Source organism: Candidatus Limnocylindrales bacterium (genome assembly GCA_035626395.1).
In the GTDB taxonomy this organism is placed as follows: domain Bacteria; phylum Desulfobacterota; class Binatia; order UBA1149; family CAITLU01; genus DASPNH01.
In genome coordinates, this window is sequence record DASPNR010000039.1 from 1 (window position 1) to 97,072 (window position 97,072).

73 protein-coding genes and 2 pseudogenes are annotated in these 97,072 nt (G+C 68.2%); 41 read left to right on the forward strand and 34 right to left on the reverse strand.

Features of this window, described 5'->3' with window-relative positions; genetic code table 11:
* The coding region (locus VEC57_15190; protein HYC00478.1) for a hypothetical protein at nucleotides 1-209 on the reverse strand (209 nt) is incomplete at its 3' end.
* Nucleotides 210-266: 57 nt separating this feature from the next.
* The gene (gene istA / locus VEC57_15195) at nucleotides 267-1,460 is read right to left on the reverse strand and encodes an IS21 family transposase (protein ID HYC00479.1); all 1,194 of its coding nucleotides are present in this window, start codon (nucleotides 1,458-1,460) and stop codon (nucleotides 267-269) included.
* A gap of 289 nt (nucleotides 1,461-1,749) precedes the next feature.
* On the opposite strand from istA, the pseudogene VEC57_15200 reads away from it, so the two are divergent.
* Nucleotides 1,750-2,124 (forward strand): annotated as a pseudogene (locus tag VEC57_15200) (DDE-type integrase/transposase/recombinase).
* A 14-nt stretch (nucleotides 2,125-2,138) separates the two neighbouring features.
* Here the strand turns inward: VEC57_15200 and VEC57_15205 are convergent.
* Nucleotides 2,139-4,277, reverse strand: a complete 2,139-nt coding sequence (locus VEC57_15205) for a sialidase family protein (GenBank protein ID HYC00480.1) — start codon at nucleotides 4,275-4,277, stop codon at nucleotides 2,139-2,141.
* A gap of 557 nt (nucleotides 4,278-4,834) precedes the next feature.
* Here VEC57_15205 and VEC57_15210 point away from each other — a divergent pair.
* A pseudogene (locus VEC57_15210) lies at nucleotides 4,835-5,342 on the forward strand (DDE-type integrase/transposase/recombinase).
* 448 nt (nucleotides 5,343-5,790) lie between these two features.
* Entirely contained in the window at nucleotides 5,791-6,585 is a 795-nt protein-coding gene (locus VEC57_15215) for a hypothetical protein (protein ID HYC00481.1), read from the forward strand.
* Nucleotides 6,586-6,896: 311 nt separating this feature from the next.
* On the opposite strand, the gene VEC57_15220 is transcribed toward VEC57_15215, so the two are convergent.
* Both VEC57_15220 and VEC57_15225 read right to left on the reverse strand, forming a co-directional pair.
* Nucleotides 6,897-7,277: a VOC family protein gene (locus tag VEC57_15220; GenBank protein HYC00482.1), complete on the reverse strand. Its 381-nt coding sequence runs from the start codon at nucleotides 7,275-7,277 to the stop codon at nucleotides 6,897-6,899.
* A gap of 79 nt (nucleotides 7,278-7,356) precedes the next feature.
* Nucleotides 7,357-8,865 carry a PAS domain S-box protein gene (locus VEC57_15225; protein HYC00483.1) on the reverse strand — a complete coding sequence of 503 codons (1,509 nt, stop codon included), beginning with the start codon at nucleotides 8,863-8,865 and terminating at the stop codon, nucleotides 7,357-7,359.
* Between the two features lie 95 nt (nucleotides 8,866-8,960).
* On the opposite strand from VEC57_15225, the gene VEC57_15230 reads away from it, so the two are divergent.
* Nucleotides 8,961-9,731, forward strand: a complete 771-nt coding sequence (locus tag VEC57_15230; GenBank protein ID HYC00484.1) for a hypothetical protein — start codon at nucleotides 8,961-8,963, stop codon at nucleotides 9,729-9,731.
* A complete protein-coding gene (locus VEC57_15235; protein HYC00485.1) occupies nucleotides 9,728-10,459 on the forward strand; it encodes a hypothetical protein in 732 nt (243 codons plus the stop codon). Before VEC57_15230 ends, VEC57_15235 begins: the two co-directional genes overlap by 4 nt.
* Nucleotides 10,460-10,475: 16 nt before the next feature.
* Here the strand turns inward: VEC57_15235 and VEC57_15240 are convergent, their stop codons facing one another.
* Entirely contained in the window at nucleotides 10,476-11,693 is a 1,218-nt protein-coding gene (locus VEC57_15240) for a tryptophan 7-halogenase (protein ID HYC00486.1), read from the reverse strand.
* A 321-nt stretch (nucleotides 11,694-12,014) separates the two neighbouring features.
* Here VEC57_15240 and VEC57_15245 point away from each other — a divergent pair, with 321 nt between their 5' ends.
* From VEC57_15245 to VEC57_15255, 3 genes are all read left to right on the forward strand, one after another.
* Entirely contained in the window at nucleotides 12,015-12,485 is a 471-nt protein-coding gene (locus VEC57_15245) for a hypothetical protein (protein ID HYC00487.1), read from the forward strand.
* A gap of 168 nt (nucleotides 12,486-12,653) precedes the next feature.
* On the forward strand, nucleotides 12,654-13,715 hold the full coding sequence (locus tag VEC57_15250; protein ID HYC00488.1) for a hypothetical protein: 1,062 nt from the start codon (nucleotides 12,654-12,656) through the stop codon (nucleotides 13,713-13,715).
* Between the two features lie 10 nt (nucleotides 13,716-13,725).
* The gene (locus VEC57_15255; protein ID HYC00489.1) at nucleotides 13,726-14,826 is read left to right on the forward strand and encodes an SGNH/GDSL hydrolase family protein; all 1,101 of its coding nucleotides are present in this window, start codon (nucleotides 13,726-13,728) and stop codon (nucleotides 14,824-14,826) included.
* 9 nt (nucleotides 14,827-14,835) lie between these two features.
* On the opposite strand, the gene VEC57_15260 is transcribed toward VEC57_15255, so the two are convergent.
* From VEC57_15260 to VEC57_15275, 4 genes are all read right to left on the reverse strand, one after another.
* The gene (locus VEC57_15260; GenBank protein ID HYC00490.1) at nucleotides 14,836-15,417 is read right to left on the reverse strand and encodes a DNA-3-methyladenine glycosylase I; all 582 of its coding nucleotides are present in this window, start codon (nucleotides 15,415-15,417) and stop codon (nucleotides 14,836-14,838) included.
* 160 nt (nucleotides 15,418-15,577) lie between these two features.
* Entirely contained in the window at nucleotides 15,578-18,067 is a 2,490-nt protein-coding gene (locus VEC57_15265) for a VWA domain-containing protein (GenBank protein HYC00491.1), read from the reverse strand.
* A 214-nt stretch (nucleotides 18,068-18,281) separates the two neighbouring features.
* Entirely contained in the window at nucleotides 18,282-19,730 is a 1,449-nt protein-coding gene (locus tag VEC57_15270; GenBank protein HYC00492.1) for a tetratricopeptide repeat protein, read from the reverse strand.
* 89 nt (nucleotides 19,731-19,819) lie between these two features.
* Nucleotides 19,820-22,213 carry a DUF4215 domain-containing protein gene (locus tag VEC57_15275; GenBank protein ID HYC00493.1) on the reverse strand — a complete coding sequence of 798 codons (2,394 nt, stop codon included), beginning with the start codon at nucleotides 22,211-22,213 and terminating at the stop codon, nucleotides 19,820-19,822.
* A gap of 289 nt (nucleotides 22,214-22,502) precedes the next feature.
* Between VEC57_15275 and VEC57_15280 the strand changes: the two genes are divergently transcribed.
* A complete protein-coding gene (locus VEC57_15280; GenBank protein HYC00494.1) occupies nucleotides 22,503-22,982 on the forward strand; it encodes a thioredoxin family protein in 480 nt (159 codons plus the stop codon).
* 127 nt (nucleotides 22,983-23,109) lie between these two features.
* Here VEC57_15280 and VEC57_15285 read toward each other — a convergent pair whose 3' ends face one another.
* Nucleotides 23,110-24,267, reverse strand: a complete 1,158-nt coding sequence (locus tag VEC57_15285) for a response regulator (protein ID HYC00495.1) — start codon at nucleotides 24,265-24,267, stop codon at nucleotides 23,110-23,112.
* Nucleotides 24,268-24,631: 364 nt separating this feature from the next.
* Here VEC57_15285 and VEC57_15290 point away from each other — a divergent pair, with 364 nt between their 5' ends.
* From VEC57_15290 to VEC57_15335, 10 genes are all read left to right on the forward strand, one after another.
* Entirely contained in the window at nucleotides 24,632-25,891 is a 1,260-nt protein-coding gene (locus VEC57_15290) for a DEAD/DEAH box helicase (GenBank protein HYC00496.1), read from the forward strand.
* Nucleotides 25,892-26,135: 244 nt separating this feature from the next.
* Complete coding sequence (locus tag VEC57_15295; protein ID HYC00497.1) at nucleotides 26,136-27,572, forward strand: aldehyde dehydrogenase family protein; 1,437 nt, start codon at nucleotides 26,136-26,138, stop codon at nucleotides 27,570-27,572.
* 168 nt (nucleotides 27,573-27,740) lie between these two features.
* Entirely contained in the window at nucleotides 27,741-29,021 is a 1,281-nt protein-coding gene (locus VEC57_15300) for a cytochrome P450 (GenBank protein HYC00498.1), read from the forward strand.
* 100 nt (nucleotides 29,022-29,121) lie between these two features.
* The gene (locus tag VEC57_15305) at nucleotides 29,122-30,711 is read left to right on the forward strand and encodes a TolC family protein (protein ID HYC00499.1); all 1,590 of its coding nucleotides are present in this window, start codon (nucleotides 29,122-29,124) and stop codon (nucleotides 30,709-30,711) included.
* On the forward strand, nucleotides 30,708-31,856 hold the full coding sequence (locus tag VEC57_15310; protein ID HYC00500.1) for an HlyD family efflux transporter periplasmic adaptor subunit: 1,149 nt from the start codon (nucleotides 30,708-30,710) through the stop codon (nucleotides 31,854-31,856). The genes VEC57_15305 and VEC57_15310 overlap by 4 nt, the downstream gene beginning before the upstream one ends.
* A gap of 31 nt (nucleotides 31,857-31,887) precedes the next feature.
* On the forward strand, nucleotides 31,888-33,936 hold the full coding sequence (locus tag VEC57_15315; GenBank protein HYC00501.1) for an ATP-binding cassette domain-containing protein: 2,049 nt from the start codon (nucleotides 31,888-31,890) through the stop codon (nucleotides 33,934-33,936).
* On the forward strand, nucleotides 33,933-35,087 hold the full coding sequence (locus tag VEC57_15320; protein HYC00502.1) for an ABC transporter permease: 1,155 nt from the start codon (nucleotides 33,933-33,935) through the stop codon (nucleotides 35,085-35,087). The genes VEC57_15315 and VEC57_15320 overlap by 4 nt, the downstream gene beginning before the upstream one ends.
* A gap of 61 nt (nucleotides 35,088-35,148) precedes the next feature.
* A complete protein-coding gene (locus VEC57_15325) occupies nucleotides 35,149-36,273 on the forward strand; it encodes an ABC transporter permease (GenBank protein HYC00503.1) in 1,125 nt (374 codons plus the stop codon).
* A 73-nt stretch (nucleotides 36,274-36,346) separates the two neighbouring features.
* Nucleotides 36,347-36,745 carry a hypothetical protein gene (locus tag VEC57_15330; GenBank protein HYC00504.1) on the forward strand — a complete coding sequence of 133 codons (399 nt, stop codon included), beginning with the start codon at nucleotides 36,347-36,349 and terminating at the stop codon, nucleotides 36,743-36,745.
* On the forward strand, nucleotides 36,742-38,649 hold the full coding sequence (locus VEC57_15335) for a DUF3604 domain-containing protein (GenBank protein ID HYC00505.1): 1,908 nt from the start codon (nucleotides 36,742-36,744) through the stop codon (nucleotides 38,647-38,649). The genes VEC57_15330 and VEC57_15335 overlap by 4 nt, the downstream gene beginning before the upstream one ends.
* Here the strand turns inward: VEC57_15335 and VEC57_15340 are convergent.
* Nucleotides 38,633-39,538, reverse strand: a complete 906-nt coding sequence (locus tag VEC57_15340; GenBank protein HYC00506.1) for an alpha/beta hydrolase — start codon at nucleotides 39,536-39,538, stop codon at nucleotides 38,633-38,635. The genes VEC57_15335 and VEC57_15340 overlap by 17 nt on opposite strands.
* A gap of 202 nt (nucleotides 39,539-39,740) precedes the next feature.
* Nucleotides 39,741-40,175 (reverse strand): hypothetical protein, encoded by a 435-nt coding sequence (locus VEC57_15345; protein HYC00507.1) that lies wholly within the window; start codon nucleotides 40,173-40,175, stop codon nucleotides 39,741-39,743.
* On the opposite strand from VEC57_15345, the gene VEC57_15350 reads away from it, so the two are divergent.
* Complete coding sequence (locus tag VEC57_15350; protein HYC00508.1) at nucleotides 40,165-41,181, forward strand: protein-L-isoaspartate(D-aspartate) O-methyltransferase; 1,017 nt, start codon at nucleotides 40,165-40,167, stop codon at nucleotides 41,179-41,181. The two genes, VEC57_15345 and VEC57_15350, sit on opposite strands and share 11 nt — an antisense overlap.
* Before the next feature lie 28 nt (nucleotides 41,182-41,209).
* Here the strand turns inward: VEC57_15350 and VEC57_15355 are convergent, their stop codons facing one another.
* The 4 genes from VEC57_15355 to VEC57_15370 form a co-directional block, all read right to left on the reverse strand.
* On the reverse strand, nucleotides 41,210-42,394 hold the full coding sequence (locus tag VEC57_15355; protein HYC00509.1) for an amidohydrolase family protein: 1,185 nt from the start codon (nucleotides 42,392-42,394) through the stop codon (nucleotides 41,210-41,212).
* 184 nt (nucleotides 42,395-42,578) lie between these two features.
* Complete coding sequence (locus VEC57_15360) at nucleotides 42,579-43,742, reverse strand: nucleotidyltransferase family protein (GenBank protein HYC00510.1); 1,164 nt, start codon at nucleotides 43,740-43,742, stop codon at nucleotides 42,579-42,581.
* Entirely contained in the window at nucleotides 43,739-44,437 is a 699-nt protein-coding gene (locus VEC57_15365) for a glycosyltransferase family A protein (protein HYC00511.1), read from the reverse strand. The genes VEC57_15360 and VEC57_15365 overlap by 4 nt, the downstream gene beginning before the upstream one ends.
* Nucleotides 44,434-45,156 carry a glycosyltransferase family A protein gene (locus VEC57_15370; protein ID HYC00512.1) on the reverse strand — a complete coding sequence of 241 codons (723 nt, stop codon included), beginning with the start codon at nucleotides 45,154-45,156 and terminating at the stop codon, nucleotides 44,434-44,436. Before VEC57_15370 ends, VEC57_15365 begins: the two co-directional genes overlap by 4 nt.
* A gap of 107 nt (nucleotides 45,157-45,263) precedes the next feature.
* Here VEC57_15370 and VEC57_15375 point away from each other — a divergent pair, with 107 nt between their 5' ends.
* The 3 genes from VEC57_15375 to VEC57_15385 are packed head-to-tail and all read left to right on the forward strand — an operon-like array spanning nucleotide 45,264 to nucleotide 47,992.
* Nucleotides 45,264-46,415, forward strand: coding sequence for a glycosyltransferase family 4 protein (locus VEC57_15375; GenBank protein HYC00513.1), 1,152 nt, complete (start codon nucleotides 45,264-45,266; stop codon nucleotides 46,413-46,415).
* Complete coding sequence (locus tag VEC57_15380; protein ID HYC00514.1) at nucleotides 46,381-46,830, forward strand: PqqD family protein; 450 nt, start codon at nucleotides 46,381-46,383, stop codon at nucleotides 46,828-46,830. Before VEC57_15375 ends, VEC57_15380 begins: the two co-directional genes overlap by 35 nt.
* A gap of 19 nt (nucleotides 46,831-46,849) precedes the next feature.
* Nucleotides 46,850-47,992 carry a hypothetical protein gene (locus tag VEC57_15385; GenBank protein ID HYC00515.1) on the forward strand — a complete coding sequence of 381 codons (1,143 nt, stop codon included), beginning with the start codon at nucleotides 46,850-46,852 and terminating at the stop codon, nucleotides 47,990-47,992.
* On the opposite strand, the gene VEC57_15390 is transcribed toward VEC57_15385, so the two are convergent.
* Genes VEC57_15390 through VEC57_15400 form a run of 3 tightly spaced genes read right to left on the reverse strand, consistent with a single transcriptional unit; the run spans nucleotide 47,955 to nucleotide 52,210 of the window.
* Nucleotides 47,955-49,118: a nucleotidyltransferase family protein gene (locus tag VEC57_15390; protein ID HYC00516.1), complete on the reverse strand. Its 1,164-nt coding sequence runs from the start codon at nucleotides 49,116-49,118 to the stop codon at nucleotides 47,955-47,957. The genes VEC57_15385 and VEC57_15390 overlap by 38 nt on opposite strands.
* On the reverse strand, nucleotides 49,111-50,913 hold the full coding sequence (locus tag VEC57_15395; protein ID HYC00517.1) for an ABC transporter ATP-binding protein: 1,803 nt from the start codon (nucleotides 50,911-50,913) through the stop codon (nucleotides 49,111-49,113). Before VEC57_15395 ends, VEC57_15390 begins: the two co-directional genes overlap by 8 nt.
* Before the next feature lie 55 nt (nucleotides 50,914-50,968).
* Complete coding sequence (locus VEC57_15400) at nucleotides 50,969-52,210, reverse strand: acyl-CoA dehydrogenase family protein (protein HYC00518.1); 1,242 nt, start codon at nucleotides 52,208-52,210, stop codon at nucleotides 50,969-50,971.
* Nucleotides 52,211-52,450: 240 nt separating this feature from the next.
* Here VEC57_15400 and VEC57_15405 point away from each other — a divergent pair, with 240 nt between their 5' ends.
* Nucleotides 52,451-53,800 (forward strand): DUF4056 domain-containing protein, encoded by a 1,350-nt coding sequence (locus VEC57_15405; protein ID HYC00519.1) that lies wholly within the window; start codon nucleotides 52,451-52,453, stop codon nucleotides 53,798-53,800.
* Here VEC57_15405 and VEC57_15410 read toward each other — a convergent pair.
* Nucleotides 53,692-55,089 (reverse strand): phospholipase D-like domain-containing protein, encoded by a 1,398-nt coding sequence (locus VEC57_15410; GenBank protein ID HYC00520.1) that lies wholly within the window; start codon nucleotides 55,087-55,089, stop codon nucleotides 53,692-53,694. The two genes, VEC57_15405 and VEC57_15410, sit on opposite strands and share 109 nt — an antisense overlap.
* Before the next feature lie 44 nt (nucleotides 55,090-55,133).
* Between VEC57_15410 and VEC57_15415 the strand changes: the two genes are divergently transcribed.
* The gene (locus tag VEC57_15415) at nucleotides 55,134-55,940 is read left to right on the forward strand and encodes a cyclase family protein (protein HYC00521.1); all 807 of its coding nucleotides are present in this window, start codon (nucleotides 55,134-55,136) and stop codon (nucleotides 55,938-55,940) included.
* Here VEC57_15415 and VEC57_15420 read toward each other — a convergent pair.
* The gene (locus tag VEC57_15420; GenBank protein HYC00522.1) at nucleotides 55,937-56,818 is read right to left on the reverse strand and encodes a sterol desaturase family protein; all 882 of its coding nucleotides are present in this window, start codon (nucleotides 56,816-56,818) and stop codon (nucleotides 55,937-55,939) included. The genes VEC57_15415 and VEC57_15420 overlap by 4 nt on opposite strands.
* Nucleotides 56,815-57,528, reverse strand: a complete 714-nt coding sequence (locus tag VEC57_15425) for a TetR/AcrR family transcriptional regulator (protein ID HYC00523.1) — start codon at nucleotides 57,526-57,528, stop codon at nucleotides 56,815-56,817. Before VEC57_15425 ends, VEC57_15420 begins: the two co-directional genes overlap by 4 nt.
* Nucleotides 57,529-57,725: 197 nt before the next feature.
* Between VEC57_15425 and VEC57_15430 the strand changes: the two genes are divergently transcribed.
* Nucleotides 57,726-59,189, forward strand: a complete 1,464-nt coding sequence (locus tag VEC57_15430) for a hypothetical protein (GenBank protein HYC00524.1) — start codon at nucleotides 57,726-57,728, stop codon at nucleotides 59,187-59,189.
* 21 nt (nucleotides 59,190-59,210) lie between these two features.
* On the opposite strand, the gene VEC57_15435 is transcribed toward VEC57_15430, so the two are convergent.
* From VEC57_15435 to VEC57_15445, 3 genes are all read right to left on the reverse strand, one after another.
* On the reverse strand, nucleotides 59,211-59,744 hold the full coding sequence (locus tag VEC57_15435) for a hypothetical protein (protein HYC00525.1): 534 nt from the start codon (nucleotides 59,742-59,744) through the stop codon (nucleotides 59,211-59,213).
* Between the two features lie 53 nt (nucleotides 59,745-59,797).
* Nucleotides 59,798-61,927 (reverse strand): acetate--CoA ligase family protein, encoded by a 2,130-nt coding sequence (locus VEC57_15440; protein ID HYC00526.1) that lies wholly within the window; start codon nucleotides 61,925-61,927, stop codon nucleotides 59,798-59,800.
* A gap of 122 nt (nucleotides 61,928-62,049) precedes the next feature.
* Entirely contained in the window at nucleotides 62,050-63,975 is a 1,926-nt protein-coding gene (locus VEC57_15445) for a PQQ-dependent sugar dehydrogenase (GenBank protein ID HYC00527.1), read from the reverse strand.
* Nucleotides 63,976-64,281: 306 nt separating this feature from the next.
* Here VEC57_15445 and VEC57_15450 point away from each other — a divergent pair, with 306 nt between their 5' ends.
* Nucleotides 64,282-66,816: a hypothetical protein gene (locus tag VEC57_15450; GenBank protein ID HYC00528.1), complete on the forward strand. Its 2,535-nt coding sequence runs from the start codon at nucleotides 64,282-64,284 to the stop codon at nucleotides 66,814-66,816.
* 230 nt (nucleotides 66,817-67,046) lie between these two features.
* The gene (gene lon / locus VEC57_15455) at nucleotides 67,047-69,395 is read left to right on the forward strand and encodes an endopeptidase La (protein ID HYC00529.1); all 2,349 of its coding nucleotides are present in this window, start codon (nucleotides 67,047-67,049) and stop codon (nucleotides 69,393-69,395) included.
* 109 nt (nucleotides 69,396-69,504) lie between these two features.
* On the opposite strand, the gene VEC57_15460 is transcribed toward lon, so the two are convergent.
* The 3 genes from VEC57_15460 to VEC57_15470 form a co-directional block, all read right to left on the reverse strand.
* Nucleotides 69,505-69,894: a hypothetical protein gene (locus VEC57_15460; GenBank protein ID HYC00530.1), complete on the reverse strand. Its 390-nt coding sequence runs from the start codon at nucleotides 69,892-69,894 to the stop codon at nucleotides 69,505-69,507.
* A gap of 161 nt (nucleotides 69,895-70,055) precedes the next feature.
* Nucleotides 70,056-70,670 carry a glutathione S-transferase family protein gene (locus VEC57_15465; GenBank protein ID HYC00531.1) on the reverse strand — a complete coding sequence of 205 codons (615 nt, stop codon included), beginning with the start codon at nucleotides 70,668-70,670 and terminating at the stop codon, nucleotides 70,056-70,058.
* 173 nt (nucleotides 70,671-70,843) lie between these two features.
* The gene (locus VEC57_15470; GenBank protein HYC00532.1) at nucleotides 70,844-72,262 is read right to left on the reverse strand and encodes a sulfatase; all 1,419 of its coding nucleotides are present in this window, start codon (nucleotides 72,260-72,262) and stop codon (nucleotides 70,844-70,846) included.
* A 158-nt stretch (nucleotides 72,263-72,420) separates the two neighbouring features.
* On the opposite strand from VEC57_15470, the gene VEC57_15475 reads away from it, so the two are divergent.
* From VEC57_15475 to VEC57_15510, 8 genes are all read left to right on the forward strand, one after another.
* Entirely contained in the window at nucleotides 72,421-74,259 is a 1,839-nt protein-coding gene (locus VEC57_15475) for a 4-alpha-glucanotransferase (GenBank protein HYC00533.1), read from the forward strand.
* A 137-nt stretch (nucleotides 74,260-74,396) separates the two neighbouring features.
* A complete protein-coding gene (locus VEC57_15480; GenBank protein HYC00534.1) occupies nucleotides 74,397-76,439 on the forward strand; it encodes an alpha-1,4-glucan--maltose-1-phosphate maltosyltransferase in 2,043 nt (680 codons plus the stop codon).
* Nucleotides 76,440-76,444: 5 nt separating this feature from the next.
* Nucleotides 76,445-79,777, forward strand: a complete 3,333-nt coding sequence (treS, locus tag VEC57_15485; protein HYC00535.1) for a maltose alpha-D-glucosyltransferase — start codon at nucleotides 76,445-76,447, stop codon at nucleotides 79,775-79,777.
* Nucleotides 79,778-79,811: 34 nt separating this feature from the next.
* The gene (gene glgB / locus VEC57_15490) at nucleotides 79,812-81,737 is read left to right on the forward strand and encodes a 1,4-alpha-glucan branching protein GlgB (protein HYC00536.1); all 1,926 of its coding nucleotides are present in this window, start codon (nucleotides 79,812-79,814) and stop codon (nucleotides 81,735-81,737) included.
* Nucleotides 81,738-81,827: 90 nt separating this feature from the next.
* Nucleotides 81,828-82,628 (forward strand): enoyl-CoA hydratase/isomerase family protein, encoded by an 801-nt coding sequence (locus tag VEC57_15495; GenBank protein ID HYC00537.1) that lies wholly within the window; start codon nucleotides 81,828-81,830, stop codon nucleotides 82,626-82,628.
* A 114-nt stretch (nucleotides 82,629-82,742) separates the two neighbouring features.
* Entirely contained in the window at nucleotides 82,743-83,771 is a 1,029-nt protein-coding gene (locus VEC57_15500; GenBank protein HYC00538.1) for a phosphotransferase family protein, read from the forward strand.
* Nucleotides 83,772-83,845: 74 nt separating this feature from the next.
* Nucleotides 83,846-84,403, forward strand: coding sequence for a hypothetical protein (locus VEC57_15505; GenBank protein HYC00539.1), 558 nt, complete (start codon nucleotides 83,846-83,848; stop codon nucleotides 84,401-84,403).
* Nucleotides 84,404-84,466: 63 nt separating this feature from the next.
* The gene (locus tag VEC57_15510) at nucleotides 84,467-85,276 is read left to right on the forward strand and encodes an acyl-CoA thioesterase domain-containing protein (GenBank protein ID HYC00540.1); all 810 of its coding nucleotides are present in this window, start codon (nucleotides 84,467-84,469) and stop codon (nucleotides 85,274-85,276) included.
* Between the two features lie 100 nt (nucleotides 85,277-85,376).
* Here the strand turns inward: VEC57_15510 and VEC57_15515 are convergent, their stop codons facing one another.
* A complete protein-coding gene (locus VEC57_15515; protein HYC00541.1) occupies nucleotides 85,377-85,964 on the reverse strand; it encodes a sulfotransferase in 588 nt (195 codons plus the stop codon).
* 97 nt (nucleotides 85,965-86,061) lie between these two features.
* On the opposite strand from VEC57_15515, the gene VEC57_15520 reads away from it, so the two are divergent.
* Nucleotides 86,062-86,919 (forward strand): sulfotransferase, encoded by an 858-nt coding sequence (locus VEC57_15520; protein ID HYC00542.1) that lies wholly within the window; start codon nucleotides 86,062-86,064, stop codon nucleotides 86,917-86,919.
* Nucleotides 86,920-86,970: 51 nt separating this feature from the next.
* Here VEC57_15520 and VEC57_15525 read toward each other — a convergent pair whose 3' ends face one another.
* Nucleotides 86,971-87,843 (reverse strand): radical SAM protein, encoded by an 873-nt coding sequence (locus VEC57_15525; protein HYC00543.1) that lies wholly within the window; start codon nucleotides 87,841-87,843, stop codon nucleotides 86,971-86,973.
* 79 nt (nucleotides 87,844-87,922) lie between these two features.
* On the opposite strand from VEC57_15525, the gene VEC57_15530 reads away from it, so the two are divergent.
* The 3 genes from VEC57_15530 to VEC57_15540 all read left to right on the forward strand — a co-directional run bounded on the left by VEC57_15530 (nucleotide 87,923) and on the right by VEC57_15540 (nucleotide 93,977).
* Nucleotides 87,923-89,374 (forward strand): amidase, encoded by a 1,452-nt coding sequence (locus tag VEC57_15530; GenBank protein ID HYC00544.1) that lies wholly within the window; start codon nucleotides 87,923-87,925, stop codon nucleotides 89,372-89,374.
* Nucleotides 89,375-89,483: 109 nt separating this feature from the next.
* Entirely contained in the window at nucleotides 89,484-93,275 is a 3,792-nt protein-coding gene (locus VEC57_15535) for a penicillin acylase family protein (protein ID HYC00545.1), read from the forward strand.
* Nucleotides 93,276-93,362: 87 nt separating this feature from the next.
* Nucleotides 93,363-93,977, forward strand: a complete 615-nt coding sequence (locus VEC57_15540; protein ID HYC00546.1) for a GNAT family N-acetyltransferase — start codon at nucleotides 93,363-93,365, stop codon at nucleotides 93,975-93,977.
* Between the two features lie 162 nt (nucleotides 93,978-94,139).
* Here the strand turns inward: VEC57_15540 and VEC57_15545 are convergent, their stop codons facing one another.
* Complete coding sequence (locus VEC57_15545) at nucleotides 94,140-94,667, reverse strand: hypothetical protein (protein ID HYC00547.1); 528 nt, start codon at nucleotides 94,665-94,667, stop codon at nucleotides 94,140-94,142.
* A gap of 27 nt (nucleotides 94,668-94,694) precedes the next feature.
* Entirely contained in the window at nucleotides 94,695-95,612 is a 918-nt protein-coding gene (locus VEC57_15550) for a TlpA disulfide reductase family protein (protein HYC00548.1), read from the reverse strand.
* Nucleotides 95,613-95,690: 78 nt separating this feature from the next.
* Here VEC57_15550 and cysK point away from each other — a divergent pair, with 78 nt between their 5' ends.
* Nucleotides 95,691-96,611: a cysteine synthase A gene (cysK, locus tag VEC57_15555; GenBank protein ID HYC00549.1), complete on the forward strand. Its 921-nt coding sequence runs from the start codon at nucleotides 95,691-95,693 to the stop codon at nucleotides 96,609-96,611.
* A gap of 73 nt (nucleotides 96,612-96,684) precedes the next feature.
* Here the strand turns inward: cysK and VEC57_15560 are convergent.
* Nucleotides 96,685-97,072, reverse strand: a 388-nt coding sequence (locus VEC57_15560; protein HYC00550.1) for an ATP-binding cassette domain-containing protein, incomplete at its 5' end; no start/stop codon positions are given.

A 97,072-nucleotide genomic window follows, 5' to 3' on the forward strand; every position in this document is an offset into this window, starting at 1 on the left:
GATTCCACGTACTGCGTGATCGCTTCGGCCACGCCTGCGGCGCGCTGCGGCTGGTCGGCGCGCCGGTCGCTGGCGCCGGCGGCCTGCCGGGCCAGGTGATAGCGGACCGTGCTCTCGGAGACGCCCAGCAGCCGTGCGATCCGCCGGCTGCCCGTCCCCAACTCTGCCAGATGCCTCATCGTTACCCTCGCGTCGACGCCCAGCTTCACCGCCCAGCCACCTCCCGCGGATGCGGGAATCTGGCCGGAGGCCGCCGCGGCGTCAGGTCAGAGGGTGCGCGAAACTGGCTGTCGCCTTAGGGCGAGGATGGCGTGTCGCGCTACAGTTGATCTCAGATGCGAGGCGACGCGCACGCTCTTGTGGAATACCTCGACCGTCATCAGCGTGGCGCGCACGTCGACGCGCTTTTGCACGAGTTGGTACGGCACGCTGTAGAAATGCCGGTCGAACTCGACGTGGTAGTCGATGCCGACGCCGGCGTTGACTTTCCACTCGCAGGCCTCCATGCGTTTTGCTGGAAGTGGTCTTAATGCCGGCCGGTCAAGCTCGAGGAACAGCGACCGGCGCGTGCCGTCCATCCGTGACAGCGGCCGGTCGTTCAGCCAGGCAAGGCGCTCGGCCACGGCCGCATTGGCTTCGGCGACAGAGAAAAATGTTTGGTTACGAAGCGGGGCGAGCACCCAGCGCTCGACCTGCTGGACGGCGTTCTCGACTTTCGACTTGTCGCGCGGCTTGGCCACGCGCGCCGGCAGGATCGTCGTGCCGTAGTAATTGGCCAGTTCCAGATACGCCTGGTGCAGCGACGGCTCGAAAAAGTCGGCCTTTACCACACCGGTCTTCAGGTTGTCGGGGACGAGCACCTCGGCTGTGCCGCCGAGAAACTCGAATGTACGGATGTGCGCCAGGATCCACGAGCGGCTGGTCTGATCGGGGAAAACCTCAGCGTACGTAAAACTGCTCGCGCCGAGCGCGGCCACGAATACGCTGGCGTCGGCGACTTCGCCGGTGCTCGGGTTCGTGATCGGCACCGTCATGCCCGCCCAGTCGACGAACAGCTTCTCGCCGGCGCGGTGACTCTGGCGCATGACAACGTCGAGCGTGCCGCGCCACTGGCTGTAGAGCTCGCAGTAACGCGAGTAGCTGTAGGCCCGTTCGCCGCGCTCGGCCTTGTACTCGAGCCACAGCAACTCCAGCGTCACGCCCCGCCGCTTCATCTCCCGGTGCACGTGAGCGAAGTCGGGCAGGTCGTGCTCGGCCGGACGCGGACCGCGGACGTAGAGCCGCGCCTCGAGCTCGGCCTCGTCCATGGCCGCCGCCGCGGCCCAGTCGATGCCGGCCGCGCGCGCCCGCGCCTCGATGTCGACAACGGTGCTGACCGAGACGTCGCAGCTCCGGGCCGCCGTCCTAACCGATTGCCCGAGGCCGAGCCTGAGTCTAAGAATTTCTCGTGTCCTGCGCATAGGTAGTTTGTGTGCAGGCATGGTGCCCTCCCTTTCGTGGTTGTTGGGGAGGGCACCCCTGCCTTTTCGGTCCAGCCTCGCCAGACGCACCTGTGCCCAGACAATCCAACTCCGCGGCCGGTGTTCGGCTTCGGAACAGGTGTTCGGCTTGGCTCGGAATGGGTGTTCGGCTTCGGTCGGAATAGCCGTTCGGCTTCAGTCGGAATCAGTGTTCGGGATCAGTCGGAATCTGCACGTGCCGACGCGACTCAGGCAACCGATGGGATCGCCCGTGATGCTCAACGACGTGTGGGCTCTGGATTTCATGCACGACCGGCTTTATTGCAGCCGGCCGTTTCGCACGCTTAACGTCATCGACGAAGCCAATCGCGAGCGCCTTGCCATCGAGGTCGGAACGTCGATCCCGGCGTCGCGTGTCGTGCGCGTACTTGAGCAACTCGTCCAGATGCATGGCCGTCCGGCGGCGATTCGCTGCGACAATGGCCCGGAGATGACTAGTCAGCGATTCTCCGAGTGGTGCGACGAACAGAAGATCGAGATTCGCTACACCCAGCCGGGCAAGCCCGAACGGAATGCCTACGTCGAACGGTTCAACCGCAGCTACCGCGAGGAAGTGCTCGACGCTTACTTGTTTGGCTCGACGCCCTGGTCACGGCGGATACGAGCAACGCGGCGCGCTTACTCGCAAACGGGCGCGCCCGTCGCGCCCATCACTGCGATACCGCCGGAACCGCGATTATCATTCTGGCGCAGCCAGGCGGTGACCCACTGCTTCTCGCCGAACGCCGCGACGGCAGGCCAGAAATCGAGACGTTTGTCCTCATCGGCCCTGCCATCGACAGCAACAGGCGGCGTCCACGTCAGACCGGCATCGGTGGAGGACGCAAGTGCGACGTCCGCATCAAACCCCGATGCACCTGCAACGGGAAACGCAGTGCTCCATGTAAGCAGCCAAGTGCCGCGGCGATCGGTGGCAATTTTCGAGAAGAGGTCGTCGGCATCGTCGCTGCCCGCGTACGATGCGACTGCCGCCGGGGCGGACCAGGTAAGCCCGTCATCGGTAGAGCGACTGATGAGAATGTCCGAATCCCCGCCGATCGTCCCGGCTAGTGAACTCGTCGATGTCCACGTAATGATCCATCGATTGTCGCCATCGGTCGCAAGGTCCGCAAGCAACTGATCACCGTCGGCAGCGATTGATGGCGGACCGGCGACCACGACTGGGGTTGTCCAGGTCGCGCCGTCGTCGAGCGACCGTGAGAAGAGCAGCTGGCTTCGATCTGCAAACTCAGGAACCGTGATCACCCACGCCGCGCCCCACGTTCCATTGCCCGCCACTTCGATCTTGCCCCAGGGCGCGGTCTCAAGCGCCACCGCGGTCGCAGGCTGGCTCCATGACTGACCACGATCGAATGATCGACTTACTTGCACGCCGCGCGCGGATCCGGAGGCGTCGTAGCCGTGCCAAGCGGCGATCCAGGCGCCAGCAGGGTCCGCGGCCAGATCGAATTCCGATGAACTGCAACCTGCCGGGAGTCCCGTGACCGAGAGCCGTGGAGTTCCCCAATGAAGGCCGTCATCATCCGAATGCGCGCTCACGAGGACGCATTTACCCTCGCGAACCTCAGGCCACATTGCCATCCAGAGGCCTGCGCCGTCCGTGACGACTTGCGGCCAATCGACGATGTTTTCAGAGCCGGCAAGAACTCGCCGCTTTGACCACGTGCCACTGGCCGGGTCGCGCCGCGAATACGAGGCATCCAGCGAGTATTTATGGCGGTCAGGTGTTATGCGCACCTTGCGCAGCCACACGGCGATAGCGGTGCCACTCGGCCCGGCTGCGATACTGGGCGGCCACGCCCAATGCGGTTGCTGATCTTTAGCCTGGGGCTGCAAACGCTCGACCGGATCGAACCAAGGTATGTCGCAATCTTCAGGAAGCGTTGTGGTCGTCGTGGTTTCGGGCGGAATGCTCGTCGACACTGCAACCCTTCGGCCAATCGTTCCCATCTGCCAGTGGGATTTCCACCAAACGATCATCGTCCCATCATGAAGATCTTCGACGGACGAAAGATACGTCGCTCCCGGTGCAGCCAGGCTAAGACGGAACTGCTCTGTGCGTGTCGTGCCGTCCAGCCCCAGGACCCGCCCGTTGACATTACCGCGACGCATCCACGCAAGAATCGCAGCATCGTTGTTGGCCAGCGCCGTCCACCTTTGCCAGTGCGCGCGGATGCGACCTAGTCGCGTTCTTTGCACTACGCTACCGTCCTCGGCCAGCCGCAGGAATGTGAGCGCGTCGCCCCGAGGCGTGGGAACAGGCAGAAGGACACGGTAGGCGCCGTTGCTGTAATCGAGCTGTGTGATGCCGTGTTCTTGCTCATTGCATGACGAGGTCAGCAGCTGAGGCTTCGATAAAGGCTTCCCGTCTTTGCCAAACGCTCGAACACGGACGCAACTTTCGATTCCGCGCACCCAGAGCACGACAAAGCCTCCTTGGCCGTCGCAGGCCAAGCCTAACGGGTACGGCTCATTGCGCTGACGATCGAACCGGAAAGGCTCTTCGAGACGTCCTGCGGCGTTTGTCCGTTCGATGAAGCGGCGATCGTGATCGGCGAGCCACTGCGTGTACAAACGTACTGTCACGCCGTAAGAATCTGGTTCGCAGCTCTCCGAGATCGCCGGCGTCAGTTTTCCAGTTGCACTCTGGAGCTCGGAACCAAATGGGCCAGGCATCTCCGCCCTTGCCACCGATCCGGTGCAGACGCCTACAGCAATGAACGCGGTGAGAACGGACGCCTTACCGAAAAAGAGCATTAAGTTTGTCCCCCGACACAACACTAGTGCATCGGAAGGCGTAAGAGAACACGAATCTACTGAGTATGGCCTAAGCTTGGCTGTCCTGGCGATACGCCTTGGTAGCCGTGCTCGGTGACCAAGTAGTCGTGAACTGGCCAAGTTGACGGGGCCGGCACCGGTCGACTCGACGTGATTGCCTCCGCCATGCCGGCGGCACGCTACGGCTGATCGGCGCGTCCGTCCCTGGCGCCGACGGCGTGCCGGGCCAAGTGGTAGCGGACGGTGCTCTCGGAGACGCCCAGCAGCCGCGCGATCTGCCGGCTACCCGTCCCCAACTCTGCCAGATGCCTCATTGTCACCCTCGCATCGACGCCCAGCTTCACCGCCCGACCACCTCCCGCTCATGCGGGAATCTGGCCGGAAGCCGCCGCGGCGTCAGGTCAGAGGGTGCGCGAAACTGGCTGTCGCCTTACGGCGAGGGTGGCGTGTCGCGCCACCGACGATTACGACGAACACCGGAGGAGACGACCAGCCGTCCTGCAGATCTGGTCTGCCGTGACTTTACGGCAGAGCGTCCGAACAGCTTTGGGTAGCAGACCTCACGTACGTCGCGACATGGCGCAGGTTCGTCTACGTCGCGTTCGTCGTCGACGCGTTCTCGCGAATGGTCATCGGCTGGCGCGTCTCGACTTCGCTACGGCCGATCAAATGCACTGGAGCGCCCGATCAAGCGCTCGCCGCGCAAGACGTCGGTGACGGGCTGATTCTCCATAGCGACCGTGGGTCGCAATACGTGCCCATTCGCTACACGCAGCGACTTGCCGAAGCCGGCATCGCGCGATCGGTCGGCAGCGTCGGCGACGCGTACGACAACGCTCTGGTCGAGAGTGTGAACAGCCTGTACAAGGTGGAATTGGTTCGGGGTCGTGGACCGTGGCGTGGCATCGACGACGTCGAGCGTGCATCGACTGCTTCAACAACCGCCGGCTGCTCGTGCCGATTGGCTACGTTCCGCCGCCGGAATTCGAGCAGGCCGACTTCGGTCTGCAAGACAGTGCCGTCATGTCGGCGGCACTCAACTAAACGAGTAAACGCGACTCCGGAGAAACTCGGGGCGGTTCAGTTCGAACGTGATCGTGCTTTTTGCATCGGCAGCCAACCAGGTTGAGCGCTTCTGTGCTGTCGGATGTTCCGTCTCCTCTCGGGGTCGCCGTTGAGTGAGTTCTTACCTTGCCGAGCACTACACCAGCGAACGAGGAGCACGCGCTCCGTTCCTGACCTTGGGTGCCGCTCCGCCTCGAGCGGACTCTCTCCGCGGTGTCTCACAGCTGCGAGCGTCGGCAGCCGTTTGCGCGGAGCGGCGCGATCAAACGCAACCGCTCTATGCTCCGGCAGCACCCGTCGGCGCGCATCGAACAACGAAGGCGAATCACCCTTGCAGCAGGCCTGCGATGGTCGCATCGTTGCATCCATGCAAATAGCACGAGTGCTTCGTTGGTTTCCGGTACTCCTCTTCTGTCACGGCAGCGCTATGGCTTCGGACACCGTTATTCCCGGACCGGCCAATCCGAATCTGGCCGGACGCGCAGAAGGCTACGTCTGTTGCGGCGGGGACGCCGTGCCCGGACAATCACCGGTCGAGGTCGTGGGACTGACGATTGATGCGTGCGGCGAGCTGGCGTTTTCCGTTACAGGGCAAGTCTCGTTCTCGCCCGGAGCTCCGCCGGGCAACAACCCGGATGGCGACGGTGACTTGGACATGACGAACTTTGGCGATGGCATCTCGGCTCCCGTGAAGGTTCGAGCCAACGCTCTCGTCGGCGTGTTTTTGGGCGACGAGTCACCGACCGGCAGCAACACCCCGGCGCAACTCGATTTCAGCTCCGGGCTGGCATTCACAAGCGTCGCCCCCGCTATCGGCCAGATCTTCTTCATCGGCGACGGCCTTACCTCCGATACCAGCGCCGGCATGTTCGACGGTACGCCTCAGTCGTTCGTGGTGCCCACCGACGCAACCGGCCTCTTCCTCGGCACCACCGACGGCATCGGCTGGTTCAACAACTCCGGCAGCTTCGATGTGAACGTCGCCGAGGTACCTGCCTCGCCCGATGAGGTCTGCGGCGACCCTGCCGGCCCCGAGGGCATTACGGCAACGGATGCGCTGTACGCTCTGAGAGCTGCCGTGGGAACAGTGTTGTGCCGCGAGTGTGTGTGTGACGTGAATCGATCGGGATCAACCGTCGCCACGGATTCTCTGGCGATTCTGCGGCATGCGGTTGGGCAGGACGTTTCGCTCGCGTGCGACTGTTGCGCCGACCTGGGATAGTCACGGGTATCTGCTGGGATACCGACGCCGTCGACTCGGAAGCATCGGCAGTTCGCCGAGGACGCCAAGCGCACGCTCCAATGTGGTGAGCGTGACATCGTCAAGCTGCGAAGATTGAGGACGACCGCCATTCGCTGCGTCTGGCTCGCCCGGCAACCCCGAACGAACCATCTTCCGCTAAGCGAAGAACTAGCCAAAGATACGAACGATCTGCCGATAGAGGACCGGCCGCGGCGGGGCTTGCTGCAGTGAGGCGCAAACTCCGCAACGGCGGGCCTGCCACTCTCGGCAGGCCCGCCGCAAGCTCCTGCTCACCCCATGCGATGCAGCGCGCACAGCTTGTTGCCGAACGGATCGCGCAGGTAGGCCAGGTACATCTTGCCCAGTCCGCCCTCGCGCACACCCGGCGGATCCTCGCAGCTGGTCCCACCGTTGGCGACGCCCGCGGCGTGCCAGGCATCGACCGTGGCCGGGTCGGGAGCGGCAAAACCGATGGTGCCGCCGTTGGCGGGCGCGGCCGGCTCGCCGTTGATCGGAACGGTCACGGCGAAGACGCCGTTGGCGGAGAGGTAGAAGAGTCGGCCCTTGTCGTCGGTGACCGCAGGCCGGTGACCGAGCGCGCCGAGAATCGCGTCGTAGAACTTCCGAGAGGTCTCGATGTCGTTGGAGCCGACCATGATGTGGCTGAACATGAACTTCCTCCTGCGTGGATGTGCATCGGCCTTTGGCCGACGCGCGTGGAAACCTTCTTGTCGTGACGCAGCGGCGGGTTCAATCGGCGACGGCTTGCACTCGCGGCAGCCGCACCACGAACTCGCTTCCCTTTCCCGGCCCCTCGCTATGCGCCTCGATGCGACCGCCGTGCAGCTCCACCAGCCGCTTGGCGATCGTCAACCCGATGCCGAGTCCGGACTGCGACTTCTCCAGCGACTGGTCGACCTGATTGAACAGCTCGAAGACCTGCCCGAGCATCGCCTCCGGAATGCCGATGCCGTTGTCGCGCACGCGAAGGCATGCCATCTCGCCATCCGTCTCGACCGTCACACGGATGTCGCCACCACGAGGCGTGTACTTGGCGGCATTGTTGATGAGGTTGGCGAGCACCTGCGACAGCCGCGTCACATCCGCCACGACCACGACCGGATCCGGCGGAACTTCGACGACGAGCTCGTGTCCGGCCTCCTCCACCATCGGCTGGCTCGTCTCCACGGCGCTGCGCACGACGACCGATAGCTCGACGCGCTCGGTGCGCAGCTCGATCCTTCCCCGGCTGAAGCGGCTGACGTCGAGCAGGTCGTCGACGATGCGGACCATCTGCGCGAGCTGGCGATCCATCATCCCCAGCACCCTGGTACACGCCTCCGAATCGCCGCCCGACATCTTCAGCACCTCGATGCCGTTGCGTATCGGCGCCAGCGGGTTGCGCAGCTCGTGCGCCAGCGTGGCCAGGAACTCGTCCTTGCGGCGGTCCGCGTCGCGCAGCGCCTGCTCGTACTTCTTCCTGTCGGTGATGTCCTGAATGACGGTCAGCGCGCACGGCTCGCCGCCGATGTCGATGATCTCGGCCGAGAGCAGGCCCACGACCTCGTGCCCGTCGCGCATGCGGAAGCGGTACTCGCGGTTGCGCAGCCGGCCCGCCTCCTGAACGGCCGCCAGCTCCGCTTCGCGATCTCCGGGCTGGGCCCACACTCCCAGCTCGGCCGTGGTCTTGCCGATGGCCTCTTCGCGCGAGTAGCCCGTGATGGCCACGAACGTCTCGTTGACCTCCACCAGCTTGCCCGTCACGAGCGAGGAGATCGTCAGGCTGAGCGGGCTCGAATTGAATGCCTTCGCAAACCGCTCCTCGCTCTCGCGCAGCGCCATCTCCACGCGCTTGCGCTCGGTGACGTCCATGGTGGCGCCGAGCATTCGCACCGGCCGCCCTTCCGCGCGTATCACCTGGGCGCTGTTGAACACCCAGACCACTTCTCCGCTCGGACGCACGACGCGGAACTCGGCCTCGTAGGACTCGTCCTGCGCCAGCGCGGCCTCGATGGCGGCGTTGACGACGTCGCGATCGTCGGGATGAACGAGGGAGACGAAGCCGGCCAGGGAAGGCGGGACCTGGCCGGCCTGGATTCCGTGAATGGAATAGAAAGTGTCGCTCCAGGAGATGCGGTCGGCGACGACGTCCCAGTCCCAGATGCCGATCTTCGCAGCCTTGGTGGCGAGCTGGAACCGGTCCTCATCGTGCCATGGCTCGGTGGTGGCGGTGGCGCGCGGCTCCCCTCGTGTCTTCACCCGCGAAAGGTAGCGAAGTCGGGGACGATAAGGAATTGGCGGAGCGAGCCGGACTCGCGCCGTCGTTGCGCCCCCGTTAGATTCCGCGACCCGGCATGCGGCGCGTTCATCTCTTCGAGTTCGAGGACCAGCCGTGGTGCCCGGCCATATTGCGCAACGCGTTGACCGCCTACCTGCGCTTCGTCGTGACGCTGACGCGGCAGACGCGTCCGGTCGTGCCCGCCCTGGCCGATCTTCTGCGCAGCAGCGGCGAGTCGCAGATCGTGGATCTGTGCTCGGGCAGCGGTGCGATTGCACGGCATCTTCGCAGCGCCCTGGCCGAGCAGGGCACCGGTGTCCGCCTCGTGCTGACCGACCTGTATCCGGACGTCGACGCCATGCGCGCAGCCGCCGACGCTTCCGGCGGCGCGATCGAGGCGCGCACGGTGCCGCTGGACGCCACGGCCGTTCCTGCCGACCTTCCGGGCGTGCGTACGATCTTCAACGCATTCCATCATTTCGCGCCGGCGCAGGCCGGCCGCGTCCTGGCCGCCGCAGCCGAGGCCGGTCGCCCCATGGCAGTGGTCGAGTTTCTCGACCGCAGCCCGATGTCGCTGCTGGGCGTGCTGTTCTCCCCATTCCTGCTGCTGGCGGTGGCGCCGTTCCTGCGGCCGCTGCGGTGGCAGGTGCTCGTGCTGACCTACCTCTTGCCGGTCGTGCCGGCGATGGTTCTGTGGGACGGGATGGTCTCGTGGCTGCGCGTGTACTCGGTGCGGGAGCTCGAGGAGCTGGCCGCATCGGCCGCCGTGTCCGGCTATCGGTGGCGGGCAGGCCGATGGTCGAGCGGCCCGTTTACCGTCACGTATCTTCTCGGACAACGCTCATGAGTGCCGACAGCGAACTGCACGCAGACGTGCTGCGCCGTCAGTACGCGGCCAACGTCGACAACCGGCTGCAGGCCGCCGGCCTCGGCGCCCTCGCCCTTGCCGCCGCGGTCTATCCGCTCGTGCTCGAGTGGCTCGCGCACCTCATGGGACCTCGGGTCGTGGCTGCCGTGTTGGCCCTCGCCTGCTGCGCGGCGGCGATGGCGGCGACGACCACCGCATCCCGTCTGACGCGCGCAACGACGGCGGCGCTTGCCGCCGGCGCGGCCATCACCGCGAGTGTGACGCCGCTGCTGCTGGTGGCGGCCGGCGTCCATGCCACGCTGGCGTATCTGTTCCTCATCAGCCTGCGCGAGCAGCGCTCGTTGATCGAGCGGGTTGCGAAGACGATCCAGCCGGCGGCGCCGGACTTCATCGGCCCGTACTGCCGCGGCGTCACCGCGCTCTGGGGCACCGTCTTCATCATCAATGCGACGGTGCTGGCGGCGCTCGCACTGCTGGCTCCGATCGAGGTCTGGCGCGCCGTTGCAGGCGCAGGCGTCTGGGCATGGATGGGCGTTCTGACCGTGGCCGAGTTCCTTGTGCGCAAGACCTACTTTCGCAACTACTGGTATCGCGGTCCCTTCGAGCGCGTGTGGTCGCGCCTGTTCCCTGCCGAGGCGACCGCGATGGGACGGCGCTCGCAAGCGCACATCCGCGAGGTGCGGGAGAAGCTGGGCCTCGACGACTGAGCTCGCGTGTGCCGCCTCAGGCGATGCGCAGAGCTTCCGGATCGTTGTTGCGCAGCGCGTGCTGGGCCATGAACGTCAGCAGGCCCAGACTGTATGGATGCGTGACGTTCTCGCCGGTGAAGACGCGCGGCATGTGCTTGCGAAAGTGCCAGTCCATCATCCGGCCCGGAATGGTACGGCGATAGTGGTCGCCCATCTTCAGCAGCGTCAGCAGTCGGCCGTTGTAGAAGATGTCGACGACGCGCCGCCACGCACGCAGGCGCTTGTGAACGCCCTCCTCCCATTCCTTCATCGCTTCCTCGCTGCCGTGCAGCAGGGCCGTGGCAAGGTCGCGCGCGCTCTCGAAGGCGATGAGCGTACCGCTGGAGAAGACCGGATCGATGAAGCCGAAGGCGTCGCCGACCAGCGCCCAGTTCTCGCCATGGCCGCGCGCGGAGGAGAGCTGATAGTTGGTATAGCGCACGACGGGCGTCACCCGCGTTGCGGGACCGATCCAGCCGCGCATGACCGAGTCGCGGCGAAGGAAGCTGTCGTACTGCTCTTCCAATGTGGAACCGTAGTCGGCCAGGCGGCTGCCGTCCACGACGATGCCGACCGAGACGCGGCCGGGCAGCGGAATGCGCCATGCCCAGCCGCAATCGAGGCGATCGGTATGCACGTTGCCGGCGATCTCCACCTCCACGCCGGTGTGATGGGCGTGCAGCGCCACGTCTTTGCGCGGGCCTTCGTTGAACGGAAGCTCGAGCAGCCGCGCGATCAGGCGCTTGCGGCCGCTGGCGTCGGCGATGAAGTCCGGCTCGCCTCCCAGCGCCTCGCGCGCCAGCACCAGCGACTCGCCGATGAGCTCGACGCGCTCGCTGCCGTCAAGACGTCGCAGTCGCGCGCTCTCCTGCAGAACGATGCAGCCTGCCCTCTGCGCAGCCTGCAGGAGGCTGGCATCGAAGCGGTCGCGAGGGACGTTGTAGGAATAGTCGGTGCGGGCGCCGCGCACGTCGTTGAAGCGGATGTTCAGGCGCTCGCACGAATTGAAGCAGAACGTCGCGCCGGTCTTGCGGATGCTGTAGCTGGCCACCTCGGCTTCCACGCCGAGCTCGCGAATGATCGGAACGATGGCCGGAACCAGCGACTCGCCGATCAGGATCGGCGGCCGCTTGGGCTGCGCGAAGATGGCGACGCGTACGCCGGCGCGCGCAAGATAGGTGCCGAGGGCCGCGCCGCCGGGCCCGCCGCCCACGATCGCAACTCTGCGAAGACGCCCCCTGACCACGGCGAGCGACCTTATGAGACCTCCTCCCGTGCGTCAATGATTCCGGATGTTTCCGCTTTGCGGTCCCGTGCGCCATTGTAACCGCCAGGGAGCGCTGCCATGCCGACACACGCCTCGACGCCGACACGTGCACTCGCACCGTCACGCCCGCTGCCCGCACGAGCGCTGCCGACATGGCCGCTTCGCGCATTCGCGCCGATACGCGCACTCACGACGATGGTACCCGCCGTCACGCGGGCCGTCGGCGCCCGGAGCAGACGTCCTCTTACCGCCGCCGCACTCGCGTTCGTGGCAACGGTGTTCACCGTCGGCGGATCCGCGCTCGCGGGCGACGATGCAGCCGTCGCGCAGTTGAAGGCCGGCGACGCCCTGCCCTCACTCGCTCTGCCCGACCAGCACGGCACGCGGGCCACCGTCGGGGCGGACACGCGGCTGCTCCTCTTCAGCAGGGACATGGACGGCGGTGGCTTCGTCAAGGAAGCGCTGGCCGAAGGGGGCAAGGACAAGCTCGACGCCGCCGGCGCCGTCTACATCGCCGACGTCAGCGGCATGCCCGGCTTCGTCCGCAGCACGTTCGCGCTGCCGAGCATGCGAAAGAGGCCGTACCCCATCCTCCTCGACGAGACGGGCGAGCATACCCGCGCGCTTCCCTCCCAGAAGGGAAAGGCGACTGTCATGAGGATCGAAGGCGGGCGCATTGCGGATGTCACGTACGCCTCGAGCACTGCCGAGGTGATCGCAGCGCTGACGGCTCGCTGACGATCGCGGCCCTTCACCACCGAATGACACGGTTGAGGCTCTAGGCCGGCCTGTCGCGGCGTGTTAGCGTTTTCTCGTCGAACCGCGTCGCCAACCCATTTTCACCATCCTCGAGCCGGACGAGAGGTCGCGATGAGACTCACGAGCGCACTTCCAGCCATTTCTGCCATGGCGCTTTCGCTATGGGCCGGCCCATCGACGGCCAACACGATCGCGCAGAACGTCTCGTGGACCATAGAGCGCGACAATCCCACCGGCCGTTACCGCGTCGTCGCCTACGGCGATTCCCTCTATGCGGGCTATCAGGGCTCGATTTCGGAAGTCGCGATCTGGAACGCACCCAACGTCGCCGGCGAGTATGCCTCGAACGCATGGAACGCCGACATCGAGATCGTCCGCCGCGCCAAGTCCGGCGCCAAGGCGCGCGACGTCTACAACAACAAGATCGTCGACGACGCCTCCTACATGCAGCACCGCAAGACGCGGATCGTCACCTTCGAGATGTGCGGCAACGACGCTCTGGAGGCGCGCAACGACTTCGCCGAGCAGGATGACGAAGACACCTGCGACTATTCCGGCCTCGATACGGCGCTGGCCAACTGCACGCGCTTCGTCCGCAAGGCCATGCAGTTCATCAACGAGAATGCCCACCGGAAGACGAGGATGAAGATCGTCTCCAACCTCTACTATCCCGGCTACGACGACGACGACGAGCTGAGCGATTGCACCGACGGACAGACAGGGCAGCCCGTCAACCGCCAGGACGCTTTCCTGCCATACCTGGCGAGGATCAACTGGCGCACCTGCAACCTCGCGCGCCAGAACGGCTTCGCATGCGCCGACGTGTTCGCCCAGTTCATGGGCTCCGACTACGACTCCAACAACGACGGAAAGACCGACTCCAATGCCCTACGGATCAAGCGAGGCGAGAGCGAGGCCGAGTACGTCGATCGGATCACGAACACGCTCCGCTCCACGATCCGCGATCCCATGATGAAGTTCCTCAACGCCAACAAGAGCATCACCTACATCCGCTCCGACGACACGCACCCGACGTACCACGGCGACGAGGTCGAGGTCGGGCCCTTCGGCGGCTCGGGCGGCGGACAAGGCCCGCCGCGCTTCCAGCCCGACCAGTACATCTCGCCAACCAAGAACCCGATCTGGAGGAGGTTCGGCCACGAACGCTACGGCCGTACCATCGCCCTCTTCAACCCCGACCAGCCCTGACAGGAGAGCCATGACCCGCTTCGTTCAAGCCGCCTGCCTGGCGGCCGCCTCGCTCGCCGCATCGGCCTCGGCCGCTTCGGCCAACACCATCGCCCAGAACGTTTCGTGGACCATCGAGCGCGAGGCCCCGACAGGCAAGTACCGCCTCGCGGCCTACGGCGACTCGCTGTATGCGGGGTACAAGGGCTCGATCTCGGAAGTGGCGACATGGAATGCGCCCAACGTCTTCGGCGAGTACGCCTCCAATCACTGGAACGCCGACATCGAGATCGTGCGGCGCGCCAAGTCGGGCGCCAAGGCGGACGACATCTACGCCAACAAGATCGTCGATGACGACCAGTACATGCAGCACGAGAGCACGCGCATCGTCACGTTCGAGATGTGCGGCAACGACGGCCTGAGCGCGCGAAACAAGTTCGCCGAGCAGGATGAGGGCACGTCGTGCGACTATACGGAGCTGGAAGAGGCGGTCGCGACGTGCGTCGAGTACCTCGAAAAGGCGATGATCTACATCAACAACAACTCGCACCCGGAGGTCAAGCTCAAGGTGGTCTCCAACCTCTACTATCCCGGGTACGACGAAGATGACGAACTGAGCGCCTGCAACGATCCCGAGACCGGAACGCCCGTCAACCGCCAGGACGTGTTCCTGCGCTACCTTGCCCGCATCAACTGGAACACCTGCAACTTCGCCCACGAGTTCGGCTTCGAGTGCGCGGATACCTTCGCGCAGTTCATGGGTTCCGACTACGACTCCAACGGCGACGGCCGCACCGACTGGCGCGCACTCCGCTACGTCCACGGAGAATCCGAGGACGACTACGTGGAGCGGCTGTCGGTCACGCTGCGCGAGACCATCCGCGATCCGAACACCCACTTCGTCAACGCCGACACCAGCCGCGACTACATCCGCTCCGACAACACGCATCCGACCTACCGCGGCGGCGAGACCGACGTTGGCCCGCTCGGCGGCTCCGGCGGCGGCGAAGGGCCGCCGCGCTTCGCGCCCGAGCGATACCGGCGCAACTTCAAGAATCCGGTCTGGAGAAAGTTCGGCCACGAGCGCTTCGGCCGCACGCTCGCCATCTTCACGCCGGACACGCCGGACTAGGAACGGCTGCTATCGGCGCGGCACCGCCTTGTGGCGGAAGCACGTCACGAGGTGATCGTTGACCATGCCCACCGCCTGCATGTGCGCGTACATGATCGTGGAGCCCACGAAGCCGAAGCCGCGCTGCTTGAGGTCCTTGCTGAACGCGTCCGAGATGTCGGTGCGCGCGGGAACCTGCTTGATCGATTCGAATCGATTGACGATGGGCCGGCCGTCGACGAACCGCCACTGGTAGCGATCGAAGCTGCCGAACTCTTCCTGCACCTTCAGGAACGCGCGCGCATTCTTGACGGCCGACTCCACCTTGAGCCGGTTGCGCACGATGCCCGGGTCCTGGAGCAGCTTCTCGACGCGCGCCGGCGTGAAGCGCGCGACCTTTCCGGCATCGAAGCCGGCGAAGGCTCTCCGGTAGGCCTCGCGCTTCCTCAGGATCGTGATCCAGCTCAGGCCGGCTTGCGCGCCTTCGAGCACGAGGAACTCGAACAGCGTGGCGTCGTCGTGAACCGGCACGCCCCATTCTTCGTCGTGGTACTGGCGATACAGAGGGTCGCTGCCGCACCAGTCGCAGCGGATCTTTTCCTTGGCAGCCATGGCGCGTCGCAAACCGCGAAGCACGCGCCGTTGCAAGCGGCGCGGTGCGCCGCAGCCGGAATGACGAAGGGCCGGGCACCGCCTGGCGCCCGGCCCTGAGGGATGAGCCGGCGACGCCGGCGACACGACGGGTTGCCCCGACGTGCCGCCGTCGCAGCCGTCAGAAGTTCGGGCCCTGGTAGTGCGCGTGGGTCAGGGTAACGTTGTCTCCCAGCTCGGCGCCCTTGCCGCCGATGGCGACGCCCGTCCAGGTGCTGCCCGCCTTGATCACGGTCTTGCCATCCGGCGTGAACAGGATGCCGCCGCCGGTGTTGTTCAGACCGATCTCGAGCTTGCCGCCCGCGACGTAGAACACCGTACGCTCGGCCGTCGCCCCGTTGATCAGGTTCCAGGTGATGCCCGCATTGGCGTCCAGCTTCTTGTCCACGCGGATCACGAACGTCGAATCGGACCCGCCGCCGTCCAGATTGATGGTGGCGAAGTTCCCGATGGACCACTTCTGGATGTCGATGACCGTGATGCCGCCGACGTTGGTCGCATTGAACGTCTGCGTCGAGCTCGCCGCCGTCTTGAGCTTGCCGAAGGTCTGGTCGCTCGGCAGCGCATCCAGCAGCGCCTGCACCGAGACCTGGTTCTGCTGCGCTGCCAGGCAGCGCGGCAGTCCCTCGTGATCGCCGGTCGTATCGACGACGCCCGACGGCAGCTTCGGAACGATCATGCCCGTGGGGATCTTGGCGAGGCCGGTCCCGAACAGGTCGGCGTCGGTCGTCTTCGGCGCCGCGGTGATGCCGCCGCCGTCGGTGGCGACGTCGCCGTTAACGGTGGCCTGGTTGCCGCGGACCTTGGCGGCCTTCGGGCTGGAGTCGTCCATGATGAACCAGTCGCCATCGGTCAGCGTGCTCTGGCCGATGTCGCCGAGGTCGGCGCACGCATTGCCCAGCGCCTGCGAGCCGGCGCGGATGCGGCCCTTGCCGCGCGTGTCGCCGTCGCCGGCGATGAGCACGCCGAAGCAGGCGCTGAAGAACTGGATGTTCTCGTGCTGGCACGTGACGCCGGCGCACGAGTCGATCGTGCAGTCGTCCAGATCATCGCAGCCGTCGCCCGCACCGCCCTGGCAGGTGCCGTTGAGGCAGGCGTCATCCCCCGTGCACTCGTTGCCGTCGTCGCACGGAGCCGTGTTGAAGACGCTTACACAGGCGCCGCTGCCGTTGCACACCTCCGACGTACACACGTCGCTGTCCGCCGTGCACGGCGTGTTCTGCGGGTCCGCGCAGGTGTTGTTGCCCTCGTTGCACACGGTCTGGCACTCGGTGCTGCCGCATGGGCTGCCGCTGCCGACGCACGTGCCGTCGACGCAGCCGTCGGTGGCGGTGCAGAACTGGCCGTCGTTGCACGGCGTCCCGTTGGCGGCGTCGGGATAGTTGCAGCCCGCGGCCGTGTCGCAGGTGTCGGCCGTGCAGGGATCGCCGTCCGCCGCGCAGGTGATCGTGTTGTGCAGGCACGTGCCGGTGGCGTTGCAGACGTCGGTCGTGCACGCGTTGCCGTCGCTGGTGCAGCTGCTGCCGACTGTCTCGAACTCGCAGGTCGAGGAGCAGCAGTCGCCGTTGGCGGTGTTGGCGTCGTCGCAGTCCTCCTCGTCCTCGGCCACGCCGTCGCCGCAGACGGCCACGACGGTCTCGGCTACCTTGGCGGCGAAGATGTTGGTGACGAAGTCGGGGTCGGTGTCGAGATCGTCGATGAGGAAGGCGCGGGCGACGAGGTTCTCGGGCGTGTCGTCCTGGGTTGCGCCGTCGATGATCTGCGCCTGCAGGCTCTGCTCGGCGCGCGACGCGGTGGCGGGGCGCTGATCGCCCGGAGGCAGAGTGGCCGCCGACAGATCACGGAGCGTGGCCAGGGTCGCATCCTCGTCCCAGTTGCTCAGATCCGGGTCGCTGATGTCGGACTCGGGGTCCCCGTACTGCAGAGGACACGCCTCGCAGGTGGGAACGATCATGTTGAGGAACGCTCCGGCATCGATCACCGCGGCGGCGGTGACGTCGACCTCGGTCTGCCAGGGGCTCCCGTAGAAGTTGACGTCCATCGTCGGCGGGTTGGTGCCGGTCTGGCCCTCCATCCGATCGGCGGAATGGAACGCGCTGTCCGAGTTCTCATCCGTCAGCAGGATGAGGTTGATCAGTGCGTTCTGACGGAACGCGAGGCGCCCCGTATGGCCGGGGCTCTCATCGAGGATGTTGTTGACCGCCAGCGGCGTCGTCGTCACGTTCAGCGCTGCGCGGATCGCAGTCAGGCTGTCCTCGGGATCGCCGTTGTGGTCGTTGTGGATGCCGGGATTGGCGCCGTTGACGAGGATCTGGCCCAGGCGCTGCTCGGTCAGCGTCGCGTTGCTGGTAAGGTCGAGAATCAACTCGGGGCCCGTCTTGCCGAAGAGGATGATGGCAAAGCGCGCGTCGACGTTCGCCTCATCGAGATCGGAGACGAATTCGCTCATCCCTGCCTTGACGGCATTGATGTTGTTGAGCATCGACGGGCTGGCGTCGATCAGGAAGACGAAGTCGGTGGCGGTGGTCGTGCCGGGAAGAACCCCCGCGAAAGCTGCCGGAGCGAACGAGATCGTTGCGGCGATGAACGCAGCGAGAGACCGCTGAAGCATGGAAGAAACCCCCCGCCCTACTTGTGCGCGATGCGATGCCCGGGACGAGAGGCCTCGCACTTCGGATTCGCGCGACGCGGATCCGTGCACGGAAGGAAACGAACCGATCGAAGGGAACGATCGGTGCTGTCCTCTCTAGCGCCCCTTTCGGATTCCGTCAATGAAGCCGGCGGCCACTGACGCCGTTTGTTTGCCCACCGGGTGCGCCGCCGACTCAGGATCGCGCAGCGCGGATCGCGCTGACGCGTGCTTCCAGCGAGCGTGCATCCTTGTTGCGACCTTCGACGCGATAGAGCACCGCCAGGCTCTCCATCACCGGCACCAGATCGGCATGCCGTGGTCCTAGCGACTTCTCCTTGGCCGCCAGCACGCGCTCATACATTGGAAGAGCGGCAACGGTGTGCCCATGCGTCTGATAGAGCTCCGCCAGGCTTTGCACGGTGGCAATGACGTCGGGGTGGTCCCGGCCGAGGAGCTTCTCGCGGATCTCGAGCGCGCGGCGGAACAGCGGCTCGGCCTGGTCGTACTGATTGCGGGCTCGATAGACCTCGGCCAGGCCGTGCGAGCTGGCGGCGACGTCGAGGGTCTCGACTCCCGCCGCGTTCTCGCGAGCGCGGAGCGACCGCGCATACAGGGGCTCGGCGCGATCGAACTGCCCTTGCGCGCGGTAGACGTCGGCAAGGTCGGCCATGGCCTGCGCCGTCTCCGGCTTGTCGGGCCCGAGGGTCTTCTCGCGAATGGCCAGCGCGCGCGCCAGCAGCGGCTCGGCCTGCGCCGGCTGGCCCACCGCGACGAATGCGCGGCCAAGATCGACGAGGCTGGCAGCCACTTGCGGATGATCCGGCCCCAGCGCCTGCTCGCGCGCCGTCAGTACGCGCCGGTACAGAGGCCCGGCCTGCAGCCACTCGCCTCGGGCGGCGTGGAGCGCCGCCAGGTTGCTCAGCGTCCCTGCCGCCTCGGCATCGGTCTGGTCGAGCTTGTTCTTGCGGATGTCGAGCGCCTTCTCGTAGAGCGGTTCCGCCTTGGCGAGGTCTCCTTCGGCACGGTGCAGCTCGGCCAGGTTGTTCAGCGCCGTGGCCACGAGCGGATCGGCCGGCCCCGTGGCCGCCTTCCTGGCGACCGACAGCGACTGCTCATACATCGTCCGGGCCTGCGCCAGATCGCCGCGCGCCTTGTACATCGAGGCCAGATTGGCGAGGCTCGTGGAAACCTTGGCGCTGTCGGCGCCGTAGACGGCCTCGTGGATCTTCAGCGAGCGCTTGTAGAGCGACTCGGCCTTGTCGTAGCGGCCATCGGCCTTGTAGACCGATGCGAGGTGGCTGAGGCTGGAGGCGCTTTGCGGGCTCTCCGGTCCGAAAGCCTCTTCGTGGATCCTGGCGGCGCGCTTGTAGAGCGATTCCGCCTTGGAGTGGTTGCCCTGCGACAGGTAGATGGTCGCGAGATTGCTGGCCGCCGTGGCCGTGTCCGGATGGTCCTCGCCCAGCTCGCTTTCGGCCAGGGCCACGGCCTTTCTGGCGACGCTGGCGGCCTTGTCGTACTGGCCCTTGGCGTGCAGGGCCTTCGCCTGCTCGTTCAGCTCGACGAGCTCGTCGGATTGCGCGGCGGCGCTCGTGGCCGCGAGCACGCCGACACTCAGGACGAGAACTGCCGCGCTCCATCTCATCGATGCGATGATGCTGCCCATTCTGCATGGGTAGCATCGGAAGGCGGGGTCGTCCAAGCCCCAGGGGCGTCAGAGCGACGATCGAGAGCTCATGGCGTCCAGGTGGAAAACGGGCTGGTGACCACCGAGCCGACCACGCGTGTCTGCGGACTGGACGTGCACCAGAAATTGTTCGTCGCCAGCACGGTGCTCGCGCTGAGGTTGTGCACGTCGCGAGCGGTGCCGTTCGGCGCCTTGTTGCCGCAGAAGTAGTTGCCGCCGGTGCTGCTGACGGCCTCGCCGCCGATCACCAGCGCATCGCCGCCCAGGTCCAGCCGGGCGTTGTCGACCACCGCCACACCGCCGAGCCCTGGTTCGCTCGAGCCCAGCCCACCGTTGCCGGTGATGATGTTGTCCGACATCGAGACCTTGGCCGCATTCAGGGCGAGCAGCCCGCGGAAGCGGTTTCCGGTCAGCGTGTTGCCGGTCAGCACCGCCTGCACCGCACCGCCGATGCGCACGCCGCGGTCGCAGCCTTCGACCTGCGAATCGCGCATGTGAACGATCTGGTTGTAGGTGGCGCCGCCGTCGAAGCGCGGGCCCAGACAGCGATACATGCCTTCGTCGAAGAAGCCTTCCATGCGGGTGCCTTCGATCAGATAGCGCCCGCCCTCGGTCATGCGAATGGGCTGCTGGCAGTCCGTGAACAGGCTGTCGCGCACGATGGCGTTGTAGTGGCCGCGCAGCTGCGGATGCGGCGAGGTCAGCCCGGTCTTGCCGTAGTTCTGCATGCACTTGCCGCAAGCGGTCCGGGCCCACACCTTGTCGAAGACGTTGCCGGTCCCCGCGTTGTTCCCCATCGCCTCGTCGCAGTTGCGCTCGAAGGTCACGTGCTCGACGGTGTTGTCGTTGCCCGACGTCTTGATGCCGTCGAAGAAGGACCGAACCGTCAGGTTTCGCACGGTCGTGCGATTGCCGGCGAGGTTGAGGAAGTAGGTGCCGCTGTTGATGTTGGGACAGTCGCAGGTGCCGTCAGGGTTCAGCGCCACCTTGCACCCTGATGCCGTCGTCTTGCGGCCCCAGCACGCGGGCGTCATCTCGAAAGTGATGTTGCGATCGAGGCCGTCGATGACGAGGTCGTTGCATGCCGTGGTACGCGCGCCGCTGGCGGTGTCGGCTATGGCGATCGTGGTGTCGGTGCAGTTGAACGTGATCACCTTGCCGGGCCCGCCGCAGCTCTGCAGCGCGGAGTGGAACGCGGCCTCGGTGCAGGGGATCGAGCACGAATAGGAGCCGGGAACGTTGACGCAGGGATTGCCGGCGGCGCACTGCGCGGTGCCGCGCGAGCACTCGTCGATGTCGACGCACGCGCCGCCGACGAGCTGGTAGCCGGGTTTGCACACGCACGAGGCGTAATCGGTCGCGGGCCGGCTGCCGTCGGCGCACGCAAGGCACCGAACGACGCCGTTATAGAGGCCGCAGGTTTCGCGCCGGCACGTCGACGAGCAGCCGTCGCCGCTGGTCGCGTTGCCGTCGTCGCAATCTTCGGAAGCCTGGCGGACGTCGTCGCCGCAAGCCTCGATGAGGCAGGTCTCGTCGCAGCCGTCGCCGGAGACGGCGTTGCCGTCGTCGCAGTCTTCGCCCGACTGGACGCGGCCGTCGCCGCAGGACTCGCGCCCGCACTGCGAGTCGCAGCCGTCCTCATCAGCGAGGTTGCCGTCGTCGCATTCCTCGCCGTTGGCGGGCTGCACGAAGCCGTTGCCGCACACTAAAGGATATCTGCAACTGGCATCGCAGGAGTCGCCCCCGGCAACATTGCCGTCATCGCACTCCTCGAAGCCCTCGACCAGCCCGTCGCCGCAGGCGACGCGTACGACCGCGGCCTGCGCATCCACGCGTGAACGGACCCAGCTCTCCATCGTGACGATGTCGCCGCCGATGCACATCGGCGTGAACAGCTTGCCCCAGACCGTGCGAAGGTTGTTCAGGGAATAGGCGGCGCAGGAATCGATGGTAGCCTGCGTGGCCGAGAAGTTGCGGCCTGTGCAATCGGCGTACTTGGCGGCGTACTTGAACAGCGCCTCGGTCCGGCGTGCCACGCAGGTGCTGGGCAGCGTGTTGGTTGCCAGCACGTGCGTCGTGAACAGACCGGCGAGCCAACCGGTGCGGCCGTCCATCGCCAGCGTGGCGATGGTGCCCGGGCACCGATAGCCCTTGGCGGTCGCCGCGGCGTCGGCGTTGGCGAGCAGCGTTGCCGTCGATGTGGTGGCCTTGGCCACGCAGGCATCGAACGTGGCCGCCGACCCGCCCTGCGCCAGCGCAACCTGGCATCGCCCGATCTGGGTCGAGCTGTAGCGAGATGCGTCCAGCTTGGCTGCGAAGCAGTCCAGCTCTGCCTGAGTCTGCGCAAATGCGTCCGCGCCGCCCACCGCCCCGATCCCCCACAATCCGAGAGACGCAAGAATGGTGACCAGACGCCGGTTCCCCCGACCGTGTCCGTTCATGGGGGACACAATGCACCGGCGGCGCGTCAAAGAAAAGTCAATAAAATCAGATAGTTACGTTTTATGGCCTACAAAACGAACTCTGACGGGTGAGTGCCGGGAGGAGGTGGAGAGACGTCGCGCAGGCGGTCGGCTTTCCGTCGCGAGTCGTCAATGGGCGGAAGAAGGAAGCCGGCGCTCCGACACCTCGTCCTGCGGGCAGCGCGTCCTCGCCTTGCTGGGACGATTCGGATTGACTGTCGCCAGACGTGCGCCACCGGACCCGAACGCGCCGAACAGGAGACGCCAGATGCCGATCCTTCGCCAACTTCGCAGCGTCGTCGCCGCCACCGCCATCCTCGTCGCTCTCCTCGCCACGACCGCGATGGCTGGCGGCGATTGGAACGACGCAGGCATCGCCTGGAAGCCGTTTGAGCAGGGCCTGGCCGAGGCGAAGAGCGCCGGCAAGCCGGTGATGCTCGTGTTCTACACCGAGTGGTGCCCGCACTGCACCAACTACTCCAGGCTGTTTCACGACCCGAAGCTCGTCGAGCTCTCGAAGAAGTTCGTGATGATTCGCATCGACAAGGACAAGGACCCGGCGTTGAGCGGCAGGTACGCGCCCGACGGAGAGTACATCCCGCGTACGTTCTTCCTCCGGCCCGACGGCACCCTGCTGACGGAGGTCACCGAGCAGCGCGACCAATACAAGTACTTTTACAACGAAAGCGACTCCGGCTCCGTCATGCGTTCGATGAACGCGGTGCTGGCGATGCCCGCCCAGAGCTGATCCACGAGAGGACTACGCGCGCGAGCACATCGACATCGAGACCGTGCACCTCGGCAAGGTCGACCAGATGCTGCGCAAGCCAGGCGAAATCGAGCGTCTCTGGAAGCTGTGAGCGCCGCCCGCGCGCTCAGCGGATCAGCAGCATGCACAGCGCCAGCTCGTCGAGCGCGCGCGCGACCGCATGGTCCGGGCGTGCCAGGACGAGAGGCTGGCGATTGACCGCGGCGCGGTAGAACAGGTCGGGCGCCGGCGGCACGATGCCGTACTTCTTGAGCTCGAGGTGGGTATTGACGTCGGCGGCCGACACCGCCTCGGGCACCTGCACGCGCGAAACGATCACGCTGCCGACGGTGGCCTTGACGCGCCAGAACTTCAGCACTTCGATCATGATCTTCGCTGCCGCGATCGAGGACGGGTCCGATCGGTCGATGACCAGCGCGATCAGGTCCGCCTGGCGCAGCGCCTCTCGATTGGCCTCGCTGGTCTCGCTGGGCAGGTCGAGCAGCACCAGGTCCGAGTTCAGCGAAGCCGCGTTGACGATCGCCGCGGCCTGGTCTCCGCGCAGGTCGCAGTAGCTCAGCAGCGTCTGCGGTGCAGCCAGGAGCCGAAGGCCGCTCATGTGCCGGCTGACGTGCTCGTCGATGGTGTCGGTGCCGATGCCGTCGGCGCTGCGCGCGGCGAGCAGGCGGCCGATGTCGCTGATGGCGTTGACGTTGAGGAGACGCGACAGCACGCCGTAGTTGCCGCGCATCTCGATGGTGGTCACCGGCAGGCCGCGGTTGGCCAGGGCGGCAGCCACGTTGGCAGCCACCGTCGTCGTTCCCACCCCGCCCTTGGCGCCGAAGAAGGCGACGACGCGGCCACGCTTGGCTGTCACGTGGCTTACGGGGTCGGCAGGCCCGCGTCGCTCGATGGCGTAGCGGATCGTGCGTTCCAGTTCGCGCGCCCGCAGCTCGCCCTTGATCAGGTATCCGGCCGCACCGAGCTTCATCGCCTCCACGTCGACTTCGTGCGTGCCGTGTCCGGTCAGGATGAAGACCGGGGCGAGCCGCCCTTCCTGCAGCTCGTTGCGCAGCAGGTCCAGGCCGGTGCGCTCGCCGAGCCTGTAGTCGACCAGAAAGACGTCGAAGCGGCCGCGGCGGATCTCGCGAACGGCATCGGCATAAGTGGGAGCCCAGACCAGGTCGAAGCCTTCCCCTTGCGCCTCGGCGAGAAGCTCGCGCGTCAGGACATAATCGTCCTCGTCGTCCTCGACGAGCAGGATGCGTAGGGCGCCAGAAGCCATCGCGGCTAGAGTAAATCAGAGATGATGGCCGTCGGCGAGGCCCGTTCGCGCCTCGACCGCACCGACCTCCCTCACCGCGCCGGCGCAGCCGCACCATGGGCAGACGGCCGACGGGGCGACAGCGGTATGGCCGGCCGCGCCTTGACTCCGCGCCACGCCATGCGCACTGTCGCTGCTCCAACGGTTACTCGCGATCGCGCGAAGCGCTCCCGGTTCACATCGACAGCGCCCTGTCCCGAGCAAAACCCCCATTCAGCCAGTCCGTCCCCACCGCGCGTGGGAATCGACCAAGCGCCCGAGCTCGATGCGTGGCCGCCGCCAAGGCCTGGCCGCCGCGATGCTCGCGCACCAAGGACATCCGTACGTGACCACCACTTCGTTCCAGGAACTCGGCGTGGCCGAGCCTCTTCGCCGCGCCCTCATCGAGCGCAGCTACACCTCGCCGACGCCGATCCAGGCCCAGGCCATTCCGCCGGTCCTTGCCGGCCGCGACATTCTCGGCATCGCCCAGACCGGCACCGGCAAGACCGCCGCCTTCTCCCTGCCGCTCCTTCAGCGGCTGGCCGAGGGTGGAGGGCAGCGGCCGCGCCCGGGCGCTCCACTGGCGCTGATCCTCGCTCCCACGCGCGAGCTGGCCGGTCAGATCGCCGACTCCATCCGCGACTACGGTCGTCACCTGGGCCTGCGCCACACCGTCATCTTTGGCGGCGTGGGGCAAGGATCGCAGGTACGAGCGCTCGAACGCGGCGTGCACGTGCTCGTGGCAACGCCGGGCCGCCTGCTCGATCTCATCGAGCAGCGCTATGTACGCCTCAGCGACGTTCGCATCCTGGTTCTGGACGAAGCCGACCGCATGTTCGACATGGGATTCCTGCGCGACCTTCGCAAGATCGTGCGACTGGTGCCGCCGCAGCGGCAGTCCTTGCTGTTCTCGGCCACGATGCCCGCCGACATCGCGCGCCTTGCCGAAGAGGTGCTGCGCGATCCGATGCGCATCGAGATCTCGCCGAGCAACCCGACCGTCGACCGCGTCGAGCAGCGCGTGCACTTCGTCGACGCGGCCCGCAAGCGCGCGCTGCTGGCGAACCTGCTCGAGGATCCTTCGCTGGAGCGCGTGATCGTGTTCACGCGCACCAAGCACGGCGCCAACCGCGTAGCTGAGCAGCTCGATCGAAGCGGCGTGCGGGCGGAAGCGATTCACGGCAACAAGTCGCAGAACGCGCGCCAGCGTGCGCTCGACTGCTTCCGCAAGGGACAGGCGCGCGTGCTCGTGGCCACGGACGTGGCGGCGCGCGGCATCGACGTGGTCGGAGTCACGCACGTCATCAACTACGAGATCCCGAACGAGGCCGAGAGCTACGTCCATCGCATCGGCCGCACGGCGCGTGCCGGCGCCGAGGGCGTTGCCGTGTCGTTCTGCGATCCGAGCGAGCGCGGCTATCTGCGCAGCATCGAGCGCATGACGGGATGCGCGCTGGCGGTGGCGGAAACGCGCATGGAAGCGCTGCCGGTCGATCCGGCGCGCGGACGGCGCGAGCAGCCGCGGCACGTCAAGTCGTTCGCGCCGCGCGGGCATTCGGGCCCGTCCCGCGGCGCCCCTCGCCGCTCCGGACGACCGGTCTAGCCCACAGGGATGGCCCGGCGCCTCTCGCGAAGCGCCGGGCTGCTCCCGAGCCCGACTCCGATGCCCCACCGATACGGACGCCGGGAGGTCGGTGGCGGACATGCGTGCGCCGAGCGCCGACGCATCTGGACTTTGGAGCGGCCTCTGCCAATCTTCGCCTTCAAGCGCAGCGGTCGGCGGACGGCCCGCTGCCATCACTACTTCCTCACGCGACGTGCGGACGCCGCGCCATCGGAGATCGACCATGAAGGAATGCCTGAGCTTCTACATCAACGGTGAGTGGGTAGCGCCCACCGAGCCCAATCCCATCGACGTCCTCAACCCCGCCACCGAAGAAGTCATCGGCCGCATCAGCCTCGGCTCCAAGGCGGACGTCGACAAGGCCGTCGCCGCCGCCAAGGCCGCGTTCGAAACCTACTCGCAGACGACGCGCGAAGAGCGCGTGGCGCTGCTCGAGCGCATCATCGGCGCCTATCAGAACCATCTGCAGGAGCTGGCCACCACGATCTCCGAGGAGATGGGCGCGCCTATGTGGCTCGCGCAGGCGGCGCAGGCGCCCTCCGGGCTCGCGCATCTGATGCAGACGCTCGAGGTGCTCAAGTCCTACGAGTTCGTTCGCATGAAGGGCAAGACGCGCATCGTCCACGAGCCGGTCGGCGTGTGCGGCCTGATCACGCCGTGGAACTGGCCCGTCAACCAGATTCTGTGCAAGGTCGCTCCGGCGCTGGCAGCCGGCTGCACCATGGTGCTCAAGCCGAGCGAGATTGCACCGCTCAACGCCATCGTCGTCACCAACATTCTGCATGAGGCGGGCGTGCCGAAGGGCGTGTTCAATCTCGTCAACGGCGACGGTCCCGGCGTGGGCACGGCGCTGGCCGCGCACCCGGACATCGACATGATGTCGTTCACCGGCTCGACGCGCGCCGGCATCCAGGTGGCCAAGAACGCCGCCGACACCGTCAAGCGCGTGGCGCAGGAGCTGGGCGGCAAGTCCGCCAACATCATCCTGGAGGATGCCGATCTCGCCACGGCCGTCACCAACGGCATCCGCACCTGCTTCACCAACAGCGGCCAGTCGTGCAACGCGCCGACGCGCATGTTCGTGCCCGCCGCCAAGCACGCCGAGGCGGTTAGAATCGCTCGCGAGGCGGCCTCGCAGGTGCAGGTTGCCGATCCGGCCACCGCGCCTCCGGGAGCGATCGGTCCGGTGGTCAGCAAGCAGCAGTGGCACAAGATCCAGGGCCTCATCGAGAAGGGCATCGCCGAAGGCGCCGAGCTGGTTGCCGGCGGCCCCGGACTGCCCGATGGAATCGAGCGTGGCTACTACGTCCGCCCGACCGTCTTTGCCGGCGTGCGCAACGACATGACCATCGCGCGCGAGGAGATCTTCGGCCCCGTCCTGGCAATCCTGCCGTACAACGACGAGGAGGAGGCCATCCGCATGGCCAACGACACGCCGTACGGCCTGTCGGGCTACGTGCAGTCGAGCGATCCCGATCACGCCCTGCGCGTGGCGGCACGGCTTCGCACCGGCAACGTGCACATCAACGGCGCCGGCCCCGACTTCGGTGCGCCCTTCGGCGGCTACAAGCAGTCGGGCAACGGCCGGGAGTGGGGCGAGTTCGGCTTCGAAGAGTTTCTCGAGGTCAAGGCGGTGTTGGGCGCGCCGAAGGCGGCCTAGCTTCGCCGACGAGCTCCTGTTCGTAGCGCGCGGCCCCGTCTCTCGGCGAGAGCGGGGCCGTCGCTTTGTGCGCCGCCGCCCGGAGCCCTCTCGCCTCCGCGCCGCGCCGGGTATACTGCAAGCACGTGCAGCCCGGGCCCACAGCCCCGGCCTGACGGAGGCAACCGCATGCAGCCGCGTAGCGTTCTCGGTGTCGAGGAGATCCAGCTTTCCGACATCGCCTTCTGGCAGCGTCCTCTCGAGGAGCGCGAAGGCGCCTTCCGCACTCTGCGCGCCGAGCGTCCTCTCTCCTTCCACGAGGAGCCCGACGTGCCCATGCTCGGCAAGGGGCCCGGCTTCTGGGCCGTGACCAGATATCGCGACGTGCTCGAGATCAGCCGCTCGCCCGAGATCTTCTCGTCGGCGCGCGGCGGCGTGAACATCATCGATCTGCCGCCCGACTTCAGCGAATTCTTCAGCTCGATGATCGTGATGGACGATCCGCGCCATGCGCGCCTTCGCCGCATCGTCTCGCGCGGCTTCACTCCGCAGATGCTACGGCGCCTGGAGGCCACCGTCGAAAGCGCCGCCACTCGCATCATCGACGACGTCGTGGAACGCGGCCAGTGCGATTTCGTCGCCGATATCGCTGCGGCGCTGCCGCTCAAGATCATCTGCGACATGATGGGCATCGCCGAGTCCGACTATAAGTTCGTGTTCGACCGCACCAACATCATTCTCGGTGCGGGCGATCCCGACTACGTCGCCGATCCCGCCGCCATCGTTCCGGCCCTCCTGGCGGCAGGACAGGATCTCTCCAATCTCATGCAGGACCTGGCCAAGGTGCGGCGCGAGAAGCCCACGGAGGATCTGACCTCGGCGCTGCTGCATGCGGAGGTCGACGGAGAGCGCCTGACCGACGCCGAGATCGGCTCCTTCTTCGTGCTGCTGGTGGTGGCGGGCAACGAGACCACGCGCAATGCCATCAGCCACGGCATGAAGGCGCTTTGCGATCATCCCGACCAGCGCCGCATCTGGGCCGCCGATTTCGAGCGCATCGCGCCGACGGCCGTCGAGGAGATCGTGCGGTGGGCCTCGCCGGTCATTCATTTCCGTCGTACCGCCACGCGCGACACGGTGCTGTCGGGAGTGAAGATCGCCGAAGGCCAGAAGGTCGTGATGTGGTACAACTCGGCCAACCGCGACGAGGACGTTTTCCCCGAGCCCTACCGGTTCGACGTCCGGCGCACGCCCAACGAGCATGTGGGCTTCGGCGGCCCCGGGCCCCACTTCTGCCTGGGCGCTCACCTCGCCCGCCGCGAGATCACGGTGATGTTCCGCAACCTGATGCAGCGCCTGCCGGACCTGCGCATCACGGAGGAGCCCGCGCGCCTGCTCTCGTTCTTCATCCACGGCATCAAGCGCATGCCGTGCGAATTCACGCCCGGCCGTCCGAGCAAGGCCGCCTAGACTGGCGGACTGCTTACGCATCAATAAGCGACCTGCGCAGGCCCATCGGACTGCGCGGCCGGGTGGACACACCGCGACAACGCGGCATGATCCCCCGCCCATGCCCATCCTCGGTCCTGCACGCGGCACGGTTTGGGGCGCCATCGCCGCTTCCTGCCTGTGTGCGCTGAGCGCGTGCAGCCTGACCCGGCCCGAGGGCGACGGAGGATGGAGCGAGCAGCGGCGCGCGCGGGAGATCGAGCGGGCATCGCTTCTGTCGCAGCCGCCAGTACGCGTCGATTCGGCCGGCGACGTCACCGCAGATCGTGCCGGCGCCGCGATCGGTGACGCCGCGCGACGCCGCGACGACGGCGGCACGGACGGTGGCGGTGCCGCAAGCGACGCCGCCGCAATCGCGGCGTCCGCGCCGATCGACCTCGCGACTGCACTCGACCTGGCCTCGCGTCACAGCCGCGGCATGGCGATCGCCGCCGCCGGCGAGACGATGGCGGCACGGGACGTAGCCATCGCGCGCGCACCGCTGCTGCCGAGCACGACCGTGCGCGGCAACTACGCCTGGTTCAGCGACGAGCTCGGCAACACGGTCGCCCTGCCATTCGCGCTTCCCGGCCCGACGCCGACCGATTCCTTCACGGTCGCCGTTCGCGAGGAGGACTTCGGCAGCGTCACCGCGGCCGTGCGTCTGGCGCTCGACGTCAGCGGCGAGCTGCGCCACGGCCTGGCGTCGGCGCAGGCCAGCTATCGTGCCGAACGCGCGCGGCGCTGGGCAACCCAGCTCGAGGAGGAGCGCGCGGTCGTGCAGGCGTACCTCGCGCTGCTCGAGGCCGAGGGACTGCGCGAGGTCGCGGCGACGACCGTGGAGCTTCAGCGGCAGCAGCTCGAGGATGCCGATGCCCGCGCGCGTGTCGGACAGCTCACACGCAATGGCGTGCTGGTCGTGCAGGTCGCGCTGACGACGTCGCGCCAGCTGCTCATGCGCCAGGAGCTGGCGGTCGCGCACGCACGGCGCAGCCTCAACCGGACGATCGGCCTGCCGGTGGACGCGCCCACGCGCGTGCTCGATGTCGCCGGCGCTCCGCGCCTGCCTCGAGTCGAGGATGCGGTCGCGGCCGCGCGGCAGGCGAGCCCGGTTCTGGCCTCGCTGCTCGAAGAGATCCAGGCGCTGGAGGAGCGACGCACCTCGCTCGTGCGCGCGCGCTTTCCACGCCTCGGCGCAACCGCGGCCTACGACGCCACCAGCGCCGAGATCGTCCAGCCTCAGCACTACGCCAGCGCGACGCTGGGACTGGAGTGGGACCTCGGCACCGACCTCGGCCGCGAGTCGCAGATCGCCAAGCTCGACGCTGCCTCGCGGCGCGCGCGGCTCGTGCTGGACCGCTCGTGGCGCGACATCGAGCTTCTCGTGCGCGGCGCGCACGACGCGGCCACCGAGCGCATCGCCGCCGCCGGCTCGGCGGCCGAGGCCGTCGAGCAGGCGCAGGAGAACCTTCGCATCCGCCAGGAGCAGTTCGAGCTGGGTCGGGCCACGAGCGAGGACCTGCTGGATGCGGAGTCGCTTCTGACGCGCCAGCGCGTCACTCTGGCCACCGCCCTGTACCAGGCCCACGCCCGGCGCGCGGAGCTGCAGCAGCTCATGGGCGCGCCGCTGGCGGATCTGCTCGCACCAGGCGCGGAGGCGCCGCTGCCATGAAGCGCATCGTCTTCGCCCTCGTCCTGCTCGCGCTCGCCGCCGTCGCCTGGCGCCTTCTTGCCGACGACGACGACGGCGACGTCTACTACACCGGCTTCGTCGAGGGCGAGGAACGCGTGCTTCGCAGCGAGGTCGGCGGGCGCGTTCTGGAGGTCGCCTTCCGCGAAGGCGATGCCGTGCCGGCCGGCGCCATCGTCGCTCGGATCGACGACGCCGACATCGCGGCCAGAGTGCGGAGCAAGCGCACCGAGATCGAGGTCCTGATGCGCCAGATCGAGCAGGCCGGGCACGAGGTCACGCTGCGCGAGGGGACCTGGAAGGCCGAGCTCGGCGCGCGTCAGGCCGAGCTGGCGCAGGCACGATCGGAGTATGAGCTGGCGGTGCGCTCGCTGCAGCGCGAGGAAGGGCTCGGACGCACCGGCGCCACCACCAGACAGCTCCTCGACGAGATCCGCACCCGGGAGGCTGCGGGGCGCAGCGCCGTCGACCGTGCCGAGCGCATGCTGGCGCGCGCCCAGGCCGAAGCTGCCGGTGTCGACGCCGCTCGCGCGCGCCTGGACGTGCTGCGCGAGCAGAGGCGGCTGGCCGAGAGCCAGCTGGCCGAGCTCGAGGTGACGCAGGCGAAATACTCCATCCGTGCGCCCGAAGTCCCGACCGTCGTGCAGACCCAGCTGCTGTGGCCGGGCGAGCTCGCGCAACCCGGCACGCCGATCGCCTCGGTGCTCGATCCGCTCGACAAGTACGTGCAGATCTACGTCAGCGTCTCCGATCTGCCGCTGGTGCCGGTGGGACGCCGCGTCTGGATCGAGCTCGACAGCACGCCCGGCCGCCGCGTGCCCGGCGCGGTCTCCTTCGTTGCCGACCGCGCCAACTTCACGCCCGAAAAGATCGAGACGCGCGACGACCGCATCGGTCAGGTCTATCGCGTCAAGATCCGCATTCTCGAGGATGTCGCCCGTTTCGTGCCGGGCACCGAAGGCAACGTCCATCTCGGCGAAGGCGCGACGGCGGTGGCGCAGCCGCGACCAGCCGCGGTGCAGCCAGCGCCCGCCGCCGTGCATCCGCCGGAGGCATCGCCGCCGGCCGCTGCAGCACCTTCTGACGATCTGCAGGCTGGCGCGGCGGACAGCGGCGAGCGGCCATGACGGGCAGGCGCCGCACGATGGCGGCGGCCGCATGAGCAGCGGCGCCGCAGCCCGCCCCGGCGGCGCAGCCGTCGAAGGCCCGCCGGCCCCGCTTGCGATCCGGCTGCGCGCACTGCGCAAGCGCTTCGGCAACCTCGTCGCGCTCGACCGCATCGACCTGGACGTCGCGGGCGCGCAGATGGTCGGCGTGGTCGGGCCCGACGGCGCCGGCAAGACGACGCTGCTGCGCTGCCTGACGGGCCTTCTGGAAGTGGAAGCCGAGGAGGCCACGGTGCTCGGCCATGATCTTCGCGCCGACGTGCGCGACCTGAAGCGCGTGGTCGGTTACGTTCCCCAATCCTTCAGCCTCCAGCGCAACCTCTCGATCGCCGACAACCTCGCGTTCACCGCGCGCCTGCAGCGGATCCCGAGGGACGTCTTCCGACGGCGCGAGCAGGAGCTGCTCGAGCGCACGGGGCTGGCGCCGTTCCGAGACCGCGCGGCCGGCGATCTGTCCGGTGGGATGAAGCAGAAGCTGGCCATCGCCAACGCGCTGCTGCCCGAGCCGCAGCTGCTCGTGCTCGACGAGCCGACCGCCGGCGTCGACGTGGTGGCGCGAGGCGAGATCTACGAGATTCTCGAGGAGCGCCGCCGTGAGGTGCTCATCGTCGTCTCCACCAGCTATCTGGACGAAGCCGAAGGCTGCGACCGCCTCGTCTATCTTCACAGCGGGCGCGTCGTGGCCGACGGCAGTCCCGGGCAGCTCGAGGCGGTCGCCGGCATCGATGCCTACCGCGCCTGGACCGACGATGCCGCCGCGGCGGTGCGCGGCGCGCTCTCGCTGCCCTACACGGTGCGCGCCCGCGTCTGCGGCCGCTTCGTTCGCGTGGAAGTGCCGCGAGTGCGCTCGCTGACCGTGCGCGCCGTGTGCTCGGACCTGCAAGAGATCGCCGGCGTGGCGCTGGCCGAAGCGGCGCCGCGCGATCTGGAATCGACGCTGCTTGCGCTCTCGCACGGAGCCGAAGGCAGGGGCACGCAGCCGCGCACGGAGACCGTCTCGACTGCCGCCGCCGCCTTGGTGCCGGTCTCGGCCGAGCCCATCATTCACGCCCGCGGGCTGACCAGGCGCTTCGGAAGCTTCACGGCCGTCGATCGAGCCGACATCTCGGTGCCTGCCGGCGCCATCTTCGCGTTTCTCGGCGCCAACGGCTCGGGCAAGACGACGACGATCCGCATGCTGATCGGGCTTCTGGCGCCGAGCGAAGGCAGCGCCGTCGTGGCCGGGGTGGACGTGATCGAGCATCCTCGGCGGGTGCGCGACGCGATCGGATACATGGGCCAGCGCGTCAGCCTCTACAAGGGTCTGACCTTGCGCGAGAACGTGGAGTTCTACGCAGGGCTGCACGGCATTGCCGGCAAGGAGCTGGAGCGGCGCTGGGGCGGCATGCGCGAGCGCTTCGATCTGGCCGAGGCCGAGACGCGCCAGAGCGACGACCTCCCGGCCGGGCTCCGCCAGCGCGCCGGCCTTGCGCTGGCCACCCTGCACGATCCGCGCATGCTGTTCCTGGACGAGCCCACCGCAGGCGTGGACGTCGAGAGCCGCGCGATGTTCTGGGAGCTCATCCGCGAGCACAAGGAAGAAGGCGTGACGGTCTTCGTGACCACGCACTTCCTGGAAGAGGCCGACTACTGCGATCTGATCTCGTTCATCGATCGCGGGCGCATAGTCGTCGATGCCGAGCCCGAAGAGCTGCGCGCGCGCTTTTCTCCGGGCTACACGGCGACGTGCGAGCTGCCGCCCGAGCGGCGCGCCGCGGCGGCGGCGGAGCTGGTGCGCGCAGGCTGGACGGTCCACGAAAACCCGGCCGGCCTGCACCTGAGCAGTGCGCGCGCCACCTCCGCCATGCTGCGCAGCGTTTGCGATGCGGCGGGCAGCGAGGCGTGCGGCCGCGTCCGCGTCGATCAGCCGCCGATGGCGACGATCTTCCGCCGCATCATCCTGGACGGGAACGGCGCCCACTCCGGCGGTCGGTCCGTCGGCGCCGTTTCGACGACCGACGCCGCGGGCCGGGGCACGCCTGCTCACGAGGGCGGGCGATGAGCCTCAGGCGGCTGCGAACGCTGATCCTGCGCGAGATCCGCGCCACGCTGCGCGATCCGTTCACGCTGTTCGTCCTGGTGGCGGTGCCGCTGGGATCGCTGCTGGCGTTCGGATTCGTCGTGTCGACGGAGGTGGAGGGGATTCCGCTCGGCGTCTTCGACGGCGCGCGCAGCGAGCTCAGCCGCCGCATCGTGGCCGAGCTGACCACGCACCCGGCCTTCGAAGCGCGTTCCTACGTACGCCGCGACGAGCTTTCCAGCGCGCTCATCAACGGCGACATCGGCGTCGGCATCATCATTCCATCGGACTTCGAGCGCGCGCGGGCACGCTCCGCCAGCGGCGACGAGCCTGCGCAGATCCAGCTCCTCTACGACGGCGCCGAAGCGGTGCTGGCAGCCAATGCCGAAGGCTTCCTGCGCGGCATCACCGCTGCTGCGCTGCGGGAGCATGCGGGCGCCGACATCGGCATCGCGCGCGTGGAGGCCGCCGCGTCGATGACGGCAGCCGGCGGCGGAGTCGGCAGCAGCGTGCGAGTGCTCTTCAACCCCACGCTCGATGGCCGGCCGTACATGGTGGCGGGCACCTTCGGCTTCGTGCTGAGCTTCCTGACCACGCTCATCACCGCCGTCTCCATCGTCAACGAGCGCATCGGCGGCACGTTCGAACAGCTGCAGCTGACGCCGGCAACCTCGCTGGAGATCGTGCTCGGCAAGCTGCTGCCGCTGGGCGCGGTGTTCTCCTTCGACGTGCTGGTGATGATGCTGGCCGCGTCGTGGGTGCTCGATGCATGGCCGAGCGGCAGCGCGCTGCTGTTCTGGTCGATCGCCAGCTTCTACGTCGTCACGTCGCTGGCGATGGGCCTGATCTTCTCGGCGACCTCGGCCACCGCTGCCGAGGCGGTGCAGAAGACCGTGCTGTTCAGCATCCCGCTCGTGCAGCTCAGCGGGTTCGTCTACCCGATCCGCAACATGCCCGAGCCGGTGCAGTGGGTTTCGATGATCCTGCCCGCCACGCACTTCATCAACGTCAGCCGGTCCATCTACCTTCGCGGCGAAGGCGTGGCCGAGCTGTGGCCGGAGATGCTGGTGATCGTCGGCTTCGGCATCGCCCTGGTCGTGCTGGCGCGCCGAACGCTGGAGTCGCGCGAATGAAGCAGGCAGCGGCGCAGCGGGGCGGAATGCCTGCCGACGACGTGGCAGGGAGGCACCTTCCATGGTGAAGGGGCTGCGCACGATGTGGACCAACGTGTGGGCGGTGGCCTTCAAGGAAGGCGCGCTCATGCGCCGCGACAAGGTGCTGATCGGCGTCTCCGTCGTGCAGCCGATCATGTTCCTGTTCCTGTTCGGCGTTGCCCTCACCAGCAAGCCGGCCAACGTCCCCTGGATCGTGCTCGATCAGAGCCAGAGCAGCTACTCGCGCCGCCTCATCGCCGAGGTCCAGGCGAGCGGGTATTTCCTGCCCGCCCGCACCGTCGCCAGCTACGACGACGGCCACGGGATGCTCCACCGCGGGGAGGCGCTCGCGCTGGTGGTGGTGCCGCATGACTTTCACCGCGACGTACTGCGCGGCAGGGGCGAGGTGCAGATCCTGCTCGACGGCGCCGACCCGCTCAGCGCCGCGCGCATCGGCGCCTACATTCGCGCCATCGCCGCGTCGGTGGCGATGGGACGCGAGCAGCTGGCCGCGGCGCCGGCGCCGGTGGAGCTTCGGCAGAGGTTTCTCTTCAACCACACGCTCGACGATCGCCATTTCCTGCTGGCCAGTCTCGCCGGCATGCTGCTGACGAACGTGACTCTGTCGCTTGCCGCGTTCGGGCTGGTGGCCGAGCGCGAAGAGGGAACCTACGAGCAGATGCTGTCGCTGCCCACGACTCCGCTCGAGATCGTGCTCGGCAAGCTGCTGCCGACCGTCTTTCTGTGCTACGCCGTCCTGGTCCTGGCCATCCTCTTGCCGGGCCTCGCCTTCGGCATCTGGCCGGCGGGCAGCCTGTTCGCGCTCGCGCTGTTCACTCTGCCCTTCGTGCTGGCCTCGCTCGGCCTCGGCGTCTTCGTCTCGACGCTGGCCGCGACCGTCGCGCAGGCCATTTTCATCAGCGTCTTCTTCATCATGCCCTCGTTCGTGCTGTCCGGCGCGATGATGCCGCATCAGCTCATGCCCGATGTGCCGCGCCACATCGGCGCGCTGATGCCGCTGCGGTGGTACCAGATCGGCATCCGCCGCATCATCACGCGCGGCGGCGGCCTCGACGACGTCGTCGTGCCGTTCCTTGCACTGAGCGGGTTTTTCGCCCTGATGCTCGTCTTCATACGCCTGCGCTCCCGGCCGCGCCTGGCCTGAAGCTGTCCCTATCTTCGGCCGCCGCCGGCGCGGCGCTTGCCTGGGCCTGCCGCGCGCCGACAATCGCGCCGCGATGACGCAGGCACGTGCCCGCAATCTCCTGTGGCTGGCGTTGCTGCTGGCCGCGCCGGTGCCGTTCTTCCTGGTCGTCGTGGGCCATGTGCCGGTTGCCCGCCTGCTGCAGCTTCTTGCGCTGACGCTCACTTTCATCGCGGTCGAAGGACCGGCCGGTGCCTTGCGCACCGTCGTGCTGCTGCTGGTCCTGCAGATCGCGCTATGGGCCGGCGTGCTGCGCCTGGTGGCGAGCCTGGCCGCGGCCGCCATGCAGCGCGCGTTCGGCAGCGCCGGCCTCGCCGCCGCAACCATGACCGCCGCGCTCCTGCTCGTCGCTGCGGCCGCGACGTTCCCGCTCTACCGCACGCCCTTCCGCTCGGCCTCTCTGCACGCCACGCTGCTCGAGGTCTTCGAGTGAGACGTCATCCAGGCGCACCTTTCCTGCTGGCCGCTTCCCTGCTCGGCCTGCTCGCGCCGTGGGCGTCGGGCACGGCCGCATCGTTCGAGCGAACCGAGCATCGCGAGCCGTGCGCAGCCTACAACGAGCTGCGATCTCCGTTCTTCGGCGACCTTCACGTGCACACTTCGCTGTCGTTCGATGCCAATGCGCTCGGCGTGCGAAACCTGCCCGCGGATGCGTATCGTTTCGCACGCGGCGAGCCGCTGGGACTGCAGCCCTACGCCGCCGGCGGCCAGCCGCGCCGCACCGTGCGCCTGAGCCGGCCGCTGGACTTCGCTGCCGTCACCGATCACGCCGAGCTGCTCGGCGAGCTGCACCTGTGCCAGACGCCAGGCTCCCCCGCGTACGACTCGCTGGTGTGCACGACCTACCGGCGCTGGCCTTTGCTGACGTATTTCTTCGTGGCCAGCCGGATGCTCAGCATCGCCGGCCCCGAACGCTACAGCTTCTGCGGCGAGGAAGGCGTCGGATGCCGAGAGGCCGGCGTGGGCCCGTGGCAGATCATTCGCGACGCGGCCGAGCAGGCCTACGACCGCACCTCGGCATGCACGTTCACGAGCTTCGTCGCCTATGAGTGGAGCGGAGGCCCCGGCGGATACATGACCCATCGCAACGTGATCTTCGCCGACGAGCGCGCGCCGCGCCTGCCGGTCAGCTTCCTCGATGCCTCCGACGGCGACAAGCTGTGGACGCGCCTCGAAGAAGAGTGCGAGCGCGAAGGCTGCCGCTTCGTCACGATCCCGCACAACACCAACCTCTCCGGCGGCCTGCTGTTCGAGTCCGCGGCCAACGACGCATTCGACGCGGCCTCGGCGCGCCGGCGCGCGCGCCACGAGCCGCTGCTCGAAGTCCTGCAGCACAAGGGCGATTCGGAATGCCGCGCGACCGCGGCCGACGAGCTCTGCAATTTCGAGAAGCTTCCCTTCGCGCGCATGGAGGAGCAGCCGTTTCCATTCCGCTGGCAGCCGCCGGGCGCTCTCACGTTCGCTCGCGACATCCTGTCGGAAGGTCTGCGCATCCAGCGCCGCATCGGCGTCAACCCCTACGAGATGGGCGTCATCGCGGCCACCGATACGCATCTGGCGGCGGCAGGCCTCGCCGACGAAAGCGGCTATCCCGGCCACGGCGCCGGCGGCGACGTCACTCGCCACGAGATTCCGCTGGTGCCCGACTCGCTCGCGTTCAACCCCGGCGGACTGGCCGTGCTCTGGGCGGAGGAGAACTCGCGCGATGCGCTCTTTGCCGCCATCCGCCGCCGCGAAGCCTACGGCACCAGCGGACCGCGCATGCTGGTGCGCTTCTTCGGCGGCTGGACCTACCCGAGCGACATCTGCGCGAGCACCGACCTGGTCGAGCGCGGCTACCGCGACGGCGTTCCGATGGGCGGCAGCCTCGGCGCAGCCACCGGCGGCGCGGCTCCAGTCTTCATCGTCTCGGCCATGCAGGATGCCGGAACCGGCGAGCAGCCGGGCACGCCGCTCGAGCGCGTGCAGATCGTCAAGCTGTGGGTCGAGGGGGATGAGGCGCGCGAGAAGACCTACGACGTTGCCCTGGCCGCCGGCGCCGAGGGAGCGCCCGATCCCGAGACGTGCGCGGAGCCGGCGGCGCACGGAGCGGCGAGCCTCTGCACTGCATGGCGCGATCCGGACTTCGATGGGAGTGAGCCCGCGCTCTACTACGCGCGGGTGGTCGAGCGGCCGAGCTGCCGGTGGTCGGCGCGCGTGTGCGAAGACAACGGCGTGCGCTGCAAGGACGGCAGCAGCGTGCCGCGCGAGCTCGCGTACTGCTGCGACGGCAGCGCGCCACGCCTGATCCGCGAGCGCGCCTGGACCTCCCCGATTTTCTTCAGCCCAGCTTCCTGACCTCGGCGGGGGCGGCGCCGGTCAGCGCCGCGATCTCCTGCACGTAGCGCGCCCACAGATCGCGCGGCAGGTCGTGTCCCATGCCCTCGAGGACGACCAGCCGTGCACCGGGGATCGCGGCGGCCGTGGCCATTCCGGCTTCCAGGCGCACCAGCGGATCGTCCTTGCCGTGAATGACCAGCGTCGGCACGCGCACCGCGGTCAGACGGTCGGTGCGGTTGCCGGAAGCCAGGATCGCCGCCAGCTGCCTGCCGGTGCCGATCGGATCGAAGCCGCGATCGTAGGAGCGCGTGGCCACCGCTCGCACCCACTCCTCGTCGAAAGGATAGCCGGGGCTGCCGATGACACGGAAGACGTGCGCCGCGTGGGCGATGGCGCCGTCGCGATCCAGCGGCGGCGCCGTCAGCAGCACGCTCATCGCCTCGGCCGTTGCCTGCGGCAGCGTCGGATCGCCGGTCGAGGACATGATGGAGGTCAGGGTCCGCACGCGCGCCGGATGCTCGATGGCAAGAGTCTGCGCGATCATCCCGCCCATGGAGGCGCCGACGACATGCGCGGAGTCGACGGCGAGCGCGTCGAGCAGCCCGACCGCGTCCATGGCCATGTCGCTGAGCGTGTATGGCGCCTCAACCCGCTGCCCGGCAAAGGCGGCCGCCATCGCCATCGCGATATCCGGCATGCGCGCCTCATGCAGATGGGTGGAGGCGCCCGCGTCTCGGTTGTCGAAGCGGATGACGAAATGACCGGCGTCGGCCAGCGCCTCGCAGAACTCCTCCGGCCACAGGATCATCTGCGCGCCGAGGCCCATGATCAGCAGGAGCGGCGCCGCGCCGGCATCGCCGAACGTTTCGTACTCGATTTCGATGCCGTTGCAGGCGGCTCTGGGCATGGCAGGTCTCCGCGGGGGGCAGGATGAAGGCTTTCCGTTGCGCCTTCGTAGCAGATCGCGGCGAAACGTCACGGCGCGGGTCCGGCCGCTCGCAGAGTCGTCCCGTTCCGGCCTTTCAGCGCCGCCGTAACGGGCAGCAGCGCCGAAGCCGGTCTTGCCGCCGCAGCTCACCTCGAGCCGCGGCGGCATGGATCCGGCGGGCTCACTTTTCCCGCTTGCTGAGCTCCTTCAGCTCTTTGCGCGCAGTGGCGGTATTGAGAGGCTCATCCGGGCGCGCCAGCGAGACGCGCCACAGGTGCGTCAGCTGTGCATAGGTCAGCGACGGCATGCCGAGCCGCATCAACTTCTTGAGGAAGGGAACCATGTCCGCTCCGCGGCTGCCGCGCGGAATCTGCACCTGCAGACGCCGCATCTTCTGGTATGGCCCCACGATGCGCAGCTCGCGCTGCACGACCGAACGGGGAATGCCGGTGAACTTGGCGAAGCCTTCCACCTTGTCTTCGGGCAGATGCCCGTTGCTCAGCATGGAGCTGAGCGACCCGATGGGAACCTTCAGGTGCTTGGCCAGCCCGCGGAGGGTCTTGTCGCGAGCCTGCAGCGCCATGATGACCTGCTTACGAAAGCCTTTGCTTGGCACCTACCATCCTTCCGGGCGCAGCTCTCCTGCATGCTGCGCCTGTTTTTCGTGCGTGATTGAAGCCCCCGATGGCGACCGGAGTGCGCCAGCGAAGATGATTTGTTTCAGAACCCTGCATTCCATTTTCTCTTCGCGCGATGGAGTCAAGTCGAAGTGGGCAATTTCACTATTCGGCGCCACGCTCGACCGTTCGAACGGGTCGCAGGCTCCCGCCCATGGCCGTACGACACGGCATCGGACGCCGCTTCGACAGGCCTTTCTGTCTCCTCCCGCCCCTGATGGAATGCTGTTCGGGCACATGGCGAACCATGGTTCAGTGCAGACGCCGTTCGCGTGCGAGCGGGCCGCCCTTCTCCACCGCATCGAGGAGGAGGTCCGGGAAACCGCGGAGTACCTGGGCATCGACAGCCTCGATGAGCGCGTCCGGCAGGCCATGCTGGACGTTCCGCGCCACGAGTTCGTTCCGCCCGACCAGATCGCCAACGCATACTTGGACGAGCCACTGCCCATCGGCTTCGGACAAACCATCTCTCAGCCATACATCGTAGCGGCGATGACCCAGCTCCTGGACCTCGACAAGAACGACGTGGTGCTCGAGGTGGGAACCGGCTCCGGCTATCAGACCGCCGTCCTGGCGCAGCTGGTGAACAAGGTCTATTCGATCGAGATCGTCGAGCCGCTCAGTCGTCGCGCGCGCCAGACGCTCACGCGTCTGGGGTATGGCAACGTCGAGCTACGCTGCGCGGATGCGCACGACGGCTGGCCGGAGCATGCACCGTACGATGCCATCCTCATGGCGGCTGCGGGCCCCGAGATCCCCTCGCCGTTGCTCGAGCAACTTGCTCCGGGCGGTCGTCTGGTCGCGCCGGTGGATCGCGGCGAGCGCGCGCAGATGCTCGTACTCATCGCGAAGGATCACGACGGCAGCCTCCAGCACCGCGCGGTGCTGCCGGTGGCCTTCGTTCCGCTCACGTGCGCGGCCGATCATGAAGCTGATCCGATGTGACGACGTCGGAATCCCCGACGCAACGACCTCACGCCACCCGCCGAGCCAGCGACCAGCCATTGTCGCGCATGATCGAACGGATGTCGCCGCTGCTGAAGCCTGACAATTCGTCGACGAACGCCGTCGGCTCGGCAAGGCCCTCGGCATGCGGAAAATCCGATCCCATCAAGATGTGACCGGCGCCGATGGCATCGCGCAGCTCCGCGATGTCGTCCTCGTAGTACGGGGAGACCCAGACGTGGCGGCAGAACGTCTCGCGCGGATCCTCGACGAATGCCTGCGGCATCTGCCCATGGGCCTTTTTCAGCTTCGCCAGCAACAACGCTACCCACTCCGACCCAGACTCGATCGTCGCCACGCGCAGACGCGGATGACGCGCAAAGACGCCGTGGCAGACCAGAGCGGCCATGGTGTCGAGAATGGGGTTGGCCGACAGCGCCAGCCGCAGCGGCGAATAGCGGAACGCTTCCATCTCGGACGACTCGCCCCAATCCTCCGCATACCTGTGGTAGCCCGAGTCCCCGGAATGGAACGCGACCGTCACGCCCGCTTCGCTGGCGCGCGCCCAGAACGGATCGAACATCGCGTCGCCGGGCGAGCGGTTCCCGCTGCGGGTCGCCACCGGCGCCGAGCGCAGACAGACGACGCGCACGTCGCGTTCGAGCGCCCGCTCCAGCTCGGCCACCGCCGCATCGACGTCGACGAGCGTGATCATCGGAGCGGCGAACAGACGCTCGCGATAGGCGAAGCCCCAGTCCTCCTCGAGCCAGCGGTTGAAAGCGCCGAATGCGGCGACGAGCGCCGGAGGGTCGTGCTTGAGCGCTTCCTCCATGCCGACGCCGAGCGTCGGAAACAGGAACGCCGCCTCGATGCCCTGCTCGTCCATCAGCGCCAGGCGCGCGTCACGGTCGCGATAGGCGGCACGGATCGGCTCGAGGCGCCCGAACAGCTCGGGCATCGATTTTCCCTCGGGATTCCTGCCGCGAAAGAACTCGTCGAGAGCTCCCGGCCTGGCCACCGGATCGAAGGTGGGATTGGGAATGAAACGGTTGATGCGGCCGCCCACCAGCAAACGCTTGCGCCCGTCGACGACCGCCCACTGCATCGCACGCTTGGCCATGCGCCGATCGATGTGCCGGGTGAACGCGTCTTCGGCTTCGTAGTAATGGTTGTCGCAGTCGAATGCGCGAAAGCCGAGGTCCCTGATGGTCATGCAACGCCCCTGTGTCGTCATCGCGGCACGTCGCGAACGATCGAATCCGCGACGGCGTAGGTATCGAAGGCAATCGAAAGGACCATGGTGGCCAGCGTCGCCGTCGAGCCGGCCGATGCGGCCGAGACCGGCTGGTTCTTAGCCCTCGCGCCGCGGGCACGGAAGCGGACCGCCGCCCACCGCGTCAGCGTGCGTGGATCGCGCTCCGCACGCGGCGCGCGACGAATCCCAGCGGCCGCTGCAGCGCGGCGGCCAAGGATGGCTGCGGCCGCGGTTGCCCCGACTCCCATTCACGAACGGTCGCATCCGGCCGCACCGCCCACCGGACGCCGACGCCCCACCGCCGGCTCCGGCGCAGAGCGGCGAGCAGCTGCGCAAGGGACGTATCGGTAGCGGCTGCCGCCGCGGCGAGCGCTACCTGCAGATCCAGCCGCGACACCTGCATCCGGGATGCACGATCGACGACCTCCTGCGGCACCGGCGCCTCCAGGGTCGCGCGCAGGTAACCGAGCACGACGGCGAGCGGCAACGAGAGGTGTCCTTGCTGCAGCCGTTGCTCGAGGACCGGCCACCGCAGCGCCTCGCATCGCGCAAGAAGCGCCGCGTCGATCATCCACAGCAACGAGCGACGGGAGCCGGTCCACGCACCACGAACGCAGCAGGCGGCGAGCTGATCGTGCAAGGCGGGAGTGCGCACGCGCCGCTGCGCCGCGCTCATCACGATCGCGTCCTTCCATACGTGGGGAGCCGCGAGGTGGTAGTGAGGATGGGGCAGAACGGTATGGCCGACCGCGACCACGAGCCCGCTGTTGTCCTCGAAACGACGGCGCATCCACGCAGCCTCGCCGGCGCGGCCGTGGTCGCGAAAGCCGGCAGCAACCAGCGCTGCCGCGGCGGCCGCAGCGTCGCTTTCGCCGATGACGATCTCGGCGGGGCCGGTGTGGTGGAGCTCGGGCCGTTCGTACAGCCGCTCCGCCAACGGGCGACCACCGAGAACCAGAAACGCGACGCCGGCCTGTTCGAGGCCGTCGCTCATGCGACCGAACACCTCCGCATACAGCCGTGCACGCAGCTCCTCGCGAAGGGAGGCCGTCCGCAGCCGCGTCGCCTCCGCCGGCGACAGCTCCAGATCGTGGCGCTCGGCCTGGCGCTGCAGCAGCGGCAGCAGCGCCGCCACGGCATCGGTACGCTCGCGTCGGAGCACGTCGAGCAGTGAGGGATGGCGCGCTCGCCATTGCTGCCAGGCCCGGCGCGCGCCATCGCGTTCGAGCAGCAGCGCACGCAGGAGCAGCGTACGGTCGGCAGCGGGCAGCGACGGCGCGAGCAGCGCCCCGTCGGCCGTGGTCACGAGCTCTCGCCGCGACGGACGCGCAGGCGATGCTGGAGAAAGCGCATCACGCCTTCATTGGCCGAATCCACTTCCAGCCGCGTCATGTTGCTGGCGTGCAGGCGGCGCCGCACGAGGACTTCTTCGATCGTATGAAGGACGCCGCCGGCCGCGCGCACACTCTCCATCCAGACGGCGGTCTCGCCGTGGCGCAACTCCTCGGGCAGGCGCGGGAGGCGCGCCAGCGACCGCGCGCGCAGGAGCACGCTCTGGATCGAATAGCCGCCGTAGGGCCTGGACATGGGATGGTCGGCGTAGCGTGCGGCATCGGCTGCCAGCTCGGCTTCCCAAAAGTTCTGCGCCCACGTCAGGCACAGATCGACCTCGGCGTTTCGTGTCATCACCTCGAGCTGGCGCGCGAGCTTTCCCGGTTGCCACAGGTCGTCGCAGTCGTTGAACGCGATGTACTCTCCCGTTGCAGCATCCAGACCCGCATTGCGGGCGGCGGCCGGGCCGCGGTTTTCCTGGCGCAGCACGCGCACGGCGGAAGCGTAGCCGGCGGCGATGCGCGCGCTGCCGTCGGTGGAGCCGTCGTCGACGACGATGATCTCGAGCGGGCGATGCTCCTGCGCCAGCACCGAGTCCAGGCACTGACGCAGAAAGCGCTCGCCGTTCCAGACCGGAATGACGACGCTGACGAGCGAGGGCGTCGTCACGTGGACGAGCCTCCGGCGCCCGCTCCGCGGCGGCGGCGGTCCAGCGCGGCCTTGACCAGGTGCAGGTACTCGCTGCGGCTCTGGCTGCCGAAGTGCTGGCTACGGTTGCCATCGTGAAGCCGCCGGCGCGCCAGCACGTGCGGCAGCAGCTCGTGCACCGCGCCGGCCTCACTGGCACGCAGGACCCAATCGGTATCGTCGCTGTGTTCGAGCTTTTCGTTGAACGTGCCGATGCGCTCCATGGCGCCGCGCCGCACCACGAGCGTCGTCAGCGAAAACCCGGCAATGGGCTCGAGCAGGCGGGGATCGCGCACGCGCCGGTCCTCGAGTTCCTCGCTGACGAAGTTTCGCAGCATCGTCACGCAGTAGTCGAGATCCGGCCGCTGCTGCAGGCGCTCGAGCTGGAGCTCGAGCTTGCGCGGCTCCCACGTGTCGTCGGCGTCCAGGAAGGCGAGCACGTCACCTGCGCTGGCGGCGATGCCGCGGTTGCGGGCTGCGGCCGGGCCGGCGTTGGCCTGCCGCAGCAGCACGACGCGCGCGCCGTAGCCTGCCGCCACTGCCGCGGTCGCATCGGTGGATCCGTCGTCCACCACCACGATCTGGTCGGGCGGACGGGTCTGCGCCAACGCGCTGTCGAGGGCGGCGGCGAGGTAGCGTTCGGCATTGAAGGCGGGAATGATGCAGGAGACGTGGAACACGACGTCGATACCGGCGGCCAATCTCGCCGCGCGTCGGCAACAAGGCAAATCCTTGCCTGCGGTGCCTGCGCCCGCTTTCCCTTGGCCGTGCGCCGCCGGCGGCCGGCGTTGCCGCTGCGAGGGCGGCGATGACCACGCGCGTGCTGCTTTGGTCGCCGGGCTTCCTCGGAGAGATCGGCGGCATCGAAGCGCTTGCGCGTCCGATGGTCCAGGCCCTTCACGGCAACGGCTTCGAGTTCCGCGTCATGGCCACCAATACGGTCCTTCCCGAGGAGCGGACGCTGTCGTGGAACGGCGTGACGGTGCACTCGCTGCCGATCTACGACGCCCTGGCGCGCAAGGATCTTGTCGCGTACGCGGCGCTGCGGCGGCGCGTGCGCGAGATCGAGCAGGACTTCGACCCGCACGTCGTGCACGTCAATCACCATCATCCCGGCCTCGTCGTGCATTGCGATACGATGGCTGGCAGGCGCGCGGCGGTCGTGTACACCGCGCATGGGTGGGGATTCCTGACGTCGGAGGGCTCGTCGCACGAATCGATCATCGGCCGCTTGATCCGCGGCGCCGACTGGCTCGTCGGATGCGCCCAGTCCTCGGTCGATGCGGTATGCAGCCTCATCCCCGAAATGCGCGACCGCAGCTCGCTCATCCGCAACGCGATGCCGCCGCCGGCGCTGCAGCCGGCACCGCTGCCGTGGGACCCGCCGCTGCTGCTGTGCATCGGCAGGCTCGTCGAGCAGAAGGGCTTCGACACGGCCATCGATGCGATGGCCATGGTGGACGCGAGCGTCCAGCTGCGCATCGCCGGCTACGGCCCCGACGCGGAGCGCCTCGCCGCGCGGATCGAGCAGCAGCGCCTCGGCGACCGCGTGCACATGCTCGGCGGCGTCGCGCCCGAGGCCGTGCCGGCGCTGATGAACGAGGCCACGGCGGTGCTCATGCCATCGCGCGGATGGGAGGGGTTGCCGATGGTCGCCGTCGAAGCGGCGTTGATGGCGCGGCCGCTGGTGGCCAGCGAGCTGCCGGGGCTCGACGAAGCGTTCGTGCCCGGCCAGACCGGCGTCGCCTTCCCACCGGGCGACGCCATTGCGCTGGCGCAGGCCATCGGCTACTTGCTCGGCCGCCGCGAGGAAGCCGAAGCGATGGGGCAGCGCGCTCGACAACGAGCGATGCGCGAATTCGGCTGGGACGCCTACATCGAAGCCTACGGCTCGCTGTACGAGCGCCTCGCGCGGAGAGAGAGTCGTGTCAGATCTCGAGAATCGTTATCTTCCCGATGAAAACGAAGTCACCGCCAAGGTGATCGATGGCGAAGCCATCATCATCAACCTGCTGACGGGCGTCTACTACAGCATGGATGGAACCGGTGCCCGCGTGTGGGAGGGCATCGAGCGCGGTCGATCCATCGATGAGATCAGCGCCGCCATCGCCAGCGGCTATGGCATCGATCCGGCACGCGTGCAGGCAGACGTGCACACGCTGTTTCGCCAGCTTCTCGACGAGCGCATGATCCGCGCCGTCGATGCCGCGGCGCCCGTCGATGCCGCGGCGCCCGTCGATGCCGCCCCAGCAGCCTTCAGCGGTAGCTATCAGCCGCCGGTGCTCAACGTCTATCGCGACATGGCCGAGGTCCTGGCGCTCGATCCTCCCACTCCGGGCGTGTTCGATTCCCTGCTCAAGGATCCGAACGCCTGAGCGAGCTGCGCTGACTTCCGTGCCGGCGACCGATCATCCGCACGATGCTGCGCCGGCGGAAGATGCTGCGCCGGCGTGGGCGATGCCGATCGCCGATGCGGCCGCCGCCGCCATCGACGCGTCGCTGCATGAGGCGTTTGCCGAGGCGTGCGCACGGCACTCCCCGGTGCAGGCGACCTACGTGCTCTCGGGCCGCCGCGCCAGCATCCGTGTGTGCGGCGAGCAGCTGGCCGAGAAGGTCCATCTGCCGTTCGCGCATCTCCACCGTCCCGGCGACGCGGCTGCCGCCGACATCACCATCGACCTGTGGGACCCGGCCGCGACCGGCGTCGCGCTCCCCGCTCCCGCGCTCGAGGCGGTGAACGCGGAGGGCAATCCGCCGGTGCGCGTCAGCGTGAACGGCCGCTACGTCGGCCATCGACTGCGCCGGACGCTGGTGTGGCTGGATCGTCGTTGCTCGCGCATCACCGGCGGCGTCGACCTCGCGGCGCCGCTGTCACTCTTCGAAACCGGACGTCCGCTGTATTTTCCGCTCATGCTGTGGCTGCGCGATCAGCGCGTGCAGTTCGTGCATTCGGGAATGGTCGAGCGCGACGGCCGCGGCGTGATCCTGTGCGGCCAGGGAGGCTCGGGGAAGTCGACGACGTCGCTGCTGTGCCTGCTGGCCGGCATGGGATTCCTCGGTGACGACTACGTCGGACTGGAGCGGACGGAGACCGGGTTCGTCGGGCACAGCCTGTTCGCATCCACCTACGTCGAGCCCGAGCACCTGCGCCGCTTCCCGCAGCTCCATCCGCACGCCGTTCACGGCAGCGCGCCGGGAGAGGACAAGAGCGTGGTGCTGCTGTCGCGGTTGTTTCCGGAACGGCTGCGCGCCAGCGCATCCATCGCTGCCGTGCTGCTTCCGCAGGTGACGGGCGAGGCAGCCACCCGCATCGAGCCTGCCACGCGCGGCTATGCGCTGAGACGCGCTGCGCCGAGTTCGATCCTGCAGCTTCTGGCGCCCGAGGCCGGCAGCCTTCACCGCATCGCGTCGCTGATCGAGGCCGTGCCGTGCTTCAAGGTTCTGTTGGGGCGCGACATGGAGCACGTCGCGGCGCGAATCGATGAGCTTCTGTGCAGCCTCAAACCGGATCCGGCGGCGGAAGCGCGCGGCCGCTGAGCACCGACCACGCTCGCAGGACGGCACGCTTGCCCATGCGGCGCAGCACCGCCGAGACCGAATCGTAGCCCCAGTACTCGGCCATGTAGGCCAGGAAACCGGTTGGCGTCGCCCGGCGGCCGCGCGCTCGCGCATCGGCCGCGTACTGGAACGCGAAGATCGGCAGACCGCCGAGCACCGTATACGTGCTGCGCCGGCACCCGAGCCGGTACTCTAGGCGATCGGCGCCGGCCACCGGCAAAGCCGCGAGGGTTTCGCGCACGGCCACGGGAACGGCGATGCCGACCACGTCGGCGAGATAGTCGAGGCCGTCACGCGCGGGCGCCACGAAACGCAGGCGCTGCGCTTCGGCAACGAAGACCTCCCACTCCACGGCCTCGGAGGTGCTCTTGGCGATCGCCGCGGCATCGCTCGCCCACCGCAGCGTGGCCTGCGGAGACCAGTGCAGGCCGTGCACGATCACGTGCAGCAGCTCGTCGGCCGCCGACATCACGCGTGCCGGCACTCCGCACAGCTCGACTGGCCGGCTGCGGCTCCACAGCTCGTCGCCGGTGCCGTTGCCGCCGATCTCCTCTCGCCGCTGCGGATACAGCCTCCAGTGCAGGTCGATGTGGCGGCCGCGCGCGTCGGCGAAGTCTTCGGCGTGGATCAGCTCGATGCGGCGGGCCGAGAGCGGCGTCTTCGGCGCGAACCCGAGCTCCAGCAGCGTGGCCACCGCCTGTTCGGCGTTGCGCGGAGAGACCAGCACGTCGACGTCCCCCATCGGACGCACGCCCGGCTGTTCGTAGTGGCGCAGCGACAACGCCACGCCCTTGAGCAGAATCGTCTCGATGCCTCGCTCGCGCAGTGCGGCAACGACCGGGGCCAGGCCGCGGAAAAGGATCTCGTTGGCCACGGTGGCCTTTCGGCGCTGCGCGCGCGCGTAGGCCAGGTCTTCTTCGGCCACGCCGGCGCGGCGCAGGTTGACGTCGATCAGGGGAAGCAGGCGCAGCTCGCCCACTTCACGCGTCGACCGTGCGTGCTCGCGGCAGCGCTGCCATGCCGGCAGCGCACGCGCCGGCTCGGCCAGCGCCGCCAGCAACAGATCCTGCTGTGCCGGCGTGGGCCAGCAGCTGCGTTCAGGCACGAACGTCCCGGGGACGGCGCGGCAGCCCGACGACGGCGGCGGGAGCGCCGCGCACCGGCACGGGCAGCTCGCGAACCTGCGGCCTGCCCTGCTCGCGCGCTTCGGCCAGCGGGCGAAGCTCGTAGATGCGGTCGCACGAAGACAGCACCTCGCGATCGTGCGTGATCAGCAGCACCGCGGGACGCGGCTGCAGCGCGGCGAGGTTGGCCAGCAGACCGGCCACCGCATCGGCGTCGAGGTGATTGGTCGGCTCGTCCAGCACCAGCAGCGAAGGCCGATGGACCAGAGCGCGCGCCAGAGCCAGGCGCTGGCGCTCTCCTCCGGAGATGCGGTGCGACTCCTCGCCGAGATCCGTCTCGTAGCCGCGCGGCAGCGAGGCGATGACGCGATCGGCCGTGGCCACGCGCGCCGCTTCCTCGATGTCGACCTGGGTGGCATAGGGACGGCCGAAGGCCAGGCACTCGCGCAGGTTGGTGGCCGGAAGCTGCGGCTCCTGCGGCACCACGCCGATGTGGCGCCGCAGCGCACGCGTATCGAGCGTGTCCATCGGATGGTCGTCCGCCAGCACCCTGCCCTGCTCGGGCGCCAGCAGCCCGAGCACGACGCCCGCCACCGTGCTCTTGCCCGCGCCGTTGGGTCCCAGCACGGCGGTGGTCTTGCCGGATTCGACGACCAGGCTGACGCCCTCGAGCACCGGGACGCCTTCGTAGGAATACGAGACGTCCTCCAGCCGCACGTTGCCGCGGAAGTCGATGCACGTGCTTCCGCGATACGGCGACTCCTCGTCCAGCTCGAGGAACGCCACCACGCCTCGCAGCGAGGCGGCGCCTTCGATGGCGATGGGCGCGCACTGCATGACGGCGGTGACGTAGTTCTTGAGCAGCATCAGGCCGACGTAGAACGACACCAGCGTGCCCAGCGGCATGCTACTCTGCGCGACGGCGGCGCCGCCGACCAGCAGCACGACCGCGCTGACGGCATGGACGACGGTGTTCTGCAGGACGCCGTAGGCCAGACCGGAGGCGGCCACGCGCTGGCGCTGGAGCCGGGTCTGTGCAGCCAGCTCACGATGGATTGCCGTCTCGTGCTCTTCGACCGCCTCGGCGCGGATCACCGGCAGCCGCCGCAGCGCGCCGGTGAAACGGTGGTTGAGAGCGGCCACGGCGCGCCGGTAGTCGGCCACGCGTCGTGCGACCTCGCGTCCCACGGTGCGATCGATGAGGACCAGCAGCGGCCCCGTCAGCAGCATCACGCCGAGCAGCACCGGCTCGATCCACAGCAGCGCCAACGCCAGCACGGCGCTGATGATCAGCGACGGCAGGCCGGTGGCCAGCCCGGCAACGCTCATCGCGTCGATCTTCTCGGCGTCCTGCACCAGCGAGCTCTCGATGATGGCGCGGTCCGCGCGCGCCCACGCCGTCGTGGAGAGCCGAAAGACCTTCTCGACGATGTCGCGGCGCAGCGTCTCGGTGGCCGTGGCGGTCGCGCCGATCAGAAGCGCGCGGCCGATGTAGGTCATGGCGGCGTTGACGAAGTAGAGCGCGACGATGCCGGCTCCGAAGCCGAAGGCGATCCGCGTGTCCGGCGCGGCCCCGTCGAGGCGCTCGAACAGGACCTTGACGGCCAGCGGTATGGCCAGAAGCGTCAGCGTCTGGCCGACCAGCGCCAGCATCGCCAGCGACAACCGTCCGAGGCTGCCGCGGTGCAGCCCCAGATAGTAGCGCCATGCCTGGATGTGCGCGCCGCGCAGGTTCACGCCCAGCCTCTTCATCACCTGCAGCTTCGCGAAAAACATGGACGGGTACAACGGCCGGCAGCGAAGAAATGTCGGCGGAGCGTCCGAAGCGTGCTCAGCGGCCGCTGGTGAAGCCGAAGAGGTGGCCGGCAATGCGCCGGATCTGGATTTCCTCGGAGCCCTCGGTGATGCGATAGCGGCGGTGATGCCGGTAGATGTGCTCGAAGGGCTTGTGCCGCGAGTAGCCTACTCCCCCATGCACCTGCATCGCCTGATCGGCGGCCTCGCACACGAGCCGGTTGGCGCGATAGTTGGCCATCGACACCATGGCGCTGACTTCCATGTGATGCCCGCGGTCGAGCTGCCAGGCGGTCTTGTAGACAAGGCCGCGCACCATCTCGGCCTCGGTCTGCAGCTCGACGAGCGGAAACTGGATGGCCTGGTTGACCGCCAGCGCCTTGCCCCAGGTCTTGCGCTTGCGCGAATACTCCACCGACTCATCGATGCAGTATTGCGCGGCTCCCAGGCTGGAGGCCGCCTGCCGGATGCGGTTCTCGTGCACGAAGTGCTGCGCGAGCACCATGCCTTCTCCTTCCACGTGAACGATGGCGGAGGCCGGAACACGCACGTTCTCCAGCCGCACCTCGGCGTGGTCGGAGGGCATGTTGAACGTCCACCACATGAACTCGACATGGAAGCCGGGGGCGTCGGTGGGAACGAGGAAGCAGGTGATGCCGCGGGGCTCGCCCGCCTTGCCCCCGGTGCGCGCGAAGATCAGGTCGTGCGTGGCGTTGTGGAGGCCCGTGTTGAAGCGCTTGGCGCCGTCGATGATCCAGTCGTCGCCGTCACGGCGGGCGGTCGTCTCGAGCCACGTGGCATCGGAGCCATGATCGGGCTCGGTCAGGCCGAAGGCGACGCGCTTCCGTCCCGTGATCATGTCCTCGAGGAACTCGCGCTTCTGCTCGTCCGTTCCGAATTCGGCGAACATGTGCACGACCGGGAAGTTGCCGACGATGGAGCTCTCGTTCTGAAGATCGTTGTGCAGCCCCAGCCCCTTGGCGGCCAGGTGCTCGCGGATGATGGCCATGCCGAGGTTGGATCCATCCTGGCCGCCGAGCTCACGCGGCAGCGAATAGCGCAGGTGTCCGGCGGCATCGGCGCGCCGACGCATCTCGCCCAGCAGCTCTTCCCACTCGCGTCGCGGCTGTCCGTCGTTCTCCCAATCGGTGCGCGCCCACTCGCGCCGGTGATCGAAGAACTGCATGTTGTCGGACTCGAGCGGCTTGATCTCGCGCTCGATGAAGTCGTCAAGCTCCGCGAGCTTGCGGCGGATGTCGGCCGGAATGTCGAAGTCCACGCGATGCCTCCTGCAGGGCGGTCGGGTGCTGCATAGCCCAGAGGCGGGAGCGTACAAGCGCCGCAGCCGCGCCGGGCGGAGCAGCGGCGAGGCATATCGCAGGGCTTGCCGGCGCTACGGCAGGATCGCTGCCGATTTGGGCGAATATGGCGCGCGATTTGCTGTCCTTCCTGAGGACCGCGGGGCGCAGGGACGAAGCGCATTCGGCCGCTGTGTCGTCCGCCTCGCAACAAGGGAGTCATGCGCCGCATCCGTGCAATCGTCGCCGCCATCGTCTTCGCGCTGACGGCCTCCTTCGGCATCACGTCGGCCGACCAGTTCCTGCAGATGCGCGCGGAGCTGGCCGGAGGGCCGACGCAGACATACTCGACGGCGGCGCTCTTCGACGATCTGGTGTCCCCTTCGGAGCAGACGGCGGCCGCAACGTGGAACGTTTCGCCGCCGACGGGCCTGCGGCCGTGCTGCGCGCTCGGCCACAACCTCGGAGTCGCCGTCGGGCCCGTCCCCGTTCCCATCGTCCGCCTCGACAACGTCATCCATCCCAATGCGCTTGGCCGCCACCGCTACAACAGCAACCTCATCAATCTTGCCATCGATCGACGCACCGGGCTCGGCCTGCGCGAGCAGAACGGAATCCTGTACACGTGCGGCGGCGGCGTCATCGATACCGCGCACATCCGCGATTATGCGGACCTGACGGTCTATCTGTACTCGGTCCTGGAGCCGCGTCTCGGGCGGCCGCAGACGATCGAGCTTCCCGACCAGGCCGGACGCCGCTTCGTTCAACTGCACGAGATCGCGCCCGAGCTGCTGGAGCGGGTCGGGCGTCGGACGCTGGCCCTGGAGCTGGCCGGATGGATCTCGTTCCAGCTCTCGATCTGGCATGAGACGGCGAGCTGGTACGGCTGGTCCAGCGTGCCGCTGTTTCCCGAGACCGTCTCCGCCTTCTCTCCCGAGGACCTCTACACCAACGTTCTCGGCATCCGTCTGGCGTTCGCGTTGATCCGCGCGGGCCGTACGGCGACGCAGCAGGACTACGAGCGCGCCATGGATGAAAGCATGCCGCGGCTGCTCGCGCGGCTCGGCGCCATGCCGGCGGCGTTGTCGCGATCGGTCCTGTCCGCGATCGATGGCGTCTGGTGGACGTCCACCGAACGGCTGCCACACCGGGAGGTCGTGCAGCTACGGAGCTTCGATACAGGCCCGCACATGGTGCCGCTGCGCGTGCCGCGGCAGCGCCTGCACGAGACGCTCGGCGAATACGCGGCCGACTACTGCGCGGCGTGGCAGGATCGGCCGGTCGTGCTCGAGGTGCCGACGCGCGCCGGCGACGTTTCTCTTTCGGAGCTGGCGACCGTCGAGATCGAGCCGATGCGCGATCTTGCCGACGACATCGCGGCCATCACGGGGACCGCGCGCATCACGCACGACGACCTGCCGCGGATCGTCGAGAACATCGCCGCCGCCGATCGGCAGCGGACCTATTCGCGCAGCACCGCCCACTCGGTCGGCTGGATCGCGAAGACCTGGCCGCGCATGGCCTGGCCGTCGTCGCGCCTGCGGCGGTTCTCGATGGCACGCTCGCGGTAGATCGCCAGCGCGGCGCGGTCGTCGGCGCCGTTGATGCTCTCGCCCAGGTGCTCGCTGAACAGCTCGCGGCGCAGCTCGCGCGTTACCTGCTGGTCCCAGAACGTCACGTTCATCTCGGTGTCGCCGCGGAAGGACCGGAACATGGCGTTGGCCGAGCCGATGGTCGTCCATTCATCGTCGATGAGCGCGATCTTGGCGTGGACGTAGATGTCTTCGTAGCCGCCGCCGGGCCGATTGGAGCCCAGCCCGGCGAGCAGGAAGTTGTCGTACTGCGCCAGCGCATCGATCATGTCGAAGACCGGCTTGACACGCGGGTGCGTGCGCACCCGGCAGATCTCGGGCATGGCCAGCGCCGGCACGAGCACGGTGACATCGACTCCGCGCTGCAGCGCGGCCTCCAGACGCTCGATCAGGAAGGGACAGAGCAGGATCTGGTTCTCGAGATAGATCGTGCGCTCGGCCGCGTCGACGGCCGCGAGGTACTGCTCGACGATGCTGAACTCGCCCTCGGCGATCGGGAACGGCCTTGCGCCCGGCGCCGGCGCGTCCAGCCGATAAAGATCGGACTGGATCGTACGCGCGACCTGCACCAGCGTGGGCCCGCACGCGCCGGCGGTCCGCTCGGGAAAGGGCAGGTCGTCGGCCAGCTCGAGAACCGGGAAGCTGCCGTACTGCGTCTCGCGCTCGCTGGCCTCGTTCCAGCGCTGCACGAAGTTGTGGTGGACGTCGGCGGCCGCCGGGCCTCGCAGTTCGACGTAGGCATCATGGATGCTGGCGCCCGCCGCGGCCTCGCCGCCGGGATGTCCGGGGGAGACGACCGAGCACACGTCCAGATTGATGCCGCCGACGAACACGACCTCGCGCTCGGTGCCGGCGTCCACCAGCCAGCTCTTCTGGTGGTGGCAGTAGCCTTCGACGCGGTCCCAGCGCGCCAGGACGTGCGGCGCGCGCGCCGCCATCGATCGGTAGCTGGCCTCGCCGGCCGGAAAATGGGCGCTGCCGACGATCATCGTCTCGATCTCGGGCTCGCTCCAGAACAGCACGCGTACGTCGATTCCCTCGCGTGCACGCCGCTCCAGGACCTCGAAAAAGCCGCCGGCCCCGTCGGGCAGCGCGAAGTCTTCGTCCAGGAAGGCCACCGTCACCCACACACTGCGGCGCGCGGCGGCGACGGCCTCGCAGATTGCGCGAAACGCCGGGACGCCGTCGACGAGCGGCCGCACGCGGTTGCCGCCTCGCAGCGGGTAGCAAGCCTGCATGGCCGACGGGATTCGCGGAACGGGAATCATGCGGCAATTGTTACGCGGACATCGAAATGTGCACAATGGTCCGAATGCACCGCCATCGGATTCTTCCTGCCGCCATCGCTGCCGCGCTCGTGTCGTGCACCACCGGCCTCGCCCGCTCCCAGAGCGTGGACCTGGCCAGGGTCGAGATGGTCGACCTGACGCATGCGTTCAACACTTCGACCATCTACTGGCCCACGGCCCCGAGCGGCTTCACGTTTATGCACCTCTCGCACGGGCATACGCCCGGGGGGTACTTCTATTCCGCGGGCGCATTCAACGCGCCGGAGCACGGCGGCACGCATCTGGACGCGCCGATCCATTTTTTCGAGAACGGACAGGCCGTCGAGCAGATTCCGCTCGAACGGCTGATGGGGCCGGCCGTGGTGGTGGATGTCCGGGCCTCGGCGGCGGGCAATCCGGACTACGAGGTCGGCGTCGTCGACATCACCAGCCACAGCGCGGTCAACGGGCCCATCGCCAAGGGGACGATCGTTCTCATCCGAACCGGCTGGGCATCGCGGTGGGGCGACCGCCGCGCCTACCTCGGCGACGATACGCCTGGCGACGCCAGCAGCCTGCACTTTCCGGGGCTGAGCGCGGAGGCCGCCCGTTATCTCGCCGACAAGGGAGTGGCCGCCGTCGGCATAGACACGGCATCGCTGGATCCGGGCCGCTCCACCGACTTCCAGGCGCACCGCGTGCTGGCCAGGGCGGGCGTGCCGGGCTTCGAGAACCTCAACATACCCGAGACGCTGCCGGCCAAGGGCATCACGGTGCTGGCCCTGCCGATGAAGATCGAGGGCGGGTCGGGCGCGCCGCTGCGCGCAGTGGCGCTGGTGCCCCGGCGCTAGGCCGACTGCTGCATGGCGCGCAGCTCGTCGGCCGTATGCGAACGGCCGTCGGGGCTCCAGCCGGGCGGTTGCAGGATGTAGCCGAGGGCTTCGCGGAAGTTGGACGCGCCGCGTACGTCGGCGGCCAGCGCCTTCCATTCGTGAAACGCGATCTCCACCAGATCGAACGTCTCGATGTTCCTGGTCAACCCGTAGGTGACCGGAGCCGCCTCCGGCTCGAACGTTCCGAACAGCCGGTCCCACACGATCAGCATGCCGCCGTGATTGCGATCGAGATACTCCAGATTGGTGCCGTGATGGACGCGGTGATGCGACGGCGTGTTCAGCAGCCACTCGAGCGGCCCGAGCTTCCCGATCGTCTCGGTGTGGATCCAGTACTGGTAGAGCGTGTTGACCGCCTGCACGGTGAGCACCAGCATCGGATCGAAGCCGATCAACGCCATGGGCCAGAAGAACGGCATGTACGTCAGCGGCGTCGTCCACGACTGGCGCAGCGCCGTCGAGAGGTTGTAGTGGCGGCTGGAGTGATGGTTGACGTGCGCCGCCCACAAGAAGCGCACCTCGTGGCTGAGGCGATGGAACCAGTAGTAGCAGAAGTCGCCCACCAGCAGCGCCAGCACCCAGGTCGCGGCGCTGGACGAGTCGAGCTGCAGCGGCGCGAGGGCCGCGAACAGCTGCAGCGTGGCCAGCGACACGCCCTTCATGAACAGGTTGATGAGAACGTTTCCCACGCCCATCCCCAGGCTGGCGGCCGTGTCGCGCCTCTCGTAGCCGCGCAGGGCCGCGCCCTCGTGCAGCTTCATGCGCGCGATCAAGACGCTCTCAGCGAGCATGGTGACCAGGAAGAAGGGAACGGCGTAGATCGTCGGATCGCTCACGACGGCTTCTCCTTTTTCGGCGAGCGGGACCGCGGCCGCGCGGGAAGCGGCGTCTCGCGCAACGGCCGCGGCGGCATGCCAGCCGGCGCGGCCGCGGCATCGGCGACGGCCTGCGTGGCCATGGCTTCGAGAGCCGGCACAAGCTCCGGCGACATGCCTTCGTCGCCGTAGAGGCAGCGGGCCAGCGCCATGCCGAGCATGGCCTGCAGCAGCAGCTCGAGCGTCACGTGGAATCGCGCGTCAGAGGCCGCGTGCGGAAAGTACTCGGCGGCGAGCGTGCGAACGTTCTGCGCGTGCGCTGCCGCCACCGGCAGCAGCACCGCACGCAGCTCCTCGTCGGTGCGCGCGGCTGCATAGAGGTCGAGGATGGCCTGGTGGCGCCGCTGTCCGTACATCGACCACAGCAGCGACACCGCCGCAGCGGGAGTGCGCTGGGCTCGATCGAGCGCGGCGAAGGCCGCGCGGTAATCGTCGGTCAGGCCGGCGAAGACATGCTCGACTGCAGCAGCCACGAGGGCGGCCCGGCTGCGGTAGTGGTGGAGCTGCGCGCCGCGCGAGACGCCGGCCCGCTCGGCAACCATCGTCGTCGTCAGCGCGCCATAGCCGTGCTCGACGAGGCAGTCGACGGCCGCGTCGAGCAGCAGGCGCTGCGTCGAGGCGCTTCTCTCCTCCTGCGATCGGCGGCCTCGGCCGACGGTGGCGGCTGGCATTGCCGGACCGTACGCTCCGACAAACAAACAGTCAAGCCTGCTTGTAACTGACGCAACCCCCCCGGACGAATGCGTCTTTGTGCCGGGCGGCTTAGGGCGTACCATCGCCACGTCGGGCCCAGGCCGACTCCGCAAAAACCAGCAGATGCCAACGCGATGACCGATACGGCCTCGGCGTCTGCGACAGGAGCTCACGAATGAGGAAGCATCTTCGACACCTCGCGACCGGAAGCGTGGCTTTGGCATTGCTCGTCCTTCTGCCCGGCTGCAAGGACAATCACCGGCCGCCCGACTTCGTGCGTCTCTTCTTCGGCACGACCTCGACGGGCACCTGCGACAGCCTGACGATCGAGGTCGACCTGGAAGCGGCCAATTCCTTCCTCGTCATGGATCTCGGCAGCAATCCGGACTGCTCGCTGGCCGCGGCGCTCGAGGCCAGCGGCTGCGATCTCGACGTGATCGTCGAAGGCGACATCTTCCGCGCCACCATCACCGGCTGCACCATCCCTGCCTTCGTCAGCGCCTTCGAATGCTTCTTCGTCAGCGCCGACCTCTCCCAGATCAACGCGGCTGCCACTGCGCAGTGCGTCTGCACCAATCCTGGATGCAATGAGACACCGCCGGTCTGCATCAGCGACGAGCCAGGCGCGGGCACGTGCGAGGACTGCGACAACGGCGTCGACGACGACGAAGACGGCGCCGTCGACTGCGACGACAGCCAGTGCGCCGGCTCACCGCAATGCGACGGCACCACGACGACCTCCTCGCCGGACACGACCAACACGACCGGCACCACCGACACGACCAATACGACCCACACCACCGGCACGACCAACACCACCGGCACGACCAACACCACGGGCCAGCCGGGCCAGGAGTGCCGAATCGTGTTCCACCTGCCCGACGCGGAGGACGTGGGGTCACTGCAGTGGGACACCAACTACTCCGAAGCCAACGGCGGCTTCGCCGGCGCCGGTCCCAACGTGGATTGCTCCTCGCTGGTGGAGGGCTCCATCGCCAGTTTCAACGACAATGACGAGGGCCAGGTGCTGTCGGGCGGGATCATCAGCCTGGAAGGCTTCACCGGACCTCTCGACATCGCCGAGTGCACTTTCGAGTCCTCGGAAACGCCGGTGGCCGCCGACTTCACCATCACGGTCACCGACGCCAGCGATCCCGACCTCAACCCGATCGACGTGGACGTCGTCATCGGCAGCATCGAGTGCGACGCCGGCCCCACCACGACGATCGACGGGCCGACGACAACCATCGGTGGGCCGACCACGACCCTGGGCGGTGAGACCATCCCCATCACGTTCCGTCTGGCCAGTGCCAGCAGCGAGGAGGTCGGCGCCGTGCAGTTCAGCGTCGACTACTCGGGCGCGCCCGGCGAGTTCGCGGGCATGGGCTCCAGCGTCTCGTGCACCAACGAGGTCGACGGCGCGATCTTCGCCGCCACCGACGATGACGCGGGCGACAGCCTCTCCCTCGGATTCATTTCGCTCGACGGCTTTGCGCCGCCGGCCGATCTGGCGATCTGCCAGTTCGTCAGCAGCGGCGAGGCGCCGGTGCCCTCCGACTTCACGATCACGGTCGAAGACGCGTCCGACCCGGATCTCAATCCCATCACGGTGACGATCGAGGTCGTGATCCCCGAATGATTCGAGCGGCAGGCAGCGGCGTCAGCGCTCGGAGCTGATCGCCGCCGCCTGCCTGCGCGCCTCGGCGATGCGCTGCGACAGCCGCGGCGACGTCATCATCAGCAGCGCCAGCGAGATGGCCAGGAACGGCACGAGCACGGTGGCATCGTGCGTCAGCAGCGCGCGGGCCATGCCGACGATGGCCACGCTCTCGGCCATCGCCCAGACCACGATCAACCTGGTGGTGGCGTAGAAGCCGAAACCCACGAGCAGCCGTTCCTGCTCGCTCATCGCCGCCAGATCCTCGGCGAGCGTCTTGTCCTGGCGCGCCGCCTGATCGAGCGCGTTCCGCCATGCCTCCGCTCCGGCGCCGTCGGCCGGAGGAAGGCGCGAGCGCATCCACCACGCGATCGCGGTCGCGGCGGCAGCGACACCGAAGAAGACGATGGCCGGCGGCGGCTCGGTTGCCGGCGCCGCCTCCTGCGACCACTGGCGCTGCAGGACGAACGTAACGGCGGCGTAGGTCACGGCTGCCATCGTCATCGCCACGTGGACGATGGCAGCCTTGGTGGTCATGCGCCCCACTCTCTTCTCGAACGCTGGCGAACCCCGCAGCATCGCAGCACCTCTCAAAGCAGGCCGGCGCCGCGCGCCCAGCGGTACTTGGCGCCGAGCACGGCCACCGGCATCTCGGTCGTATAGGGATAAGCAGGAATTCCGCGCTCCCACAGATGGTCGCAGGCCTGCTCCACCTCGACGTCTCCGACCAGGGAAGCCACCACCGGCTTCTCGTGCCCCTTGCCTCGCGCCCGCTCGACGACGTCGGCGAGCAGCTCGGCAAACACCATCGGCGGCGTAACGATGGTGTGCCAGTAGCCGAGGATCAGCGAGTGAATGCGCGGATCCTCCAGCGCCAGCGCGATGGTGTTGCGATAGGTCGAGGGCGGCTCGCCGCCGGTGATGTCGACGGGATTGCCGGCCGCGCCGAAGGGCGGAATGAACTTGCGGAACGCCGCATCGAGGTCCTCGGGCATGCGCATCAGCGAAAGCCCATTGTCCACGCACGCATCCGACAGCAGCACGCCGGAGCCGCCGGCGCCGGTGACGATGACGACGTTCTCTCCTTTCGGCGACGGCAGCACCGAAAGCCCCCGCGCGAACTCCAGCATGTCGCGAAGCGAGCGCGCCCGCACCACGCCGCACTGGCGCAGCACGTCCTCGTAGATCTTGTCGTTGCCGGCGAGAGCTCCCGTGTGCGAGGCCGCGGCTCGCGCGCCCAGGGCGGTGCGCCCGGCCTTCAGCATGACGATCGGCTTCGCCTTGGACACGCGCGAGGCAGCTTCGGCAAAGGCGCGGCCGTCCTTGAGATCCTCGGCATGCATGGCGATGACGGAGGTATTCTCGTCCTGCTCGAAGAACTCGAGCAGATCGTCCTCGTCGATGTCGGACTTGTTGCCGAGGCCGACGATCGCCGACACGCCCATCCTGGTCGAGCGGGAGAAGCCGATGATCGACATGCCCACGCCGCCGCTCTGCGAGGACAGCGCGACCTTGCCGCGAACGTCGTAGGCGGTGCAGAACGTCGCGCACAGGTTCTCGGGCGTGTAGTAGAAGCCGTAGATGTTCGGGCCCATCACCCGCACGCCGTGGCGGCGCGCCACCTCGAGCATCTGGTCCTGCAGCTCCTTCTCGCCGACCTCCGCAAAGCCCGACGGGATCAGAACCGCCCCGGCGATGCCCTTGCGGCCGACCTCTTCCATCGCCGCGGCCACCAGTCGTGCAGGGATGGCGAAGACGGCCACGTCGATGTCGCCTTCGACGTCGAGCACGCTCTTGTACGCGCGGAGGCCCATGATCTCGGGCGCCTTCGGATGAATCGGGTAGATCGCGCCGCGGTAACCGCCCGCGACGAGGTTCTTCATCACCGAGTTGCCGATCTTGCCTTCTTCGGCCGAGGCGCCGATCACCGCCACCGCGCGCGGCCGCAGGATGCGGCGCATGGCGGCGACGATCTGCTCGCGCGGCAGCCGCACCGGCTGCGGGCGCGGCTCGCCGGCGATCGTGATGCGCGCGTCCACGGCCACTGCGCCGTCCGGGCGCGCGAAGATCGGGTTGAGGTCCAGCTCCTCGATCTGCGGGAAATCCTCGAGAAGACGCGAGACGCTTTCGATGATCGCCACCAGCGCCGCGTGGTCGACGGCCTTTTCGCCGCGCACGCCGCGCAGAACGTCGGCGCCGGCGATGTCGCCGAGCATCGCTGCGGCCTGAGCCCGATCGACCGGAGTCATGCGGAACGTGACGTCGCGCAGGACCTCGACCAGCACGCCGCCGAGGCCGAACGCGACGACCTTGCCGAACGTCGGATCGGTGACGCCGCCGATGAGCACCTCGCGCCCGGGCGCCTCCATCTTCTGCACGAGCACGCCGGCGATCCTGGCCTCGGGTGCATGCCGTCGCGCGGCCTCGACCAGCTCGCCGTAGGCGGCTTCCACCCCGGCGACGTCGCGCGCGCCGAGGCGGACGCCGCCGGCCTCGGTCTTATGAAGGATGTCCGCGGAAACGATCTTGAGCGCGACCGGGAAGCCCATCTGCTCGGCGACGCGGCCCGCCTGCTGCGCCGACTCGGCCAGCCATTGTCGCGCCACGGGTATCCCGTACGCGTTGCATACCTCGGCCGCCTCGTGCGCCAGAAGCGCCGTTCGTCCGTCCGCCCGCACCGCCGCCAGCACGTTCTCCACCGTTGCCCGCTCCGCGTTCATCGATCCTCCTGCCGACGCGCCTGCGGCGTCGCGGGCGCGGAGTCTAGTCGCGATGCGGAGAGCATGACAGCGCCCGGCGAGCCTGGGCGCGCCCGCTCGTGGATTCCTCGTGCCGGTGGCAGCTACTGCGGCTCGATCCGGTAGATGGTGTTGTTGCTGATCATGTACAGCTCCCCGCGCGCGTCCTCGCCCCAGGACACCACACCGGCAAAGAACGCTCCCGCCGATTTCGCGTCATTGGTACGGTCCGTCAGCTCGGTGGCCGCGCCGCCGGCCACCTCGAACGTGCGAACCCAGGCGCCGCACAGGTCGGAGAAGAAGTAGGTCCCGGCGAAATCGGGCATGGCACAGCCGCGGTAAGCGTAGCCTCCCATGACCGCGCAGCCGCGTCCGTGCGTGTACTCGTGCACCGGCATCGTAAAGCCGGTGGGCGGATCCGGACACGGCTCCATCCGGCAACGCGTGCCCTCGAAGATGCCCCAGCCGTAGTTCTCGCCGCCCGTGCTGGCGCCGGGTGCGAAGTCGATCTCCTCGATCTGCTGGCCGCCGACGTCGCCGATGTAGAGGTCGCCCGTGAGGCGGTCGAAGCTGAAGCGCCACGGGTTTCGCAGTCCCTTCGACCACACGTACTCGATGTCGCTGGTTCCACCGGCGTAGCCGGGGTTGCTGGCCGGAACGGTGATGAACGGCGCCGAATCGTGATCGACGTCCAGGCGCAGCAGCTTGCCGAGCAGCAGCGTATCGTCCTGCGAATTGTGGCCGCTGCCGCCGTCGCCCATGCTCCAGTAAAGATAGCCGTCGCCACCGAACTGGAGCTGCCCGCCGTTGTGGTTGGCCGCTCCCGGATGCGGCACCACGAGCAGCTCCTGACGCGTCGACTCGTCGGCGACGGTGGGATCGCCTTGATCGACTTCGTAGCGAGCCAGAACCAGGTCGCCCGAGAGGTTGGTGTAGCTGACGAAGAAGCGGCCGTTGCTGTCGTAGTCTGGGTCGAAGGCCATGCTGAACAGGCCGCGCTCGCCGCCGGTCGTGGTCAGGTTGCTGATGTCGAGGAACGGCGTCGGGTTGACCGTGCCGTCGACGAGGCTGAGGACGCGGATGTAGCCGGCCCGCTCGGTGACGTACAGGCGGAGCGGATCCAGGCGCGGCGCGGTCAGGAACGTGGGGACCGTGAAGTCGTCGCTGACGAAGACGGCGTCGATCGCGGTTCCGGCCGCCGGCGCGATGCCCGTGCAAAGCGCGCTCTCGTTCTCGAGCTGGCAGAACGAGGAGCAGCCGTCGCCGTCGTCCAGATCGCCGTCGTCGCATTCTTCGGGCATTTCGCTGATGCCGTCGCCGCACTCGGGAGGAAGGTTGCAGGCGCAGGTATCGTCGCAAAGGCCGGGACAGGTGGCGTCGTCGCCATCCTCGCACTCCTGCGAAGGGCCGGCGATGCCGTCGCCGCACACCGGCGACAGGGCGCGCACGAGATCGTTGTGCGCGTCTTCGTCGATGTCGCGAACCTGATCGAGGTCGCCGGTGGTCGTGCACCCGCCGCGCGTCTCGGCGGCCGAGAAGCCGGCGACCAGCCGTTCGTAGGCATTGGCCAGGCATCCCTCGCTCGGCGGAAGGCCGCGCACGGCGGTCTTGCCGTAGCAGCGAAGGCCGCCGTGGACGTGGCGGCCGGCGGCCTGCACCTTGGCGGCGGCGCAGAGACGCGCCTGGTCCGTCTGTTCGGGCGCGAGCAGCGCGTCCACGGCGGCGCGCGCCGCATCCACGATGGCCTGCGCGCCGCCTTCATCGTCGGCGGTGGCGCACCCGCCGAGAGCCTCGGCCTTGCGGAAAGCCGTGCCCAGCCTTGTTGCGGCCGTCGCGGTGCAGCCAGCGTCGACCGTTTCGCCACTTCGCAATGCGTGGGCGTGGCAGGAAAACACATCCTTGGCGTAGCGTGCCGCCGCCTTGGTCTTGGAGCCGCCGCAGCGGTCGGCCGCCGGGTCGGCGGATGCGTTGGCCGCATGGCCGACGACGAGCGCGGCGACCAGCGCTGCGAGAACGAAATGCCGCTTCATCGATTCCCTCCCCCCGCGCGACGTTCCGTCGCGCCAAACCTTCTCCTTATCGCGCGAGGCGCAGGCCGAGGCCAGCATCTTTCGTCGGCACGCCCGCCTGAACCACCGCTCAGACCGTGCGCCGTCTCTTCCTCGGCATGTTCGGCAACAGCATCGCGATGAGGCCCTCTCCACGTCAGGCGACCGCCGTCGGATGTCGCCTCGTGCGCCGAGTCATGCAATCTGCGTCATAGGCGGCCGCCCATGACACCACTGGCATGGACGCGCGGTCCCGATCGCCGCTAGTCACACGGCGGAGGTTCCGCCATGCCATCACCTGTCTTCTGCATCGCCGTCCTTTCTACCGTGCTCCTGGCCGCTCCCGTCGCGCGCGCGGAAGAAGCTCCGCCCGAGCTCGTGCGCGACATCGGCCGCTATGCCCTCTTCGGCCGTTACAACATCGATTGGGGCGGTGCCGCTCGCATGCCGGTACGCGGAGCGGTCGGCGCCTCCTTCTTCAAGGTGGATTTCTCGGTCGCGCTGCATTGGAATAGCCCCGAGGCGTACGTGGCCGCGCCGATCGTGCGCGCCGCGCCGGGCAGCACCTTCCACCACGTCTTTGCCAGGAACCACGAACACCTGGCAGTCGACCACCCCGTGACCCGGTACGAAGGCGATCTCGTCGATCCCGTCCATTATCCGGTGATGCCGGCGGTGACCTGCGGCGGCACCAGCGTCACCGTGGATTCCGCGACCTCGCCTCGAACACTGGCGCCGGGGCGTTACGACGTCGTCACGGTCCTGCAGGACCAGCGCCTCGAGCTGGTTGCGGGCGGACGCTACGAGATCTGCAGCATGCGCCTGCGCAGCGGCTCCACGATCCTCGTGCACGCGGACAACGTGATCCTGCTGCGCGACTACCTCTCCACCAACGCGCGCGTTCAGATGACCGGCACCGGCGCCTGCGGCGCCCGGTGGCTTGCGGCCAATGAGGCCAATTCCCCTGGCGGCGCTGCGTTCGAGTTCGGACAGGGCACCGGCGCCGCCAACCGCGCGCGCATCGCCGGCCAGTTCTTCACGCCCGGCAGGATCACGATGGCGCAGAACAACGACTACACCGGCCGCTTCTGGGCCGAGACCATCGATGGAGCGGCCGGCGACGAGCCTACGCGCACGCTCGACGACTGCGCTGCGCCGGTGTGCGGCGACGGCCGCCTCGACCCGGGCGAGCAGTGCGACGACGGCAACAACCGCAACGGCGACTGCTGCTCCTCGTTCTGCGAGCGGCTGCCGGCGGGCAGCGCCTGCGACGACGGCAGCTTCTGCACAGCCACCGATGTCTGCGACGGCGCCGGCGTCTGCCGCGGCAGCGGCGATCCCTGCACCGGCGCCGACGGCGACGGCAACTGCTCGGAGTCCTGCAATGAAGAGCTCGACGATTGCAGCGGCCCCGATGCCGACGGCAGCGCCTGCCAGGACGGCCTGTTCTGCAATGGCGCCGACCGCTGCGCCGCCGGCCAGTGCGCGTGGCACACCGGCTCGCCCTGCCCCGGCGCCGACGACGATGCCAACTGCAGCGAATCGTGCGACGAGGCCAGCGACCGCTGCGATGCGCGCGATCCGCTCGGCAGCGCGTGCAACGACGGCCGCTACTGCACCGTCGTCGATTCCTGCGGCGCCGACGGCACGTGCACGGGGTCAGGATCGCCCTGCCCCTTCGCCGACGGCGACGGCAACTGCGCCGAGTCATGCGACGAGCTGGCCGACGCGTGCACGGCCGTCGATGCGCAGGGAACGCCGTGCGACGACGGCATGTTCTGCACCGCCAGCGATCAGTGCGACGGCCGCGGCTTCTGTCGCGGCTCCGGCGATCCATGCACGTCCGGCTCGGGAAGCGACGCCGCCTGCAGCGATGCGTGCGATGAGACTGCCAACGCCTGCAGCGCTCCGGACCTGGACGGCTCGCCCTGCGACGATGGCATCGCCTGCACGGTGGGCGAGCGTTGCATCGGCGGCGTGTGCGCGCCCGGCGGCAGCACCATCTGCGATGACGGCAACCCCTGCACGGACGAGTTCTGCGCCCCCACGGGGAAATGCCTGTCCACCTACAACGAAGCCGCATGCGACGACGGCAACGCCTGCACGCTCAATGATCGCTGCGACCGCGGCACGTGCGTCGGCGGCCCCGCCCTCGACTGCCGCGACGACGACCTGTGCACCGCCGACCTGTGCGACCCCGCCAGCGGCGAATGCCGACACGCCTACGCTCCGGCACCCAGCTGCCACCAGCTCGCAACGGCCGTCACCCGCATCGACGTCGCCTACTCGCCGGTGGACGGCCAGGTGATCGAGCGACTGACGTCGTCATGGCGGGGTCAGCGCGGCATGGACTGGACCGAGCGCGACGAGCTCGGCGATCCCACCGCCGGCGACGCCTTCTCGGTCTGCTTCTACGACGAAAGCGACGGCGTTCCCGAGCTGGCCTACCGGCTCGACCTGACGCCCGACAAGATGGCCGAAGCGCAGTGGAAGCGGTCATGGTCGGCGGCCGAGCTCGTCTACAAGCTCAAGGCCACCTCGGGGACCGCGCAGGGCGTCTCGCAGGTCAAGCTCATCGTCGACAAGGACAACACGGCGCTGCTTCGGCTGAAGGCCGGTGCCAACGTCGGATGCAACGGCGAATGCCGCAGCAAGTTCGATCCGCCCGCCCCGCTCGCCGATGGCCGCTTTTTCGCGATGGAACCGGGGATGACCGTGCAGTGGACCAGCTCGACGGGCTCGTGCTGGAGCTCGCGCTACGAGCAGGCAAGGGAGAATCAGACCGGCGAGTTCTACGCGATTTCCCGCGCAGTCGCGCCGTGATGGGTGCTGGCACGACGATGGGCGTGTCTGCGGCAGGGCATGCCAGTTGTGCGTCGCTGCGCCGGCGGACATGCCCGTGTCCGCCCGCACAGCGCTACCATGCAGGCTGTCGTGCATCGTGCAACGACACGCCCGTGCGGGCGGGGCCTGGCCGGTCCGCGCAGCGCATGCGCCACGCGCGCGAATGCGGGATCTTGACGGTCGGACCATCGGTCTTACCCTAGCCACAAATGGCCACCCCAGATTCAACCCTTCGTCTGCCCGTCATTCCTCTGCGCAACTCGGTGTTGTTCCCGATGCTGACGATGCCGTTCTCCGTGGGGCGGACGGGCTCGGTCGCCGCAGTCGAGGCCGCGCTTGCCACCGAAGACAAGCACATCGTCGTCGTGGCCCAGCGCAGCGCCGACGTCGACGATCCGTCGCCGGCCGATCTCTATTCCGTAGGCACCAAGGCCGTCATTCGCCACGTAGCCCGCACCGAGAACGGCCTGCAGATCATCCTGCAGGGCGTCGAGCGGGTTCGGCTGGAATCCTACGCTCACACCGTTCCCTACCTTGCCGGCGAGGTGCGCGCGCTGCCGCGGCCTGCCGGTGAGGGCGCCGAGGTCGAAGCGCTCGAGCGCGAGATCAAGGACCTGACGCGGAAATTCCAGGCTCTGGCGCAGGCCGCGCCGGCGCTGGACCTGACGCAGATCTTCGCGGCGGTCGAGGAGCCGATGCAGCTCGTCTACATGATCGGCGCGACGCTGACGCTGCGGGTCAACAAGGCCCAGCCGCTGCTCGAAGCAGCAACGCGCGCCGATGCGCTGCGCCTTCTCCACGAATACCTGACGCACGAGGTGCAGGTTCTCGAGGTCCGCAAGGAGATCGCCAGCGCGGCGCAGACCGAGATGACGCGCGAGCAGCACGACTACCTGCTGCGCCAGCAGCTGCGCGCCATCCAGGACCAGCTCGGCGAGAAGAACCCGGAGCAGGCCGAGGTTGCCGAGCTGCGCACGCGCCTGGAAGAGCTCGAGCTGCCCGAAGAGGTCAAGAAGGAGGCGGAGAAGGAGCTGACGCGCCTGGAGCGGCTGCCCTCGGCTGCTCCGGACCACCAGGTCCTGCGCTCGCACATCGAGCTCATCCTGGAGCTGCCCTGGAAGAACACCACGGCCGACAACCTCGACCTCGCCAACGCACGCGAGGTGCTGGACGAGGACCATTACGGGCTGGAGGAGATCAAAGAGCGCATCCTCGAGCAGCTCGCGGTGCTCAAGCTCAACCCGAATGCCAAGGCGCCGATCCTTTGCTTCGTCGGCCCTCCGGGCGTCGGCAAGACCTCGCTCGGCCAGTCGATCGCGCGGGCGCTCGGACGCAAGTTCGAGCGCTTCAGTCTCGGCGGCCTGCACGACGAGGCCGAGCTTCGCGGACATCGCCGCACCTACATCGGCGCGATGCCGGGCCGGATCCTGCAGGCGATCCGACGTGCCGGCGTGTCCAACCCGATGATCATGCTCGACGAGATCGACAAGCTCGGGCGCGACTTCCGCGGCGATCCGGCGGCGGCGCTGCTGGAGATCCTGGACCCGGCGCAGAACTTCGCGTTCCGCGACAACTACCTCGATCTTCCGTTCGATCTCTCCAGCGTGCTGTTCATCACCACGGCCAACAGCCTGGACACGATTCCGCGTCCGCTGCTCGACCGCATGGAGGTCATCCGCCTCTCGGGCTACACCGAAGAGGAGAAGGTGCAGATCGCGCGCCGCTACCTGCTGCCGCGCCGGCGCGCCGAAGCCGGGCTGACGGAGGAGAATTTCGTCATCGCCGACGACACGCTGCGCGCGCTCGTGCGTCGCTACACGCGCGAATCCGGCGTGCGAGAGCTCGAGCGCGTGATCGGACGCCTGGCCAGCAAGGCCGCGCTGAAGTTCGCCAAGGGCGAAGCGGACAAAGTCGCATTTACGCCCGATGATCTGTCGGATCTGCTCGGCGCCGAGCGTTTCCGCATCGAGGAGGCGCGCCGCGTGCTGCCTCCGGGCGTGGCGACCGGGCTTGCCTGGACCGAGACGGGCGGCGACGTCCTCTACATCGAAGGACTGCGTCTGCCCAAGGGGCGCGAGCTGCTGCTGACGGGACAGCTCGGCGACGTCATGCAGGAGTCGGCGCGAGCGGCGCTGAGCTATGTGCTCGGGCATGCCCGCCAGTTCCGCATCGACCACGCCGGCGGCAACGTTCACCTGCACGTGCCGGCGGGCGCGATTCCGAAGGACGGGCCTTCGGCCGGCGTGACGATCGTGACCGCGCTGTGCTCGCTCTTCACCGGGCTGCCGGTGCGCAGCGATACGGCGATGACCGGTGAGATCACGCTGACCGGCCTGGTACTGCCGATTGGCGGCCTGAAGGAGAAATGCCTGGCGGCGCGGCGCGCGGGCCTGACCCGGATCATCGTGCCGAAGGGCAACGCCAAGGACCTGCGCGAGGTTCCCGAGGAAGTTCGCGCGGAGCTGGAGGTGATCTTCGCCGAGCACATCGACGACGTGCTGCTGGCGGCCATTCCGCACCTCGGCGACCGGATGCAGCGGATCACGCAGGCCGCTTAGACCGGGAGCGCAGCAAGGCGCCGCAGCGCCGGCGGTCCAGCAGGTTCGCGGACGCACGGTCCGTGGACGCGCGAAGGATCGGCCGAAGCGCTCCGAACCTGGAGCGCGGCTACTCGAACTCTCCGAGGCGCCGGTCGAACGTATAGGCGCCGGGCTCCACGACCAGGCGCCGGGCCGGCGTCTGGACGTCGCCCGCGGCGGCCGCGAACGGAAGCCCCGCGACGAAGAAGACCGTTCCGAGCATGTAGTTCACGAGCGAGAGCGGCCTGGAGATGAGGACGTCGGCGGCCATTGCCGCCGCCGACGGATCCTCGTCGGGTGGAGAGACGTACACCACGCGCCGGCTCGTCGCCTCCTCCTTCGGCACATACAGGATGCGCTTGCCGGAGGGCTCGTGCTCTTCGATCCGATAGATGGTTCCGCCCGGGGAGCCTGCGCTGGCGCAGGTGGCCGCAAGGACCACCGAGGCGACAGCCAACGACAACGCGTTCTTCCTCATCGCTCGCACCTCTCGTTACCGGACCGGATACGGCCACAGTGGTCGGGCAATGGCCGCAAGTCAACGCAGTCGGCAACTCTGTCGGGCCGTCCGCGGCCTTTGCTCCTCCAGGACGCCGCAGCCGCGGTTGAGCCGCCGCCCGTGGCTGTCTCCGGTTACGGTCAGCCGGCTTGCGCGCTCGGCCTGGCGGCAATCCGATCGAACCAGGCAGCCAGGTTCTTCAGGTTGCGGTCGAGCGGCTGGCCGACCGTTCCGCCGAAGTCGAGCGCCGAAAACAGGATGATGTCCGCCAGCGTGAAGCGGTCGCCGGCGACATACGGCTTGCCCGCCATCAGGCCGTCGAGCCACACCAGCTTGTCGCGCGCGATCGCCTTGAGGCCGTCGGCGGCCTCCGGCAGCACGCGCATGCGCGAGCGGAACAGCTCGATGCCCTCGCCGAACCGGAACCCGTTGAAGATGTGCTCGGTGATGCCGATCTCGATGCGGCGCTGCCACATGCGCGTTTCCGCGCGATCCTCGGGCGTCGTTCCGATCAGCGGCGGCGCCGGGTGCTTCTCTTCGACGTACTCGCAGATGGCCACCGTCTCGCCGATGACCCTGCCGTCGTCGAGCTCGAGGCACGGCGTCTGGCCCGCGGGGTTCTTGTCGGTGTAGGGCGCGCGCCGGTTCTCGCCTCCCATCAGATCGACCTCGACGGTGGGAATCTCCACGCCCTTCTCGAGCAGGAACATGCGGACGGTGCGGGGGTTGGGGCCGATGGATGTGTACAGCTTCATGGAATGCCTCCTCCAGGCGCCAGTGGCGCGGTCGTACAGGTGGTGCGGCGGGCGTCGCAACTGACGATGGACCGCGGATAGCAGGGCACGATGCGATAGCCCGGGCGAAGCTAGACCGGGGCGCCTCAGCCTGCCATCGCTCGCGAACGACGGCCCGTGGCCGCAACGGCCTCTCACTCGACGTAGCCGAACGAGCGCAGATCCTGCTCGCGGCGCCGCAGCTCGTCCTCCTGGTCCTTTTGCGTCGTGTCCGCCTCGCCCGCCTTCTCGCCTTCGCCGCTGGATCGACGCGGCGACAGCCGCCGGGGATGCGCGACGGACCAGCGCTCGAGCTGGTCGGCCAGCATCTGCTCGCGCGACGAGGCAGGCACCGCACGCTGCTCGAAGGGATCGGTGCGCGGATCGAACAGCGCGTGCCGGTTGTGCGTGACCCAGTAGATGAGCTTGTCGGTCTCGGTCGTCAGCGATCGGACCAGACCGTCACCGTCCTGCTTCAGGCTCCTCTCGGTCTCGCTGACGACCGGCCCCTGCGGCACCGGTCCGCCCAGCGCCGCCGCCAGCAGCGACGGTCCGGGGAAGCGGTGCTCGATCCCGAGCATTTCCATGATGGTCGGCGCGATGGTGACGGAGGCCGCCACCAGCGGCGCCACGCGTCGCGGCGCCAGCCCCGGAGCCACGAGGATCAGCGGCACGTGCAGCACTTCCCGGTACAGCGTTGCCAGATGGAAGCAGCGGCCGTGCTCGAGGAACTCCTCGCCATGATCGGAGAGCACGACGATGAGCGTCTTCTGCGCCAGGCCCCGCTGCTCGAGCTCGGCGATGAGCTTGCCGACGTAGCGGTCGGCGCGATGCACCGCCGCATCGTACTCGTCGATGAATGGATCGATGCGCGACCTCGGACCGTCGGCGCGGCACGTCTTGCGATGGCCCTGCTCGGGCGGCCCGCGCGGAAGACCGAGCGCGACGCGGTCGACTGGGTCGTTCAGGTACGGCGTGTGCGGATCGTATCCATGGAAGAGCAGGAAGAAACGCTCGCCGTCATTTTGGTCGAGCCAGTAGCGGGCGTCCTCGAAGTTGTCGCGAAAGTACTTGCCGTTGGTGCGGTACAGGTCGAAGCCCTGGTCGAAGCCGTAGTCCGCCGACATGTTGACGCCGCCGGTGAAGGCCGCGGTCGTGTATCCGTTCTCGCGAAGCACCGAGGCGATGGTGGCCACGCCGTCGTCCAGACGGCGGCGGTCGGCCAGTGCCACATAGCCGTGCTCGCGAGGATGCATGCCGGTCAGGATCGACATGTGCGCCGGCCGCGTCCACGACGACTGCGAGATGGCATTTTCGAAGAGGACGCCGCGGGCGGCCAGGGCGTCGATGTTCGGAGTCGTCGGGCGCCCGTAGCCGTACGCACCGACGTGATCGGCGCGCAGCGTGTCGACGGAGATGACCACGACGTTGCAGGAGGGGCATCGGTAGGACGGCGAATCCTGCGAGGTGCCCGTGCAGGAGCCGGCCGCGACGACCATGGCAGCCGCGGCCACGCCACGCGCGACCGAGGGCGCGCGAGCAGTCTTCGACAGCCGGATTTGCAGAAAGAGCATGCGGGCGTGACGTCCTACGCAGGTGGTGCCGGCGCAGCCGCAGGAGGCTGGAGCCGCCGCGCGCTCCCGTGCATGCGAGGGTTGCAACCAGAAGTCCAGGGTCAACGCAACGAGCGCTTGTGGCAGCGTGGCCGTTCGTAGGCGACACTGCTTGGACCATGGCCGACGTCGCTTGCAGGGAAATGCGCCGGGCGCTGGCCGCCCTCGGTGTGCGTCGGCTGACGCTCGGGATTCACGAAAGCGCATTCCCTCCATCGTCCGCCGACACCGGCTACGGCAGCGCCCACGCCGCCGGCGATGCGTTCCTGCGCTTCGCGATCGACCTCGGCTTCAACGCGCTTCAGCTCGGCCCGGGCGGCCAGATAAGCCAGTCCAACCCCTCGCCCTACGACGGCACCGCATTCGCGCGCAATGCACTGCGTCTGGATCTGGCGGCGCTCGCGCGGCCCGACGCCGGCAGCCTTCTCGCCCGCGACGAGGTTGATCGGCTCGTGGCCGACGGGGCTGCGCCGGACCGGGCCGACCCTGCGCGCGCACACGCCATCATCGGCCGCGCCATTGCCGTGGCGCTGCCGCGCTGGAAGCGGCTGCGCGAGCACGAGCCCGATCACCCCGTGATGCAGGCTGCCGCTGCATTCGAGCGCATCAGCCCCTGGCTTGCCGAAGATGCGCTGTTCGAAGCGCTGGCATCGCGCACCGGCACCGACGACCCGGGCCGCTGGGATCCCGCCGTGGCCGCGCTCTTCGAGCGCACCGCACAAGCGTCCGAGCGTCGCCGCCAGATCTCGCTCACGCTCGCGGCCGAGGTCGAGCGCGCCGTTCTCGTCCAGGCGCTGCTCGACGCGCAGTCGCAGGCGTTCGTGTCGATGGCGCGCGCGCACGGGATGACGCTCTTCGGCGACCTTCAGGTCGGCTGGTCCTGCCGTGATCGATTCCTTCGCCCCGAGCTGTTCGCAAGCGGCTGGCACATGGGCGCGCCGCCGAGCCGCACCAATCCGCAAGGGCAGCCGTGGGGCTATCCGCTGCTCGACCCGGATCAGCTCGATGATCCGCACAGTCCGGCCCGGCACGCCTTCGTCGCGGTCGTCGAGCTCGCGCTGCGCTCGCACGACGGCATCCGCATCGACCACCCGCACGGCCTGGTCTGTCCGTGGATCTACCGCAGCGATGCACCCGACCCGCAGCTTGCCGTGCAGCACGGGTTTCGCGCGTTCGAGTCGCCCGACGCCTGTGATGCCATGCTGCAGCGCTGGGCCATTGCGCGCACCGGCGACCTCGATCATGGCGTGGCGCCTCATGCCGATGACCGCGTCGTCCGCCTGGACGCCGGTCAGATCGCCCGCTACTCGCGCATGATCGATGCTCTTCTCGCAGTTGCCGCAGCGCATGGCCGCACGAGCGACAACGTTGCGGCGGAAGTGCTGAGCACCTGCCCGCGGCCGCTGCGCGAGGTGCTCGCCCGCCACGGCCTCGGACGCTTCGTGGTCACGCAGAAGGCCGACCTGACCGACCCGGCCGACGTCTATCGCACCGACCGGACCGCCCGCGCCGACTGGGTCATGCTCGGCAACCACGATACGACGCCGATCTTCGCGGTCGTGCAGGCGTGGCACAGGAACGGCAGCGCGGCGGCGCGCGCCGCCTATCTCGCATCACGCCTCGAGCCGGCGCCGGAGGCCCGGGAAGCGCTGGCGCGACGGCTGGTCGAGAGCCCGAGCGAGATGGCGCAGGCAAGCCTGGCCGATCTGTTTCTGGCCGACGCCGAGAACGTGCTCGTGTATTGGACGGATCTGTTCGGCGAGCTCGAGCCGTTCAATCGTGCCGGGATCGTGCATCCCGACAACTGGACGCTGCGGCTGCCCTCGCACTATCGCAGCGTCTACGCCGCACGCGTACGCGAGCGGCGGGCGCTCGACGTGCGAGCTGCCGTGGCGACGGCTCTGCGTGCCCGAGGCGTCGCCGGCGATCTGTCAGCCGCGCTCGATCGTAAGGAGTAGCTGCATCGCATCCTTCGCGTCTTTCTCCATGCCTCAACATGGTCATCATCGCCGGCCGATGACTTGAAACCAGCATCCCGTGCTATTACTCGGAAGCTGACGCTTCCTGCGCCGCCAGTTGCGTCAATCGAGGCCCGATGAGCTCGGACACGCGAATGCGCAATGCCGTGGGCGCCAAGGCTCCCGCGTCATCACCCACCATCGAGGAAGCGCGAAAGCGCGTCCTGGTCGAGGATATCCGTCCACGCGTCGACTGTGGCCGCTATCCTGCAAAACGGGTGCTCGGCGACGAGGCGCGTATCGAGGCCGATCTGGTTGCCGACTCCCACGACGTGCTGGGCGGGCGCGTTCTCTACCGCCATTGCAGCTCGCACGACTGGCTCGAAGCGGGCCTGCGACCGCTCGTCAACGATCGGTTCTTCGCGACGTTCGAGCTGGATGAGCTGGGACGCTGGGAGTTTCTCGTCGAAGGATGGATCGATGCGCTGGCGAGCTGGCGAAAGGTTCTCGAGCGCAAGATCGCCGCCTCCGAAGCCGCCGAGGTCGTGTCGCACCTGCGCGCCGGTGCGCCGTTGATGCTGGCGGCATCGGCGCGGGCGAGCGATGAAGCGGCCGCGAAGCTGCAACGCGCAGCCGCCGCGCTGGACGCGGCCGGCACGGACGCGGACGCCGCCGTCGCCGTCGCTCTCGATGTGGAGCTGGCAGCCGTCGCCTCCGCCACTCCCGATCTTGCCCGCGCCACGCGCTCCGACACCTACGAGATCGACGTTGAGTCGCTCTACGCGCGCTTCGGTGCCTGGTACGAGTTCTTTCCCCGCTCCTGCCGCGACGACGGCACACACGCCACGTTCGCCGACTGCGAGGCGCGCCTGCAGTACGCGGCCTCGATGGGCTTCGACATCGTCTATCTGCCGCCGATTCATCCCATCGGTGAGAGCTTTCGCAAGGGAAAGGACAACAGCCTGCGCGCCGCGCCGGGCGAGCCCGGAAGCCCCTGGGCGATCGGTGCCAGCACGGGCGGGCACAAGTCGGTCCATCCCGAGCTGGGCACGCTCGAGGACTTCCGCAGCTTTCTTGCGCGCGCCGAGCAGCTCGGCCTTCGCGTCGCGCTCGACATCGCCTTGCAGGTCTCGCCCGATCATCCCTACGTCAAGGAGCATCCGCAGTGGTTCGTGCACCGGCCCGACGGGAGCATCCAGTACGCCGAGAACCCGCCCAAGAAGTATCAGGACATCTACCCGTTCGACTTCCAGTGCGAAGACGCCCCCGCGCTGTGGCGTGAGCTGACCAGCATCTTCGAGTTCTGGGTGGGGCAAGGCGTGCGCATCTTCCGCGTCGACAATCCGCACACCAAGTCGCTGATGTTCTGGCGGCACTGCATCGCCGAGATCAAGCGGCAGCACCCGGACGTGATCTTCCTGGCCGAAGCCTTCACGCGCCCCAAGCTCATGTACGCGCTGGCCAGGCTGGGCTTCAGCCAGTCCTACACCTACTTCACGTGGCGCAACACGCGCGACGAGCTCACTCAGTACTTCACCGAGCTGACACGGACGGAAGCGGTCGAATTCTTCCGGCCCAACCTGTGGCCGAACACGCCCGACATCCTTCCGGAATCGCTGCAGTTCGGCGGGCGGCCCGCGTTCGTTCAGCGCCTGGTCCTGGCCGCCACCCTCGGCGCGAGCTACGGCATCTACGGTCCGGCGTTCGAGCTGATGGAATCACAGGCGCGGCCGGGCTCCGGCGAGTACATGGACAACGAGAAGTACGAGATCCGGCGCTGGGAGGTGTCGCGAGCCGACAGCCTTCGGCCGATCATCACGCGCGTGAACGCGATCCGTCGCGAGAACGCCGCGCTCCACGACAACCGCAGCCTTCGTTTCCATCAATGCGCGAACGAGACGCTGCTGTGCTACAGCAAGCGCGCCGCCGACAACGTCATCGTCGTCGTCGTCAACCTGGACGTCCATCACAAGCAGAGCGGATTCGTCGAGCTGGACCTGGATGCGCTGGGGATCGAGCCGGACCGGCCGTTCCAGGCGCACGACCTGCTCGGCGGCGGGCGGTACCTGTGGCACGGCTCGCGCAACTACGTCGAGCTCGACCCGCACGTCAGCCCGGCCCAGATCTTTCGTGTGCGCCGACGGGTGCGCACCGAATACGACTTCGACTATTTCGTTTAGCAGTCATGCGCCCGAAACGAGCACTGCAAGCCGTCCTGCCCGGTCCCGACCCGCTCTGGTACAAGGATGCGATCATCTACGAGCTGCACGTCCGCGCCTTCAGCGACTCCAACGGCGACGGCATCGGCGACTTTCCCGGGCTGATGAGCAAGCTCGACTACCTGCAGGATCTGGGCGTCACGGCGCTGTGGCTGCTGCCGTTCTACCCCTCGCCGCTGCGCGACGACGGCTACGACATCGCCGATTACACCAACGTGCACCCGTCGTACGGCACGCTGGGCGATTTCAAGAAGTTCCTGAACGCCGCGCACGACCGCGGCCTGCGCGTGATCACCGAGCTGGCCATCAACCACACCAGCAGCGACCATCCCTGGTTCCAGCGCGCGCGCCGCTCGCCGGCCGGCAGCCGCGCCCGCGACTACTACGTCTGGAGCGACACGCCCGACAAGTATCGCGGCGTTCGCATCATCTTCGAGGATTTCGAGCACTCCAACTGGTCATGGGACCCGGTGGCGCGCGCCTACTACTGGCACCGCTTCTATTCGCACCAGCCCGACCTCAACTTCGACAGCCCCGACGTGCAGAAGGCGGTGCTGCGCGTGCTCGACTTTTGGATGGAGCTCGGCGTGGACGGCCTGCGCCTGGACGCGATCCCCTACCTGTTCGAACGCGAGGGAACCAACTGCGAGAACCTGCCCGAGACGCATCAGTTCCTGAAGCGGCTGCGCGCGCACGTGGACGCACGCTACCAGGACCGCATGCTGCTGGCGGAGGCCAACATGTGGCCAGACGACGCCGCCGCCTACTTCGGCGACGGCGACGAATGCCACATGAACTTCCACTTCCCGGTCATGCCGCGCCTGTTCATGTCGGTGCAGCTGGAGAGCCGCTACCCCATCGTCGACATCCTCAAGCAGACGCCGCAGATCCCGGAGAACTGTCAGTGGGCGCTGTTCCTGCGCAACCACGACGAGCTGACGCTGGAGATGGTCACCGACGAGGACCGCGACTACATGTACCGGACCTACGCCGAGGACCCGACCATGCGCGTCAACCTCGGCATCCGCCGCCGACTGGCGCCGCTGCTGCGCCTGCGCAGCAAGATCGAGCTGATGTCGAGCCTGCTGATGTCGCTGCCCGGCACGCCGGTCATGTACTACGGCGACGAGCTCGGCCAGGGCGACAACGTCTACCTCGGCGACCGCAACGGCGTGCGAACGCCCATGCAGTGGAGCGCCGACCGCAACGCCGGCTTCTCCCGCGCCAGCTCGCAGCGGCTCTACCTGCCCGTCATCAGCGACGCTGAGTACCACTACGAAGCCGTCAACGTGGATGCGCAGCAGGCCAATCCTGAGTCGCTGCTGTGGTGGACCAAGCGGCTGATCGCGATGCGCAAGCAGCATGCGGTCTTCGGGCGCGGTACCATCGAGTTCCTCGACCCCGACAATCACAAGGTCCTTTGCTTCATCCGCAGCCTCGGTGACGATCAGATGCTGGTGGTGGCCAACCTTTCGCGCCACGCCCAGTACGTCGAGCTCGACCTGTCGCGCTACAAGGGTCAGGTGCCGATCGAGACCATGGGCGGCACCGAGTTCCCGCCCATCGGCGACCTGCCCTACCTGCTCACGCTCGGCGGCTACGGGTTTCTCTGGTTCGAGCTCGAGTCGCCGCACGAAACGGCGGCGGCGCCGAGCATGACCGACCTGCCGCGCGTGGAGGCCAAAAGCGAGGACGCGCTGCTGCAGGGCCGGCTCTCCAAGGCGCTCGACCAGACGCTGCGCAGCCACATCCAGAAGCGGCGCTGGTACCGCAGCAAGACGCGCCGCATGAAATCGCTGCGCATCATCGACCGCCTCCCGCTGCCGTCCACGAACGCTCGCAAGCTGGCACTGGCGGTCGTGCTCATCGAGTACGAGAGCGACCTTCCCGAGCACTACGTCATGCCGCTGGGCCTGGCCGAGGACGGGCACATCGATGCAATGATGGAGCACACGCCCGAGGCGTGCATCGCCCATGTCTGCCTGCCCGCCCGCAACGGCTGGCGCGACTTCCTGCTCTACGACGCCACGGGCAGCGACGAGCTGGCGACCTCGCTACTGCAGATGCTGACCCGCAAGCGCAGCATCTCGGGAGAAGGCGAGCTGACGCTGGAGCTCGAGCGCGACCTGCGCACCCGGCTGGCCCGGGGCACCGAGGGCCTGCACGCATCGTCCGGCTCGCTGGAGCAGTCCAACACCACGCTGTTCTACGGACAGGAGGTGGTGCTGAAGATCTATCGCCAGCTGCAGGGCGGCATGAATCCCGACGCCGAGGTCGGCCGCTTCCTGACGCGCCGGGGATTCGCCAACACGCCGCCGGTGCTGGGGACCATCGAGTACGAAGGCCCCGGGCTGTCGGGCGCCACCGTCGGACTGGTTCAAAAGTACGTCGGCAATCAGGGCAACGCCTGGGACATGACGCTGGAAGCGCTCAGCCGCTCGCTCGAGCATGCATTGTCGCTGCGTCACGCCCAGGCCTCGGTGATGCCGCCGCTCGAATGGCCGCTGGCGCGTGACGAGGCGCCGCCCGAAGCGGTCGGCGACATGATCGGCAGCTACAACGAGATGGCACGCCGCCTCGGACAGCGCACCGCCGAGCTGCACGCGGCGCTGGCTTCGGACCCGGATGATCCCGAATTCGCACCCGAGCCCTTTGCCGGCCACTACCAGCGATCGATTCTGCAGGCGGCGCAGGACCGTCTGGCGCGCTCGCTGCAGCTCCTGAAGAAGAGCATGCCGACGCTGATCGAGAGCGCGCGGCCGCTGGCCGAGCAGGTGCTCGCCAACAGCGACGGCATTGCCAAGGCGCTGGCGCAGACGGCGCGCATCAAGGTCGACACGATGCGCATCCGCATCCACGGCGACCTGCATCTCGGGCAGGTGCTGCACGACGGCCGCGATTTCATCTTCATCGACTTCGAAGGCGAGCCGGCGGTGTCGCTGACGGTGCGGCGCCTGAAGCGCTCGGCGCTCATCGACGTCAGCGGGATGCTGCGATCATTCCACTACGCGGCGACCAAGGCCTACATCGATCCCCACGTCCGGGCCGAGGACCGCCCGCTGCTGCGTCCGTGGATCGACGCGTGGTGCGGGTGGGTCAGCGCGGCGTTTCTCGGCGCGTACATGGAGACCGCGGGTGATGCGCCATTCCTGCCGCCGACGGCCGAGGGGCGCGCCGCGCTCATCCAGCTGCATCTGATCGAGAAGTGCGCGTACGAGCTCGCCTACGAGCTCAACAACCGTCCGGACTGGGTGGCCGTGCCGCTGGTCGGGCTGCTGGAAATCGGGGCGCGCAGCTGAGGCCGCGGCCTGCGTACGCCGCAAGGAGAAGCCGATGCCGCAGCAGCCACGCGACCCCCACGCCTTCGCCGGACAGCTCGGCGAAGTCGACCTCCACCTCTTCAACGCGGGACAGCACACGAAGCTGTACGAGAAGATGGGCGCGCATCCTGCGAGCTGCGGCGGGGAGGTCGGCACGATCTTCCGCGTGTGGGCGCCCAATGCCAGGAAGGTTTCACTCATCGGCAGCTTCAATCACTGGACGCGCGGCAAGCACGAGCTGGCACTCACCGGCAGCTCCGGCATCTGGGAAGGCTTCTTCCCCGGCATCGAACGCGGCGCGCTCTACAAGTACGCCATCACCTCGAATCTTGCCGACGCGGTCCTGGAGAAGTCCGATCCATTCGCCATCCACTGCGAAGCGCCGCCGCGCACGGCTTCGGTCGTCTGGGATCTGCACTACCGCTGGGGCGACGATGAATGGATGAGCACGCGCGGCGGACGCAACTCGCTGCGAGCGCCGATCTCCATCTACGAAATGCATCTCGGCTCCTGGCGCCGCGGCGGCGACCACGGCGAACGCCCGATGACATACCGCGAAATGGCGGTGCCGCTGGCCGAGCACGTGCGCAGCCACGGCTTCACGCACGTGGAGCTGCTGCCGGTGATGGAGCATCCGTTCACGGGCTCGTGGGGCTACCAGGTCACCGGCTACTTCGCTCCGACCAGCCGTTACGGCACGCCCCAGGATTTCATGTTCCTGGTCGACCATCTCCACCGCAACGGCATCGGCGTCATCCTGGACTGGGTGCCGGCGCATTTTCCGAACGACGCCCACGGGCTGGCGATGTTCGACGGCAGCCACCTCTACGAGCACGCCGACCCGCGCCAGGGCTTCCACCCGGACTGGAAGAGCTGCATCTTCAACTACGGGCGCCACGAGGTGCGCTCCTTCCTGCTCTCGAGCGCGCTGTTCTGGCTCGACCTCTTCCACATCGACGGTCTGCGCGTGGACGGCGTGGCCTCGATGCTCTACCTCGACTACTCGCGAAAGGAAGGCGAGTGGATTCCCAACAAGCACGGCGGCCGCGAGAACCTCGAAGCCATCGACCTGCTGCGCGCCATGAACGAGGCCGTCTACGCCGCCTTCCCCGACGTGCAGACCTACGCCGAAGAGTCGACGTCGTGGCCGATGGTGTCACGGCCCGTCTATCTCGGCGGTCTCGGCTTCGGCATGAAATGGGACATGGGATGGATGCACGACACCCTGTCCTACATGCAGAAGGAGCCCGTGCACCGCCGGTGGCACCACAACCAGCTCACGTTCCGGTCGCTGTACGCGTTCCACGAGAACTTCGTGCTGCCGCTGTCTCATGACGAGGTCGTGTACGGAAAGGGCTCGCTGCTCGGCAAGATGCCCGGCGACGAATGGCAGCAGTTCGCCAACCTGCGCCTGCTATACGCTCTGATGTACGCGCAGCCGGGGAAGAAGCTGCTGTTTATGGGCGCCGAGCTGGCGCAGCGCAGCGAATGGAACCACGACGGCGCCCTGGACTGGAGCCTTTGCGACCAGCCTCTGCACCGCGGCATCGGGGCCTTCCTGTCGCATCTGAACCGGACGTACGCCGGTGAGCCGGCGCTCCACGAGCTCGACGTCGACGCCAGCGGCTTCGAATGGATCGAGGCGGACGATGCCGAGCTCGGCGTGCTGTCGTTCGCGCGCCGCTCCAGCGATGACGCGTGCCTGATCGTCGCCGCCTTCAACACGACACCGGTGCCGCGGTACAACTACCGCCTCGGCGTCCGGCACGAAGGACGCTGGCGCGAGATCGTCAACAGCGACGCCAAGGAGTACGGCGGCAGCGGGCAAGGCAACCTCGGCCTCGTCGAGACGTCGCCGGTGTCATGCCACGGGCGGCCGCATTCGCTGATCGTGACGGTGCCGCCGCTCGGGGCGGTGTTTCTGAAACGGGAGCACTGACGCACGTCCCCGTCGACCTACCGATCGGGCCGCTCGGCGGCCGATGCCGTCCCGCGTTGACACTCCCGACCCCGCGCGGATCATCCGCGCATGCGATACACCCAGATCCTCGCCGAGCGCCGCGATGCCGTCTGCGTCGTCACGCTCAACCGTCCCGACAAGCTCAACGCATGGAGGCCGCACATGGCGAGCGAGCTCGCCGAGGCCTTCGGCGCTGCTAATGAGGATCCGTCCATCGGCGCCATCGTCATGACCGGTGCCGGCCGGGGCTTCTGCGCCGGTGCCGACATGGACGCCACGTTCAAGACGCGCATCGACGGGCGCGATCCCGGCGAGAACACCGCCGGCGGCGACGGCGGCATGCCGGCAGGCCTGGACTGGGTGGACCTGTGCCGCAAGTCGAAACCTCTCATCGCGGCGGTAGGCGGCGCGGCCGTCGGCGTGGGCATGACCATGATCCTGCCCTTCGACGTCCTCGTGGCGTCGGAGAAAGCGAAGTTCGGTATGTTCTTCATCAAGATGGGTCTGGTGCCCGAGCTCGGCAGCACGCATCTGCTGGTGCAGCGCGTGGGATGGGGAAAGGCGAGCCATCTTTGTCTGTCGGGCAGGCTTTGCGACGGTGAAGAGGCCGCTGCCATCGGTCTGGTCGACGAGCTGACGGCGCACGAGAGGCTGCTGGAACGGGCCGTCGAAGTGGCTGCCGAGATCGCGGCCAACCCGGACCCACAGCTTCGCATGATCAAGCAGCTGCTGACGCAGAACGCCGCCGACGGCGACCTGCGCGCGGTGCAGGAACGCGAAACACTGCTGCTGCGCGAGTGCTGGAAGAGTGCCGAACACAAGGAAGCCGTGGAGGCGTTCCTGGCCAGGCGCCCTGCGCGCTTCCGCTGATCCGGCCGCGGCGCGCTCAGGTGCTCGATCGCCCGTCCGCGCAGCAGCTCGATCCGCACGCGGCCGTTTTACGCGCCGGGCCGGCCCGGTTAAGTACGAAATCCGTATTCGTTCATGCGCGGAATCGACGAAGACAAGGTCACGGCGTATCTGGCCGGGCGCTGCGAGGGCATGGTCCCGCCGCTGACGTTCGAGCAGATCGTCGGCGGGCACTCCAATCTGACCTACAAGGTCACCGATTCTGCCGGCGCGAGCTGGGTGCTGCGGCGCCCGCCGCTCGGCGCGGTGCTGGCGACGGCCCATGACATGGGGCGCGAGCATCGCATCATCTCGGCGCTGGCCAACACCGGCGTGCCGGTGCCGCCGGCGGTGGCGCTGTGTCAGGACGAGAGCGTCAACGGCGCGCCGTTCTACGTGATGAAGTTCGTCGAGGGGCACGTCCTGGACACGCCGTATGCGGTCCATCACGGCGTGCCCGACAGGGCTGCCCGGACCAGGCTCGGCGCGCACGTGATCGAGTCGCTGGCGGCGCTGCACATGCTCGATCCCGGCTCGGTCGGTCTCGGCGACCTCGGCCGCAAGGAAGCCTATCTCGATCGGCAGCTCAGCCGCTGGCGCGGACAGTGGGAGAAGTCGAAGACGCGCGAGCTTCCGGCGATGGAGGAGACCTACGAGCTCCTCGTCAAGGCCAGGCCCGAGCAGAAGTACACCGGCATCGTTCACGGCGACTATCGGCTCGGCAACATGCTCTGCACGGCGGAAGGGCGCGTGGCCGCGGTGCTGGACTGGGAGCTGTGCACGCTCGGCGACACCATGGCCGACCTCGGCTACATCATGAACAACTGGGCGGAAGAGAACGAAGCCGGCCCCAGCCAGGCCGTCTCGATGCCGACGGCTGCCGGCGGGTTTCCGACGCGAGCCGAGTTTCTCGCCGACTACAGCGCTCGCACCGGCCGGTCCGTCGAAGGAATCGAGTACTACCGCGCGTTCCAGTGGTGGCGCCTGGCGGCGATCGTCGAAGGAGTGCTCGCGCGTTACCTCAAAGGCGTGATGGGAGAGGCCGGCGCGGACATGAGCGCGTTTCGCCAGCAGGTCGACCAGATGGCCGACGAAGCCCTGATGATGATTCGCGGGATGGCCTGAACGTGCGCCGACGCCTCATGCGCGCGGCCTGCGTCCAACGGACCGCGCACCGCCGGACGAGCGAGGGAGTGGCAATGCAACGCAACGCAATACTGGCCCTGTCCATGATCGTGCTGCTGTCGGGCTGCGCGGCGGGAACGACTCCGCAGCCGACCAGCCTCATCGGCAGCGCCAAGATCAGCGGACCGCACGATCCGATCGTGCTGCTCGGGTACTCGCACATGACGAGCAACGGCTTGCGCATCGCGGCCAAGCTCGATGCCGGCACCTACCGTTTCACCGACGTCTCCATCAGCATCGCCACGGCCGACGCCGGCGATCCCGCCCCCTACACGATGAGCCCCGAGGGCAAGGCCATGCTCGCCGCCACCAGCACGGAGAAAGGCCGCTTCGATCCCAAGGAAGAGGAAGTCGAGTTCACGATCGGCCGCGGCGGCCTCGGCAAGATCGGCAACAAGGTCGTCTGGTACCGCTGGACCATCCGCTTCGATCGGGACGGCGAGATCGGGACGGTGCAGAGCCCGATCTACCGCACCAGTCGCGACGAGGCCGGCCTGCCGCGCGCCGCGACGGCGCCCGGCCCCGACATCTCCGTCGTCCCTCCCGCACCGGTCGGCGCCAAACGACGCTGACGTGAGATCGCGCGCCGGCATGGACGCGTCGCTTGCAGACTCGCGCGCCGGTGACGTGCATCGATGACGAACGACCTGGCCTCGCTGCTCGATCTGGCGCCGCACGGGTGCGACGTCTACGTCGGCGAAGGCTCGAGCTATCCATGGGGCGGCCTCTACGGCGGCCACATCGTCGCGCAGGCGCTGCGTGCTGCGGCCCATAGCGTCGAGGACGGGCTGCTGCCGCATTCGCTGCGCGCCTACTTCATCCGCCGCGGCGACAACAGCGAGCCGGTTCGCTACGAGCTCGACCGCATCCGCAACGGGCGCAGCTTCGCCACGCGGCGCGTGGTCGCACGCCAATCGGTCGGCGCCATCCTGAATCTCGAAGCGTCCTTCCAGCGAGCCGAGGAGAGCGCCGACATCCAGACCGTGGCTTTCCCGCAGGGACTTCCTGCCTCGGGCGTCCTTCCTGCCACGTCCTGGACCGACCTGTTCGACCGGCGTCCGATTCCCGAAACCTCGCTGGTCGCATCGGCCGGGGCCGGCCGCGTCGCGGCATGGATGAAAGTGGCCGGCGATCTCGGCGAGGATCAGCTGCTTCAGCGATGCGCCCTCGCCTATCTCTCCGACGATCTGCCGACCGAGGCCGTGGTGCGGTCGTGGCCCGATGCGAAGAAGCTCATCGATTCGGGCCAATGGCCATTCAACGCCAGCCTCGACCACACCGTCTGGTTCCACCGGCCGCTGCGCGCGGATCGCTGGCATCTGCACGACCTGTCCTGTCACGGCCTCGTCAGCGGCCGCGGCCTGGCCATCGGACACGTCTTCTCCGAAGAAGGCGTGCACGTGGCCACGGTGGCGCAGGAGGCTCTGGTCAGGCTGCCGCGCTGACGCGCGCGGCGCGCGCGACTGCCGGCGGCCGGAGAGAAGGCCGCGCTGCCGCCGCGGACACGCCGCGTCGCGCATGCATGCCGCGGGATGCGCCGGCTGCTCAGCGTTGGGCCGAAGAAGCGGCGCGCTGCCGGTAGAGCGATGCGTCCACCGCCTGCGCCATCGCCTCCTCGTCGAGCCCTCCGCCGAGGAACTCGCCGATGCGCCCCGCTGCCGCGCGCGGGTCGGCAACGACTTCATCGTAGCGCATGAACATCACCTGCATGTCGGCGCGCGATTTCAGCCGCTGGCGCAATGCATCCAGGTGCTTGCGGAACATCGCCGCCATCGCCTCGTCCGGCACGCGCTGCGGCTCGCCGCGACGCTCGAGCATGCGGCGCTGCGACGCGAGCACCTCGCTCATCTCGCGCTCGACGAAGAGCACGCGATAGCGATACGACGCCGGCAGCTTCTCCAGCAGTGCCGAGATCACCTTGACCGACCGGCCCACCGCCTGCGCCAGCCATTCGGAGTCGTCCGGCAGCTTCTTGACGCGCTCGAGCTCGAAATAGCCGCGCGGGTTGTCTTCGTCGGCGCTGCGCAGGCCATCGGAGACCGGCTCGATGCCGCCGGCGGCGAGCATCCGCATCATCATCGACGTGCCCGAACGCGGCAGGCCGGAGACCACCGTGACGAAATCGCGCGACATGCGGGCCTGATACCTCGCCGTCGCCGGCCGTTCCAGCGCCATTCGAGGCCGGCGGCACAAATGGAGCCCGTGCGCGGTTCCATGTATTCAGCGGCGCATGCATCAGCGCCATCCCGATGACGCAGCCGCCCTGCGCAAGCGGCTGCGGTACGTGCGCATCTCCAGCGATCGGCTCGACCTGTCGCTGTTTCCCGACTTCCTCATCATCGGTCCGCAGCGCACGGGCACGACGTGGCTGCACGCCAATCTGCGCGAGCATCCCGAAATCTTCCTGAGCGAGCCGAAGGAGCTGTACTTCTTCAGCCGGCTCAAGAGCAGGGACAGCGCGCGCTTCGAATCGGACGAGCTGGACTGGTACCTCTCCTTCTTCGACGAGCCGCTCTGGCACCGGCTATACAGGCAATGGCGCACGTATCGGCGCCACGGCCGGCTGTACCGGCCGCTCGCGCGCGGCGAGGCCACGGCCAGCTATGCCGCCATGGACGACGATCTCATCGCGGAGATCGCCGCCATCTCGGCCGACGTCAAGATCATCATGATGGTGCGCGACCCGGTCGACCGCGCCTGGTCGCATGCCAAGAAGGACCTGGTACGCAATCGCGGCCGCAGGATGGCTGACGTCGCCGACGCCGAATTCCAGCAATTCTTTGCAGACCCCTACCAGCTCCGTTGCGCGCAGTACGAGGAGAACCTGGCGCGCTGGCAGGCGCACTTCGGCGCGGCCAACGTCTTCGTCGGCTCCTTCGATGACGTCGAGGGGCGGCCCGAAGAGCTGCTCGCCCGCGTCACCGCCTTCCTCGGTGTTTCCTCCGATCCCCGCTACATCGATCCGCAGCTCGTGCGCAGCGCCGTCAATCCGACCGGCCAGTCCGAAGTGCCCGAGCGATACCGGCGCTACCTCGAGCAGCTGCTGGCGGAGCCGATCGCGAGCTGGAAGCGCAACTTCGCGCGGTAGGCGCGCGCGCCCGCGGCCGTGCCTGCGGCCGCGAGGCGGGAGGCCGAGGCCTCAGAGCCCGCGCGCCGATTCGGGGCGCAGGCGGACGCGCCCGGCCAGGGCGTCGTCGAGGACGGCAACGATGCGCTCGCGGTCGCGCGGCAGGTTGCCGGCCAGCGGCAGGTAGTTCGACGCGTGATTGGTGCGAAAGACGGCGTCCGTCGGACGTGCTTCGTCGACGATCGTGCGCAGCTCGCGCAGCATCGTCTCCACCGGCGGAAGCGTGAAGCTGCCGCGCTCCTCCAGCGTCGCCATCGGCGTCCCTTCGACCACGGTCAGCGTCAGCGCCGACAGGAAGTCGGGGTCCATCGCGGTGGCCAGGCGCGCCGACTCGTGCGCGTGCACCTCGCTGCGGTCGATGCCGCCGGCGCCGAGCAGGAAGATCGCCGATACCGCCATGCCCGCCTCGTGCGCGCGCCGCGCCGCCTCGGCATGGTCGTCGAAGCTCGCGCCCTTGGCGATTCGTTTGAGCGTGACGTCGTCGCCGCTTTCGGGGCCGATGTAGAGCAGCGACAGACCGAGCTCGCGCAGGCGGCGCAGCTCCTGCGGCGTCTTCTCCAGGATGTTGATCGCGGTGGCGTAGCAGCTGGCACGCCTCATCGCGGGGAACGCGCCGCGCGCGGCGGTCAGGATACGTTCCCAATGCTGCATGCTCAGGATCAGGGCATCGCCGTCGGCGACGAACAGCTTTTCGACGCGCGTCCCGAACCTGCGTCCGGCTTCCGCGACGTCGCGCAGCGTCTCGTCGAGGTCGCGCACGCGGAAGGTCTTGTCGCGGTACATGTCGCAGTAGGTGCAGTGGTTCCACGAGCAGCCGACGGTCGCCTGCAGAATGTAGGCGTCGGCCTCGCTGGGCGGGCGGAAGATGCGGCCTTCGTAGCGCATGCCTCCTGTGTAGCGGCGGCGCGCGCCGGCGCAAGGGGCTCCTCTTGCATCGTCCGCCGTCCCCGCGCACACGAGGCGCATGAGCCCGACTCCCGCCGAGCTTGCCGATCTGGATGCCACCGCACAGGCCGCTCTCGTCCGCAGCGGCGACGTCAGCGCCGCCGAGCTGGTGGAGGCCGCGATCGAGCGCATCGAGCGCGTGAACCCGCAGCTCAATGCCGTCATCCACCGCCTGTACGAGAAGGCGCGCGCCGAAGCGGTCGACCCGCGGCTTCCCGACGGGCCGTTTCGCGGCGTGCCCTTCCTGGTCAAGGACATCGTCTGTCACACCGCCGGTGACCCGTGTCATGGCGGAATGCGGTTGTTGCGCGACCTCCAGTGGCGCGAGAGCACCGATACGTATCTTGCCGAGCGCTTCCGCCGCGCCGGCTTCGTCTTCGTCGGCAAGACCAACACGCCCGAGCTCGCATTCTCGCCGACGACCGAGCCGCTGGCCTACGGTCCCTCGCGCAATCCGTGGAACATCGATCTGTCCACCAGCGGCTCCAGCGGCGGCGCCGCCGCCGCCGTGGCCTCGCGCATGGTGGCGGTGGCGCACGGCAACGACATGGGCGGCTCGATTCGCACGCCGGCCAGCGCCTGCGGCCTGGTGGGGCTGAAGCCGACGCGCGCGCGCACGACGCTCGGCCCCGACTTCGGCGAATTCTGGTGGCAGACCACGCACGAGCACGTGCTGACGCGCACGGTGCGGGACACCGCCGGCGTCCTCGACGTCACGGCCGGGCCGGCTCCCGGCGATCCGTACTCGGCGGCGCCGCCCTTGCGGCCTTTCGCGCAGGAGGTCGGCGCCGATCCGGGCAGCCTGCGCATCGGCATCTTCACCGATCGTCCCGGAGGGCGCGGGCTGCCGCATCCGGATTGCCGCGCCGCCGCCGAAGAGGCCGGGCGGATGCTCGAGAGCCTCGGCCATCGGATCGAGCACGGCGGGCCTGCGGTGCTGTCGCGCACCGATGACGGCAGCGCCTCGGTCGTCTTCACCGTCTCCATCGCACGCGAGCTCGAGAGATGGAGCGAGCGCACCGGCAAGGACATCGTCGCCGCCACCGTCGAGCCGACCACGTGGATGGCGGCCGAGCTCGGGCGCGGAGCCTCGGCCACGATGTACGTGGAGGCCGTCGAGAAGCTGCATTCGTATGCGCGCGAGCTGGCGGCGTGGTGGGAGAGCGGCTTCGACATCCTGCTCACGCCGACTCTGGCCGAGCCGCCGTGGCCGCTGGGCCTGCTCGGGCCCGCCGGCGGGGATCCGATGGACGTGATCCTGCGGTGGACGCACTACAGCCCCTACGGCATCCCCTTCAACATCAGCGGCCAACCGGCGATTTCCCTTCCGCTTTGCACGAACGCCCGCGGCCTTCCGATCGGCATCCAGCTGGTCGCGCGATACGGCCGCGAGGACGTCCTGCTGCGGCTGTCTGCCCAGCTCGAAGAAGCGTTCCCGTGGGAGGATCGCCGCCCGCCGGTGTGCGCCTGAGGCGGGCATTGACGCACCGATGACCCGGACAGTATGAAGCCACGTCCGGGCACGTCGTCGTGGGGACCGCGCGAGCCGGACCAATCCTTCGGGGAGGACCACGATGCGCATGACCCGGCTTCTGATGTCGGGTGCCCGGCACGTTGCCGCCGGCACCACGGCTACTCTTCTGCTGACCACCAACGCCCTCGGCGCGGCCACCACCGTTCGCGAGCCGGCCTGGGGCCTGCCCCACTTCTATGCCGACACCGACATCGAGCTGGCGCGCGAGAACGGACGCGAGATCGCGAAGGACCGGCTCGGCCAGCTCATCCTGCTGTCGCGCGCAGGACGCGGAACGCTGGCCCAGGCCTTCGGAGCCCTGGATCCGAGCTTCGTCGATGTCGATATCGAGACCCGGATCGGCGGCTACACCAGCTCGGAGCTGAACTCGATGTTCACGCACCTGCCGCCGGCCACGCAGGCGCTGCTCCTCGCCTACTGCGACGGCGTCAACGACACCATCGATGCCATCTACGATGGCGAGGAGGACGAGCCGCTCGAGATCTCGGTGCTGCGGCACTCGATCCTCAATCTGGACAATGACCTGTTCGGCAACGCGACCAATGTCTCGGACCAGGTCGATCCCTACTACAAGGCTCCCGGCGGCGCCGACCCGCAGCGTCCCAATGGCGGCTACCAGTTCACGCCCGAGATGGCGATGTCGATCGCGGTGCTGCAGGTCCGCAACTTCGGCCTCAACACATTCGAGGAGCAGAACCGCCTCTCCGAGCTGATCAAGCTGCAGGACGCGCTCGGCATGAGCTCGGGCGAGGAGGTGTGGCGCGATCTCAACTTCCTCAACGATCCGCTGGCGCCGATCTCGGTTCCCGATGCGACCACGCCCGGCTACGGCGGTCCGCTGGCCAACGTGCTCGACCTGCGCGACGCCGTGGCGGGCATCGACAAGGTCGATGCCGAGCGCGCGCGGCGCTGGGCAGGCAAGGACTGGAAGGCCTCGGCCGAAGAGATCAAGGCGCGCGCGAGCCTGCGCGAGGAGACGCTCAAGCGCTGGAGCGCCTGGCCCAAGCTCGGCAGCTACGCGTGGCTGATCGCGGCCAACCGCTCGGCGACCGGCAATCCATGGCTCGGCGGCTTTCCGCAGACCGGGATCCAGACGCCTTCGCTGATGCACTACGCCGAGAACCGCTCGGGCGAAGGCATCATGGGCAACGGCATGGAATTCGTCGGCGGCCCCTACATCCTGATCGGCCACACCGACTCGGTCGCCTTCACGACGACGACCGCACAGCTGCGCATCATCGACACCTTCTTCGAGCAGGTCATCGGCGAGAACACGGATAACGTCCGCTACAACGACGAGGGCACGCCGGCGCAGATGAAGAAGCGCACGGAGAAGATCCTCACCGGCGGCGCCAGCTTCCGCAACGTCGTCTTCTGGCGCACGCACGAGCGCGGCGGCAACGGCGGCTCGCGCCCGGTGCTGGATTTCGTAGGCGACGCCGAAGGCACCGCCGAGGGCGGCACTGCCACGACGCTGGTGGACAATCAGGCGACGTTCGCTGCCGCCTTGATCGGCGGCCACGTCCTCATCACCGACGGCACCGGCGCCGGGCAGATCCGCGCCATCTCCGGCGCCTCCGGCACGACGCTGACCGTCGCGACGCCCTTCACGACCGCGCCGGCTTCGGGCTCGGTGTACGTCGCGGTCGAAAGCGGCAACGACATCATCGCTTCGGCGGCCGACAGCGGCGCATGGCTGGAGGAGTCGACGACGGCGTGGGCGTTCTCGCTGTTCCAGCGCGCCGCCAGCGCGATGGACATTCGCGAAGCCGTGCGCCTGATCCCGAGCACGCACAATTTCTTCGCCGCCGACAACCAGGCCTTCAACGGCGTGGGCACGGACGCGGGCGCCGGCAACATCGGCTACCAGTCCTCCGGCTATTCGCGCAAGCGTCAGGACGGCTCCGACAAGCTGCTGCCGCTGGACGGCACGGTCGCCAATCCCTTGCTCGTCGCCAGCGGCGCGGTGGTCTCCGCGACGGCCACCACCGTGACCTCGACCGCGGGCACGTTCCCGGGCGACCTGAGCCCCGATCCGATCAATTTCCGCTACGACAATCCGACCCAGCAGGGACAGGAGTTCATCCTCTCGATCATCAGCGGCACCGGCGGCAAGCAGACCCGCCGCATCGCCGCCAACACGACCGACACCGTCACGCTCGAATATCCGTGGGGCATCACTCCGGCCCCTGGCGATCTCTTCGAAGTCTACGAGGTCGTGGGCATGCCCGAGGCGATGAATCCGGCCGAAGGCTACATCGCCAACTGGAACAACAAGGCCGGCACCGCCGACGACGGCGATGCCTTCGGCCGCGAGCATCGCGTGACGTTCATCCTGGAGCGGCTTGCCGCCGACAGCTCCTGGACGCGCGACGAGCAGCGCCAGCTCAACAAGGACCTGGCGGGGCTGGACGGGCGCGGCAAGTACGGGCGCCATCTGGTGCCGCGACTGCGCGAGGCGGTCGATGCGGTCGGCAACGGCGGCAATCCCGCCGTCGACACGGTGCTGGCGGCGCTCGAGGCCCACGACGGGCTGCCCGACGACGGACGCGCGTTCAACGACCCGCTGACGGCGACGACGGTGGCCGGCGAGCTGAGCTTCCTCAACAGCCTCATCAACAGCCTGGCCACGACAATCTACGGTGACGAGCTCGCAGCGGTGGGCGTGCCGACCGGAGCGCGCGCGCAGAATCTGGTCACGCACGCCATCGATGCGGCCGCGGGAACGCCCTCGGGCGCCTACTCGCAGCAGTACTCGGGCGACTACTTCAACGGCGCCGACTGGCGCGTGGTGGTGCGCGACGCCCTGTCGGCGCTGGCCACCGGCGGCATTCCCGCCGACTCCGCGCGCGGCAACAGCAGCTACAACCACCCGCTCTCCGACCTCAACTCGCAGCTGAGCTTCACGCCGACGCCGGTGGGCAACCGCGGCACCTACGAGCAGATCGTCGAGGCCGGCGACGACGTCAACGGCGAGTTCATCTTCCCGCTGGGGCAGAGCGGCATGATCGAGGGAGAGCTCGTGTTGCCGGCGGTGGTCGTCGAGCTCGACTCGATCGATCCCAACGTCAGCAACTTCCAGCCGATCTGGCGCGACTGGCGCTTCCTGCCGATGCTGCACGTCTCCGAGGACCTGGCCGGCGGCTCCGAGGACGCCGACGGCGATGGAGTGTTCGACGGCTTCGAGCGCTGGTACCTCGGCGACACCGCCGCCAAAGCCACGGACAACTCCGACGAGGACGGCTCGGACCTGATCGACGAGTTCCTGCGCGGCTCCGACCCCACCGACGACGACACCGACGACGATGGCCTGCTGGACGGCCACGACGGGCTCGACCAGGATCGCCTCGGCAGCGCCTTCGCCAAGGTCAAGGGGTCGTTCAAGTTCTCCAACGACCCGGCCAAGGACTCCTTCAAGCTCGGCGGAAAGTTCGGCACCGGCTCGCTCGACTTCGACGAGTCGGCCGACACGATCTCGATCCGCATCGAGACCGAGAGCGAGGAGGTGTACTACGGCGTCACCATTCCCGCCGGCACGCTGATCGACGACGGCAGCGGCCTGAAGTTCTCGTTCAAGGATCCCACCGGTGCCATCGGCGGCCTCGGGCAGGTCTCGCTCAAGCTGAGCGACGATCCCCTCAAGACCTCGTCGCTCAAACTCAAGACCGCGGGCATCGACCTGCCCGGCAACCGCCAGAGCAAGAGAATGCTGCTGGTGGTGACGATCAACGATGCCAGCAGCGCGATCTCGCGCAACATCATCGACGAACGGCGGTGGGTCGAGGCCGGGACATCGCTGAAGACGGGCTCGGAGCCGGGAGCCTACATCTACAACTAGCGGCGGCCGGCGCCGCTGCCGCATCCGGGCCGTGCTCGCAAGGGCACGGCCCTTTTTTGTCGGCTGCTTTTCCTGTAAGCGCGCCGCATGGACGCCCGCCGGCCAGTCGTGCGCGATGCGCGCCGCGACGAAGGCGACGCGATCGCCGCGCTGCTCGCGCGTGCGTTCGCGCGCAACCCTTTCGTGCGCTGGCTGGTGCCCGATGATGATCGCTACGCGCGCGTCGGCAGCGGCCTGTTCCGCATCGGCGTGGAGCGCGAGATGGCGCACGGGATCGTGCACGTCACCGACGACCACGCCGGCGCCGCGCTGTGGCTGGCGCCCGACGCGCCGGCGCCAGGGCCGCTCGCGCAGCTTGCGCTGGCGTGGACGACGATGCGTCTGCTGGGCAGCCGCACGCCCGCCGGCATCCGCGCCACCCTGGAAATGGAGCGCAGGCGCGCCGCGCAGCAGCCCAACTGGTATCTGACGGTGCTCGGTACGATCCCGGAGCGTCAGGGCACGGGCGTCGGCACGACGCTGCTGCGCCCGATGCTGGAACGCTGCGATCGCGAGGGCATTGCCGCCTACCTCGAGTCGTCCGACCCCGACAACGTTCCGTTCTACGAGCGCTTCGGCTTCGTCGTCCTCGACGAGCTGCGCTTTCCGGGCGGACCGCGCATGCCGCTGATGCTGCGGCGGCCCTCCCGCAAAGCGCCGTAGCTCGCGCGGCGACGGCGAGCCGCCGGCGCCAGAAGGGATGCGACGTGGTTGCAAGAGCGGCGCTTGGCGTTGCCCCTGAAGGATTCGGCCGTCTTGCAACTGGGAGGCGCCGCCACCGCGCCTGCAGGAGGCGGCTGCACTGCGACGGCGCGAATCGTCGCCTCAGAACGAGACGCTGTAGCTCATGCCCGGGTTGTAGCTGCGATCCAGCACGAGCCCGACCTGATGGCGCCCGTAGCTGTAGTTGAGGAGCGAGTGCACGCGTACGCCGTCGAACAGCACGGTGGCCGACCAGCGCGGATTGAACCGCACGTTGAGGCCGCCGATGGGACGCACCCGATCATCATAGGTGCCGTAGGAAGCGCCGACGTAGGGCTCGAGCGGCAGCCGCGTCCATTCGCGCACGTTCTTGCTCACCGTCCCGTAGAACGACTGACCATGCCGCGTGCCGATGCGATCGGAGCTGGTGCCGAGCACGACGGCCGGGCGCGTTCGCGTTTCGGTGACCGCAACGAGATTGCACAAGGGACTGACCTTGCTTGCCAGCGGATTGTACTCGATGCCGACCATCAGGCGCGGGTGCAGGCGATAGGTCAGCGTGTTGCGCCACTGCGCACGGGAAATCTGATTGGGGATGACGCGGAAACCGTACGTCCATTTCGCATCATCGGTCTGTCCTGCCCCGCTCACGGCGCGGCCTTCGCCTGGTCAAACCGGTCAACTCGGGACCGACGACACCTCCGAGGAATGCGCAGCGGGCCCATGCGAGGCCCTGTGGCGCTCGCTCCTGTCGCCCGAGGAAGCGTCGGCCTGCGCCAGCATCGCATCGATCTGCGCCTCGAGCCTGGATCGGTCGACGACGCCGGGAATCACTTGGACGACGCTCCCGTCCTTGCCGATGATCACCGTTGCCGGCAGCGCGCCCACGAGCCCGAAGCGTTGCATGTCGGCAGTGGTGGCGCCGAGCCACACCGGGAAGTTGATGCCGGTCTCGCGCACGAACTGGAGCACCGCCTGCCTGCTGTCGCCCGTATCGGCGGCAGCGCCGATCACCTGCACGCCGAGCGCCGCATACCGGTTCTGGACCGCCACGAGGTCGGGCATCTCCGTTCGGCACGGCGCGCAATAGGTGGCCCAGAAGTTCACGATGAGGATGCGGCCGCGCAGCGCCGCCAGGCTCTGCGTCGCGCCCGAAAGATCGCTCAGCGCCAGGTCGACGACCTTGCCCGCCACGTCGCCGACGCTTCGCGCCGCCACGCTTGCCTTGACCAGGTCGAGCGAGTCGACGTGCACGACCTTCTCCTGGCCCTTGCCGGAGACCTCTCCGGTGATGCGGACGTGATTTCCGATCATCGACAGCCAGTCCTTGCCCGGAAGACGGTACGCGCGCGGCTCGAGACGGTACAACGCGAAGCCGTCGCCTTCCCGAACGGCCAGCAACGTTGCGTCCCCACCCGCCACACACGCGGCGGCCTTGGACAGGTCCTCGGCGGTTCCGAACTCGACCCGACCGCGGTCGGCCTCGGCCCAGCAGTCCTCGCAGCACACCACCTGCCCCTCCAGGGTCTGCGCCGCAGGGGCGGGCGTGGCCATGAGAGAGGCGAAGATCAACAACCCGGAGAGAATGCGCTTCATGTCGCCATGGTGTCCCGAAAAAGCGGAGAAGTCAGGTCCGTCAGTGGACACGGGCGCGTGCGCGAGACAGGAAAAGCCATGCGAGCCGACAACATTCTCGAGACCATTGGCAACACGCCCCACATCCGCATCCAGCGCCTCTTCGGCTCGTCTCACGTCGTCTACGTCAAGAGCGAGCGCAGCAATCCCGGTGGCTCCATCAAGGATCGCATCGCGCTGTCGATGGTCGAGGCTGCCGAAGCCGAGGGCCTGATCGGCCCGGGCTCGACCATCATCGAGCCGACCTCCGGCAACACCGGCATCGGCCTGGCGATGGTGGCCGCCGTCAAGGGCTACAAGCTCATTCTGGTGATGCCCGACAGCATGAGCCTGGAGCGGCGCCGGCTCATGCTCGCATACGGAGCCACCTTCGTGCTGACGCCGCGCGAGAAGGGAATGAACGGATCGATCGCCAAGGCGCGCGAGCTGCTGGCGACGACGCCGAAGTCGTGGATGCCGCAGCAGTTCGAGAACGCGGCCAATCCCGAGGTGCACGCGCGTACGACCGCGCGGGAGATCGCCGACGACTTCCCCGATGGCATCGATGTCCTGATCACCGGCGTCGGCACCGGCGGGCACATCACCGGCTGCGCGCAGGTGCTCAAGAAGAAGTGGCCGCGGCTGCGCGTGTTCGCGGTGGAACCCTCGGCGTCGCCGGTCATCAGCGGCGGCGACCCGGCACCGCATCCGATCCAGGGCATCGGTGCGGGCTTCATCCCCGCCAACCTCGACACCTCCCTTCTGGACGGCGTGGTCAAGGTCGACGCCGAAGATGCCAAGGAGATGGCGCGCCGCGCGGCGCGCGAAGAAGGGATGCTGGTGGGAATCTCCTCAGGAGCCACGCTGGCTGCAATCGCACAGAAGCTGCCAAGCATCCCGAGCGGCGCCACCATCCTCGGTTTCAACTACGACACCGGCGAACGCTATCTGACCACCGAAGGATTCCTTCCCTTCGAGTAGCAGCGCCACCACAGTAGCAGCGCCACCGTCCTTGGCGGCGCGTGAAAGGCGCGGCCGCAGCGAGCGGGGACGCCTACGCGGCGGTCAGGCGCCGGTACTTGATGCGGTGCGGGCGGTCGGCGTCGGCGCCGAGACGGCGGCGACGATCTTCCTCGTAGTCCTGGTAGTTGCCTTCGAACCACACGACCTGCGAGTTCCCCTCGAAGGCCAGGATGTGCGTGGCGATGCGGTCGAGGAACCAGCGGTCGTGCGAGATGACGAGGACGCAGCCGGCGAATTCGAGCAGCGCCTCCTCGAGCGCGCGCAGCGTCTCGACGTCGAGATCGTTGGAAGGCTCGTCGAGGAGAAGCACGTTCGCGCCCGACATCAGCATGCGCGCGAGGTGGAGCCGCCCGCGCTCGCCGCCGGAGAGCTGACCGACCGGCTTCTGCTGGTCCGCGCCGCGGAAGTTGAAGCGCGCG

Bases quoted from the DNA above. Each gene is read 5' to 3' on its own strand.
- VEC57_15255 (HYC00489.1), top strand. From the start codon at position 13,726: ATGACCCGCTTCGTTCAAGCCGCCTGCCTGGCGGCCGCCTCGCTCGCC.
- VEC57_15435 (HYC00525.1), bottom strand. From the start codon at position 59,744: ATGACCACCAAGGCTGCCATCGTCCACGTGGCGATGACGATGGCAGCC.
- VEC57_15515 (HYC00541.1), bottom strand. From the start codon at position 85,964: ATGTCGCGCGATTTCGTCACGGTGGTCTCCGGCCTGCCGCGTTCGGGC.
- VEC57_15395 (HYC00517.1), bottom strand. From the start codon at position 50,913: ATGTTTTTCGCGAAGCTGCAGGTGATGAAGAGGCTGGGCGTGAACCTG.
- VEC57_15475 (HYC00533.1), top strand. From the start codon at position 72,421: ATGGCCGACGTCGCTTGCAGGGAAATGCGCCGGGCGCTGGCCGCCCTC.
- treS (HYC00535.1), top strand. From the start codon at position 76,445: ATGCGCCCGAAACGAGCACTGCAAGCCGTCCTGCCCGGTCCCGACCCG.
- VEC57_15535 (HYC00545.1), top strand. From the start codon at position 89,484: ATGACCCGGCTTCTGATGTCGGGTGCCCGGCACGTTGCCGCCGGCACC.
- VEC57_15410 (HYC00520.1), bottom strand. From the start codon at position 55,089: ATGATTCCCGTTCCGCGAATCCCGTCGGCCATGCAGGCTTGCTACCCG.
- VEC57_15235 (HYC00485.1), top strand. From the start codon at position 9,728: ATGAGTGCCGACAGCGAACTGCACGCAGACGTGCTGCGCCGTCAGTAC.
- VEC57_15305 (HYC00499.1), top strand. From the start codon at position 29,122: ATGCCCATCCTCGGTCCTGCACGCGGCACGGTTTGGGGCGCCATCGCC.
- VEC57_15505 (HYC00539.1), top strand. From the start codon at position 83,846: ATGCAACGCAACGCAATACTGGCCCTGTCCATGATCGTGCTGCTGTCG.
- VEC57_15465 (HYC00531.1), bottom strand. From the start codon at position 70,670: ATGAAGCTGTACACATCCATCGGCCCCAACCCCCGCACCGTCCGCATG.
- VEC57_15510 (HYC00540.1), top strand. From the start codon at position 84,467: ATGACGAACGACCTGGCCTCGCTGCTCGATCTGGCGCCGCACGGGTGC.
- VEC57_15205 (HYC00480.1), bottom strand. From the start codon at position 4,277: ATGCTCTTTTTCGGTAAGGCGTCCGTTCTCACCGCGTTCATTGCTGTA.
- VEC57_15375 (HYC00513.1), top strand. From the start codon at position 45,264: ATGACCACGCGCGTGCTGCTTTGGTCGCCGGGCTTCCTCGGAGAGATC.
- VEC57_15215 (HYC00481.1), top strand. From the start codon at position 5,791: ATGGCTTCGGACACCGTTATTCCCGGACCGGCCAATCCGAATCTGGCC.
- VEC57_15405 (HYC00519.1), top strand. From the start codon at position 52,451: ATGCGCCGCATCCGTGCAATCGTCGCCGCCATCGTCTTCGCGCTGACG.
- VEC57_15220 (HYC00482.1), bottom strand. From the start codon at position 7,277: ATGTTCAGCCACATCATGGTCGGCTCCAACGACATCGAGACCTCTCGG.
- VEC57_15440 (HYC00526.1), bottom strand. From the start codon at position 61,927: ATGAACGCGGAGCGGGCAACGGTGGAGAACGTGCTGGCGGCGGTGCGG.
- VEC57_15525 (HYC00543.1), bottom strand. From the start codon at position 87,843: ATGCGCTACGAAGGCCGCATCTTCCGCCCGCCCAGCGAGGCCGACGCC.
- VEC57_15445 (HYC00527.1), bottom strand. From the start codon at position 63,975: ATGAAGCGGCATTTCGTTCTCGCAGCGCTGGTCGCCGCGCTCGTCGTC.
- VEC57_15330 (HYC00504.1), top strand. From the start codon at position 36,347: ATGACGCAGGCACGTGCCCGCAATCTCCTGTGGCTGGCGTTGCTGCTG.
- VEC57_15250 (HYC00488.1), top strand. From the start codon at position 12,654: ATGGCGCTTTCGCTATGGGCCGGCCCATCGACGGCCAACACGATCGCG.
- VEC57_15500 (HYC00538.1), top strand. From the start codon at position 82,743: ATGCGCGGAATCGACGAAGACAAGGTCACGGCGTATCTGGCCGGGCGC.
- VEC57_15480 (HYC00534.1), top strand. From the start codon at position 74,397: ATGAGCTCGGACACGCGAATGCGCAATGCCGTGGGCGCCAAGGCTCCC.
- VEC57_15340 (HYC00506.1), bottom strand. From the start codon at position 39,538: ATGCCCAGAGCCGCCTGCAACGGCATCGAAATCGAGTACGAAACGTTC.
- VEC57_15415 (HYC00521.1), top strand. From the start codon at position 55,134: ATGCACCGCCATCGGATTCTTCCTGCCGCCATCGCTGCCGCGCTCGTG.
- VEC57_15540 (HYC00546.1), top strand. From the start codon at position 93,363: ATGGACGCCCGCCGGCCAGTCGTGCGCGATGCGCGCCGCGACGAAGGC.
- VEC57_15450 (HYC00528.1), top strand. From the start codon at position 64,282: ATGCCATCACCTGTCTTCTGCATCGCCGTCCTTTCTACCGTGCTCCTG.
- VEC57_15530 (HYC00544.1), top strand. From the start codon at position 87,923: ATGAGCCCGACTCCCGCCGAGCTTGCCGATCTGGATGCCACCGCACAG.
- VEC57_15460 (HYC00530.1), bottom strand. From the start codon at position 69,894: ATGAGGAAGAACGCGTTGTCGTTGGCTGTCGCCTCGGTGGTCCTTGCG.
- VEC57_15265 (HYC00491.1), bottom strand. From the start codon at position 18,067: ATGCTTCAGCGGTCTCTCGCTGCGTTCATCGCCGCAACGATCTCGTTC.
- VEC57_15470 (HYC00532.1), bottom strand. From the start codon at position 72,262: ATGCTCTTTCTGCAAATCCGGCTGTCGAAGACTGCTCGCGCGCCCTCG.
- VEC57_15325 (HYC00503.1), top strand. From the start codon at position 35,149: ATGGTGAAGGGGCTGCGCACGATGTGGACCAACGTGTGGGCGGTGGCC.
- VEC57_15260 (HYC00490.1), bottom strand. From the start codon at position 15,417: ATGGCTGCCAAGGAAAAGATCCGCTGCGACTGGTGCGGCAGCGACCCT.
- VEC57_15425 (HYC00523.1), bottom strand. From the start codon at position 57,528: ATGCCAGCCGCCACCGTCGGCCGAGGCCGCCGATCGCAGGAGGAGAGA.
- VEC57_15315 (HYC00501.1), top strand. From the start codon at position 31,888: ATGAGCAGCGGCGCCGCAGCCCGCCCCGGCGGCGCAGCCGTCGAAGGC.
- VEC57_15275 (HYC00493.1), bottom strand. From the start codon at position 22,213: ATGAACGGACACGGTCGGGGGAACCGGCGTCTGGTCACCATTCTTGCG.
- VEC57_15285 (HYC00495.1), bottom strand. From the start codon at position 24,267: ATGGCTTCTGGCGCCCTACGCATCCTGCTCGTCGAGGACGACGAGGAC.
- VEC57_15355 (HYC00509.1), bottom strand. From the start codon at position 42,394: ATGACCATCAGGGACCTCGGCTTTCGCGCATTCGACTGCGACAACCAT.
- VEC57_15430 (HYC00524.1), top strand. From the start codon at position 57,726: ATGAGGAAGCATCTTCGACACCTCGCGACCGGAAGCGTGGCTTTGGCA.
- VEC57_15320 (HYC00502.1), top strand. From the start codon at position 33,933: ATGAGCCTCAGGCGGCTGCGAACGCTGATCCTGCGCGAGATCCGCGCC.
- VEC57_15295 (HYC00497.1), top strand. From the start codon at position 26,136: ATGAAGGAATGCCTGAGCTTCTACATCAACGGTGAGTGGGTAGCGCCC.
- VEC57_15495 (HYC00537.1), top strand. From the start codon at position 81,828: ATGCGATACACCCAGATCCTCGCCGAGCGCCGCGATGCCGTCTGCGTC.
- lon (HYC00529.1), top strand. From the start codon at position 67,047: ATGGCCACCCCAGATTCAACCCTTCGTCTGCCCGTCATTCCTCTGCGC.
- VEC57_15550 (HYC00548.1), bottom strand. From the start codon at position 95,612: ATGAAGCGCATTCTCTCCGGGTTGTTGATCTTCGCCTCTCTCATGGCC.
- VEC57_15520 (HYC00542.1), top strand. From the start codon at position 86,062: ATGCATCAGCGCCATCCCGATGACGCAGCCGCCCTGCGCAAGCGGCTG.
- istA (HYC00479.1), bottom strand. From the start codon at position 1,460: ATGCGCAGGACACGAGAAATTCTTAGACTCAGGCTCGGCCTCGGGCAA.
- VEC57_15270 (HYC00492.1), bottom strand. From the start codon at position 19,730: ATGAGATGGAGCGCGGCAGTTCTCGTCCTGAGTGTCGGCGTGCTCGCG.
- VEC57_15300 (HYC00498.1), top strand. From the start codon at position 27,741: ATGCAGCCGCGTAGCGTTCTCGGTGTCGAGGAGATCCAGCTTTCCGAC.
- VEC57_15230 (HYC00484.1), top strand. From the start codon at position 8,961: ATGCGGCGCGTTCATCTCTTCGAGTTCGAGGACCAGCCGTGGTGCCCG.
- VEC57_15280 (HYC00494.1), top strand. From the start codon at position 22,503: ATGCCGATCCTTCGCCAACTTCGCAGCGTCGTCGCCGCCACCGCCATC.
- cysK (HYC00549.1), top strand. From the start codon at position 95,691: ATGCGAGCCGACAACATTCTCGAGACCATTGGCAACACGCCCCACATC.
- glgB (HYC00536.1), top strand. From the start codon at position 79,812: ATGCCGCAGCAGCCACGCGACCCCCACGCCTTCGCCGGACAGCTCGGC.
- VEC57_15310 (HYC00500.1), top strand. From the start codon at position 30,708: ATGAAGCGCATCGTCTTCGCCCTCGTCCTGCTCGCGCTCGCCGCCGTC.